Consider the following 113,462-nt stretch of genomic DNA (forward strand, 5'->3'; position numbering starts at 1 on the left):
CTTGAATTCTTCGGGGTAACGCTGGTTGCTCATGGCACCTCCTGATGGGCCTCATTATGAGGCTTGAAGGTGTCTACGAAACTAGGGTCGATTCACACCTCCAACATTCATGGTTTCGACGGCACGGGCGCGCCGCATATGAGCGTTGTAGCGAGCGAGGCGAGTAGCAAGGCTGGAGTCAGCGCGCAAGGCGGCCAGAGCGCAGGCACGGTGAAATGCTGCTTGAGCGCGAGACGGATTGAGGGCGTGTTTCATCGATGGAGCTCCAAGTTTGATTGAGGAGCTGCCACCTACCTTCTCACGGGTAAGGGTGGCAGACCGTGCCGGGGTGAGAAACCGGGAAACTTGGAACCCGGCCAGGCCGAAACCTGCCCAGCACGGCCCGCCATAAAGCGACATTGCGGGCACAAAAAATGCGCCTGCAATGGGATGGGGGCGCATGTGCGCCAAGTTTTCTCGTAGGGTTCTCACGCCCTGGGCCGCAGGATTTACTACGACTTGGAGCGAACCATAGCCCCGAGAGTGAGGAAGTGCAAGCGCGATCATGCTGCATCCCTCGCCTGGATCTTCGACTGAAGCCAGGCCTCGACCTCGGCCGCGACGTAGTAGGCCGCGGCCTGGCGGCTCAAGCCATCTTTGATCGGCTTGGGGAAAGTGGGATCTTTTTTGCGGAGTTTGGCGAGTCCGGAACGGGTCAGGTCGAGCCGTTCACAGAGCGTGGTCTGGCGAATGAGGTCTTTGCCGGTGGTGGTGTCTGTACGCATTTGGGCGCCTCCGTATTGGTGACGCCTCTTAAGCTATTGTTCAGCAGCCAAACTAGGAGGAGAAAAAATCAAATCCTTTTTTTCGCCTAGAATCTGGCATTCCCAATGAGGTCGGGAGGACACTCAGGTATTGAGTCCGAAATCTCCTGCCACTGGCGATCCCAATCGGGCTGGCGATCCCTTTCCATTGATCTGATTAGGTCTCGCTCAAGCCCAGACTTTCTGACTCTTTTTGAGTAGTAGCCTTCAAGGGTTGAGGCCTTTTTGCGCTTGAGATGCGGGTATCTGAGGCGGTAGAAGGAAGCGGCCTTTCGGGAAGCCTCAGCGCATGTAGCGCCGCGGATAACCAAGTTGGCCATAAACAGGAGCGCAGCCCACTCAGCACCCTCGTTCTGTATGTTTTCGGCAGTACCGCTGGGGACGCCATAGAATCTGGCCGTACGCGCCGCGAGATCCTCTTGGAGCATGGTCTCAGTAGGCTGACCACCAAGGCTGGAGAGCATCATGAAAGCCAGGTCGACGTAATAGGGGTTCTTTGTTTCTTTCCAGCCCCCCATGTAAGAAGCGATAGCCAAGGCGTGATGCCGCTCGATAGGGACGCTGAGCATTTCGTCGCATATTGCTTGGTACACCTTCTGGCTATCGGACACAGGCCTGCCAAGCTCTTCCGCAATTGTCCAGCAGCGCTGAGTCAAATCACTCGCGGCCATATGACGCCCCTCCCTAAGCCCGCTTCATCCCCACAACATTGCCGCCCTGCTCTTCCGGGTGAGCGAAGTCATACGGCGTGATGTGCCGCTCCCGGTTGGCATCGAGGTAATCGGCCCACCACTGCACCATGAGCCGGCGCTCTTCCAGATGCTCCGCTTTGTGGATGTAGGCGGCGCGCACGTTATTGCGTTCCTGGTGGCTCATCTGCCGCTCGACGGCCTCCCGGCTCCATAGGCCCGATTCAACCAACGCAGAGCACGCCATAGCGCGGAAGCCATGGCCGCACACCTCCGTCTTGGTGTCATAGCCCATGCGGCGCAGGGCGGCGTTTACGGTGTTCTCGCTCATCGGCTTGTGGTGGTAGTGGTCGCCCGGGAACAGCAGGTCATAGCGGCCGGATAGCTGATCGACCTGGGCCAGCAGATCCAGCGCCTGGCGACTCAGGGGGACAAGGTGCGGGGTGCGCATCTTGGCGCCGCGGCTGGAGTGCTTCACGCCATCGATAGCCTCGCGCTCGGCCGGGATCGTCCATAGGCTGTTGCGAGAGTCGACCTCTTGGCGGCGAGCAAAGCGCAGCTCACTGGAGCGGATGAACACCAGCAGGGTGAGCCCCACGGCGAGCCGGGTCAGTGGGCGCCCCTTGTAGTCGTCGATACGCTGCAGTAGCTCGGGCAAGCGCTCCAGGGACAATGCGGGCCTGTGAGCGGCCTTGCGTGTCGCGGTGACGCCCTGGAGGTCGCGCGCGGGGTTGCTATCGATGTGCCCGTGCTGGACCGCGTAGCGCATGATTCCGTCGATGTACTGACGCAGCCGGCCGGCCAGCTCGAGGTGGTCATTCTTCTCGGCGAACTTGAGGGGCTGGATCAGGTCACGCACCTTCAGATCGGCGACCGAGCGATCACCCAGCACGGGGAATAGGTGCTGCTCCAGGCGGGTCAGCACCTTCGCGGCGTGATCCCTCGACCACTTGCGAGCACCAGCTGCATGCCACTCCAAGCCGACCGCCTTGAAGGTGTTGGATGCTGCCGCCACCGCTTCGGCCCGTACCTGCCTGGCGTTCTCGATGGGGTCTATCCCATTGGCCAGCAGCTCCAACGCCTCAGCACGGCGCACCCTGGCAGCCTTCAGGCTCAGGGCTGGGTAGCTGCCGAAGGTAGCCAGACCGCCCTTCCCGTTCGGCCGGGTGAACTTGAAGCGCCAGACCTTGCTGCCGTTGGCCTTGACCAGCAGGAACAGGCCCTGGCCATCGAACAGGGTGTAATCCTTCTCGCGCGCCTTGGCGGCCTCGCACTTGGCGTCAGAGAGCGGAGTAACGGTGCGTGCCATGGGTATACGATCCTCAATCGAACCGACGTATACCCAAACGTATACCTAAAATAGGTATATGTACAGACGCATGCGGGAACATACAGGCACAAAAAAACCGGCTACAGAGGCCGGTTTTCCTGGGTTTCAGAGTCATACGGGAACATCTGAAATCATGTCAATGGTGCCCGAAGCCGGACTCGAACCGGCATGCCATTGCTGGCGAGGGATTTTAAGTCCCCTGCGTCTACCGATTTCGCCATTCGGGCGGTAGCGCTGCGCTGAAGGGCTGGACTATATACAGCGCCTACAGCAGCCGCAAGGCATGGGGATTGCCTTGGGGTAATAAAAAAGCCTCGTAAATCATGGATCTACGAGGCTTTTTTGAATTGGAGGCTGAGGTCGGAATCGAACCGGCGTTCACGGATTTGCAATCCGGTGCATAACCACTCTGCAACTCAGCCTTAAATCAAACGAGCCGCCGTGGCGACTCGTGTAAAACTGGAGCGGGAAACGAGACTCGAACTCGCGACCCCGACCTTGGCAAGGTCGTGCTCTACCAACTGAGCTATTCCCGCTTGTCTTGGTGACGGGCGCCATTCTATAGAATCGAATCGCCGCGTCAACCCTTTGATTCAAAAATACTTATTTCTTTTCCGAGGTGGTGCGCAGGTGCGGCCAGGCGGCCAGCAGGTAGTGCAACATCGACCACAGGGTCAGCACTGCGGCGATGATCAGCAGGGCGTAACCAAGCAATACCCAGAAGGTGAATTGCGGCGGATTGGCCAGCAGGATCACCAGCGCCACCATCTGCGCCGCGGTTTTCCATTTCCCCAGATTGGACACCGCTACATGCGCGCGCGCACCCAGTTCGGCCATCCATTCGCGCAGCGCGGAGACCACGATCTCGCGTCCGATGATGGTCGCCGCGGCCAGGGTCAGCCACAGGTTGGAGTGCTCGGCGGCCAGCAGCACCAGGGCCACCGCCACCATCAGCTTGTCCGCCACCGGGTCGAGGAAGGCGCCGAACGGCGTGCCCTGCTCCCAGCGCCGTGCCAGATAGCCGTCCAGCCAATCGGTCACGGCGGCGATGGCGAAGACTGCGCTGGCGGCCCAGTAGCTCCAGGAAAACGGCAAGTAGAACAGCAGGATGAAGACCGGGATCAGCAGAACCCGGAGCACGGTAAGCAAGTTGGGGATATTCATCGGCACAACTGGGCTGCGAGGTGAGCGGGCATTCTACTCGCTGTGCAAGGTGGCATAAATCAACTCGGCGAGCTTTTTGCTGATTCCCGGCGCCTTGGCGATTTCCTCGGCGCTGGCGCGGGACAGTTCCTGCAGGCCGCCGAAGTGGTTGAGCAGCTCGCGCCGGCGCTTCGGGCCGACGCCAGCCACCTCCTCCAGGCTCGAGGTGCGCCGCGCCTTGCCACGCCGGGCGCGGTGGCCGGTGATGGCGAAACGGTGCGACTCGTCGCGAATCTGCTGAATCAGATGCAGCGCCGGCGAGTTGCCCGGCAGGGTGAATTCGTGCTCGGCATCGTTCAGATAGAGCACCTCCAGCCCCGGCTTGCGCGTGGTGCCCTTGGCCACGCCGAGCAGCACCAGGTCGGGCACCGCCAGCTCCTGCAGCACCTCGCGAGCCATGGCCAGTTGGCCCTTGCCGCCATCCACCAGCAGCACGTCCGGCAGCTTGCCTTCGCCGTCCTTGAGCTTGCTGAAGCGCCGGGTCAGCGCCTGATGCATCGCCGCGTAGTCGTCGCCGGCGGTGACGCCCTCGATATTGAAGCGGCGGTAATCGGATTTGAGCGGGCCTTCCGGGCCGAACACCACGCAGGACGCCACCGTCGCCTCGCCGCTGGAATGGCTGATATCGAAGCACTCCATGCGCTGCGGCGGCTCGTCCATCTGCAGCACCGTGGCCAGCGCCTCGAAGCGCTCGGCCAGATGCTGACGATTGGCCAGACGCGCGGCCAGCGCCTGCTCGGCATTGGTCACCGCCAGTTGCTGCCAGCGCGCGCGGGTGCCGCGCACGCGATGGCTGATGCTCAGGCTGCGCCCGCGCAAGGATTCGACCGCCTCGATCAGGGTGGCGAAATCCTCGTGCTGCACGTTGACGATCAGCTCGCTCGGCAGGTCGCGCTCGACATTGCCCAGGTAGTACTGGGCGAGGAAGGCCATCAGCACGTCGCCGCCCTCCTCCTCGATCGCCACCTGAGGGAAGAAGTTCTTGCTGCCCAGCACCCGCCCACCGCGCACGCTGATCAGGTGCACGCAGGCGCCGCCGGGATTGAGCATCACCGCGATCACGTCGACGTCGCCGCTGCCGCCTTCCATGCTCTGCTGATCCTGCACCCGGCGCAGCAGGGCGATCTGGTCGCGCAGCTCGGCGGCGCGCTCGAACTCCAGGGCCATGGCGGCCTTTTCCATGCCGGCGGAAAGTTCGTCGCTCAGGGCGTTGCTGCGCCCTTCGAGGAACATCACCGAGTGGCGCACGTCCTCGGCGTATTCCTCGGGCGTGACCAGGCCGACGCAAGGCCCCTTGCAGCGCTTGATCTGATACTGCAGGCATGGCCGCGTGCGGTTCTTGTAGTAGCTGTCCTCGCACTGGCGGACGAGGAAGGTCTTCTGCAGCAGGCTGAGGCTCTCGCGGATCGCCAGCGCACTGGGATAGGGGCCGAAGTAGCGCCCCTTGGCCTTCTTGGCGCCGCGATGGATGCCCAGGCGCGGGAAGTCGCCGTCGGAGAGAAACACGTAGGGATAGGACTTATCGTCGCGCAGCAGGATGTTGTACGGCGGCCGCCATTCCTTGATCAGGGTCTGCTCGAGCAGCAGCGCCTCGGTCTCGTTGGCGGTGATGGTGGTTTCGATTTGCGCGATGCGCGCCACCAGGGCGGCGGTCTTGGGCGCCTGGCCGGTCTTGCGGAAATAGCTGGCCAGGCGTTTCTTCAGGTTCTTCGCCTTGCCGACGTAGAGCAGCTTGGCCTCGCCGTCGAACATGCGATAGACGCCGGGGCGACCGCTGCAGGTCGCCAGGAAGGCACTCGAATCGAAGGGGGCGGACATCTTCAGCTGACGGCGTCGACCATGCCGTGGCGCACCGCGAGCAGCGCCAACTCGACGTCGCTGGTGATGGAGAGCTTCTCGAAGATGCGGTAGCGGTAGGTATTGACCGTCTTCGGCGACAGGCACAGCTTGTCCGAGATGTTCTGCACCTTGTGGCAGTTGGCAATCATCAACGCGATCTGGATCTCGCGCTCGGACAGCAGGTCGAACGGCGAGCCGTTGCTCTGCGGCTGGAAGGACTTCAGTGCCAATTGCTGGGCGATCTGCGGGTCGATGTAGCGCTGGCCGGCGAACACCAGGCGGATGGCCTGGACCATCTCCTCCAGCGCCGCGCCCTTGGTCAGGTAACCGGCGGCGCCGGCCTGCAGCAGGCGCGTGGGGAAGGGATCTTCCTCGCACACGGTGACGGCGACGACCTTGATGTCGGGATGGCTGCGCATCAGCTTGCGCGTGGCTTCCAGGCCGCCGATGCCGGGCATCTTGACGTCCATCAGCACCACGTCCGGCTTGAGCTCACGCACCTTGAGCAGGGATTCTTCCCCGGTGCAGGCCTCGCCCACCACCTGCAGGCCGTCGATGTCGGCGAGCATGCGCGTAATGCCTGTGCGAACCAGATCGTGGTCGTCGACCACCAGCACCCTAATCAATCGGCCACCTCGTTGCACCTTGTCAGCCACCGCGCACGCGGTGAGGTTGAACTTGTCGGTCACCTTAGCAAAAAGCCAAGGCCTGACCTAGCTTGGCGCACGGCAGTCAAAAAGCAAGCGCCAGATAAAGATCAGAAATTGCGTCAAGGCAAAAGGAATTGGCGGAGGCGGTGAGATTCGAACTCACGGATAGTTGCCCATCGACGGTTTTCAAGACCGTTGCCTTAAACCACTCGGCCACACCTCCGCTGCAGTGCGGGCGGCAATCTTACCGGAACGCAACACACTGTCAAACTCTGCGCCTTGGCACAGCGCCGGGCTCTGCTATGATCGGGAACATTCGAATATCGGAACCCTTGTGCCACAGGAGCGTCGCCATGCAAGAGCAAGACTACGTACTCAATCACTCGCAGGCCGAGCAGCTGGAAGTCAGCCGCGTCCTGCGCAATACCTACGGCTTGCTGGCCATCACCCTGGCCTTCAGCGGCCTGGTCGCCTTCCTCAGCCAGCGCGCCAACCTGCCCTACCCGAACTTCTTCGTGGTGCTGATCGGCTTCTACGGCCTGTTCTTCCTCACCTACAAGCTGCGTGACTCGGCCTGGGGCCTGGTTTCCACCCTGGCGCTGACCGGCTTCATGGGCTATACCCTCGGGCCGATCCTCAACCGCTACCTGGGCATGGCCAACGGCGCCGAGGTGATCAGCTCGGCCTTCTCCATGACCGCGCTGGTATTCTGCGGCCTGTCCGCCTATGTGCTGACCACCCGCAAGGACATGAGCTTCCTCAGCGGCTTCATCACCGCCGGCTTCTTCGTCCTGCTCGCCGCCGTGCTGGCCAGCTTCTTCTTCCAGATCAGCGGCCTGCAACTGGCCATCAGCGCCGGCTTCGTGCTGTTCTCCTCGGTCTGCATCCTCTATCAGACCAGCGCCATCATCCATGGCGGCGAGCGCAACTACATCATGGCCACCATCAGCCTGTACGTGTCGATCTACAACCTGTTCGTCAGCCTGCTGCAGATCTTCGGCATCATGGGCGGCGACGACTGATCCTTATTCGTCCCCCTTCAAGCCCGCCTCGGCGGGCTTTTCTTTGCGCGCTTGTTGGCGCAAAGCCCCCGCCCACCAAGACACCGTCAAGGACTCTTTGTCTGCCATACGCCCCTGGCCTTATCATTGCCGTCAGTTTGCCTCGCCGGACGCTCCATGAAATTCGCCATCGCCCTGTTCGCTGCGCCCCATCTGCCCGCCTCCCGCCGCGCCCTGCGTTTCGCCCAGGCCGCCCTAGCCGGCGGCCACGAGATCGTGCGCCTGTTCTTCTACCAGGACGGCGTGCACAGCGCGGCCAGCAACGTGGTCAGCCCGCAGGACGAACTCGACCTGCCGCGGGAATGGCGCGAGTTCGTCAGCGAGCATGGGCTGGACGCCGTGGTGTGCATCGCCGCCGCCCTGCGCCGCGGCGTGCTTGATGCCGATGAGGCGCAGCGTTACGCACGGCCGGCGGCCAACCTGCAGGCGCCCTGGGAGCTGTCCGGCCTCGGCCAGTTGCATGAGGCGGCGCAGCAGGCCGACCGACTGATCTGCTTCGGAGGCCAGTAATGAGCAAGTCGCTGCTGATCATCAGTCGCCAGGCGCCCTGGAGCGGCCCCGGGGCCCGCGAGGCACTGGACATCGCCCTGGCCGGCGGCGCCTTCGACCTGCCCATCGGCCTGCTGTTTCTCGACGATGGCGTGTTCCAACTGGCCGCCGGCCAACAACCGGGCACCGTGCAACAGAAGGATCTCGGTGCAAACCTGCAGGCCCTGCCGCTGTTCGGCGTGGAGGCGCTATATGCCAGCGCCCGCAGCCTGAGCGAGCGCGGCCTCGACGATGCCGAGTTGCAGCTCGCGGTGCAGCGCCTGGACGACGGCGCACTGACCAGCCTACTCGACCGCTACGACCAGGTGATCACCCTCTGATGGCCACCCTGCATATCCTCTCTCACTCGCCCTTCGCCGACAGCCGCCTGGTCAGCTGCCTGCGCCTGCTCGGCGCGAACGATGCCCTGCTGCTCACCGGCGATGCGCTCTACGCGCTGCAGCCAAACACCGCCAACCTGCAGGCGCTGCAACTGCTGCCGACCGGCATCGCCCTCTATGCGCTGGACGAAGACCTCGCTGCCCGCGGCCTGACGGCGCCCGAACGGGTGCAGGCGGTGGATTACCCCGGTTTCGTCGAACTGTGCAGCCGTTACGCCAAGGTCAACAGCTGGTTATGAACGTCCTGAACCTCGACGGGCGGGACATCGCCCTGGACAAGGACGGCTACCTGGTCGACCTGCAGGACTGGTCCGAGCCGGTCGCCGAGGCCCTGGCCGCGGCCGAAGACCTGTCACTGAGCGCCGAGCACTGGGAGATTCTCCAGTTGCTGCGCGCCTTCTACGCCGAATTCCAGCTGTCGCCGGCCAACCGCCCGCTGATCAAGTACGTGGCCCTCAAGCTGGGTCCGGACAAGGGCAACAGCCTGCACCTCAACCGCCTGTTCAAGGGCACCCCAGCCAAACTGGCGGCCAAGCTCGCCGGCCTGCCGAAACCGACCAATTGCCTATGAACCTGATCACTCCCGCCGAACACCCCTTCGCCCAGTTCGTACGCATCCTCGGCAAGGGCAAGCGCGGCGCGCGCAGCCTGACCCGCGAGGAAGCCCGCGAGGCCATGGGCTTGCTGCTCGACGGCAAGGCCGAGGACACTCAGTTGGGCGCCTTCCTCATGCTGCTGCGGCACAAGGAGGAAAGCTCCGAGGAACTGGCCGGCTTCACCGAGGCGGTGCGTGCGCGCCTGGCAACGCCTGCCATCGATGTCGATCTGGACTGGCCGAGCTACGCCGGCAAGAAGCGGCATCTGCCCTGGTACCTGATGGCGGCCAAGGCGCTGGCCGCCAGCGGCGTGCGCATTTTCCTGCATGGCGGTGGCGCGCATACCGCCGGCCGCCTGTACTGCGAGCAGTTGCTGCAGCCACTGGGGATTCCCCTGTGCCGCGACTGGTCGGCGGTGGACGCCGCTCTGCAACAGCACCGCCTCGCCTACAGCCACCTGGGCGACTGGATGCCGGCGCTGCAGCGCATGATCGACCTGCGCAACACCCTCGGCCTGCGCTCGCCGATTCATTCCCTGGCGCGTGTGCTCAATCCGCTCGGCGCACGCTGCGGCCTGCAGAGCATCTTCCATCCCGGCTACCAGGCGGTGCACCGCGAGGCCAGCCAGCTGCTCGGCGATCACGCCATAGTGATCAAGGGCGAAGGCGGCGAGATCGAGGTCAATCCCGATGCCGCCTGCCACCTCTACGGCACGCAGGACGGCCAGGCCTGGGACGAGGAATGGCCGGCGCTGTCGGCGCAGCGCCACGTCAAACCGGAAAGCCTGCAGCCCGAACAGCTGCTCGCCTTCTGGCGCGGCGAGCGCGAAGACGCTTACGGCCGTCTGGCGGTGATCGCCACCATGGCCCTGGCCCTGCGCGGCCTGGGGCTGCCGCGCGAGCAGGCGTTCGCCGAAGCCGAGCGGCGCTGGAGCCGCCGCCTCCAATCGAACTGATCGAAGGGTTCAACCGGCTTTTTCCACCTTTCCATCGAGCCTCTGGCGCTAGACTCCAGATTCATTCGAAACGGAGGAAGTCGCGATGGGCTTGTTGATCGATGGACGCTGGCACGACCAGTGGTACGACACCGGGGACAGCGGCCGCTTCCAGCGCGAGAACGCCCAGCGCCGCCACTGGATCACCGCCGACGGCAGTGCCGGGCCGAGCGGCGACGGCGGCTTCAAGGCCGAGGCCGGACGCTACCACCTCTACGTGTCGCTGGCCTGCCCCTGGGCCCACCGCACGCTGATCCTGCGCAAGCTCAAGGGGCTGGAGCCACTGATCGAGGTTTCGGTGGTCGGCTGGCTGATGCGCGAGCATGGCTGGACCTTCGACCGCGCCTTCGGCTCCAGCGGCGACCGCCTCGATGACCTGCGCTACCTGCACCAGCGCTACACCGCCGACGACCCGCACTACAGCGGCCGGGTCACGGTGCCGGCGTTGTGGGACAGGCACACCGGCGGCATCGTCAGCAACGAATCGGCGGAGATCATCCGCATGTTCAACTCCGCCTTCGATGAGCTGACCGGCAATCGCCTGGATTTCTATCCCGAAGCGCTGCGCGAGCGCATCGACCAGCTCAACGAGCGCATCTACCCGGCGGTGAACAACGGTGTCTACCGTGCCGGCTTCGCCACCACTCAGGAGGCCTACGAGGAGGCCTTCGACGAGCTGTTCGCCGCCCTCGACGAATTGGAGGCGCTACTGGCCGAGCAACGCTACCTGGCCGGCGTGTACCTGACCGAAGCCGATATCCGCCTGTTCACCACGCTGATCCGCTTCGATGCCGTCTACCACGGGCATTTCAAGTGCAACCTGCGGCGCCTCGAGGACTATCCGAACCTGTCCAACTGGCTGCGCGAACTCTACCAGTGGCCAGGGATCGCCGAGACGGTGGACTTCACCCATATCAAGTCGCACTACTACGCCAGTCATGCCAGCATCAACCCGACCGGGGTGATTCCGAAGGGGCCGAAACTGGACTTCAATCACCCCCATAATCGCCAACGCTTGCCAGGCAAGGGCGTGTTCCAGCGCTAGGAATAGGCTGATTCGCGGCTGAAGCCACCCCCCAGGAGAAGCCACCATCCGGCAGGGTGGATCGCGCTTTATCGATCCACTCTGACAGGAGTAAGGGTGGATGCAGAAGACCTCATCCACCCTGGGTGCTGAGCACAAACGCGCCCCGCTCAGACGTAGCTCTGCGCCCCTTCGAACCAGGCCAGCTTGTCGCGCAACTGCACCACCTCGCCGACTATCACCAGGGTCGGCGCATGCACCTCATGCTCGGCCACCAACTGCGGCAGGCTCGCCAGAGTACCGGTGAACACCCGCTGGTTCTGCGTGGTGCCCTGCTGGATCAGCGCCGCCGGGGTGGTGGGCGCACGGCCATGGGCGATCAGTTGCTCGCAGATGCCGGCCAGCCCCACCAGCCCCATGTAGAACACCAGGGTCTGGTTGGGCGCCACCAGATCCTGCCAGGCCAGGTCGCTGCTGCCGTCCTTGAGGTGGCCGGTGACGAAGCGCACCGACTGCGCATGGTCGCGATGGGTCAGCGGGATGCCGGCGTAGGCCGCGCAGCCGGAGGCGGCGGTGATACCCGGCACCACCTGGAAGGGAATGCCCTCGGCGGCCAGCTGCTCGATCTCCTCGCCGCCGCGGCCGAAGATGAAGGGATCGCCGCCCTTCAGGCGCAGCACCCGCTTACCCTGGCGGGCCAGGTCGATCAGCAGCTGGTTGATCTGCTCCTGCGGCACGGCGTGGTCGGCGCGGCGCTTGCCGACGTAGATGCGCTCGGCGTCGCGGCGGCACAGCTCGATGATGGCCGGCGCCACCAGGCGGTCGTAGAGCACTACATCGGCCTGCTGCATCAGGCGCAGGGCGCGGAAGGTCAGCAGGTCGGGATCGCCCGGACCGGCGCCGACCAGGTATACCTCGCCCAGCGCCCGCGGTGCGGCGTCAGCCAGACGCGCTTCAAGCAGACGCTCGCCCTCCTCCGGCTTGCCGGCGAACACGCTTTCGGCCACCTGGCCCTGGAAGACGTCCTCCCAGAACACCCGGCGCTGCTGCACATCGGGGAACAGCTGCTTGACCCGCTCGCGAAAGCGCTTGCCCAGGTTGGCCAGCTGGCCGTAGGTGGCCGGAATCCAGGTCTCGATCTTGGCGCGGATCAGCCGCGCCAGCACCGGCGCGTCGCCGCCGCTGCTGACCGCGACGATCAACGGCGAGCGGTCGACGATGGCCGGGAAGATCACGCTGCACAGTGCCGGCGCGTCCACCACGTTGACCGGAATCCCCAGTGCCTGGGCCTGCACGGAAATCTGCGCGTTGAGCGGCTCGTCGTCGGTAGCGGCGATCACCAGGGCCACGCCCTGCAGGTCGCTGGCCTGGTAGCCACGCAGGAAGATACTGGCCGGGCCTGCCAATTCCTGCAGCTCGCTGCGGATCTCCGGCGCAACGACGCGCAGACGGGCGCCGGCGTCGCTCAGCAGGCGCGCCTTGCGCAGGGCGACTTCGCCACCGCCGATCACCAGCACTGGGCGATCCTGCAACTTGTGGAACAGCGGAAGGAATTGCATCAGATCAGCCTCGTAAGAGGTAGTAAGGCGAGCTTAGTAGCGGGCGCCACGCGCACTCTACGCGCGACGATCATCGTCCGGCATTCCGCCTAAAAAACGGGGTGGCCGCGCCACCCCCTATTCTGCACCGGCTCAGCCGATCACTTCGATGCCGCCCATATAGGGCTTGAGCACCTCGGGCACGCGGATGCTGCCGTCGGCCTGCTGGTAGTTCTCCAGCACGGCCACCAGGGTACGCCCCACCGCCAGCCCGGAGCCGTTGAGGGTGTGTACCAGCTCCGGCTTGCCGGTTTCCGGGTTGCGGTAGCGCGCCTGCATGCGGCGGGCCTGGAAGTCGCCGCAGTTGGAGCAGGAGGAAATCTCGCGGTATTTGTCCTGGCTCGGCACCCAGACTTCCAGGTCGTAGGTCTTCACCGCGGAGAACCCCATGTCGCCGGTGCACAGGGCCAGCTTGCGGTATGGCAGCTCGAGCAGTTGCAGCACGCGTTCGGCGTTGGCGGTCATGCCTTCCAGCGCCTCGAAGGACTTGCTCGGCTCGACGATCTGCACCATCTCCACCTTGTCGAACTGGTGCTGGCGGATCATGCCGCGGGTATCGCGACCGGAGGCGCCCGCCTCGCTGCGGAAGCAGGGGGTGTGGGCGACGAACTTCAGCGGCAGCTGCTTGGCGTCGAGGATCTCGCCGGCGACGATATTGGTCAGCGACACCTCGGCGGTGGGGATCAGGTAGAAGTCCGCCTCGCCTTCGCGGGCGATCTTGAACAGGTCTTCCTCGAACTTCGGCAGCTGGCCGGTGCCCTGCAGGGCCGGGGCCTGCACCAGGTACGGGGTGTAGGCCTCCTCATAGCCGTGCTCGCCGGTATGCAGGTTGATCATGAACTGCGCCAGGGCGCGATGCAGACGGGCGATGGGGCCGCGCAGCAGGGCGAAACGGGCACCGGAGAGCTTGGCGGCGGTCTCGAAATCCAGCCAGCCGTGCTGCTCGCCGAGGGCGACGTGATCCTTGACCGCGAAATCGAAGCTGCGCGGGGTCCCCCAGCGCGATACTTCGACGTTGCCGTCCTCGTCTTCGCCGACCGGCACCGACTCGTGCGGCAGGTTGGGAATGTTCAGCAGCAGGTTGTCCAGCTCGTTCTGGATGGCATCGAGTTCACGCTTGCCCGCTTCCAGATCGCTGCCCAGCTGGTCTACTTCGGCCAGCAGCGGCGCGATGTCCTCGCCGCGCGCCTTGGCCTGGCCGATGGCCTTGGAACGGCTGTTACGCTCGGCCTGCAGTTGCTCGGTGCGCACCTGCACCGACTTGCGCTGACTCTCCAGGGCCTCGAAGCGGGCGACGTCGAGGACGAAGCCTCGCGTGGCGAGGCGCTCGGCGATTTCGGTGAGTTGCGTGCGGACAAGTTTGGAATCGAGCATGTTCGGGTCTCAAGACAACGGCGAAATGGTGGTGGCCAGCAGTGTGGCGCGGGTTGTGGAGTGTAAAGCCTTAGCGGGTCAGGATGCCAATCGGGCCAGGCTCAACCCGGCCCAGGCCGCCAGCAGACCGCCGATGATGCTGAACGCCAGGTAGCCGAAGGCTTCGACGGCGCGACCGCCCTCCATCAGCTTCAACATCTCCAGACTGAAGGAGGAAAAGGTGGTGAAGCCGCCCAGCACTCCGGTAATCAGCCCGGTGCGCAGCTCCAGCGGCAGATCGCTGCGGGTGAGAAACAGGCCGGACAACAGGCCGATCAGCAGACAACCGAGGAGGTTTACCGCGAAGGTAGCCAGGTAGAAATGCCGCGGCCAGTGACCGGCGACCCAGCTCGCGACCAGAAAGCGCATAACCGAACCGGCCGCGCCACCCAGGGCCACGGCAAGCGCCACGCGAACCATCATTTTCGCCGCCGCCTCGGACTGCTGGCGTCCAGGTTGCGCAGGTGCTTGAGCTTGTCGCGAATCTTCAGCTCCAGGCCACGCGGTACCGGGTCGTAGTACTGGCGCGGTTGCAGCGCCTCGGGGAAATAATCCTCGCCGGCTGCATAGGCATCCGGCTCGTCATGGGCGTAGCGGTACTCGTCGCCATAGCCGAGCTGCTTCATCAGCTTGGTCGGCGCGTTGCGCAGGTGCAGCGGCACTTCCTGCGAGCCCTGTTCGGCGGCGTCGCGCATGGCCGCCTTGAATGCCATGTACACCGCGTTGCTCTTCGGCGCGCAGGCCAGATAGACGATGGCCTGGGCCACCGCCAACTCGCCCTCGGGACTACCCAGGCGCTCCTGCACGTCCCAGGCGTTGAGGCACAGGGTCAGGGCCCGCGGGTCGGCATTGCCGATGTCCTCGCTGGCCATGCGCACCACCCGCCGGGCGATATACAGCGGGTCGCAGCCGCCATCGAGCATGCGCGCGTACCAGTACAGCGCGCCGTCGGGACTGGAGCCGCGCACCGACTTGTGCAGCGCGGAAATCTGGTCGTAGAAGGCCTCGCCGCCCTTGTCGAAGCGCCTGCGGCTGTCGCCCAGCAGGTTCTGCAGCAGCTCCACGCCGATCTCGCCGCCATCCTCGGCCAGGTCGGCGGCGTTCTCGAGGAAGTTGAGCAGGCGCCGGCCGTCGCCGTCGGCGGCGGCCAGGAGGATCTGGAAGCTCTCCTCCGGCAGGCTCAGGTTACGCCCGGCCAGGCCCTTCGGCTCGCTCAGCGCACGGCCCACCAGCTTGCGCATCGCCGCCTCATCGAGACTCTTGAGCACGTAGACGCGGGCGCGCGACAGCAGCGCGTTGTTCAGCTCGAAGGAGGGGTTTTCCGTGGTGGCGCCGATAAAGATCAGCGTGCCGTCTTCCACAAAGGGCAGGAAGGCGTCCTGCTGGCTCTTGTTGAAGCGGTGCACTTCGTCGACGAAGAGGATGGTGCGCCGGCCATACTGGGCGGCGTGCTGCTGGGCCACCTCCACCGCCTGGCGGATCTCCTTGACCCCGGAGAGCACCGCAGAAATGGTCTCGAAGTGCGCATCGGTGACCTTGGCCAGCAACCGTGCCAGGGTGGTCTTGCCCACGCCCGGCGGGCCCCAGAAGATCATCGAGTGCAGGGCGCCCTGCTCCAGCGCCTCGCGCAGCGGCTTGCCCGGGCCGAGCACGTGTTCCTGGCCGACGTACTCGTCCAGGCTGGTCGCGCGCAGGCGCGCGGCCAGGGGTTGTGCGACGGATTGCCGACCGAACAGGTCCACGCCTTACTCCTGAATGACGTCCGCCCCTTGCGGAATGTCGAAGCTGAACAGGTGATCATCGACCGGCTCGTTCATCTTCACGTTGAGGAACAGGATATTGGTGCGCTGGCCGATGCTGTCGATCAGCTGCATGTCGTTGAGCACGCGGTTGCGGAACGACAGGCGCAGGCTGTCGAACAGGCTGTCCTTGGCCTTGGGCTTGAGGATGAAGTCGACCACGCTGCCGCCTTCCTTATAGCTGATCTCGAAGTTCTCGCGGATCTGCGACACGTCGCCGGACAGCAGCAGCGCCGGGGTATGGGTCAGGCGCTGGTCGAGAGTCTGGATGGTCACCTGCTCCAGGTCCGGGTCGTACAGCCAGACCTTCTGGCCGTTGGACACCAGCAACTGCTCCATCGGCTCGTCGGTGTGCCAGCGGAACAGCCCTGGACGCTTGAGCACCAGCTGCCCGGCGGTTTCCTGCAGCTGGGTGCCGCTGGCGTCGAGGGTGAGCTGGGAGAAACGGGCACTGATGGTCTGCGCCTGGTTGAGCAGTTCGGTCAGACGCTGGGTGGCCGCCTCTTCGTCGGCCTGGGCGGTCAGCAGGGTGAAACTCAGAGCGGCCAGCATCAGCAGGCGGATAACACGCATATAAACCCCTTGAAGGATGGCGGGACGTCCCCGCCCCGCATTGCTCGGCCGCCGCTGGGGCCGCCGTGGAATCTTGTAGACCGCGAATCCGCCGATTTGTCCGTGGCCGCCGCGCTCAGAGGTTGTGAAGAAATCGTAGCGGGCGAAGGCAGGTCGCGTTTCGCCGGAGCGCAGTAGATTTATTCACAACCTCTCAGTCGCGCGACGGCCCGGGCGCGATCACCTCGCGCGAGCCGTTGGTGTTCATCGAGCTGACCACGCCGGCCATCTCCATCGCCTCGATCATCCGCGCGGCGCGGTTGTAGCCGATCTTCAGCTTGCGCTGCACCGCGGAAATGGAGGCGCGGCGGCTTTCCAGGACGAAGTTGACCGCTTCGTCGTACAGCGGATCTTCCTCGCTGCCCTCGCCGCCTTCGCCACCACCGCCGCCCTCGAAGCCGCTGCCGGCCTCTTCGACGCCGGCGAGGATGTCTTCGATATAGTCCGGCGCGCCCCGCTGCTTCCAGGCCTCGACGACGCGGTGCACCTCGTCGTCGGAGACGAAGGCGCCGTGCACGCGGATCGGCAGGCCGGTGCCGGGCGGCAGATAGAGCATGTCGCCATGGCCGAGCAATTGTTCGGCGCCGCCCTGGTCGAGGATGGTGCGCGAGTCGATCTTGCTCGACACCTGGAAGGCCATGCGGGTGGGGATGTTGGCCTTGATCAGGCCGGTGATCACGTCCACCGAGGGGCGCTGGGTGGCGAGGATCAGGTGGATGCCGGCGGCGCGCGCCTTCTGCGCGATACGGGCGATCAGTTCTTCGACCTTCTTGCCGACGATCATCATCATGTCGGCGAATTCGTCGACCACCACGACTATGGTCGGCAGCGGCTTGAGCTGCGGCGCCTCGTCTTCCATGCTCTCGCGGCGGTACAGCGGGTCGGTCAGCGGCGTGCCGGCCTCGATGGCGTCCTTGATCTTGCGGTTGAAGCCAGCCAGGTTGCGCACGCCCATGGCCGCCATCAGCTTGTAGCGGCGTTCCATTTCGGCGACCGACCAGCGCAGGGCGTTGGCGGCTTCCTTCATGTCGGTGACCACCGGGCAGAGCAGGTGCGGAATGCCCTCGTAGATCGACAGTTCCAGCATCTTCGGGTCGATCATGATCATCCGCGCCTCTTCCGGCGTGGACTTGAACAGGATCGACAGGATCATCGCGTTGACCCCCACCGATTTACCCGAGCCGGTGGTACCGGCCACCAGCAGGTGCGGCATCTTGGCCAGGTCGGTGATCACCGGGCGACCGCCGATGTCGTGGCCCAGGGCCAGGGTCACCGGCGACTTGGCATCGTCGTACTCGGGCGACGACAGCACCTCGGAGAAGCGCACGATCTGCCGGTCTTCGTTGGGAATCTCGATGCCCACGGTGGTCTTGCCGGGGATCACCTCGACCACACGCACGCTGACCATGGCCATCGAACGCGCCAGGTCCTTGGCCAGGTTGGAGATGCGGCTGACCTTCACCCCCGCCGCCGGCTGGATCTCGAAACGGGTGATCACCGGACCGGGATGCACGGATTCGACCACCACCTCGACGCCGAACTCCTTGAGCTTGATCTCCAGCAGGCGCGACATGGCCTCCAGCGACTCAGGCGAGAACTGCTTCTGCTTCTTCTCGGCGACGTCGAGAATGGAAATCGGCGGCAGGCTGCCTTCGATGGCCGTGTCGACGAACAGCGGCGCCTGTTTTTCCTTGAGCACGCGCTTGCTCGGCTCGGCCGCCTTGGGCGGCGCGGGTGGGGTGATCACCGGCGCCGGGCGTTTCTCGCGCTCGCTCATGTGCTTGCTCAGGGATTCTTCGCGCTCGAGCAGGCGCTCCTTGACCTTGGCCTGCTCGCGGCGATCGCTGACCACCGGCGCGGCCACCTCGCTGACCCGCTCGTCCAGCTCGCGCAGCTGCACTTTCATCTGCTTGCGTTCGTTGCGCGCGTTCCACCAGCCGGTGATGGCGCCGTTGATCAACTCGATCAGGTCCAGGGTGATCTTGCCGGTCAGGTCCATCACGCGGAACCAGGACAGGTCGGTGAACACGGTCAGGCCGAACAGGAACAGCGCCAGGAACAGCAAGGTGCTGCCCTGCACGTTCAGCGCGTGCACGGCCAGGTCGCCGAGGCTGGCGCCGAGCATGCCGCCGCCGGAGCCCTGCATGCCGGCCGCGGCCGTGAAATGAATGTCGCCGAGCGCCGCGCCGGACAGAATCAGGAATACCAGGCCGATGCTGTGCCAGGAGAACAGCCAGCCGTTCCAGTGCCAGGGCTGGTTGCGCGTGCGAAACACCTGCCAGGTCTTGATGCCCAGCAGCAGCGGGAAGATGTAGGCGAAATAGCCCAGGGCGCCGAACAGCGCGCTGGACAGCCAGGCGCCGATGCTGCCGCCGGCGTTGAGAATGCGCTCGACCTGCACGCTGTTGTCCCAGGCCGGATCGGCGACGTTATAGGTCAGCAGCGTCATCAGCAGGTACAGGCACAGCGCCGCCAGGGCAATCAATGCGCCCTCCTTCAGTCGATACTGAAGTTTCTGCCGCCAGTCCGGAATCTGCGTGGTGGAATTCTTCAAAACAGCCATTTCCTGCGCCCCTGGCGCGTCCATCTGATGGTTAACCGCAGAACGCGGACATTGTACGGATTTACCCCAGGCCCGTCGCCCACCGGCCAATCGCCAAGCTCCCGCACCCGCCCCGCTTCGGTGTAGCATAGCCGGCAGCAGCTTCCATGCGGCTCAATTGGAGCACGCATTCTCTTTTGTGACAAAGGCTTATGGGGTTTTTTTATGAGCGAAGTCAAGCATTCACGCCTGATTATCCTGGGCTCCGGCCCTGCCGGTTATAGCGCAGCCGTCTACGCCGCTCGCGCCAATCTCAAGCCCGTGGTCATCACCGGCATCCAACCCGGCGGCCAACTCACCACCACCACCGAGGTGGACAACTGGCCGGGCGACGTCGAAGGCCTGACCGGCCCGGCGCTGATGGAGCGCATGCAGAAGCATGCCGAACGCTTCGACACCGAGATCATCTACGACCACATCCATACCGCCGAGTTGCAGAGCCGTCCCTTCGTGCTCAAGGGCGACAGCGGCACCTACAGCTGCGACGCACTGATCATCGCCACCGGCGCCAGCGCCCAGTACCTCGGCCTGCCCTCGGAAGAAGCCTTCTCCGGCAAGGGCGTATCGGCCTGCGCCACCTGCGACGGCTTCTTCTACCGCAACCAGGTGGTGGCGGTGATCGGCGGCGGCAACACCGCCGTGGAAGAGGCGCTGTACCTGTCCAACATCGCCAAGGAAGTGCACCTGGTTCATCGCCGCGACAAGCTGCGCTCGGAGAAGATCCTGCAGGACAAGCTGTTCGACAAGGCCGCCAACGGCAATATCAAGCTGCACTGGAACCACACCCTCGACGAGGTGCTGGGCGACCAGACCGGCGTCACCGGCGTGCGCCTGAAGAGCACCGAGAACGGCGCCACCAAGGAACTGCCGCTGGCCGGCGTGTTCATCGCCATCGGCCACAAGCCCAACACCGAGCTGTTCACCGGCCAGCTGGAGATGCGCGACGGCTACCTGCTGATCAAGGGCGGCAGCGAAGGCAACGCCACCGCCACCAGTATCGACGGCGTATTCGCCGCCGGCGACGTGGCCGACCACGTCTACCGTCAGGCCATCACCTCCGCCGGTGCCGGCTGCATGGCTGCACTGGACGTCGAGAAGTTCCTCGACAGCCATTGATCCACCCGGGCGAGCCGCGTCGCTCGCTCTCTCCCCTGCCCTGCTCCGCCGGACACCCCGCATGCTGACCTGGCTGCAACGCGACTCCCTGGTATTCCCGCCACTGGCCAAGGCCATGCGCGAGCCCAACGGTTTGCTCGCAGCTGGCGGCGACCTCAGCGCCGATCGTCTGATCGGCGCCTACCGCCACGGCTGCTTCCCCTGGTTCCAGGACGGCCAGCCGATTCTCTGGTGGTCGCCCGATCCACGCACCGTGCTGTTTCCCGACGAACTGCATCTCTCCCGCAGCCTGGCCAAGCTGCTGCGCCAGCAGCGTTATCGGGTCAGCTTCGACCGGGATTTCGCCGCGGTGATCCGCGCCTGCGCCGCACCGCGCGATTACGCCGACGGCACCTGGATCACCCCGAGCATGCAGGACGCCTACCTGGAGCTGCACCGCCGCGGCATCGCCCACTCGGTGGAGGTCTGGCAGGGCGAGGAACTGGTCGGCGGCCTCTATGGCCTGGCCATCGGCCAGCTGTTCTTCGGCGAATCCATGTTCAGCCGCGCCGACAACGCCTCCAAGGTGGGGTTCGCCACCCTGGTCGACAAGCTGCGCCAGTGGGGCTTCGTCCTGATCGACTGCCAGATGCCCACCCAGCACCTGCACAGCTTCGGCGCCCGCGCCATCCCACGCGCGGCTTTCGCCGACTACCTGCAGCGCCATCTGGACCTGCCCAACACGGCAAACTGGCTCGCCTAGAGCGCCGCGGGCACCGATCCGTGCGCGAAGCTGCAACGCCGTATGGCCCGACGGACTGTCCGCCGGCGCTGCAAGCGCTCGGCGTTCCGATCCGCCCTACACCCCCGAATCCACTCGCACCACTGGCAGCCTGAGGACCTGTAGCTTGCAGCCGAACTTGGCTTACACTCTTAGGCAAGGCTTTACCGAGACACCGCCATGACCGAGCTGGCCCGCCTGAAGTTCTACGCCACCCAGCCTCATCCGTGCAGCTATCTGCCCGAAGAACAGGCCACCACCCTGTTTCTCGACCCCAGTCAGCCCATGGACGTGCTGGTCTACGCCGAACTCTCGGAAATGGGCTTTCGCCGCAGCGGCGACCACCTCTATCGCCCGCATTGCCAGCAGTGCACCGCCTGCGTTCCGGCGCGCATCCCGGCCTCGGTGTTCACCCCTAATCGCCAGCAGCGGCGTATCCTCAAGCGCAACCAAGACATCAGCGTGCGTCCCGTGCGCCCGGCCTTCACCGAGGAGTACTACGCGCTCTACGTGCGCTACATCGAGCAGCGCCACGCCGATGGTGACATGTATCCGCCGAGTCGCGACCAGTTCTCCACCTTCCTGGTGCGCGACCTGCCGTTTTCGCGTTTCTACGAATTCCGTCTGCGCGGTCGCCTGGTAGCCATAGCTGTGACCGACCTGCTGCCCAACGGGCTGTCAGCGGTCTACACCTTCTACGACCCGAGCGAAGAGCGCCGCAGCCTCGGCCGCTTCGCCATCCTCTGGCAGATCGGCGAAACCGCGCGCCTGGGACTGCAGGCCGTCTATCTCGGCTACTGGATCAAGAACTGCCGCAAGATGAACTACAAGACCCAGTACCGCCCCATCGAGCTGTTCGTCAATCAGCGCTGGACCCTCCTGACCTAGAGCCTCGCGCGCACCATCGAGCAAGCTCTCCCCGCCAAGCCCCTTGGCGCAGCCTCCTGTTTTCGGGCACAATGCACGCCGCTTTTGCCTGGCGCCAGTTGCACCGGGCCATTTCCTGGATACCGAGGGCTTTACTGCATGTCGAAAGAAGACAGCTTCGAAATGGAAGGCACTGTCGTCGACACCCTGCCCAACACCATGTTCCGCGTGGAGTTGGAAAACGGGCACGTCGTTACCGCGCACATCTCCGGCAAGATGCGCAAGAATTACATCCGCATTCTCACTGGTGACAAGGTGCGCGTCGAGCTGACACCTTATGACTTGAGCAAGGGCCGCATCACCTACCGCGCCCGTTAAGCCAAGCACCAAACGAAAACGCCCGGCATATGCCGGGCGTTTTCGTTCGTCTTTCCAGCCGATCAGGCGACTTCTGCCGCCGTCTCGTACTCGAAGCTCGGCTCGCCATCCTTGATGTCGATGTGCACCACACCGCCATGCTCGGCCAGCTCGCCGAAGAGGATTTCCTCCGCCAACGGACGCTTGATCTTGTCCTGGATCAGGCGCGCCATCGGCCTGGCGCCCATCATGACGTCGTAACCGCGCTCGGCCAGCCAGCCGCGCGCCGCATCGCTGACCTCCAGGGTGACGCGCTTGTCCTCCAGCTGCGCCTGCAGTTCGGTGAGGAACTTGTCGACGATGCTCTTGATCGTCTCGTGGCTCAGGCGGCCGAACTGGATGATGGTGTCCAGGCGGTTGCGGAACTCCGGAGTGAAGCTCTTCTTGATCACTTCCATGGCATCGGTGGAGTGATCCTGCTGGGTGAAGCCGATCGACGCCCGCGCCGCAGTTTCCGCCCCGGCGTTGGTGGTCATGATCAGGATCACATTGCGGAAATCCGCCTTGCGCCCGTTGTTGTCGGTCAGGGTGCCGTGATCCATCACCTGCAGCAGCAGATTGAAGACTTCCGGATGGGCCTTCTCGATCTCGTCGAGCAGCAGCACGCAATGCGGCTGCTTGGTGATCGCCTCGGTCAACAGACCGCCCTGGTCGAAACCGACGTAACCGGGCGGCGCGCCGATCAGCCGCGACACGGTATGCCGTTCCATGTACTCGGACATGTCGAAGCGCACCAGCTCGATGCCCATGGCCTTGGCCAACTGCCGGGCGGCCTCGGTCTTGCCCACCCCGGTGGGGCCGGCGAAGAGGAAGGAGCCGACCGGCTTGTCCGGTGCCTTGAGCCCGGCGCGCGACAGCTTGATCGCCGTGGCCAGCGAGTCGATGGCGGCATCCTGGCCGAATACGGTGAGTTTGAGGTCGCGCTCCAGGTTGCGCAGCAGCTCCTTGTCCGAGCTGGATACGTGCTTGGGCGGAATCCGCGCGATCTTGGCGACTATGTCCTCGACCTGGGCGACCTCGATGCGCGGCACGCGCTTGTCTTCCGGCTGCAGGCGCTGATAGGCGCCGGCCTCGTCGATCACGTCGATGGCCTTGTCCGGCATATGGCGGTCGTTGATGTAGCGCGCGGCCAGCTCGGCCGCCGCACGCAGGGCCTCGTCGCTGTACTCGATATGGTGATGCTGCTCGAAACGTGCCTTGAGCCCCTTGAGGATGCCGTAGGTGTCGTCGACCGACGGCTCGACCACGTCGACCTTCTGGAAGCGCCGAGCCAGGGCGCGATCCTTCTCGAAGATGCCGCGAAATTCCTGAAAGGTGGTGGAGCCGATGCAGCGAATCTCGCCAGAGGACAGCATCGGCTTGAGCAGGTTGGAGGCATCCATCACCCCGCCGGACGCCGCACCGGCACCGATGATGGTGTGGATCTCGTCGATGAACAGGATGGCGTGCGGGCGCTTGCGCAGCTCGTTGAGCAGCGCCTTGAAGCGCTTCTCGAAATCGCCGCGGTACTTGGTACCGGCCAGCAGCGCGCCGAGATCCAGGGAATAGACCACGCTGTCGGCCAGCAGATCGGGTACCTGCTCGTCGACGATGCGCTTGGCCAGGCCCTCGGCGATGGCGGTCTTGCCGACGCCAGCCTCGCCGACCAGCAGCGGGTTGTTCTTGCGCCGCCGGGCGAGGATCTGCGCCACGCGCCCGACCTCGTGCTCGCGACCGACCAACGGGTCGATGCGCCCCTGACGCGCCAGTTCGTTGAGGTTGCTGGCGTAGGCGTCCAGCGGATTGCCGGAGGCCGAGGCCTCGCCACCCTCTTCGTCCTGCATCTCCTGGTCGTTCTCGTGATGATCGCCGTGCCCCGGCACCTTGGAGATGCCGTGGGCGATGTAGTTGACCACGTCGATACGCGCCACGCTCTGCTGCTTGAGCAGGAACACGGCCTGGCTTTCCTGTTCGCTGAAGATCGCCACCAGCACGTTGGCGCCGGTGACTTCGCGCTTGCCCGAACTCTGCACATGGAACACCGCGCGCTGCAGCACGCGCTGGAAGCCCAAAGTTGGCTGGGTTTCGCGCTCTTCGTCGTGCTGGGGAATCAACGGCGTGGTGGAGTCGATGAACTCCTGCAAATCATGGCGCAGCTTGTCGAGATTGGCTCCACAGGCGCGCAACACGCTGGCCGCCGCCTCGTTATCCAGCAAGGCCAGCAGCAGGTGCTCGACCGTCATGAACTCATGACGCTTGGCGCGCGCCTCCTTGAAAGCCAGATTGAGGGTGACTTCGAGCTCTCGATTCAACATAGCTTCACCTCATACCCAAGTGGCCGGCATTAACCGTCCTTCTCGATCTCACAGAGTAGCGGATGCTGGCTTTCCCTAGCGTACTGATTGACCTGCATGGCCTTGGTCTCCGCGATATCACGGGTGAACACGCCGCATACCGCCCGCCCCTCTGTATGGACGGTCAGCATGATCTTGGTCGCCAGCTCCCGGTTCATGCCGAAAAACACTTCGAGCACTTCGACGACAAAATCCATCGGGGTGTAGTCGTCATTGAATAAGACCACCTTGTACATCGGTGGTGCCTGTAATGCTGGCTTGGACTCCTGAACAGCAACGCCGGAGGAATCGTCCTCATGCTCTGCCGGGTGATCCTGATTGAATGTTAGTCGAATCTGGCTACTTGCATGCATGCTGAAATCAGAGGTTCAGGGCCGGACGAACAGGGATGCTAGAGGGAGTTTGACTGACTTCTCAGCCGTCCGCCGCATAGCCTTGACTATCGGCAAAAGGGTGTTACAAACAATAAATACCCATTAGTGGGTATCAGGGGTTCCGCGCCCTCGCCCAGCCTGGTTGGTTTTCGCGCGGAATCGAAGTGGATGATACTCCAGAGATGGAGTCCTTTGCAGAGGGATATCAGCATGCTCAGCGGTAAGGTCAAGTGGTTCAACAACGCCAAAGGCTATGGATTCATCCTGGCCGACGGCCGAGATGAGGACCTGTTCGCCCACTACTCGGCCATCCAGATGGAAGGTTACAAAACACTCAAGGCCGGCCAGCCGGTCCGCTTCGAGATCGTGCAGGGCCCGAAAGGACTGCACGCCGTCAATATCAGTGCCGCCGCCCAGGACGCCCCTGCGGCAGTACCCCAGGCGCAGAGTACCGCTAGCACTGTCGAAGTCTGAGTACCCTGGCAAATCGCCACGAAAAAGGCCGGTCAATTGACCGGCCTTTCTTTGTGCCACAACCCGCCGTTACATGTGCGCGATCATCGCGTCACCGAACTCCGAGCAGGACAGCAGGATCGCCCCTTCCATCAGGCGCTCGAAATCGTAGGTCACGGTCTTGGCGGCGATGGCGCCGTTGGTGCCCTTGATGATCAGGTCGGCCGCCTCGACCCAGCCCATATGCCGCAGCATCATCTCGGCGGAGAGGATCACCGAGCCCGGATTGACCTTGTCCTGGCCGGCGTACTTCGGCGCGGTGCCGTGAGTCGCCTCGAACATGGCCACCGAGTCGGACAGGTTGGCGCCCGGCGCGATGCCGATGCCGCCGACCTCCGCCGCCAGGGCGTCGGACAGGTAGTCGCCATTGAGGTTGAGCGTGGCGATCACGTCGTACTCGGCCGGACGCAGCAGGATCTGCTGCAGCATGGCGTCGGCGATCACGTCCTTGACCACTATGTTCTTGCCGGTGCGCGGGTTCTTGAACTGCATCCACGGGCCGCCATCGAGCAGCTCGGCGCCGAATTCGTCGCGGGCGATCTCATAGCCCCACTCCTTGAACGCACCCTCGGTGAATTTCATGATATTGCCCTTGTGCACCAGGGTTACCGAGCTGCGGTCGTTGTCGACGGCGTACTGCAGCGCCTTGCGCACCAGACGCTTGGTGCCCGCCTCGGAAACCGGCTTGATGCCGATGCCACACATGTCGGTGAAGCGGATCTTCTTGACGCCCATTTCCTCGGTGAGGAACTTGATGACCTTCTCGGCCTCGGGGCTGCCGGCCTTCCATTCGACGCCGGCATAGATGTCCTCGGAGTTCTCGCGGAAGATCACCATGTCCACGTCACCGGGCTTCTTCACCGGGCTGGGCACGCCTTCGAACCAGCGCACTGGACGCTGGCAGACGTACAGATCGAGTTCCTGACGCAGGGCCACGTTGAGCGAGCGGATGCCGCCACCCACCGGCGTGGTCAGCGGGCCCTTGATCGACACCACGTAGTCGCGCACCGCTTCGAGGGTTTCCTTGGGCAGCCAGGTGTCCTGATCGTAGACCTGGGTAGCTTTCTCGCCGGCGTAGACCTCCATCCAGGAGATCTTGCGCGCACCGCCATAGGCTTTCGCGACAGCGGCGTCGACCACCTTGATCATCACCGGGGAAATATCCACGCCGATACCATCACCCTCGATGAAGGGGATGATCGGGTTGTTCGGCACATTGAGCGACATGTCGGCATTGACGGTGATTTTGTCACCGCTGGCTGGCACCTGGATCTTTTGGTATCCCATGCTGGACTCCATCTTGTGGTTAGAACTGTGCGCAATCCCCCGAGAGTAGCGCAGTTGAATCGGGTGGAACCACATGTTCGTTGGTCTTATACAACTGGGCATTCTGCGACGCGGCGTCGCAGTGATATACTGCTTAGGTGACTAACGAGTCATAAGGGGCGCCCGTCCCGAACCGGACGGCAACCTCTTGAAACCGGCCAGTGGCTATCACCGCTGGCTGGCTCGAAATGCTCGACACTCTACTGGTGCATCCAACATCACCGCGGCGAGTCCTCGACTCCAGCCCGATCAATGACCGGGTTCAGGCGCCTACCCGCGCACGTCGAGTTTCTGTGCACGCTCAGCAAAGAAGAGAGTTAACTCTAAATGTCCACCCCTTCGAAGATCATCTACACCTTCACCGACGAAGCTCCAGCCCTCGCCACCTATTCGCTTCTGCCCATTGTAGAAGCTTTCGCCGCATCGGCTGACATCTCCGTCGAAACTCGCGACATCTCTCTTGCTGGACGGATCCTGGCAAGCTTTGCCGACCAACTGGGCGCCGACAAGCGCATCGAGGACGACCTCGCCAAGCTGGCCGAACTGGCCACCCAGCCCGAAGCCAATATCATCAAACTGCCCAACATCAGCGCCTCGGTGCCGCAACTCAAGGGCGCCATCGCCGAGCTGCAGGCCCAGGGCTACGCCCTGCCCGACTACCCGGAAGACCCGCAGAGCGACGCCGAGAAGGAAGTCCGTGCCCGTTACGCCAAGGTACTCGGCAGTGCGGTGAACCCGGTGCTGCGCGAAGGCAACTCCGACCGCCGCGCCCCGGCCGCGGTCAAGGCCTATGCCCGCAAGCACCCGCACAGCATGGGCAAGTGGAGCATGGCGTCGCAGTCCCACGCCGACTACATGCGCGGCGGCGACTTCTTCTCCAGCGAGCAGTCGATCACCATGGCCAAGGCCGGTGACGTGCGCATCGAGTTCGTCGGCAAGGACGGCAAGGTCGAGGTCAAGAAGCAGCTCGCCCTGCAGGAAGGCGAAGTGTTCGACAGCATGTTCATGAGCTGCCGCAAGCTGCGCGACTTCTTCGAGAAGACCCTGCAGGACTGCAAGGAAACCGGCGTGATGTGGTCCCTGCACGTCAAGGCGACCATGATGAAGGTCTCCCACCCGATCGTCTTCGGCCACGCCGTCAGCGTTTACTACAAGGACGTGTTCGATAAGTACGGCGAGCTGTTCAAGGAGCTGGGCGTCAACCCGAACAACGGCATCAGCAGCGTCTACGACAAGATCAAGGCCCTGCCCGCCTCGCAGCAGGAAGAGATCCTGCACGACATCCACGAGGTCTACGCCCATCGCCCGGAAATGGCCATGGTCGACTCGGTCAAGGGCATCACCAACCTGCACATCCCGAGCGACGTCATCGTCGACGCCTCGATGCCGGCGATGATCCGCAACTCCGGCCAGATGTGGGGCAAGGACGGCAAGCAGAAAGACACCAAGGCCGTCATGCCTGAGAGCACCTACGCGCGCATCTATCAGGAAATGATCAACTTCTGCAAAACCAACGGTGCGTTCGACCCGACCACCATGGGCAGCGTGCCGAACGTCGGCCTGATGGCGCAGAAGGCCGAGGAATACGGCTCCCACGACAAGACCTTCGAAATGACCGCCGACGGCACCATGCGCGTCGTCGCTGCCGACGGCACCGTGCTGATGCAGCACCAGGTCGAAGCCGGCGACATCTGGCGCGCCTGCCAGACCAAGGACGCGCCAATCCGCGACTGGGTCAAACTGGCCGTCACCCGCGCCCGTCAGTCCAACACCCCGGCCATCTTCTGGCTGGACCCGGAGCGCGCGCACGACCGCGAGCTGCAGAAGAAGGTCGAGCTGTACCTGAAGGACCACGACCTGACTGGCCTGGACATCCGCATGATGGGCTACAACGAAGCCATCCGCGTGTCCATGGAGCGCATGATCCGCGGCCTGGACACCATCTCGGTGACCGGCAACGTGCTGCGCGACTACCTGACCGACCTGTTCCCGATCATGGAGCTGGGCACCTCGGCCAAGATGCTGTCCATCGTGCCACTGATGGCCGGCGGCGGCATGTACGAAACCGGTGCCGGCGGTTCGGCGCCCAAGCACGTGCAACAGCTGGTCGAAGAGAACTACCTGCGCTGGGATTCCCTCGGCGAGTTCCTGGCCCTGGCCGTCTCCCTGGAAGAAACCGGGATCAAGACCGACAACCTCAAGGCCAAGATCCTCGGCAAGACCCTGGACGAAGCCACCGGCAAACTGCTGGACAACAACAAGTCCCCGGCGCGCAAGGTCGGCGAGCTGGACAACCGTGGCAGCCACTTCTATCTGGCGCTGTACTGGGCCCAGGCCCTGGCCGCGCAGAACGAAGACGCCGAGCTGAAGGCACGCTTCACCCTGCTGGCCAAGACCCTGACCGAGCAGGAAGCGACCATCGTCGCCGAACTGGCCGCCGTCCAGGGCAAACCGGTGGACATCGGTGGCTACTACCGCTCCAACCCCGAGCTGACCAGCCAGGTGATGCGCCCCAGCGCCACCTTCAACGCCGCTCTGGCCGCGCTGAACGCCTGATAAGGGCTCGGCAACACCGAGAACCCCGGCCATAGTGCCGGGGTTCTTTTTTGCATAGAGATCACTGGAGAAGCAGAAATGGAGTGGCAGCCCCATATCACCGTGGCCACGGTCATCGAGGACCAGGGCCGCTTCCTGTTCGTCGAGGAGTTCAAGGCTGGCCGCCTGGTGCTCAACCAGCCCGCCGGGCACCTGGAGGCCAATGAATCGCTGCGCCAGGCCGCGCTGCGCGAAACCCTCGAAGAAACCGGCTGGGAGGTGGCGCTGAGCGGCCTGCTCGGCATCTACCTCTATACCGCGCCGAGCAATGCCGTGACCTACCAACGGGTGTGCTTTATCGCCCACCCGCTGCGCCACGATCCGGCCCGCGCACTGGACAGCGACATCCACGGCATCGCCTGGTTGAGCCGCGACGAACTGGCCGCGCAACCCGAGCGCTGGCGCAGCGAACTGGTGCTGCGCTGCGTGGACGATTACCTGGCGGGCATCCGCGGGTCGCTGGAGCTGGTGCGCGATTGAAACAATAGCCCGCGCTTGGCGTACTGCTTCGCGAGTACGCCCTACACGTCGGGTGCAGTCTTTCTGGTAGACTCGCCAGTTTTTCAGGCTTCACTCGCAGACTCCCATGCAAGCACCTAGCACCCAACGCGTGATCGTCGGCATGTCCGGCGGCGTCGACTCGTCCGTTTCCGCCCTGCTGCTGCTGGAACAGGGTTATCAGGTCGAAGGCCTGTTCATGAAGAACTGGGACGAAGACGACGGCACCGAATACTGCACCGCCATGGACGACCTGGCCGACGCCCAGGCCGTGTGCGAGCGCATCGGCATCAAGCTGCACACCGCCAACTTCGCCGCGGAATACTGGGACAACGTGTTCGAGCACTTCCTGGCCGAATACCAGGCTGGGCGCACGCCGAACCCGGACATCCTGTGCAACCGCGAGATCAAGTTCAAAGCCTTCCTCGACTACGCCCTCTCGCTCGGCGCCGACCTGATCGCCACCGGCCACTATGTGCGCCGCCGCGACGTCGACGGCCGCACCGAGCTGCTCAAGGGCCTGGATCCGAACAAGGACCAGAGCTACTTCCTGCATGCCGTCGGCGGCGAGCAGATCGCCAAGACCCTGTTCCCGGTCGGCGAGCTGGAAAAGCCGCAGGTGCGCGCCATCGCCGAGAAATACGAGTTGGCCACGGCGAAGAAGAAGGATTCCACCGGCATCTGCTTTATCGGCGAGCGCCGCTTCAGCGATTTCCTCAAGCAGTACCTGCCGGCCCAGCCGGGTGATATCGAGACCACCGAGGGCCAGGTCATCGGCCGCCATCATGGCCTGATGTACCACACCATCGGTCAGCGCCAGGGCCTCGGTATCGGCGGCCTCAAGGACGCCGGCGACGATCCCTGGTACGTGCTGAAGAAGGACCTGACGCGCAACGTGCTGATCGTCGGCCAGGGCAACGAACACCCCTGGCTGTTCTCCCGCGCCCTGCTCGCCTCGGATATCTACTGGGTCAACCCGGTGGACCTGAGCAGCCCGCGCCGCCTGAGCGCCAAGGTGCGCTACCGCCAGGGCGACCAGGCCTGCACCCTGGAGCAGACCGCAAGCGGCTACCGCGCCGTGTTCGACGAGCCGCAGCGCGCCGTGACGCCCGGCCAGTCCGTGGTGTTCTACGACGGCGAGGTGTGCCTCGGTGGCGGCGTGATCGAGACCGCCGAGCCCTGGTACGAGGACGCCCGATGAACCCGACGCAGGAACAACTGGTCGCCCTCGGCGCCGTGTTCGAGGCCGCCGTGCTGGCCGACAAGATCGCCCGCACCGGCCAGGTCAGCGAGGCGTCGATGAGCTGCATGCTCGGCAGCCTGCTGGTGCGCGACCCGAAGAGTACGCTCGACGTCTACGGTGGCGACGACCTCAACTTGCGCGACGGTTATCGCGCGCTGGTCAGCTCTCTGGAGCGCAACCCCGCGGCGCTGCAGCGCGAGCCGCTGCGCTACGCCCTGGCCCTGCTCGGCCTGGAACGCCAGCTGGACAAGCGTGGCGACATGTTGCAGGTGATGGGCAGCCGCCTGGATCAGATCCAGCAGCAGGTCGAGCACTTCGGCCTGGTCCACGACAACGTCATCGCCGCCTGCGGCGGGCTGTACCAGGACACCATCAGCACCTTCCGCCAGCGCATCCAGGTGCACGGCGACATGCGTTTTCTGCAGCAGCCGAGCAACGCGGCGAAGATCCGCGCCCTGCTGCTCGCCGGCATCCGTTCGGCGCGGCTGTGGCGCCAGCTCGGCGGTCACCGCTGGCAGCTGGTGTTCAGCCGCGGCAAGCTGCTCAAGGAACTCTACCAACTGATGCGCAGCTGACCGCCATGGGCGCGCCGAGCCGCAGCGTCAAGCCGCTGCAGGGCGCCCTGCTGCTGGCCCTGTCCGCCCTGCTGTTCGCCCTTACCGGCGTCGGCATTCGGGAAATCTCGGCCAGCGTCAACAATGAGTCAGTGGTGTTCTTCCGCAACCTGGTCGGCGTGCTGTTCTTCCTGCCGCTGCTGCTGGTGCGCGGGGTACGCCCGCTGCGCACGACACGGCTGAAATCGCACCTGTGGCGCACCACCTACGGCCTGGCGGCGATGTACTGCTTCTTCTACGCCATCGCCCACCTGCCGCTGGCCGACGCCATGCTGTTCACCTACTCGGCGCCGGTGTTCACCCCGCTGATCGCCCACTTCTGGCTCAAGGAGCCGCTGACCCGGCGCATGCTGCTCACCAGCCTGATCGGCCTGCTCGGCGTGCTGCTGGTGGCCAAGCCCAGCGCCGCGCTGTTCGAGGGCCCGGCGCTGATCGGCCTGGCCGCCAGCCTGCTGGCCGCCTTCGCCTTCGTCTCCATCCGCGAGATGAGCGACAGCGAGCCGGCGACGCGCATCGTCTTCTACTTCTCGCTGTTCAGTGCGCTGTTCTCCGCCATTCCGCTGAGCTGGAGCTGGCAGCCGCTCGCCGCCAACCAGCTCGGCTGGCTGCTGGGCATCGGCCTGCTGGCCACCGCCAGCCAGATCATCATGTCGCGCGCCTACGGCCTGGCGCCGCCGGGGCTGATCGGCCCGATCGCCTACCTGGCCATCGTCTTCGCCGGGCTGATCGCCTGGCTGCTGTGGGGCGAGATGCCCGATCGCCTGTCGCTGCTCGGCGCCGCACTGATCTTCGCCGCCAGCCTGCTGTCGGTCGCCCGGCGCAACGCATAGGCGGTCAGCCGGACGTTTTCATGTATGATATGCGCCCTTTTCGTCAGAGGCCGTCCAGGCACCTGAGCTAGAGCCCGCTTCATCGGAGCAGGCACGATGCGCAGCAAACCGGATGGCTTTTCAGCCCGACAGCTCGAGAACGCCCATATGCAGCTTTCCTCGCTCACCGCGGTTTCCCCCGTCGACGGCCGCTACGCCGGCAAAACCAGCGCCCTGCGCCCCATCTTCAGCGAATACGGCCTGATCCGTAGCCGCGTGCTGGTCGAAGTGCGCTGGCTGCAGCGCCTGGCCGCCCACGAAGGCATCGCCGAAGTCGCGTCCTTCTCCGCCGAAGCCAACGCCCTGCTCAACCAGCTGGCGGAGAACTTCGCCGTCGAGCACGCCGAGCGCGTCAAGGAAATCGAGCGCACTACCAACCACGACGTCAAGGCGGTGGAATACCTGCTCAAGGAGCAGGCCGCCAAGCTGCCGGAACTGGACAAGGTCAGCGAGTTCATCCACTTCGCCTGCACCAGCGAGGACATCAACAACCTGTCCCACGCCCTGATGCTGCGCGAAGGCCGCGACACCGTGCTGCTGCCGCTGATGCAGCAGCTGGCCGACGCCATCCGTGAACTGGCGGTGAAGTTCGCCGAGGTGCCGATGCTGTCGCGCACCCACGGCCAGCCGGCCTCGCCGACCACCCTGGGCAAGGAACTGGCCAACGTGGTCTACCGCCTGGAGCGGCAGATCGCCCAGGTCGCTGCGGTGCCGCTGCTGGGCAAGATCAACGGCGCCGTGGGCAACTACAACGCCCACCTGTCCGCTTACCCGGCCATCGACTGGGAAGCCAACGCCCGCCAGTTCATCGAAGGCGACCTGGGCCTGACCTTCAACCCCTACACCACCCAGATCGAGCCGCACGACTACATCGCCGAGCTGTTCGACGCCATCGCCCGTTTCAACACCATCCTCATCGACTTCGACCGCGACGTCTGGGGCTACATCTCCCTCGGTTACTTCAAGCAGAAGACCGTGGCCGGCGAGATCGGCTCCTCGACCATGCCGCACAAGGTCAACCCGATCGACTTCGAAAATTCCGAAGGCAACCTCGGCATCGCCAACGCGATCTTCCAGCACCTGGCCAGCAAGCTGCCGATCTCCCGCTGGCAGCGCGACCTGACCGACTCCACCGTGCTGCGCAACCTCGGTGTCGGCTTCGCCCACAGCGTGATCGCCTACGAAGCCAGCCTCAAGGGAATCAGCAAGTTGGAGCTCAATGCTCAGCGTATTGCTGAAGATCTGGACGCCTGCTGGGAAGTGCTCGCCGAGCCGATCCAGACCGTCATGCGCCGCTACGCCATCGAGAACCCCTACGAGAAGCTCAAGGAGCTGACCCGCGGCAAGGGCATCAGCCCCGAGGCGCTGCTGGCCTTTATCGACGGCCTGGACATGCCGGCCGAGGCCAAGGCCGAGCTCAAGCAACTCACCCCGGCCCGCTACATCGGCAACGCGGTGGCCCAGGCCCAGCGCATCTGATCCGCACCAGCCTCGAGGACGCCCGGCTGAGCCGGGCGTTTTTGTTTTAAGGTTTTTTTCTATTTCAAGGGCTTACTGATGAATCCTGATACTCCGCTGCAACTGCTGGGTGGCCTCACAGCCCGTGAATTCCTGCGCGACTACTGGCAGAAGAAACCGCTGCTGGTGCGCCAGGCCGTGCCCGGCTTCGAAAGCCCGATCAGCCCGGACGAGCTGGCCGGCCTGGCCCTGGAGGAAGAAGTCGAGTCGCGCCTGGTCATCGAGCACGGCGAACGCCCCTGGGAACTGCAACGCGGCCCCTTCGCCGAGGACAGCTTCCAGAACCTGCCCGAGCGCGACTGGACCCTGCTGGTGCAGGCGGTCGACCAGTTCGTCCCGGAAGTGGCCGAACTGCTGGAGGACTTCAAGTTCCTGCCCAAGTGGCGCATCGACGACCTGATGATCAGCTTCGCCGCGCCCGGCGGCGGCGTCGGCCCGCATTTCGACAACTACGACGTTTTCCTGCTGCAGGGTTACGGTCATCGCCGCTGGCAGATCGGCCAGATGTGCGACTCCGACAGCCCGCTGCTGCCCCACGCCGATCTGAAGATCCTGGCCGAATTCGAACCAACCGATGAATGGGTGCTGGCACCCGGCGACATGCTCTACCTGCCGCCGCGCCTCGCCCACTGTGGCACCGCTGAGGATGATTGCATGACTTATTCCGTGGGTTTCCGCGCGCCGAGCGCCGCCGAAGTCCTGACCCATTTCACCGATTTTCTCGGCCAGTTCCTCCCCGACGAGGAGCGTTACAGTGACGCCGATATCCAGCCGAGCGAGGATCCCAACCAGATCCAGCGCGACGCCCTGGAGCGCCTGAAGGCCCTGCTCAACGAGCACATGAGCGACGAGCGCCTGCTGATGACCTGGTTCGGCCAGTTCATGACCGAGCCCAAGTATCCGGAGCTGGTCGCCGGCATCGAGATCGGTGAAGAAGAATTTCTCGGCAGCCTGGAAGACGGCGCCGTGATCATCCGCAACCCCAGCGCGCGCATGGCCTGGTCGGAAGTCGGCGAGGATCTGGTGCTGTTCGCCAGCGGCCAGAGCCGCCTGGTGTCGGCGCGCCTGCGCGAGCTGCTCAAGCTGATCTGCAGCGCCGATGCGTTACATATCGATAACCTTGGCGCCTGGCTGGCCGATGACGAGGGGCGTACCCTGCTCTGGGAACTGGTCAAGCAAGGTAGTCTGGGGTTCGCCGATGAGTGAGATCCGAGTTCGCGTCGCGGACTGGCATAAGGACAACGCCGAGCTGCGGCGTATCCGCGAAAGCGTGTTCGTCGCCGAACAGGCCGTGCCGCCGGAGCTGGAATGGGACGCCGAAGACGCCGAAGCGGTGCATTTTCTCGCCGAGGAAGGCGACTACGCCGTGGGCACCGCGCGCCTGCTGCCGGACGGCCATATCGGCCGCGTCTCGGTACTCAAGGACTGGCGCGGCCTCAAGGTCGGCGAGGCGTTGATGCAGGCGGTGATCGCGGAAGCGGAAAAACGCGGCCTGGATCGGCAAATGCTCAGCGCCCAGGTGCACGCCACGCCGTTCTATGAAAGGCTAGGCTTCCAGATAGTCAGCGGCGAGTACCTCGACGCCGGCATCCCGCACGTGGACATGGTGCGCACCCGCCAGTAGAGGCCGCAATGGACGACCAAGACGCCCCGCTCGAGACGAGCGATACCCCGCAGCCGGCCGAGCTCGCGGCTATCGAGTTCGAATCGCCGGGGCGTTTTGCCGTGCACAACCCCGAGCCGGCGACGGCGGACGCCCCGCAATGGGAGCCGGCGCCCTTCGTCCTCGGCGCTCACGAGCGCCTGGAGCGCTTCAGCCAGCCACAGCAGGCGCGTGCCCATGTGCTGGCGCTGATCCAGCAGGCGCAGCGCAGCCTGTGCCTGTACAGCGACGACCTGGAACCCTGGCTCTACCATCACGGCAGCGTGCAGCAGGCCTGCACCCGCTTCCTTCTGGCCAGTCCGCGCGCGCGCCTGCGCATCCTCGTGCGCGACCCGACCCGCGCGGTCAAGGAGGGGCATCGCCTGCTCGGCCTGTCGCGGCGCTTGTCCTCCAACCTGCATATCCGCAAACTCAACCCGGATTATCCCAGTGAAGAACTGGCCTACCTGATCGCCGACGACCAGGGCCTGCTGCTGCGCCCCGAGCTCGGCCAGCAGGCCGGCTACGCCCTGTACCGCGACCCGGCGCGGGTGCGACAGCGCCAGGCGCAGTTCAACCAGGCCTGGGATACCAGCATCAGCGATCCCGATCTGCGGAGTTTCCTGCTATGACCCTGCGTGCCCTGCTCGCCGCCCTGCTTCTCGGCCTGTGCCTGCCGCTGCAGGCGGCCACCGAGGTGATCCCGCTCAATTACCGCACGGCCGACGAGGTGATCGGCGTCGTGCAGTCGGTGCTGGGCAACGAGGGCCGGGTCAGCCCCTACGGCAACCAGCTGATCGTCAACGCCTCGCCGGCCAAGATCGACGAGGTGCGCCAGTTGCTGGAGCAGCTCGACACTCGCCCGCGACGCCTGCTGATCAGCGTGGAGAGCAGCGACAGCAACTACCAGAGCGACCGCGGCTACCGGGTCGACGGCAGCCTCAGCGCCGGCGACGCCGAGGTGCAGGTCGGCCGCGGCGAAGTGGGTGGCCGCGACCAGGTGCGCATCATCCGCCGCAGCACCGACAGCCGCGGCGGCGGTACCCAGCAGGTGCAAGCCACCGAGGGCTATCCGGCGCTGATCCAGGTCGGCCAGAGCGTGCCGCTGACCACCACCAGCACCGGCCCCTACGGCCAGGTCTACCAGAACACCCAGTACCGCGATGTGACCCGCGGCTTCTATGTCACCGCCACCCTCTCCGGCGAGCTGGTGCACGTCAGCATCAGCAGCCAGCGCGACCGCCTCAACGCCCACCGTCCCGGCGTGATCGACGTGCAGAGCACCGACACCCGGGTCAGCGGCCGCCTCGGCGAATGGATCACCCTCGGCGGGGTCAACGAGGACACCGCCTCCAGCAGCCGCGACATCCTCCAGCGACGCACCACCCAGGGCCGCGAAGACATGACCCTGCGCCTGAAGGTCGAAGCCCTCGACTGACCCCGACCAAAGTCGCAACCCCTCGCCGCTTTCGACCAATGGACAGCCCCCGCAATCCCGCGCAAAGCTGGAAACGCCCGCACCAGAGGGTTTCCGCCATGACCAGCCGGTCGTCTTGAGAATATGTAGTAGTCTAAAAAAACCACTACAAAACGTTTGACGAAGCTTTTGCCGAGAGGCATGATGGCCTCGCTCCCGCTAGCCAGGGGTCCTGAAAAGGATCTCCAGATCGCCAACGAAGCACTTCGTAGCGGTCCGTGTCCCAACAGCCCACAAGGCCGTACGACGAGGTTGCGACTGGAACGAAGTTGTCCTGAGGGACGGGGAAGCGTTTAGCGTCAGACAGATCGACAGCCCGGCAGGTGCCCAAGGTTTCCACGAGCCGACCGGCCCACGCCAAGCGCCCGAACTGTTCGCCACATCCCCCCTCCTCGCGGTCAATCCTCACCCCAGCCGTTTTCTCGCCGTCAAAGTGGAAGCCTCCCGCAGCCGCTGCATCCGTGCACGCATTGAGTGGGTAGTCGGTGCTCAACCAACACATTTTTTGAAGGATTGACCATGTCCGCATATCAAAACGACATCAAGGCTGTAGCCGCTCTGAAAGAGAAGTTCGGCAGCAGCTGGAGCGCTATCAACCCCGAGTCCGTCGCCCGTATGCGCGCTCAGAACCGTTTCAAGACCGGTCTGGAAATCGCTCAGTACACCGCTGACATCATGCGCAAGGACATGGAAGAGTACGACGCCGACTCCTCCGTCTACACCCAGTCGCTGGGCTGCTGGCACGGCTTCATCGGTCAGCAGAAGCTGATCTCGATCAAGAAGCACCTGAAGACCACCAACAAGCGCTACCTCTACCTGTCCGGCTGGATGGTCGCCGCCCTGCGCTCCGACTTCGGCCCGCTGCCGGACCAGTCGATGCACGAGAAGACCGCCGTCTCCGACCTGATCGAAGAGCTGTACACCTTCCTGCGTCAGGCCGACAGCCGCGAGCTGGACCTGCTGTTCACCGCCCTGGACGCCGCTCGTGACGCTGGCGACCACGCCAAGGCGGCCGAGATCCAGAAGCAGATCGACAACTACGAAACCCACATCGTGCCGATCATCGCCGACATCGACGCTGGCTTCGGTAACCCGGAAGCCACCTACCTGCTGGCCAAGCGCATGATCGAAGCCGGCGCCTGCTGCATCCAGATCGAGAACCAGGTTTCCGACGAGAAGCAGTGCGGCCACCAGGACGGTAAAGTGACCGTTCCGCACGCCGACTTCCTCGCCAAGATCGCTGCCGTTCGCTACGCCTTCCTCGAGCTGGGCATCGACAACGGCGTGATCGTTGCGCGTACCGACTCCCTGGGCGCCGGCCTGACCAAGCAGATCGCCGTGACCAAAGAGCCGGGCGACCTGGGCGACCTGTACAACAGCTTCCTCGATTGCGAAGAAGTGTCCGCTGCCGAGCTGGGCAACGGCGACGTGGTGATCAACCGCGGTGGCAAGCTGCTGCGTCCGAAGCGCCTGCCGTCCAACCTGTTCCAGTTCCGTGCCGGCACCGGCGAAGACCGCTGCGTCCTGGACTGCATCACCAGCCTGCAGAACGGCGCCGACCTGCTGTGGATCGAAACCGAGAAGCCGCACGTTGGCCAGATCAAGGCCATGGTTGACCGCATCCGTGAAGTCATCCCGAACGCCAAGCTGGTTTACAACAACAGCCCGTCCTTCAACTGGACCCTGAACTTCCGTCAGCAGGTGTTCGACGCCATGGTTGCCGAAGGCAAGGACGTTTCCGCCTACGACCGCGCCAAGCTGATGAGCGTCGAGTACGACGAAACCGAACTGGCCCAGATCGCCGACGAGAAGATCCGCACCTTCCAGCGCGACGGTTCGGCCCACGCCGGCATCTTCCACCACCTGATCACCCTGCCGACCTACCACACCGCCGCGCTGTCCACCGACAACCTGGCCAAGGGCTACTTCGCCGACCAGGGCATGCTGGCCTACGTCAAGGGCGTACAGCGTCAGGAACTGCGCCAGGGCATCGCCTGCGTCAAGCACCAGAACATGGCTGGCTCCGACATCGGCGACAACCACAAGGAGTACTTCGCTGGCGAAGCTGCTCTGAAGGCGAGCGGTAAAGACAACACCATGAACCAGTTCCACTAAGAACGGTTCCCCCGCTGCGGGCCACGCACCCGCAGCGTCTCGTTTGCCTAATCCGCCCCGGCCTTGCCGGGGCTTTTTTATGCCTGAGTCGCGGGCCGCCGCGGTCGTGCGCAGCGCTGCCGCTGGCAACGACTGGTGCGCACGGCGCCCCTACGGCCCGCCCTCCGGGCAGATTTGTGCAGCAGCGCACAGCCGTTGTCACTTTCCCGTCGTCTTGCTTGGTTAGCGTCATGGCTCCGTCGATCCGCCTCAGGAGCCCCCCATGCGCAATGAACACGAGCAAGACGTGCTATTCGGCAACGGCGACGAGCCGCTCAGCAACGCCTCCGCCAATCCCCATATCAACGAGTTGATCGAAGCCGGCCTGAGCCGCCGCCAGGTGGTCGCCGGCGGCGCCGCACTCGGCGTCATGGGCTTTCTCGGCGTGGCCCTGCCCGGCAGCGCCGAGGCCGCCGGCAACCCGCTCAAGGAGCTGCTCGAGCGCCTGGACAAGCGTGGCAGGCGCCTGCCGTTCAGCCCGGTGGCGGTGACCCGCGCCGACACCATCAGCGTGCCGCCCGGCTACAAGGCCACGCCCTTCATTCCCTGGGGTACGCCGATCCGCGGCAGCTTTCCGGCCTTTCTCGACAACGCCGGCAACAGCGCCGCCGACCAGGCCGACCAGGTCGGCATGCATCACGACGGCATGCACTTCTTCCCCATCGACGGCCAGCGCGGCGGCGGTCGCAACAGCGACCACGGTCTGCTGGTGCTCAACCACGAGTACATCGACGCGCCGCTGCTGCATCCCAACGGCCCGAGCCTGGTGAACGGCAAGCGCAGCAGCGCCGACGAGGTGCGCAAGGAAATCAACGCCCATGGCGCCTCGGTGGTGGAAGTGCGCCGTGTGCGCGGCCAATGGGAGGTGCTGCCCAGCGCGCGCAACCGCCGCATCACCGGCGCCACGCCGATGCAGATCGGCGGCCCGGCGCGCGGCCACGCCCTGCTCCGGACCCGCTACAGCCCCGACGGCACCGCCACCCGCGGCACCCTGAACAACTGCGCCAACGGCTTCACGCCCTGGGGCACCTACCTGACCTGCGAGGAGAACTGGGCCGGCTACTTCGCCAGTGGCGACGCCGAGCGCCCGCGTGAACTGACCCGCTACGGCGTCGGCAGCGCCAGCCGCTACGGCTGGGATCACCTGGCCGGCGACGAATTCCAGCGCTTCAACGCCACCCGCCTGGCCGCCGAGGCCACAGGCGACTACCGCAACGAGCCCAACCACTTCGGCTGGATCGTCGAGATCGACCCCTTCGCCCCGGAATCCACCCCGGTCAAGCGCACCGCGCTGGGTCGCTTCGCCCACGAGGGCCTGGTGTTCGCCCCGGTCAAACCGGGCCGGCCGGTGGTCTGCTATTCCGGCGACGACTCGCAGAACGAGTACATCTACAAATTCGTCAGCCGCGGCAAGTACCTGCCGGGGCGCAGCAACGGCAGCCTGCTCGACGAGGGCACCCTCTACGTGGCGCGCTTCAAGGCCGACGGCCAAGGCGAATGGCTGGCGCTGGATATCCAGGACAAGGCCTTCCAGGCCGCCTGCCAGGCCGCCGGAGTGAGCTTCGCCGACCAGGGCGAGGTGCTGATCAATACCCGCCTGGCTGCCGACATCGTCGGTGCCACCAAGATGGATCGCCCGGAATGGGGCGCGGTCAACCCGCACAACGGCGAGGTTTACTTCACCCTCACCAACAACAGCTCACGCACCGTCGCCGATGCCGCCAACCCGCGTCCGGCCAACGCCTACGGCCATATCATCCGCTGGCGCGAACTGAGCCGCGACTACGCCGGCCGCGCGTTCGCCTGGAGCCTGTTCCTGCTGGCCGGCCCGGAAGGCGACAGCCTGGATGTCAACGGCAAGCCGCTGAGCGCCGACAACCGCCTGGCCAGCCCGGACGGCCTGTGGTTCGACGACGATGGCCGACTGTGGATCCAGACTGACATGAGCGGCAGCCAGCTGGCCAGCGGCCCGTTCGGCAACAACCAGATGCTGGTAGCCGACCCGCGTACCGGCGAGATGAAGCGCTTTTTGGTCGGCCCGGTGGGTTGCGAAGTCACCGGCATCGCCGCCACCCCGGACTTCCGCACCCTGTTCGTCAATATCCAGCACCCGGGTGAAGGCTCCACCCCCACCAACTTCCGCAGCACCTGGCCGGACGGCCCCGGCCGCCGCCCGCGCTCGGCCACCGTGATCGTCACCCGCGACGACGGCAAACCGCTGCTGTAAGCCCCCGGCGCCCTCTCATGCAACTGAGAGGGCGCCCTCCTTGCTCGCGCACGGGCAAAGCGCGGCGACAGCTTCTACGCTGAAAGCGCCATTCGACTCGCGCAAGGAGTGCCCATGCCCCGCGCCACCCTGCTGCTCGGCTGCTGTCTCGTTCTCGCCAGCGCGGCGCTGACCTGGTACTGGCAGCGTCCGCCCGCGCCGGCTCGACTCGACCCGGCTGCCGTGCCGCCCGCCCCGCCCGCAGCCGCACCCTCCAGCGCCGCGAGCGCCCAGTCGGTCAGCGCCGAACAGCTGCAATGGCTGGCGGCCCCAGAGGTTCGGGCACAACAGCAGCGTCTGGCCTTTCATAACCGCTACCGCGACTTTATCGCGCAGGCCGGGCAACTGGACGCTGCCGCCCGCGCCGCCGAAGCCCGAGCACTGGGCGAGCGCATCGACGCGCTGGAGCGCCAGGGCGAGCTGGCCCTGAGCGAGGCGCTACTGCTGCAGGTGGCGCTGATCAAGGCGGACAGCCCGGACGAAGCCGAGCAGAAGGCCCGCGGCGAGGCGCTGGTGCGCCGCTACCAGGCCCTCAGCGCCGAGCGCGAGGCGCGTCTGGCGCAGCGCCGCGACCCGAACTTCGAACGCTACAAGGCCGAGGAGCGACGCATAGTCGAGGACGTGCTGGCCCTGCAGGACATCCCCGACGGCCTCAGCCGCGATCAGTACCTGCGCCAGCGCCTGCAGGAAGCGCGCGAGCGCAGCTATCAGTAGTCCACGCCAAGGAGGCGTCATGCACTGCAGCCCTTAATCCTGTCCATCACTGCTCGTCGCCTGCCCTCTCAGCAGGCGGTAGACATGCAATGGACAATCGCATCAGCCAAAAGGACTAACCACATGCCACTCAACGCAAACATCATTCTCGCTGGCGACTTGGACAGGTACGTTCTTTCCGGGGACGACACTCACGCCATTAACGAGGTTTACAGCCGTATATCCAAGCAAGGCACGGACTTCCTGGGCGCGCTTGACTCAGATGCAAGTCTCGGCAGAGAAACCGGTTTGCGGCACTGGACCAGCAAAAGCTACAAGCGAACGATTTTCTTCCGGGCAGGCAACACGGGTGGAAATTGGACGATGACCGTTTATGGCCACGGCAAGCACTACGGGACGGGCAACAAGAAGTACAACCTGTTCACTTGGGAACATGGAAACAAACAAAAGGTGTACGGCTTCTAACCACTGGGAACAGCCGGCAGATAACGCCCGAGAACATCTGAAAGAGATCGCAGGCAGGATCGGCAATAACACCGACCCTGCCGCCATAATCCGCGAATGCTCGCATATCACCTCAAGCGGCCACTACCGGGGCGCCATTCAGAGCACCTGATCCAGCAGGTAGTACAGCAGGTTGAACGGCTTGCTGCGGTCGGCCACATCGCTGCTTTCCGAGGCGTCCAGCACCTGGCCGCTGCCGTCCAACACGCTGCCGACGAAGTGATCCAGCTGCAGGTTCTGCTCCTGGATATCGGCGTTGGCGAACTCGATGATGCTGGTGCAGTGGCTTTCATTGACCCCGCGGTATTGCGGGAAGTAGCCGCCGACGTTGCCCAGGTTGGCCAGTTGGCCGCGCAGGCGCGCGGTGTCGGTGGCCCAGCGCTGCTTGATCAGCGCCTCCCTGGCGGCCTGGTTCGGCGCGTTGACGATCTCCGGGTAGAAGCGCTCGTAGGAGTAGGACGAATAGTTCAGGTCCTGCCAGAAATGGGTGTGGCCCATGCGGTCGCCCGGCAGTTGGCTCGACAGCGCCGGATACAGGCTGCCCAGATCGCCGGGATTGAAGCCCGGCAGCAGCGCCTGCAGGTAATTCAGCGGCCCGCCGCTCTGATCGAGGCCCCAGGCCTGACGGATCAGGGTCTGCAGCGGATAGGACGGATAGCTCTGGTTGTCGCCGGCCAGGGCGCTGTACACCGGGCCGGAATCGTTGATCAGGTAGCCGCGGTTCGGCGCCATGTCCTGGCGTAGGTTGGCGTAGTTGGTCAGGCTGCCGGCGCCGCCGGCGCTGCAGCCGGTGGCGAGCATCTGCGTTGGCCGCGGCAGGTTGTCCTTGAGCCAGCCGACCACCGCGCGCATGTTGCGCAGGCCGTTGTGATGCCACACCAGCGGCGGTTGCTGACCCTGCGGGTCCTGGTACACCGCCACCTTGTCGCCGGAGTAGATATCGCCGGTGCAATAGGGCACGTAGACCATGTTCCAGTTCTGCGTCTTCACCCGCGTCCAGGGGTGCAGGCGTACGACGAAGGGGCTGACCAGGCTGGCGCCGGGATTGAGCAGCGACATGTAGTCGTCGGCGATGCCGTTGGGGTTGCGCGCGCCGCGGATGCCGCTCTGCCCGCTGCAGCTGGCATGGTCCCAGCAGGCGCCGCCGCCTTCGAGGTAGATGATGGTGTTGCGGGTATTCGGCACGCGGTTGACGAAGAACTTGTAGGGCGAGCCGTTGCCACAGACCGCGCCGGTCTGCGGCGCCATCCGGATGGTCTGCCAGCCGTAGTAGTTGCCGGGCGTGAAACCGCTGTTGAAGTCGGCCGGATTGGCCAGCAGCGGATACAGGCCGGTGCGCTGCGCCGGCGTCACCGGATTGTCGGCCTTGGGCGGCGACACCAGGTTGCTCAGGGTCTGCCAGAAGTTGTAATCGCCCGGCTCGGCCTGGAGCGGTGCGGCCAGGACGAGCAACAGGGCGGTGGGTAGCAGTCGCTGCAGGGACAGGGCAACGGGCATGGCGATTCCCTCATCTTGTCGTTTTGCTTGAGGGTCGGCATGCCGAGGCAGCGGCAACTACGCAGACCCCGTCGTCATCGGGTGCTGCTCGATCACCGTGGATCGTCGCCGGCTCGGCGATTCATGCACGCTAGTCCAAGAAAATCGTCGACGACAAAGACCAGACATATCGATTCGAGATAATTACTCAAATTTTAATTATTCATCGCTATTTGAATCGCCGGCGAAGTGCAACTAAGGCCCGCCCGACAGTTGCAACTTATTCTCATCGAATTCGTTTCAAGCAATTGTCAGCGGCGCCCTGAAAGCCCCGCCAATTCGGGCCCCTGGACCAAATTAAAATTTATACCGGCGCAACTGGATAACTGCGCCTAGCATTTAAATCACTTGGGTACGCCAAGTTGGTTCGCCGCCATGGGTCTGCCGGGCCCTGCACGCACAGCCTCGGCGCAGGCGACAGCCCGCACGAAGGCAGCGCGATAACCCGGCGCACGGCAGCGATATTCAGCTACGGGGGTAAGGCATGAGCGGAGCGTTCGCCCAGCACTGGGCGCTGGCGGTGTTCCTCCTCGCGGTGGGCGGCCTGTGCGCCTTCATGCTCGGCGTATCCAGCCTGCTCGGCGGCAAGGCCTGGGGGCGCAGCAAGGAGGAACCCTTCGAGTCCGGCATCGTGCCCACCGGCAGCGCGCGACTGCGCTTCTCCGCCAAGTTCTACCTGGTGGCCATGCTCTTCGTGATCTTCGACGTCGAGGCGCTGTTCCTCTTCGCCTGGGCCATCGCCGTGCGCGAAAGCGGTTGGGCCGGGCTGATCGAGGCCGCCGTGTTCATCCTCATCCTACTCGCCGGGCTGCTCTACCTGTGGCGCGTCGGCGCCCTGGACTGGGCCCCCGAGGCACGCCGCCGGCGCCTCGGCGCACGCAAACCCTGAGGTCATCGCGATGCAATACAAGCTCACCCGCATCGATCCCGACGCCCCCGGCAGCCGCTACCCCATGGGCGAGCGCGAGCTGGTCGACGACCCGCTGGCCGGCCAGGTGCACCGCAACGTCTTCATGGGCCGCCTCGAGCAGGTGCTGCACCAGACGGTCAACTGGGGCCGCAAGAACTCGCTGTGGCCCTACAACTTCGGCCTGTCGTGCTGCTACGTGGAGATGACCACGGCCTTCACCGCGCCGCACGACATCGCCCGCTTCGGTGCCGAGGTGATCCGCGCCTCGCCGCGCCAGGCCGATTTCATGGTGGTGGCCGGCACCTGCTTCATCAAGATGGCGCCGATCATCCAGCGTCTGTATGAACAGATGCTCGAACCCAAGTGGGTGATCTCCATGGGCTCGTGCGCCAATTCCGGCGGCATGTACGACATCTACTCGGTGGTCCAGGGCGTCGACAAGTTCCTCCCGGTGGACGTCTACGTGCCGGGTTGCCCGCCGCGCCCGGAGGCCTTCCTGCAGGGCCTGATGCTGCTGCAGCAGTCCATCGGCGAGGAACGCCGGCCGCTGTCCTGGGTGGTCGGCGATCAGGGCGTGTACCGCGCCGAGATGCCCTCGCAGCGCGAGAAAAATCGCGCCGAGCGTATCCAGGTCACCCAGTTGCGCAGCCCGGACGAGATCTGATGAGCACCAGCAGCGCCCGCCTCGCCCCCTCTCCCGCCGGCCACGACGACGTGGTCACCGAGCTGCAGGCGCTGTTCGGCGCCGACGCCTTCGTGGTGCAGGCGACCCGCACCGGCATGCCGGTGCTCTGGCTCGGCCGCGAGCGCCTGCCGGCGGTGCTGCGCGCCCTGCGCCAGCTGCCGCGCCCCTACCTGATGCTGTACGACCTGCACGCCATGGACGAGCGCCTGCGCACCAAGCGCGAAGGCCTGCCGGCGGCAGACTTCAGCGTGTTCTACCACCTGCTGTCGATCGAGCGAAACAGCGATGTACTGCTCAAGGTCGCCCTCGCCGAAGACGACCTCAGCCTGCCCAGCGCCACCGCCATCTGGCCCAACGCCAACTGGTACGAGCGCGAGGTGTGGGACATGTTCGGCATCCGCTTCGACGGCCACCCGCACCTGACCCGCCTGCTGATGCCACCGACCTGGCAGGGCCACCCGCTACGCAAGGACTACCCGGCGCGCGCCACCGAGTTCGACCCCTTCAGCCTGGATGCGGCCAAGCAGGACCTGGAACAGGAGGCGCTGCGCTTCAACCCCGAGGACTGGGGCATGCAGCGTCACGGCGCCCACGAGGACTTCATGTTCCTCAACCTCGGCCCCAACCACCCCTCGGCCCACGGCGCCTTCCGCATCATCCTGCAACTGGACGGCGAGGAGATCGTCGACTGCGTGCCGGAGATCGGCTACCACCACCGCGGCGCCGAGAAGATGGCCGAGCGGCAGAGCTGGCACAGCTTCATCCCCTATACGGATCGGATCGATTACCTCGGCGGGGTGATGAACAACCTGCCCTACGTGCTGGCGGTGGAGAAGCTGGCCGGCATCCGCGTGCCGGAGCGGGTCGAGGTGATCCGCGTAATGCTCGCCGAGTTCTTCCGCATCAACAGTCACCTGCTGTTTCTCGGCACCTACATCCAGGACGTCGGCGCCATGACCCCGGTGTTCTTCACCTTCAGCGACCGCCAACGCGCCTACCAGGTGATCGAGGCCATCACCGGTTTCCGCATGCACCCGGCCTGGTACCGCATCGGCGGGGTCGCCCACGACCTGCCGCGCGGCTGGGACAAGCTGGTGCGCGAGTTCGTCGACTGGCTGCCCAAACGCCTGGACGAGTACCAGAAGGCCGCGCTGGACAACAGCATCCTGCGCGGACGCACCGTCGGCGTGGCCGCCTACAACACTCGCCAGGCCCTGGACTGGGGCGTCACCGGCTCGGGCCTGCGCGCCACCGGACTGGACTTCGACCTGCGCAAGGCGCGCCCCTACTCCGGCTACGAGCGCTTCGACTTCGAGGTGCCGCTGACCGCCAACGGCGACGCCTTTGATCGCTGCATCATCCGCGTCGAGGAGATGCGCCAGAGCCTGCGCATCATCGAGCAGTGCCTGCACAACATGCCCGCCGGCCCCTACAAGGCCGACCACCCGCTGACCACGCCGCCGCCCAAGGAGCGCACGCTGCAGCATATCGAGACGCTGATAACCCACTTCCTCCAGGTGTCCTGGGGCCCGGTGATGCCCGCCGGCGAGAGCCTGCAGATGATCGAGGCAACCAAGGGCATCAACAGCTATTACTTAACCAGCGACGGCAGCACCATGAGCTACCGCACGCGCATCCGCACCCCGAGCTTCGCCCATCTGCAGCAGATACCGGCGGTGATCAGGGGCAGTATGGTGGCGGACCTGATCGCCTACCTGGGCAGTATCGATTTCGTTATGGCCGACGTGGATCGCTAATCACATGAGCCAGACTGACCTGATCCAGACCGACCGCTTCGTCCTCAGCGCCGCCGAGCAGGCGGCCATCGAGCACGAACGCGAGCACTACGAAGACCCGCGCGCGGCCTCGATCGAGGCGCTGAAGATCGTCCAGCAGCAGCGCGGCTGGGTACCGGACGGCGCCATCGCCGCCATCGGCGAGTTGCTCGGCATTCCCGCCAGCGACGTCGAGGGCGTCGCCACCTTCTACAGCCAGATCTTCCGCCAGCCGGTCGGCCGCCACCTGATCCGCGTGTGCGACAGCATGACCTGCTACGTCGCCGGCCACGAAGCGCTGCTCGCCCACCTGGCCCGGCGCCACGGCCTGACGCCGGGCCAGACCAGCGGCGACGGCCGCTTCACCCTGCTGCCGGTGTGCTGCCTGGGCAACTGCGACAAGGCACCGGCGCTGATGATCGACGAGCAGACCTTCGGCGAGGTCGCGGTGGAGCGCCTCGATGCCCTGCTGGAGGCCTTTGAATGAGCCGCCTGCCCTCCTTCGCCCCGGCCAACCAAGTCGTGCGCCCGGCCGAGACCCATCCGCTGACCTGGCGCCTGCGCGACGACGGCGAGCCGGTTTGGCTGGAGGAATACCGCGCCAAGGGCGGCTATGGGGCGGCCCGCCGTGCGCTGCTGGAGCTGGCCCCCGCGGACATCGTCCAGCAGGTCAAGGATTCCGGACTCAAGGGTCGCGGCGGCGCCGGTTTTCCCACCGGGGTGAAATGGGGGCTGATGCCGGCCGACGAGGCGCTGAAGGTGCGCTACCTGCTGTGCAACGCCGACGAGATGGAGCCCAACACCTGGAAGGACCGCCTGCTGATGGAGCAGCTGCCGCACCTGCTGGTCGAGGGCATGCTGATCGCCGCCCGCGCGCTCAAGGCCGGGCGCGGCTACATCTTCCTGCGCGGCGAATACGTCGAGTGCGCCCAGCACCTGCGCCGCGCCATCGCCGAGGCGCAAGCCGCCGGCCTGCTCGGGCGCAATATCCTGGGCAGCGGCTTCGACCTAGAACTCTTCGTGCATACCGGCGCCGGGCGCTACATCTGCGGCGAGGAAACCGCACTGATCAACTCGCTGGAGGGCCGCCGTGCCAACCCGCGGGCCAAGCCGCCGTTCCCCGCCACCGTGGGCGTGTGGGGCAAGCCGACTTGCGTCAACAACGTCGAGACCCTGTGCAACGTGCCGGCGATCATCGAGCACGGCGTCGACTGGTACCGCGCCCTGGCCCGCCCCGGCAGCGAGGACATGGGCAGCAAGCTGTTCGGCTTCTCCGGCAAGGTCAAGCGTCCCGGCCTCTGGGAGCTGCCGTTCGGCATCGAGGCGCGCGAACTGTTCGAGGAGCACGCCGGCGGCATGCGCCCGGGCCATCGCCTCAAGTGCTGGCAGCCGGGCGGCGCCGGCACCGGTTTCCTCCTGCCCGAGCACCTGGATGCGCCGCTGCATAGCGCCGGCATCGCCAGGTACGGCACGCGCCTGGGCACCGGCCTGGCGCTGGCGGTGGACGACTCGGTGAGCATGGTCGGCCTGCTGCGCAACATGGAGGAATTCTTCGCCCGCGAGTCCTGCGGCTTCTGCACCCCCTGCCGCGACGGCCTGCCGTGGAGCGTCAAGCTGTTGCGCGCACTGGAGCGCGGCGAAGGTCAGCCGGGCGATATCGAGACGCTGGAGCAGCTGTGCCGCTTCCTCGGCCCGGGCAAGACCTTCTGCGCCCATGCCCCGGGGGCGGTGGAGCCGCTGGCCAGCGCCCTGCAGTATTTTCGCGACGAGTTCGAGGCGGGAATCGCGCAGCGCACACGAATGCAGGCGGAAGGCGTGGGCTAGACGAATCGACTCGCGGCGCGAACCGCTTCTACGGCAAGGCAGACGACGAGGCAGCAGCAGATGGCCACCATCCATATAGACGGCAAGGCATACGAGGTCGACGGGGCGGACAACCTGCTCCAGGCCTGCCTGTCGCTCGGCCTGGACATCCCCTACTTCTGCTGGCACCCGGCGCTCGGCAGCGTCGGCGCTTGCCGCCAGTGCGCGGTCAAGCAGTTCAACGACGAGAACGACCAGCGCGGCCGCCTGGTGATGGCCTGCATGACCCCGGCCGGCAGCGCGCCATGGATATCTATCGAAGACGAAGAAGCGCGCCAGTTCCGCGAGAGCGTGGTCGAGTGGCTGATGACCAACCACCCGCACGACTGCCCGGTGTGCGAGGAAGGCGGTCACTGCCACCTGCAGGACATGACCGTGATGACCGGCCACAGCCAGCGGCGCTACCGCTTCAGCAAACGCACCCACCTCAACCAGGACCTGGGCCCCTGCATCGGCCACGAGATGAACCGCTGCATCGCCTGCTATCGCTGCGTGCGTTACTACAAGGACTATGCCGGCGGCAGCGACCTGGGCGTGTACGGCGCCCACGCCAACCTCTACTTCGGCCGCGTCGAGGACGGCACCCTGGAGAGCGAGTTCTCCGGCAACCTCACCGAGGTCTGCCCGACCGGGGTATTCACCGACAAGACCCACTCGGCGCGCTACAACCGCAAATGGGACATGCAGTTCGCCCCGAGCATCTGCCACGGCTGCTCGCTGGGCTGCAACATCAGCCCCGGCGAGCGTTACGGCGAGATCCGCCGCATCGAGAACCGCTACCACGGCGCGATCAACCACTACTTCCTCTGCGACCGCGGCCGCTTCGGCTACGGCCACGTCAACCGCGCCGACCGCCCACGGCGGCCGCAGCTGGCCGACGGCACGCAGCTCGACCTGGACGCCGGACTGGACCGCGCCGCGGCGCTGCTGGCCGGCAAACGGGTGATCGGCATCGGCTCGCCGCGCGCCAGCCTGGAGAGCAACTTCGCTCTGCGCCAGCTGGTCGGTGCGGATCACTTCTACAGCGGCATCGCCGCCGGCGAGCTGCACTGCCTGCACCTGGCCGTGCAGCTGCTGCAGCACGGCCCGCTGCCCAGCGCCAGCCTGCGCGAGATGGAAGGCTGCGACGCCGCCCTGGTGCTCGGCGAAGACCTGACCCAGAGCGCCGCGCGCATGGCCCTGGCGCTGCGCCAGATGGTCAAGGGCAAGGCCGTGCAGCTGGCCGCGTCGCTGCAGGTGCAGCCCTGGCTCGACGCCGCGGTCAAGACCATCGGCCAGCAGGAGCGCTATCCGCTGCACAGCGCCACGCCGGACGCCACCCGCCTCGACGACGTGGCCCTGCCCTGGCACGGCGCGCCGGCCGACATCGCCCGCCTCGGCTTCGCCGTGGCCCACGCCCTGGATGCCGAGGCGCCGGCGGTGCCCGAACTGGACGAAGCCACTCGCCGCCATGCCGAGCGCATCGCCGCCGACCTGCTGGCCGCCGAACGGCCGCTGCTGATCGCCGGCACCTCGCTGGGCCAGCCGGCGCTGCTGCAGGCCGCCGCCAGCATCGCCAAGGCCCTGCACGAACACGGCAAGCACGCGCGCATCGGCCTGGTGCTGGGCGAGGCCAACAGCCTGGGCCTGGCCCTGCTCGGCGGCGACTCGGCCGACGCCGCCCTGCACGCGCTGATCGACGGCAAGGCCGAGGCCGCCGTGGTGCTGGAGAACGACCTGTACCGCCGCGCCAACCATGCAGTGGTCGAGGCCGCGCTGCAGGCGGCCGGCAGCCTGCTGGTGCTCGATCACCAGCACGGCGCCACCGCCGCCTGCGCCGACCTGCTGCTGCCGGCCGCCAGCTTCGCCGAGGGCGACGGCACCCTGGTCAACCAGGAGGGCCGCGCCCAGCGCTTCTTCCAGGTGTTCGAGCCGAGCTACTACGACCCCGACTGCCTGATCCGCGAGGGCTGGCGCTGGCTGCACGCCCTGCACTGCACCCGCGACGGCCGCGCGGTGGACTGGACCCAGCTGGATCAGGTCACCGCCGCCTGCGCCGAGGCGATTCCGGCGCTGGCCGGCATAGTCGAGGCGGCGCCGTCGGCGGCATTTCGCATCAAGGGCCTCAAGCTGGCGCGCGAGCCGCACCGCTACAGCGGCCGCACCGCCATGCGCGCCAACCAGAGCGTGCACGAGCCGCGCGCGCCGCAGGACATCGACAGCGCCTTCGCCTTCTCCATGGAGGGCTACGCCGGCAGCGCCGAGCCGCGCCAGCAGGTGGCCTTCGCCTGGGCGCCGGGCTGGAACTCGCCGCAGGCCTGGAACAAGTTCCAGGACGAAGTGGGCGGCCACCTGCGTGCCGGCGACCCCGGCGTGCGCCTGCTGGAACCTTCCGGCGCGCGCCTGGACTGGTGCCACGACATTCCGCCGGCCTTCGTCGCCGAACCCGGCTGCTGGCAGCTGGTGGCGCGCCAGCAGCTGTTCGGCAGCGAGGAAACCAGCGCCCTGGCCGCGCCGATCCAGGCGCGCATGGCGCCGCCCTGCGCCACCCTGGCGCGAGCCGACGGCCAGCGCCTGGGCCTGAGCGAGGGCGCGCGGGTGCACCTGCAGATCGCCGGCGAGTCGTTCGAGCTGCCGCTGCAGCTGAGCGATCGGCTGGCCCCCGGCCTGCTCGCCCTGCCCCATGGCATCGCCGGGCTGCCGGCAGTGTTCGACGGCCTGCTGGCCGAGCGCATCGAAGAGGTGCGGCCATGAGCTGGCTCAGCCCCGAGCTGCTGGCGATCCTCAGCGCCGTGCTCAAGGCACTGGTCATCCTGGTCGCCGTGGTGCTCTGCGGCGCCCTGCTCAGCTGGGTGGAGCGGCGCCTGCTGGGGCTCTGGCAGGATCGCTACGGGCCCAACCGGGTCGGCCCGTTCGGCGCCTTCCAGCTCGGCGCGGACATGATCAAGATGTTCTTCAAGGAGGACTGGACGCCGCCGTTCGCCGACCGCCTGATCTTCACCCTGGCGCCCATAGTCGCCCTCAGCGCGCTGCTGATCGCCTTCGCCGTGGTGCCCATCACCCCTACCTGGGGCATCGCCGACCTGAATATCGGCCTGCTGTTCTTCTTCGCCATGGCCGGCCTTGCGGTCTATGCCGTGCTGTTCGCCGGCTGGTCCAGCGCCAACAAGTTCGCCCTGCTCGGCAGCCTGCGCGCCTCGGCGCAGACGGTGTCCTACGAGGTATTCATGGGCCTGGCGCTGATGGGCGTGGTGGCCCAGGCCGGCACCTTCAACCTGCGCGAGATAGTCGACTACCAGCACCAGCACCTGTGGTTCATCGTTCCGCAGTTCCTCGGCTTCTGCACCTTCTTCATCGCCGGCGTGGCGGTCACCCACCGTCATCCGTTCGACCAACCGGAGGCCGAACAGGAACTGGCCGACGGCTACCACATCGAGTACGCCGGGATGAAATGGGGGATGTTCTTCGTCGGCGAGTACATCGGCATCGTGCTGGTCTCGGCGCTGCTGGTAACGCTGTTCTTCGGCGGCTGGCACGGCCCGCTGCTGCCGCCCTTCGTCTGGTTCGCGCTGAAGACGGCGTTCTTCATCATGCTGTTCATCCTGCTGCGCGCGTCCATACCGCGGCCGCGCTACGACCAGGTGATGAACTTCAGCTGGCTGGTATGCCTGCCGCTGACCCTGCTCAACCTGCTGGTGACCGGCGCCCTGGTGCTGGTCGCGGCGGCTTAGGGAGGTTGCTATGTTCCGCGCCATCGGCCACATCCTGCACGGCACCTACACCCAGCTACGCAGCCTGGCGATGATCTTCGCCCACGCCTTTCGCAAGCGCGACACCCTGCAGTACCCGGAGGAGCCGGTGTACCTGCCGCCGCGCTACCGCGGGCGCATCGTGCTGACCCGCGACCCCGACGGCGAGGAGCGCTGCGTGGCCTGCAACCTCTGCGCGGTGGCCTGCCCGGTGGCCTGCATCTCGCTGCAGAAGGCCGAGAGCGCCGACGGCCGCTGGTACCCGGAGTTCTTTCGCATCAACTTCTCGCGCTGCATCTTCTGCGGCCTGTGCGAGGAGGCCTGCCCGACCACCGCGATCCAGCTCACCCCGGACTTCGAGATGTGCGAGTTCGACCGCCAGCAGCTGGTGTACGAGAAGGACGACCTGCTGATCGCCGGCCCCGGCAAGTACCCGGACTACAACTTCTACCGGGTGGCCGGCCTGGCCATCGCCGGCAAACCCAAGGGCGCGGCGCTGAACGAGGCCGAGCCGATCAATGTGAAGGGGTTGTTGCCATGACGAGAACATTCGCGTCGATGGGCTCCATGCGGCTCCCCGGAGGGGTTACCACGCAGGATCCTGCCGACATTCAATTCATCAGGCGCGCGAAGTCCCCCGTCAGGAGGCCGAACGGAGGTATTGCGCAGGGGGACGAGCCGCAGGGACGCGGCGAGAGGCGTAATGGGCCAGGGATGGCCCATGTACGCCGGCCCCCGGAGCGATACCGGAGAAAGGGGAGTCGAGCGCAGCGAGACCCGGATGCAGGGGCGTGTTTCTTTTGCTTACTTTTCTTTGCACGAGCAAAGAAAAGTAAGGCGCCCGAGGGGGCGCAACCAGAGCTACCGGCACACGCAAAAGCGGCGGCTGCCTTTGCACCTGAAGTGCTCCAAAAACATAGACCTGAGGGAGGCCACTGACCATGGCCATCGCCTTCTACCTCTCCGGCGCCATCGCCCTGCTCGCCACGCTGCGGGTGATCGGCCACCACAACCCGATCCACGCCCTGCTCTACCTGATCATTTCGCTGCTGGCCGTGGCCATGTGCTTCTTCGCCCTCGGCGCGCCCTTCGCCGGGGCGCTGGAGATCATCGTCTACGCCGGGGCGATCATGGTGCTGTTCGTCTTCGTGGTGATGATGCTCAACCTCGGCCCGGCGGTGATCGCCCAGGAGCGCAAGTGGCTGACCCCGGGCATCTGGATCGGCCCCGGCATCCTCGCCGCGCTGCTGCTGGCCTTGCTGCTGCATGCCCTGTGGCGGCTCGACGGCGGCCAGCCGCTGGGGCACACCACGGTGCCGCCCAAGGCGGTGGGCATCAGCCTGTTCGGCCCCTACCTGCTGGCGGTGGAACTGGCCTCGATGCTGCTGCTGGCGGCGCTGGTCGCCGCCTTCCACCTCGGCCGCGCGGAGGCCAACCAGCCATGATCGACACGGTACCGCTGGAACACGGCCTGGCCCTGGCCGTACTGCTGTTCTGCCTGGGCCTGCTGGGCCTGCTGGTGCGGCGCAACATCCTGTTCATGCTGATGAGCCTGGAGGTGATGATGAACGCCGCCGCCCTCGCCTTCGTCGTCGCCGGCAGCCGCTGGGCGCAGGCCGACGGCCAGGTGATGTTCATCCTGGTGATCACCCTGGCCGCCGCCGAGGCGGCCATCGGCCTGGCCATCCTGCTGCAGCTGTACCGCCGCCACGACAGCCTCGACATCGACTCGGCCAGCGAGATGCGCGGATGAACCTGTTGCCCCTGACCCTGCTCCTGCCGCTGCTCGGCTTCCTCGCCCTGGCGTTCTCCCGCGGGCGCCTGAGCGAGAACCAGGCGGCGACCATCGGCGTCGGCTCGGTCGGCCTCGCCGCGCTGACCGCGCTCTGGGTCGGCTGGCAGTTCCTCAGCGCGCCGCCGGCCGGCGGCGTCCACGTCCAGCCGCTGTGGCAATGGCTGGAGGTGGACGGTTTCGCCCCGGCCATCGCCCTGCACCTGGACGGCCTGTCGCTGACCCTGCTCGGCGTGGTCAGCGGCGTCGGCTTTCTCATCCACCTGTTCGCCAGCTGGTACATGCGCGGCGAGGAAGGCTACGCGCGCTTCTTCGCCTACATGAACCTGTTCGTCGCCAGCATGTTGCTGCTGGTGCTCGGCGACAACCTGCTGGCACTGTACTTCGGCTGGGAAGGCGTGGGCCTGTGCAGCTACCTGCTGATCGGTTTCTACTACCGCAACCCGGCCAACGGCGCGGCGGCGCTGAAGGCCTTCATCGTCACCCGCATCGGCGACGTGTTCCTCGCCCTCGGCCTGTTCCTGCTCTACCACGCCCTCGGCACGCTGAACATCCGCGAGCTGCTGGAGCTGGCGCCGCAACGCTTCGCCAGCGGCGATGCGCTGCTGACCCTGGCCACCCTGCTGCTGCTCGGCGGCGCGGTGGGCAAGTCGGCGCAGCTGCCGCTGCAGACCTGGCTGGCCGACGCCATGGCCGGCCCGACCCCGGTGTCGGCGCTGATCCATGCCGCCACCATGGTCACCGCCGGGGTCTACCTGATCGCCCGCTGCCACGGCCTGTTCAGCCTGGCGCCGCTGAGCCTCGGCCTGGTCGGCGCGGTGGGCGCCATCACCCTGCTGCTGGCCGGCTGCGCGGCGCTGGTGCAGCGCGACATCAAGCGCATCCTGGCCTACTCGACCATGAGCCAGATCGGCTACATGTTCCTCGCCCTGGGCGTCGGCGCCTGGCAGGCGGCGATCTTCCACCTGATGACCCACGCCTTCTTCAAGGCCCTGCTGTTCCTCAGCGCCGGCGCGGTGATCAACGCCTGCCACCACGAGCAGGACATCTTCAGGATGGGCGGCCTGCGCCGGCGTCTGCCGCTGGTCTACGCCTGCTTCCTGGTCGGCGGCGGCGCCCTGGCCGCGCTGCCGCTGGTGACCGCCGGCTTCTATTCCAAGGACGAGATCCTCTGGCAGGCCCTGGCCGGCGGCGAGCGCCTGCTGCTGACGGCCGGCCTGGTCGGCGCCCTGCTCACCTCGCTGTACACCTTCCGCCTGATCTTCATCGCCTTCCACGGCCAGGCGCAGATCGACGCCCACCCCGGCCAGGGCCTCGCCCACTGGCTGCCGCTGGGCCTGCTGCTGGTGCTGTCGACCTTCGTCGGCGGCCTGATCGTCCCGCCGCTGGCCGATGTGCTGCCGGCCGGCCCCGGGGCGGCCCACGGCGACGGCAGGCTGGGCCTGGAGCTGCTGTCCTCGGCGGTGGCGATCATCGGCGTGGCGCTGGCCGCCGGGCTGTTCCTCGGCCAGCGCCGGCACGTCGCGGCACTGGCCGCCAGCGCCCCGGGACGCCTGCTGGTGGCCTGGTGGGGCGCGGCCTGGGGCTTCGACTGGCTCTACCAGCGGCTGTTCGTGCTGCCCTACCTGTGGCTGTGCCGGCTGCTGGCCCGCGACCCCTGCGACCGCGGCCTCGGCCTGCTGCCGCGCCTGGCGCGGCTGGCGCACCTGCTGCTGAGCCTGAGCCAGACCGGCCGGCTGCGCTGGTACGCCGCCTCGCTGGCGGGCGGCGCGGTGCTGCTGCTAGGAGCCCTGGCATGGACTTAAGGGTCGGTTGCCGTTTCGTTCGTGAGCCGCGTTGCTGCGCCAAATGGCGCCAGGTTAGGCGCAGGACGCCGGTAATGGCCATTCCCTTGCCAAGTCCTGCAACAACAGCTGGCGCCATTTGCCGCGCAACCCTACGGGCCGGGCCGGTTTTCCCGCGGTGCGTTGTTACTCGACGGCTCATTTGGACGACCAAACTTCGCGTCTCGTGCCTAGCCCCGCGGAAAAACCGGCTCCGGCGCGGCTACGAACGAAACGGCAACCGACCCTAGCATGGAGGCGGCATGATCCTGCCCTGGCTGATCCTTATCCCCTTTATCGGCGGCCTGCTGTGCTGGCTGGGCGAGCAGCGCAGCCAGACCCTGCCGCGCTGGCTGGCGCTGCTGACCATGCTCCTGGTGCTGGCGCTGGGCCTGCTGCTCTGGGCCCAGGGCGACTTCCAGCTGGCGCCGATGCCGGGCCGCGATCCGGTCTGGGAGCTGGAGTTCAAGCAGCCGTGGATTCCCCGCCTGGGCATCAACATCCACCTGGCGCTGGACGGCCTGTCGCTGCTGATGATCCTGCTCACCGGCCTGCTCGGGGTGCTCTCGGTACTCTGCTCCTGGCGCGAGATCCAGGCGCGGGTGGGTTTCTTCCACCTAAACCTGATGTGGATTCTCGGCGGGGTGATCGGCGTGTTCCTCGCCCTCGACCTGTTCCTGTTCTTCTTCTTCTGGGAAATGATGCTGGTGCCGATGTACTTCCTCATCGCCCTGTGGGGGCACAGCGCGGCGGACGGCAGCAGCTCGCGGATCAATGCGGCGACCAAGTTCTTCATCTACACCCAGGCCAGCGGCCTGATCATGCTGGTGGCCATCCTCGGCCTGGTGCTCAGCCACTTCAATGCCAGCGGCGTGCTCACCTTCGACTACGCCCTGCTGCTGCGCGCCGAGCTCGCGCCCGGCCTGGAATACCTGCTGATGCTGGGTTTCTTCGTCGCCTTCGCGGTCAAGCTGCCGGTGGTGCCGCTGCACTCCTGGCTGCCCGACGCCCATGCCCAGGCGCCGACCGCCGGTTCCGTGGACCTGGCCGGCATCCTGCTGAAGACCGCCGCCTACGGCCTGCTGCGCTTCGCCGTGCCGCTGTTTCCCAACGCCTCGGCCGAATTCGCCCCCATCGCCATGGGCCTCGGCCTGCTCGGCATCGTCTACGGCGCGCTGCTGGCCTTCGCCCAGAGCGACATCAAGCGGCTGATCGCCTACACCAGCGTCTCGCACATGGGCTTTATCCTGATCGGCATCTACAGCGGCCACCCCCTGGCGCTGCAGGGCGTGGTGGTGCAGATGCTCGCCCACGGTCTGTCGGCGGCGGCGCTGTTCATCCTCTGCGGCCAGCTCTACGAGCGCCTGCACACCCGCGAGCTGGGGCAGATGGGCGGGCTGTGGAGTCGCATGCACTACCTGCCGGGGATCACCCTGTTCTTCGCCGCCGCCAGCCTGGGCATGCCCGGCACCGGCAACTTCGTCGGCGAATTCCTGATCCTGCTCGGCGCGTTCAAGGACTGGCCCTGGTTCACCGTCGTCGCCGCCAGCGGCCTGGTGCTGGCCTCGGTCTATGCCCTGATCCTGATGCAGCGCGCCTTCTACGGGCCAGCTAAGAGCGAGGCGGCGCTGCAGGCGCTGGACGGCCGCGAGCTGGCCATGCTGCTCGGCCTGGTGGCGCTGCTGCTGTGGCTCGGGCTGTTCCCCCAGGCGGTGCTGGACACCTCGGCGGCCAGCATGCAGGGCGTGCAGCAGTGGCTGAGCGCGGCCTTCGCCCAACTGACGGTCGCGAGGTAGCCGGCCATGGATCTACGCCTCGAACACTTCATCGCCCTGCTGCCGCTGCTGGTCTGCGCCGCCACCGCCATCGCGGTGATGCTCGGCATCGCCTGGCGCCGCAGCCATCGGCAGAGTTTTCTGCTCAGCGTGATCGGCCTCAACCTGGCGCTGCTGGCCCTCCTGCCGGCGCTGCGGGTGATGCCGCTGGAGGTCACCCCGCTGCTGCGCATCGACAGCTTCGCCGCCTTCTACATGGCGCTGATCCTGGTGGCCACCCTGGCCTGCGTGACCCTGGCCCACGCCTACCTCGGCGAGGGCCGCGGCAAGGGCTACCCGGGCAACCGCGAGGAGCTCTACCTGCTGATGCTGCTCAGCGCCTGCGGCGGCCTGGTACTGGTCAGCGCGCAGCACCTGGCCGGGCTGTTTATCGGCCTGGAGCTGCTCTCGGTGCCGACCTACGCCCTGGTCGCCTACGCCTTCTTCAACCGCCGCTCGCTGGAGGCCGGGATCAAGTACATGATCCTCTCCGCCGCCGGCAGCGCCTTCCTGCTGCTGGGCATGGCCCTGCTCTACGCCGAATCCGGCAGCCTGGCCTTCGCCGCCATCGGAGCCAGCCTCGGCACCCCCGGCCTGCTGGCGCAGTCGGCACTGGGCCTGATGCTGGTGGGCCTGGCCTTCAAGCTGTCGCTGGTGCCCTTCCACCTGTGGACGCCGGACGTCTACGAAGGCGCGCCGGCGCCGGTCGCCGCATTCCTCGCCACCGCCAGCAAGGTGGCGGTGTTCGCCGCCCTGCTGCGCCTGTTCCAGCTGGCGCCGGTGGCCGCCGCGCCGGCCCTGCACGAGCTGCTCGCGGCCCTGGCGGTGGCCTCGATCCTGGTGGGCAACCTGCTGGCGCTGCTGCAGAACAACCTCAAGCGCCTGCTCGGCTATTCCTCCATCGCCCACTTCGGCTACCTGCTGGTGGCCCTGGTGGCCAGCCGCGGCCTGGCCCTGGAAGCCGCCGCGGTGTACCTGGTGACCTACGTGCTGACCACCCTCGGCGCCTTCGGCGTGATCAGCCTGATGTCCACCCCCTACAGCGGTCGCGACGCCGACGCCCTGTACGAGTACCGCGGGCTGTTCTGGCGCCGCCCGTACCTGACCGCGGTGCTCACCGTGATGATGCTGTCGCTGGCCGGGATTCCGCTCACCGCCGGCTTCATCGGCAAGTTCTACCTGATCGCCGTGGGCGTCGAGGCGCGCCTGTGGTGGCTGCTCGGCGCCCTGGTGCTGGGCAGCGCCATCGGCCTGTTCTACTACCTGCGGGTGATGGTCACCCTCTACCTGCGCGAGCCCAATCTGCATCGCCACGACGCGCCCTTCGACTGGGGTCAGCGCGCCGGCGGCATGATGCTGTTGCTGGTGGCGCTGCTGGCGTTCGCCATCGGCGTCTATCCGCAGCCCCTGCTGGCCATGCTGCAGGGCGTCGCGCTCGGCTGACACCGGCAAGATTCCGCTAGGCCCGAGCGGGCCAATGGCGGGTTTCCGCCACCCGCTGTGCGCTGCGTCACGGGGCTTTTCCCGTGGTCACGGCGCTGGCGGAAAATCGCCACCCTGGCACAGCCCTTGCCATGCAAGCTACCAGCCTTGACCGCGAACCGGCGCTGCCGAGCTCCGCCGCCCGCGGCCAACGCCACCAACACCGGGCGCCCCGCGCCTCACACAGATAAGAAGAAAAAGGTAGCAAGATGCTCAACACGATCCGCGCCCTGGCCGTCTGCGCCCTGGCGCTCAGCTCGCTTGCGGCGCTCAGCGCCCAGGCCGACGAAGCCATCCTGATCAAGTTCTCCCACGTGGTCGCCGACGGCACCCCCAAGGGCCAGGGCGCGTTGCTGTTCAAGCAACTGGTGGAGGAGCGCCTGGCCGGCAAGGTCAGGGTCGAGGTCTACCCCAACTCCAGCCTGTACGGTGACGCCAACGAGCTGGAGGCCCTGCGCAACAACGAGGTGCAGCTGCTGGCGCCCTCGCTGGCCAAGTTCGAGCAGTACACCAAGCAGCTGCAGGTGTTCGACCTGCCCTTCCTGTTCGACGACCTCGACGCGGTCAACCGCTTCCAGAAACGCGCCAAGGGCCGCCAGCTGCTGCGCTCGATGGAGGATCACAACATCGTCGGCCTGGCCTATTGGCACAACGGCATGAAGCAGCTGTCCGCCACCCGCGCGCTGCAGATGCCCGGCGACGCCAATGGCCTGAGCTTCCGCATCCAGCCCTCGGCGGTGCTCGAGGCGCAGTTCCGCCAGCTCGGTGCAGGCGCGCAGAAGCTGCCGTTCGCCGAAGTGTTCAAGGCGCTGCAGAGCGGCCAGGTGCAGGGCGCGGAGAACCCCTGGTCGAACATCCATAGCCAGAAGCTGCACGAGGTGCAGCCCTTCATCAGCGAGACCAACCACGGCGTGCTGGACTACATGCTGGTGAGCAACTCGCGCTTCTGGTACGGCATTCCGCACCAGATCCGCATGGAACTGGAAGGCATCATCGACGAAGTCACCTACGCGGTGAACCGCCAGGCCGAGGCCGCCAATCAGGCCGATCGCCAGCGCATCCTCGACTCCGGACGCAGCCAGGTGCTCGAACTCAGCGCCGAGCAGCGCCAGGCCTGGCGCGACGCCATGCGCCCGGTGTGGCAGCAGTTCGAAACGGCGATCGGCAGCGATGTGATCAAGGCCGCGCAGACGGTCAACCGCAAGCACCGCGACTAGCCTGGCGGAATCCCGCCAAGGCGCTTCAGGCCGCCGGCAACTGCTCCGGAGGCAGCGGATGACCGAGCAGGTAGCCCTGCAGCGAGTCGCAGCCCAGCTCGGTGAGGAAGGCCTGCTGCTGGCGGGTCTCCACGCCCTCGGCGACGATGCGCAGGTTCAGCGCCTGGCCCAGGGCGACGATGGCCGAGACGATCGCGGCATCGTCGCCGTCGTGCTGCAGATCGCGGACGAAGCCGCGGTCGATCTTCAGCTCGTTGGCCGGCAGGCGCTTGAGGTAGAGCAGGCTGGAATAGCCGGTGCCGAAGTCGTCGATGGCGATGTCCACGCCCATGGCCGATAGCTGCTGGAGAATCGCCAGACTGGCGTTCACATCGTGCATCGCCGTGCTCTCGGTGATCTCCAGGGTCAGGCAGTTGGCCGGCAGCTCATGCCGCGCCAGGGCCTGGCGCACGCTGTCGACCAGCTCGCCGTGGCAGAACTGCAGCGCCGACAGGTTCACCGCCACCCGCCAGTCGCTGCGCCCCTGCTGGTACCACAGGCGCATCTGCCGACAGGCCTCGTCCAGCACCCAGTCACCGATGGCGATGATCAGCCCGGTCTTCTCCGCCAGGCCGATGAAGCGATCCGGCGCCAGCAGCCCCTGTTGCGGATGCTGCCAGCGCAACAGCGCCTCGGCGCCGATCATGCGCTCGCTGCCGGTGGCGAACTTGGGCTGGTAGTAGAGACGGAACTCGCCGCGCTCCAGCGCCGCGCGCAGGTCGTGCAGCAGCTGCAGCTGCTGGCGCGCGTTGGTGTTCATCGAGCGCTCGAAGAAGCTGTAGCCGTTCTTGCCCAGGCCCTTGGCGTGGTACATCGCCGCGTCGGCGTTGATCAGCAGGTCCTGCTGGTCGCTGCCGTCGCCCGGGTAGAGGGCAATGCCGACGCTGGTGGAGACGCGCAACTCGTGCCCCTCGACCAGGAACGGCTGGCTCAGCAGGCTGACCACCTGCCCCGCGAGGTTGGCCGCGTCCTGCGCCTGACGCAGCTCGGCGAGCAGGACGAACTCGTCGCCGCCGATCCGCGCCAGGCTGTCCTGGGCGCGCAGATGGGCGCGCAGCCGCTGAGCCACGGCCACCAGCAGCTGGTCGCCGACATGATGGCCGAAGGCGTCGTTGACCGGCTTGAAGCCGTCCAGGTCCATGAACAGCAGGGCGAAATGGCCGCCGTTGCGCCCGACCTTGAGGATGCCCTGGCCGATGCGGTCTTCCAGCAGCAGGCGGTTGGGCAGCTTGGTCAGGCCATCGTGCAGGGCCAGCTGGGTCAGCTCGGCGTTGGCCTTGGCCAGCGAGCTGCTGAGCAGCGCGGTACGCGCCTCCAGGCGGGCGTCGAGGATCGAGGTGAGCAGTGCGATGGCCAGCACCGCCAGGGTCACCACCACCACCAGGCTGGCCAGCCAGCCGCTGTCCAGGCCGCTGCCGGCGGCGGCGCAGTAGCTGCCGGCGGGGAAGTTCGCCGCGGCCATGCCGGTGAAGTGCATGCCGACGATGGCGATGCCCATGATCACCGCCGCGCCGCCGCGGGCCAGGCGCACGTAGGGCGTGTCGCGGCGCAGGCGGAAGGCGATCGACAAGGCCGCGCCCGAGGCGAGCACGGCGATCAGCAGCGACAGGGCGAAGAGCAGCGGGTCGTAGTCGATCCCCGGCTGCATGCGCAGCGCCGCCATGCCGATGTAGTGCATGGCGCCGATCCCCGCGCCCATGGCCAGCGCACCCAGGCCCAGGTGCCAGGCCGGCAGCTCGGGCTGGCTGACCAGCCACAGGGCGAAGCCCGAGGCGAGCATGGCGATGGCCAGCGACAGCAGGGTGATGGCGAGGTCGTAACCCAAGGGGATCGGCAGGCTGAAGGCGAGCATGCCGACGAAGTGCATGGACCAGATGCCGATGCCCATGGCCACCGCGCCGCCGGCGATCCACAGCGACTGGGCGATGCCCTTGGCGCTGGCGATGCGTCCGGCCAGATCGAGCGCCGTGTAGGACGCCAGGATGGCCACGCACAGCGACAGCACAACCAGGGATAAATCGTAACTACCGATCAGCATCGAAACTCTCTACAGGCGTTGCGCCGACCGCGGAGCGGCGCGCGCTCCGAATCCCTGATGGCCAGTTGCAAGCATTGACGACAAGAGCGCGAATCTTAGCGGAAAGCCCGTTTCCGGGTCAGGGCAAAAAACACCTGACTAACGAGTCGAGCTGCTGTTCGTCGCCCGCTCGTCGCTTTCATGCAATTGCTCGAGCTGCCAGCCGCCGCCGAGGGCGGCGATCAGCTGCACGCTGGCGGTCAGCCGGCTGCCGAGCAGGGTCAGGCTGGAACGCTCGTTGCTCAGCGCGGTGGCCTGCACGTTGACCACGCTGTTGAAGTCCAGGGTGCCGGCGCGGTACTGGTTTTCGATCAGGCGCAGCGATTCGCGCGCGGCGTCCAGCGCCTGCTGCTGCACCTCGCTCTCCTGCTCCAGCACGCGCAGCTGCACCAGCTGATCCTCGACCTCGCGGAAGCTGTCGAGCACGGCCTGGCGGTACTGCGCCACGGTCTGGTCGTAGACCGCCTCGGTACGCTCCAGCTCGGCGCGGCGGGCGCCGCCGTCGAACAGGCTCAACGCCAGTTGCGGGCCGAGCGACCAGAAACGGTTGGGCACCTCGATCCAGTCGGCGAAGCTGCTGCCGCGGTAGCCACCGGTCGCCGAAATGCTCAGGTCCGGGAACCAGGCCGCTTCCGCCACGCCGATCTGCGCGTTGGCTGCCATCACCCGGCGCTCGGCCGCAGCGACGTCAGGGCGACGTTCGAGAAGTTGCGAGGGCAGCGCCACGGGGATCTGCGGCAGCCCCGGCACGCCGTCGCGCGCGGCGATGGCCAGTTCGGCCGGGCTGGCGCCGACCAGCACGGCGATGGCGTGCTCCAGCTGGGCGCGCTGCCACTGCAGATCGATGGCCTGGGCCTGGGTGCTCTTGAGCTGGGTGATGGCCTGGGTCACGTCGGACTTGGGCACGATGCCGGCCCGGTACTGGTTCTCGGTCAGGCGCAGCGAACGGGCGTAGGCGGCCACGGTGGCATCGAGCAGGCGCTTCTGCTCATCCAGCACGCGCAACTGCAGGTAGTTCTGCACCAGCTCGCTCTGCAGGCTCAGGCGCGCGGCGGCCAGGTCGGCGGCGCTGGCGTCATATTCGGCGCGGCTGGACTCCAGGCCGCGGCGCAGCTTGCCCCAGATATCCAGCTCCCAGGCCGCATTGAGGCCCAGTTCGTAGGTCTTGGAGATGCGCGCGGCGTTGGAGCCGCTGACGCTCACCCCGTCGCCGGTGCTGATGGTGCTGTCGCCGCCGCCCTGCCCCGCGCGGGTCACCCCGGCGCTGGCGGACAGGCTCGGGTAGAAGCTGGCGCGCGCGCCGCGCACCAGGGCGCGGGCCTGGCGGTACTGGGCCTCGGCGGCGGCCAGGTTCTGGTTGGACAGCTGCAGGCGCTCGACCAGCGCGTTGAGTTCGGCGTCACCGTACAGCTCCCACCAGGCGCCGCGTTCCAGGGCGTCGCCGGGGCTGGCCGCCTTCCAGCCTTCGATCTGCTTGAACTGCATGGGCGCCGCCAGCTCGGGGCGCTGGTAGTCGGGGCCGAGCATGCAGCCACTCAGCACGCCGGCCAGCAACAGGGACAGGAGGGTTTTGCCGACAGGAGCCTGGGTCATAGCGGATTTTCCAACGAAGCATCGGTGCGCACGCCGCGCCAGCGGTTGACGCGGTGGCGCAGGCGGTCGAAGTAGAGGTAGATCACCGGCGTGGTGTAGAGGGTCAGCAGCTGGCTGAGCACCAGGCCGCCGACTATGGTGATGCCCAGCGGCTGACGCATCTCCGCCCCCTCGGCACTGCCCAGCACCAGCGGCAGCGCGCCGAGAATCGCGGCCAGGGTGGTCATCAGGATCGGCCGAAAGCGCAGCAGGCAGGCGCGGCGAATGGATTCCTGCGGGCTGAGGCGCTCGCCGCGTTCCAGTTGCAGGGCCAGGTCAACCATCAGGATGGCGTTCTTCTTGACGATGCCGATCAGCAGGAACAGCCCCAGCAGCGAGATCAGGCTGAACTCCATGCCCACCAGCTGCAGCGCGAGCAAGGCACCGACGCCGGCCGAGGGCAAGGTGGAGAGGATGGTCAGCGGATGGATGTAGCTCTCGTAGAGCACGCCGAGGACGATGTACACCACCACCAGCGCCAGCAGGATCATCAGCGGCTGGTTGTCCTGGGTCTGCTGGAAGGCCGCACCGGTGCCGCCGAGCATGCCCTGTACCTCGCCGGGCAGGCCGAGCCGCGCCACCGCCGCCTCGATGGCGCGGCTGGCCTGGTCCAGGCTGACCCCTTCGGCCAGGGAGAAGCCGATGTTCTCGGCGGCGAACTGGCCCTGGTGGTTGACCCGGTCCTCCTCCAGGCTGCGCTCCCAGCGGGCAAAGGTGGACAGCGGCACACGCGCACCATCGGCGGTGATCAGCTGGATCTGGTCGAGCGCCTCGGGATGCTGGGCGTACAGCGGGTTGATCTCCATCACCACGCTGTACTGGTTGAGCGCCTCGTAGATGGTCGACACCTGGCGCTGGCTGAAGGCGTTGTTGAGCACCGCGGTGATCATGCTCATCTCCACGCCCAGGCGCTGCGCCGCTTCGCGGTCCACCACCAGGCGAATCTGCTGGGCGCCCTCGTTTTCCTTGGCGTCGATATCGGTCAGCTCGGGCAGCGCGCGCAGCGCCTCGCGCACCTTCGGCAGCCACTGGCGCAGGGCGTCGAGGTCGCCCGACAGCAGCATGTACTCGTTCTCCGAACTGCGCCCCTCGCGCCCGCCGATCTGCAGGTCCTGGTCCGGCATGAGGAACATGCGCCCGCCCGGCACCTTGGGCACGCTGGCGCGCAGGCGGTTGATCACCTGCTGCGCAGAGGCCTCGCGTTCACCCACGGGCTTCAAGCGCACGATCATAAAGGCGTTGTTGATCCCGCCGCTGCCGCCGATGAAGCCGGCCACGCTGTGCACCGCCGGGTCGGCCAGCACCGCCTTGCGGAAGATCTCCATCTTCGGCTGCATGACCTGGAACGACAGGCCGTCGTCGCCGCGGATAAAGCCGATCAGCTGGCCGGTGTCCTGCTGCGGCATGAAGGTCTTGGGAATGCTGACGAACAGGTAGACGTTCAGCGCAATGGTCGCCAACAGGCTCAGCAGCATCAGCAGCGAGTGACGCAACGCCCAGTCCAGGCTGCGCCCGTAGAAGGCCAGCACGCGGTTCTGCAGGCGCTCGCCCCACTGCTGCAGGCGACCCTGCGGCTGCTCGGCCTCGGCCTTGAGCCAGCGTGCGCAGAGCATCGGCGTCAACGTCAGCGACACCACCAGGGAGATCACCACGGCCACCGCCAGGGTGATGGAGAACTCGCGGAACAGCCGCTCGACTATGCCGCCCATGAACAGGATGGAGACGAACACCGCGACCAGCGACAGGTTCATCGACAGCAGGGTGAAGCCGACTTCGCGGGCGCCCTTGAACGCCGCGTCCATCGGTTTCTCGCCGTTATGAATGTGCCGCGAGATGTTCTCCAGCACCACGATGGCGTCGTCCACCACCAGGCCGGTGGCGATGATCAGCGCCATCAGCGACAGGTTGTTGAGCGAGAATCCCAGCAGGTACATGGCGGCGAAGCTGCCGATCAGCGACACCGGCACCGCCAGCGCCGGAATCAGCGCCGCGCGCCAGCGCCCGAGGAAGGCCAGCACCACCAGGATCACCAGGCCCACGGCGATCAGCAGGGTGCGCTCGGCTTCGTGCAGGGTGGCGCGGATCACCGGCGAACGGTCCATGGCCACTTCCAGGTCGACGCTGGCTGGGATCACCTCGCGCAGCGCCGGCAGCTCGGCACGTATGTCGGCGATGGTCTGCAGGATGTTCGCCCCGCTCTGCCGGTTGATCACCAGCAGCACGGCCTCGCGGTCGTTGAAGAAGCCGCTGTTGTAGCGGTCCTCGACGCCGTCGCTGACCGTGGCCACATCGCCCAGGCGCACCGCGGCGCCGTCCTGGTAGCGGATGATCATCGGCAGGTAGTCGGCGGCCTTGGCCAGCTGGTCGCTGGCCTGCACCTGCCAGCGGCGCTGCGCATCCTCCACCGCGCCCTTAGGGCGCAGCGCATTGCTCGCGGCGATGGTCTGGCGCACCTCGTCGAGGGCGATGCCGTACTGATCGAGCAGGCGCGGCTCCAGCGCCACCCGTACCGCCGGCAGCGAACTACCGCCGACCTGCACCTCGCCGACGCCGCCGACCTGGGCCAGTTTCTGCGCCAGGATGGTCGAGGCGACGTCGTACAGCTGGCCCTTGTTCAGCGTCGCGCTGGTCAGCGAGATGACCATGATCGGCGCCTGCGACGGATTGATCTTGCGGTAGCTGGGCATGGTCCGCATGCCGCTGGGCAGCAGCTCGCGCGCGGCATTGATCGCCGCCTGCACCTCGCGCGCGGCGGTGTTGATGTCCTTGTCCAGGTCGAACTGGATCATGATCCGCGTGTTGCCCTGGCTGCTGCGGCTGTTCATCTGGCTGACCCCGGCGATGGTGCCGAGCGAGCGCTCCAACGGCGTGGCCACGGTCGAGGCCATGATCTGCGGGCTGGCGCCGGGCAGGCTGGCCTGCACGGTGATGGTGGGGAAATCCATCTGCGGCAGCGGCGCCACCGGCAGCAGGCCGAAGCTGACGCCGCCGAGCAGCATGATCGCCAGGCTCAGCAGCAGGGTCGCCACCGGGCGACGGATAAAGGGGGCGGAGAGGTTCATCTAGACCGCCAGCCCCGCCGCGCTGCGCCCGCTGACGCGGCGCGACAGACGATCGAAGTACAGGTAGATCACCGGCGTGGTGAACAGGGTCAGCACCTGGCTGAGCAGCAGCCCGCCGACCATCACCAGACCCAGCGGCTGGCGCAGCTCGGCGCCGGAGCCGGAGGCCAGCATCAGCGGGATGGCGCCGAACAGCGCGGCCAGGGTGGTCATCAGGATCGGGCGGAAGCGCAAGAGCGCCGCCTGGTAGATCGCATCCCGCGGCGCCATGCCCTGGTTACGCTCGGCCTCCAGGGCGAAGTCGATCATCATGATCGCGTTCTTCTTGACGATGCCGATCAACAGGATGATGCCGATGATGGCGATCAGGCCCAGGTCGTTGCCGGTCAACAGCAGCGCCAGCAAGGCGCCGACCCCGGCAGAGGGCAGCGTGGAGAGAATGGTGATCGGGTGGATATAGCTCTCGTAGAGCACGCCGAGCACGATGTACATGGTGACGATGGCCGCCAGGATCAGCAGCAGGGTCGAGCTCAGCGAGGCGCGGAAGGCCTCGGCGGCGCCCTGGAACTGGGTGTCGATGGCGCCGGGCAGGCCGATCTCCTGCTCCACCCGCTCGATCACCGCCACCGCCTCGCCCAGCGACACCCCCGGGGCCAGGTTGAACGACAGGGTCACCGCCGGGAACTGGCCGATATGGTTGACCAGCAGGCTGGCCGGACGCTCCTCGATGCGCGCCAGCGAGGCCAGCGGCACCTGCTGGCCGTCGCCGGTGGCGACGTGGATCTGCTCCAGCGCCGCCAGGCCGATGCGCCCGCCGTCGCGGCTCTCCAGCACCACACGGTACTGGCTGGCCTGGGTGTAGATGGTGCTGATCTGGCGTTGGCCAAAGGCGTCGTACAGCGCGTCGTCGATGTCGCCGACGCTGATGCCCAGACGCGCGGCGGCGTCGCGGTCGATCTGCAGGTACACCTGCAGGCCGCGGTTCTGCAGGTCGCTGGCCACGTCGGTGAGCGCCGGCTGCTGGCGCAACGCCTCGACCAGGCGCGGCGTCCAGTGCTCCAGTAGCGCGCCGTCCGGCGACTCCAGGGTGAACTGGAACTGGGTGCGGCTGATGCGATCCTCGATGGTCAAATCCTGCACCGGCTGCATGTACAGCTCGATGCCGGGAATCCGCGCCAGCTCGGGGCGCAGGCGCTCGATCACGGCGCTGGCGGTGACGTCGCGCGCGGCATGCGGCTTGAGGTTGATCAGCAGGCGGCCGCTGTTGAGCGTCGGGTTGTCGCCGTCGACGCCGATGGACGAGGACAGGCTGGCCACCGCCGGGTCGCGCAGGATGACATCGGCCAGGCGCTGCTGGCGCTCGCTCATGGCGGCGAAGGAAATCGACTGCGGCGCCTCGGAAATGCCCTGGATCACCCCGGTGTCCTGCACCGGGAAGAAGCCCTTGGGCACCGCCAGGTAGAGCAGCAGGGTCAGGCCCAAGGTGGCCACCGCCACCAGCAGGGTCAGCGGCTGGTGCCTCAGCACCCAGGTCAGCCAGACGCCGTAGCGCGCGATCATGGCGTCGATGACGGCGCCGGCGGCGCGGTAGAAGCGCCCTTCGTCCTCGGGCTTCTCGGCCTTGAGCAGGCGCGCGCACATCATCGGCGTGAGGGTCAGCGACACCACCAGGGAAATCAGGATGGCCACCGCCAGGGTGATGGCGAATTCGCGGAACAGCCGCCCGACCACGTCGGCCATGAATAGCAGCGGGATCAGCACGGCGATCAGCGACAGGGTCAGCGAGACCAGGGTGAAGCCGATCTGCCGGGCGCCCTTGAGCGCGGCGTTGAGTGGCGTCTCGCCCTGCTCCAGGTGACGGGCGATGTTCTCCAGCATGACGATGGCATCGTCGACCACGAAACCGGTGGCGATGGTCAACGCCATCAGCGTCAGGTTGTTGATGGTGAAGCCGGCCAGGTACATCACGCCGAAGGTGCCGATCAGCGACAGCGGCACGACGATGGACGGGATGATGGTCGCCGACAGCTTGCGCAGGAACAGGAAGGTCACCATCACCACCAGGGCGATGGCCAGCAGCAATTCGTGCTGCACATCGCGCACCGCAGCGCGGATGGTCTGGGTGCGGTCGGTGAGCACCTTGACCTCGACGCTGGCCGGCAGGCCCTCGGTCAGGTGCGGCAGCAGCGCCTGGATGCGGTCGACCACCTCGATCACGTTGGCCCCGGGCTGACGCTGCACGTTGACCAGTACCGCGGCGTTGCGATTGGCCCAGGCCGCTAGACGCTCGTTCTCGGCGCCATCGATGATCTCGGCGACGTCCTTCAGACGCAGCGCCGCGCCGTTCTGGTAGGTCAGGATCAGCTCGCGGTATTCGTCGACGGATTTGAGCTGGTCGTTGGCGTCGAGCTGGGAAACCCGCGTCGGCCCGTCGAAGTTGCCCTTGGGCTGGTTGACGTTGCTGGCGGTGATCAGATTGCGCACGTCGGCCAGGCTCAGGCCGTAGGACGCCAGCGCCTCGGGATTGACCCGGATGCGCACCGCCGGACGCTGGCCGCCGGCCAGGGTGACCAGGCCGACGCCGCTGGTCTGCGCCAGTTTCTGCGCCAGGCGGGTGTCCACCAGGTCGAAAACCCGCGGCAGCGGCAGGCTCGCCGAGCTGACCGCCAGGGTCAGCACCGGGGTGTCGGCCGGGTTGACCTTGTTGTACACCGGCGGCGCCGGCAGGTCGCCGGGCAACAGGTTGCTCGCCGCGTTGATCGCCGCCTGCACCTCCTGCTCGGCCACCGCCAGGGATACCTCCAGGTTGAAGCGCAGGGTGATCACCGAGGCGCCGCCGGAGCTGGTCGAGGACATCTGCTTGAGGCCGGCCATCTGGCCGAACTGGCGCTCCAGCGGCGCGGTCACCGCGCTGGTCATCACCTCCGGGCTGGCACCCGGATAGAGGGTCAGCACGCGGATGGTCGGGTAGTCCACCTCCGGCAGCGCCGACACCGGCAGCAGGCGGTAGGCGATCAGGCCGCTCAAGAAGATCGCCACCATCAGCAGCGTGGTGGCGACCGGCCGCAGGATGAAGGGGCGGGAGATGTTCATGCGTCGTTCCGCGGCTGGGCAGAACGCTCGCCCCGGCCCGGCTTGCCGCCCTCGCTCAGCGGTTGACGCGCCGCACCGTCCGGGCTGTGCACCACGGCCGGGTCGATCACCTCGACCTGGCTGCCGTCGCGCAGGCGGTCGGTGCCCTCCAGCACCAGCCGTTCGCCGGGCTGCACGCCGCCGGCCACCAGGCTGCGCTCGGCGTCGCTGGCGGCGATGGTCACCGGCCGCAGGCTGACCTTGCTGCCCTCGTCGACCACGTAGACGAAGGTGCCCTGGGCGCCGAACTGCACGGCGGCCGAAGGGATGATGGTGGCCGCTTCGCGGGTTTCCACGCGCAGGCGCACGTTGACGAACTGGTTGGGGAACAGCATCTGCTCGGCATTGGCGAAGCGCGCCTTGAGCTTGACCGTGCCGGTGGCGGTATCGATCTGGTTGTCCAGGCTCTCCAGCACGCCGTCGGCCAGTTTCAGCCGCTCGCCGCGGTCCCAGGCTTCTACCGCCAGGGTCGCGCCGCCGCGGGTGCGCTGCAGCACCGCCGGCAGGTCGCCCTCGGGGATGGTGAAGGTCACCGCGATCGGCAGGGTCTGGGTGATCACCACCAGCGGCGTGGTGTCGCCGGCGCTGACCAGGTTGCCGACGTCCAGCTGGCGCAGCCCGAGACGGCCGGAGATCGGCGCGCGGATCTGGGTGAAGTCGAGGTTGAGCCTGGCCGTGGCGACATCCGCCTGGTAACTCTGCAGGCTGCCGCGGTACTGGCCCACCAGCGCCTGCTGGGTGTCGAGGGTCTGCTTGGCGATGCTGTCTTCGGCGTACAGGCCCTGGTAGCGGGCCAGGTCCAGCTCGGCGTTCTTCAGCTGCGCCTGCTGCTCCTGCAGCGCGCCCTGGGCCTGCTGCAGCGCCGCCTGATAAGGACGCGGGTCGATCACCGCGAGCAGATCGCCGGCCTCGACCTGCTGGCCCTCCTCGAACAGCACCTTGACCAGCTCGCCGTCCACCCGCGAACGCACGTTGACCGTGTTGTAGGCGGTGACCGTGCCGAGGGCCTTGAGCTCGACGGCGAAGTCGTCGCGGCGCACCTCGGCCACCCGAACCGGCACCGGCCCCAGGTCGCCGAAGCGGCCAGCACCCATCGGCGCCTGCGCCTCGCTCGGCCAGAACCACCAGAGCAACAGCAGCACGGCGAGCAGACTCAGGCCGATCAGCCACTGGCGGGAGGTTTTCGAGGCGGTCGAGGCGGTAACGGACATGGCGGGGACGGGTCACTTCTTGAGGGAGTCGGAACGATAAGCACTGACACCCGGCAAGCAAAGCCCATTTACCCGCTTTTTACGCTCCTCTTACGTTACCAACTGTTTGCAAAACGGCCCGTGGTGCGTAGCCCGGATGCCATCCGCGAGCGGGCTGGCAGGGCGCCGCTCTTTCCCGGTTTGCATCCGGGCCATGGGCGATGGCCGGCACAAATAAAAACGGCCTGCAGGGCAGGCCGTCGTTCCAGCACGGGCGATTACTTGAGCACCGCCAGGGCCGCCGCGTAGTTCGGCTCGTCGGCGATCTCGCCGACCAGCTCGCTGTGCAGCACCTTGTCGTTCTCGTCCAGCACCACCACCGCACGGGCGGCGACGCCGGCCAGCGGGCCGCCGGCGATGGCCACGCCGTAGTTCTTGAGGAAATCGGCGCCGCGCATGGTCGACAGGTTGATCACGTTGTCCAGGCCTTCGGCGCCGCAGAAGCGCGCCTGGGCGAACGGCAGGTCGGCGGAGATGCACAGCACCACGGTGTTGGCCAGTTGCGCGGCCTCGGCGTTGAACTTGCGCACCGAGGTGGCGCAGGTCGGGGTGTCGATGCTGGGGAAGATGTTCAGCACCTTGCGCTTGCCGGCCAGGCTGGCCAGGCTGACGTCGCCGAGGTCCTTGCCGACCAGGCTGAAGGCCGGTGCTTGCTGACCGACCTGCGGCAGTTGACCGTCGACCGGAACCGGGTTGCCTTTGAGGGTGACTTGCGCCATGGGGAGAATCCTTTTCTGCGAAGTGAGGGTAGAAGAGTAAGGGCGCGATCCGGGCTTTTGGCAAGCCTAGAACGCGCCCTCGTCAGGCTGCGGATCAAGCTGACCCGGAGGTCAGACTACTTTGCCGACACTGGCGACACATTCGCTTGCTTGGCGAAGTACTCGCGGGTCAGCGCCACCACCACCGGGCTCAGCAACAGCAGCGAGAGCAGGTTGGGGATGGCCATCAGGCCGTTGAGGGTATCGGCCAGCAGCCAGGCGAAGTCCAGCTGGGCGATGGCGCCGAACGGCACCGCGACGACCCAGACCAGGCGGAACGGCAGGATCGCCTTGGTGCCGACCAGGTATTCCCAGCATTTCTCGCCGAAGTAGCTCCAGCCGAGGATGGTGGTGAAGGCGAACACCACCAGGGCGACGGTCAGGATCGCCCCGCCGATGCCCGGCATGGCCGACTCGAAGGCCGCCGCCGACAGTGCCGCGCCGCTGGCGCCGCTGGTCCACACGCCGGAGCAGATGATCGCCAGACCGGTCATCGAGCAGATGATGATGGTGTCGATGAAGGTCCCGAGCATGCCGATCATCCCCGAGCGCACCGGGCTGCTGGTGGTGCCGGCCGCCTGGGCGATACCGGCGGTGCCCAGGCCCGCCTCGTTGGAGAAGATGCCGCGGGCCACGCCGAAGCGGATCGCCGCCATCACCGCCGCACCGGCGAAGCCACCGGTGGCGGCGACCGGGGTGAAGGCATAGGTGAAGATCATCTCGAAGGCCGCCGGAATCTGGCTGGCGTTGACCACCAGCACGACGATGGCGGCGACGATGTAGGCCACGCACATGGCCGGCACCAGCGAGGCGGCGACCTTGCCGATGCGCTTGATGCCGCCGAGGATGACCAGGCCGACGAACACCATGGTCACCAGGCCGGTGACCCACAGCGGCACGCTGAAGGTGGTTTCCAGGGCGTGGGCCATGGAGTTGACCTGCACCATGTTGCCGATGCCGAAGCCGGCCAGGCCGCCGAAGATGGCGAAGGCGCCGCCGAGCCAGGCCCACTTGGAGCCCAGGCCGTTCTTGATCGCGTACATCGGGCCGCCGACGTGCTCGCCACGGTCGTCCTTCTCGCGGTAGTGCACGGCCAGTACCACTTCGCAGTACTTGGTGGCCATGCCCACCAGCGCGGTGCACCACATCCAGAACAGCGCGCCGGGGCCGCCGAGGAAGATGGCGGTGGCCACGCCGGCGATGTTGCCGGTGCCGACGGTGGCGGCCAGGCAGGTCATCAGCGCCTGGAACGGGCTGATCTCGCCGCTTTCCTCGTCGTCTTTCTTGCGCCCCTGCCACATCAGTTTGAAGCCGGGGCCGATCTTGGCCAGCGGCATGAACTTCAGGCGCAGCATGAGGAACAGACCGGTACCGAGAATCAGCACCAGCATGGGTGGGCCCCAGACCAGGCCGTTGAGTTGGTTCACCAAGTTGGTTATGGCTTCCATTGAAGGGTCCTTATTCTTGTAGTTGCGCGGTTGGGTACCCGTCGCATGATCGACTGCCGGATAGACAGTGCCGTTTTTTCGTCACCGCCCCGCGCTGCACCAGGGTTGCCGGATCGAGGGGGCGGCTAAGTATACGAAGACGAAATAAGTTCTTTTCACTATTTAGAAAAAAATTAACGCGACCATTCTCCAAACGGTTGGGGAAAAGCCGCACGAAAACCTGGATAAGTCGGCTCGACCCCGGAAAAGCCGGAGCGGTTCCACGCCGGCTAGAAATCGCGCCGATAGAACAGGTCCAGGGAACTGGCCAAGCCACTGGCGGCCTCGAGATAGAGCCTGCGGCCGAGCTGGTAGCGCAGCGCGATGGTATTGGCCGGTTCGAACACGCCGACGCCGTAGCGCAGGCTGAGGCGCTCGGTGAGGTTGCCGCTGGCCACCACGCTGGTGGTGATGCCACTGCCCTCGGTGTCGAGCTGGAAATCCTGGATGCCCAGGCTGCTGGCCAGGCTGCTGGTCAGCGAACTGCTGCCGGCCAGGCCTAGGGCCAGCGCGGCCTGGCCGAGCATGTTGTTGTCGCCGCTGCCCTGCCCCAGCGGCCGGCCCAGCACCAGGTAGGACAGCGCCTGCTCCTGGCTCATCGCCGGCTCGGCGAACACCGTGGTGCTGGGTTGCTCGGCGCTGCCGGACAGACGGATGCCGGCGACCACCTGGTCCACCCGGCGAATCGCCTCGACATCGAGGAACGGCTGATCGATGGGCCCGGTGAACAGCAGGCGCGCCCGACGGATGGTCAGGCGCTGGCCGTAGGCGCGATAGCGGCCGTTCACCAGGTCCAGCTCGCCGCGGGTGTCGAGGTCGTCGCCGATATGCACGCGCCCGCGCAGGTCGGCGCTCAGGCCGAAGCCGCGGAAGGCCAGTTTGTCCTGGCCGACCTCGACATCGACGTCCATGGCGATGCCCAGCGCCTCCTCCTCCAGCGGCGTCTCGCGCCCGGCCACCCGCGCATCGCCGGACAGCTTGACGGTGGAGGCCGGCAGCTCGCGCACGCTGATCTGCCCGCGCGGGATGCCGACCTTGCCGCGCACCGCCAGTTGCTGGGCGCGCAGCTGCAACTGCAGGTCCGGCTCCACTTCCAGCTCGGCATAGGGCTCGACCTTCAGCGGCAGGCGCTGGCCCTGCACGGACAGATCGCCGCTCAGCCCCTCGGCCCAGCTCAGCTCGCCGCGCAGGTTGCCGCGCCCCTGCTCGCCGCTGCGCCAGTCGCCGGCCAGCTGCAGCCGCTCGCCGGCGATCAGCGCCTGCAGCTGCAGCGCCTGCAGGCTGAGCGGCAGTTCGCTGCCGGCCAGTTCGCCGTCGTCCAGGCGCAGCTGGCCATCGACCTGCGGCGCCAGCAGCGGCCCGGACAGCGTGCCGCTGCCCTGCAGGCGCCCCTCCAGGCGCTCGGCCATGGGCACGAAGGGCCGCAACACGGCCAGGTCGAAACCGGTCAGGCGGAACTGGCCGCTGAGCGGCTTGTGCGCCGGACGCGGATCGAGCTGCGCCTGCAGGCTCAGTTCGCCGAGGCGTTCGCTGAGCTGGCGCAGCTCGCTCTCCACCCGCTGCGGGCGCAGCGTGCTGTCCAGGCGCAGGCTGGTGTAGGGGAAATCCAGCCACTGGTCCTGCTCCGGCTGGCGAATGCGCAGGCTACCGCCGCCGGCATCCAGCAGGATGCGCCCGTTGGGGCCGCTGGCCGGCAGCTCCAGCTCGAGCCGGCCGTCGAGTCGCCCCTGCCAGGCGAAATCCGCCGGCAGCCAGGGTTGCAGGCTGGCCAGGGGGAAGTTCTCCAGGCGCAGATCCAGGCTCGGCTGCGGCGCCAGGCGCTGCTGAGCGCCGCACAGGCTGGCATCGCCGGCCCGCCAGCAATGCGCGCCCAGGCTCAGCTGGCCGCTGGCCAGGCGCTGCAGCGCCGCCGGCTGTTGCAGCTGCCAGTCCTGGCCGCCGCTCTGGATGCGCCCGCTGGCGATGCGCCCGCGCCAGTCGCCCTGCCCGCTCAGGTTGCCGTCCAGCGCCAGGGCCAGTTGCAGCAGCGGGCCTTGCAGGTCCAGCTGCAGCGCCTGGCGCCGCGCATCGCCCTGGCCGTCGGCCTGCAGGCGGCCGAGGTAGGTGTCGCCGAGGCGAATGCCGCGCGCCTGCAGCGCCAGCCTGCCCTGCTCACGGGCATCCAGGCTGGCGTCCAGTTGCAGGCGGCGCAGGCTGGGCTCGCCAAAAGCCAGGCGCTCGCCGCCGAGCTGCAACCGGCCCTGCGGCGCCTGCAGCGTACCGGCCAGTTCCAGGCTGCCCTGCACCTGGCCCTGCAGGCCCGGCCAGAGCTGACCGAGGCGCGGCAACGCCAGTTGCAGCTGGCCGCGCAGGCGCTGATCCAGCGCGCCCTGTCCGCTCAGGCGGTTGTCGCCCAGACGCACCAGCAGGCGCTGCACCTGCCATTGCTCGCCGGCGCCGGCGCCTTGTACCTGCAGCTGCGCGGGCTGGCCGCGCAGGCGCCCGGCCAGGTCGATATCGGCCTGCGCCTGCAGGCGGCCCTCGCTGAACCTGCCGCGGCTGTTCAGCGGCCCGCCGAGCCGGCCGGGCATCTCGGCCAGCCAGTAACCGGGATCCAGTTCGCTGAGCTGGAGCACAGCCTGCCAGTCGATGCCCGCGGCGAAGCCCAGCTTGAGCACGCCGTCGAGCTTGCCCTGGCCGGCCCGCAGTTGCAGCTGCGGCAGGCTGACCTGCTCGAGATCGCCGCTGACCGGGCTGCTCAGGCTGAAGGCGCCGGCCGGGCCCTGCAGTTGCCCGGCGAAGTTGCCCAGGTAGTTGCCGCCGCTGTAGCTGAATTCGGCCTGCAGCTGCTGCAGGCTCACCGGCGGCGCCTGCTCCAGCGGGTACAGGCGCTGCCAGGGGAAGGCCTGCCAGTCCAGCTTGGCGTCGACGGCGAAGGCCTCGCGCCAGTCGAGCCGGCCCTGCAGCTGCAAGTGCTGCTCGGCGTCGCCCTGCAGGCGCAGCAGCTCGATATCCGCGCCCTGGGCCTCGACGCGGCCCTGCAGGCGCACGCCGATCGGCGCCTGCGCGGCCGGCAGGCTGGCGTCGCCGTCGATGCGGTAGCCGCTGGCCAGATCGCCGGTGGCGCGCAGCTCCAGCTGCTGCAGGCGCAGGGTCGGCGGCAAGGCACTGCTGGGCGCGAAGTCGCCGCTGCTCAGGCGCAGCTCGGCCGGCAGGTGCTCGGCCAGCGCCTGCACCTCGCCGACCAGGCGCGCCTCCAGATAGCCCGTGCTGTCGGCCTGCAGGGTCAGGCTGCGCTGCAGTTCGCCGCCGACCTGCAGCGCCAGCTGCCAGGGTTTGCCGTCCACCTCCGGCAACTGCAGGCGCCCGCTGACGGCCAGCGGCCAGTCGCCCTGCGGGGTCAGCTCGCCGCTGAGTTCCAGGCTGAGCGCGTCGCGGCGCAGGCTCAGGCGCTGCAACGTCACGCCCTGCTCGTTCCAGGCGGCGATCAGGCTCAGTTCGCTGAACTGAGCTTGGCCGTCGAGGCGCAACTCGCCCAGCTGGATATCGCCCAGTTGCAGGCGCAGCGGCAGCTTCAACTGCGGCAGGCGCAGCGGCTCGCCGCTCGCCTCCCCGCTCGCGGGCAGGTTCAGCACGACCTGTCGCAGGTGCAGACGATCCAGGCACAGGCTCAGGCGCAGCAGGCAGGCCGGCGACCAGGCGAAAGCCACCTGGTGCAGCTCCACGCGCAGCTCGTCCTGCTGCCAGCGCAGCGCATCGGCCTGCCAGGTCGCGCCGAGCCGGCCGCTGAAGTTCTCCACCGTCAGCCCCGGCACCTGCCCCAGCAGCCAGCGGCTGCCGCCCTGGGTCCCCAGCACGCCCAGCAGTGCCGCGCCGAGCAGCAGCGCCAGGCTCAGCAGCCCCGCCGCCAGCCACTTGAGTGCGCGCCTCATAGTTCCGGGCCCATGGAGAAGTGCAGGCGCACGCCGCCCTCGTCGTCCAGCGCATGGGCCAGGTCCAGGCGCAGCGGGCCGACCGGCGAGACCCAGCGCAGGCCGAAGCCGACGCCGGTCTTGAGGGTGGGAAAGTCCAGCGAGTTGAACGCGTTGCCCTGGTCGACGAATGTCGCCAGACGCCACTTGTCCGTCAGGCTGTACTGGTACTCGGCGCTGGCGGCGAACAGGTAGCGGCCGCCGATCTTGTCGCCGCGGTCGTTCTCCGGCGACAGGCTCTGGTAGTCGTAGCCGCGCACGCTCTGGTCGCCGCCGGCGAAGAAGCGCAGCGACGGCGGCACGCCGGAGAAGCCGTTGGTTTCGGTGCCGCCCAGCTGCACGCGGCCGAGCAGGCGATGGTTGTCCAGCAGCGTGGTCAGGCCCTTGAGCATGACGTTGCCGTGCACCACGTTGGCGTCGGAGAGCACCCCGTCCACCGCGCCGGAAACATCGAACTGCAGGCGATAGCCGCGCCGCGGATCGAGGCGGTTGTCGCTGCGCAGCAGCGAATAGCTGACGCCCGGCATCAGCAGGGTGCTCAGGCCGGAGTCGTCGCCCAGGCGGTACTCCTCGCGCTGCCACTTGAGCGACAGCACCCGCTGCCAGCCGCCGGCGCGCTGGCTGTGCCACTCCGGGCCGAGGGTGAGCAGCCGGCTGAGGCTGTCCTTGCTGGCCAGTTCCTCGTACTGGTAGCCGCCGGCCAGGCGCAGCTTGTCGGTCAACGGCGGGTCGCCGGGCATGTCGTACCACAGGCCGAGGTTCTGCCGCGGCGCCGACAGCTCGGTCTCCACCCCGTAGCTATGGCCCTGCGGGTTGCGCCAATGGCGCGTCCAGGAGCCGCGCAGGCGCGGCCCGACGTCGGTGGAGAACCCCACACCCAGGCCCAGGGTGCGCGGCTCGCGGGTCACCAGCGCGACCGTCACGGGAATGCGCAGCTGCTCGGCCTGGGTGGGAATGGCGTCGATGCGCACCGACTCGAAATAGCCGCTGGACTGCAGCGCCTGGTACAGCTCGGCGATCAGCTCGGAATCGTAGGGGGTGTCCGCCTGGAACGGCACCATGCGCCGCAGCAGCGCCTCGTCGAAGGGAAAGTCGCCGCTGAAGGCGAGGTCGCCGAGGCGGTAGCGCGGCCCGCTGAGGTACACCAGTTCGATATCGGCGACCCCGGCGGCGGGGTCGATCTCCAGGCGCTGGCGGGAGAAACGGCCGTCGAAGAAGCCGTAGCGCGAGGCCTGGTTCTGGATCAGCCGCTTGGCGTCCTCGTAGCGCCCGTGGTGCAGCACCGCGCCGGGCTGCAGGCGGCTGGCGCTGGGCAGGCGAAAGGCGGCCAGCTCGCTGGCCGGGCCTTCGATGCGGATGTCGACGTTGCGCAGGCGCACCCGTTCGCCGGGCTCCACCTCCAATACCAGGCGCGGCGTCTCGCCCTCCTCGATGCGGCTGCGGATGCGCGCCTGGTAGTAGCCCAGCGCCTGCGCGGCCTTGTCCGCCTCGGCCTCGGCGACCCGGCGCAAGCGCCGCAGCGCTTGGCCGTCGCGGCCCTCGAGGCTGCCGACGTAGCCTTCGATATTGGCCTTGAGGGCCGCATTGGCCGGGCTGATGCGCACATCCAGCTCACCGGCGGCGAGGGCCCCGGTGCTGATCAGCAGCAGCGCCAGGCTGCGCCGGATATGTCCATATACGCTCATGGCCGGGGATGCTATCACGGAGCGGACGGCGAGCTAGAGCGGTGGAGAACGGCGGTGACAGCCAGGGTTCAGGCGCGGGCCCGCGCCACCGGCTGCGGATTGGGGTGGAAGAACACGTGCTCCACCACCGGGCCGATGGCCAGTTCGCCGATTTCCTCGTAACCCTGGCGCTTGTAGAAATCCAGGTAGCGCGCATTGCCGGTGTCCAGCACCACGCCCTGCGAGCCGGCATCCTCGGCGCACCAGTCGTGCAGCGCTTCGAGCAGTTGCTCGCCGCGGTGCTGGCCCTGGAACTCGGGATGGATGCCGAGCAGCGGTAGCACGTGATAGGGCCCCGGCGGCAGGCAGGCGAGCACCGCGTCGTGGTATTCGAGGTAGCGCTTGGTGCAGCGGAAACCGGTGCTCAGCAGCATGCGCAGACGCCAGCCCCAGCTCTCGGTGATATCCAGGCGCCGTTGCGGCGGGGCGATCAGCGCGGTGCCAATCAGCCGGTCGTCGAGCAGCAGGCCGATGGCCGGCAGCTCCTCGGCGAAGTGCTGCTGCACCAGTTCGCGCACCGTGGCCCGCACCCGCTGGTCGAAGCCCGGCCGCTCGGCCTCGAACAGGTAGGCGAAGGTCGGCTCGTGGCGGTAGGCGTGATAGAGCAGCGAACGCACTTCGCGGGCGTAGCCGCCGTCGAGCATGCGGACTTCGGCAGGAGCGTTATGGGGCATGGCGGACCTCTGTTGTTATGCGTTGTGCGGTCGGACGCGTCACAGCCAACTTAGCACCGCCGCCAGGGCCCTGCCAGGCGCTGGCCGCGAGCGCGGCGGATCGGCTAGCATCGCCTTTTGCCCAGGACTCGCCGCCCATGAAAATCGTCTCCTTCAATATCAATGGCCTGCGCGCCCGCCCCCATCAGCTGCAGGCCCTGATCGACAAGCACCAGCCGGACGTGATCGGCCTGCAGGAAACCAAGGTGGCCGACGAGCAATTCCCCGAGGCCGAGATCCGCCAGCTCGGCTACCACGTGCACTATCACGGGCAGAAGGGTCATTACGGCGTCGCCCTGCTCTCGCGCCAGGAACCGCTGAACCTGCACAAGGGCTTTCCCGGCGACGCCGAGGACGCCCAGCGGCGCTTTATCTACGCCACCTTCACCGACGCCCAGGGCCAGCCGGTGACCGTGATGAACGGCTACTTCCCGCAAGGCGAAAGCCGCGAGCATCCGGTCAAGTTCCCCGCCAAGCAGCGCTTCTACGCCGACCTGCAGCAGTTGCTGGTCGAGCGCTTCGATCCGCAGCAGGCGCTGGTGGTGATGGGCGACATCAACATCAGCCCCGAGGACTGCGACATCGGCATCGGCGAACCCAACCGCCTGCGCTGGCTGAAGACCGGCAAGTGCAGCTTCCTGCCGGAGGAGCGCGAGTGGCTGGCGACCCTGAAGAACTGGGGCCTGGTCGACAGCTTCCGCCAGCTCAACCCCGGGGTGAATGACCGCTTCAGCTGGTTCGACTACCGCAGCCGCGGCTTCGAGGACGAGCCCAAGCGCGGCCTGCGCATCGACGTGATCCTCGCCAGCCAGGCGCTGCAGGGCCGGCTCAAGGACGCCGGCATCGACTACGAGCTGCGCGGCATGGACAAGCCCTCGGATCATGCGCCGATCTGGCTGGAACTGGGCTGAGAGCCTATACGGCGCGCCCCAGCGCCGTCATATCACTGAAACCTGACTGACTTAATCTGCGCGGCACTCTCCATCACCCACTAGAAGGTGTCTGCCGCATGCCGCGCGCCCCGTCCGCCGTCGACCGCGACCTCTGGAGTCGCACCCTGTCTCTGCTGGTCCTCGGCTTCATCTGCTACGCCCTGCCGCTGTCGGTGTTCGCCGCCCTGCCCGCCTCGCAGGGCGGGCAGCCGGTGCTGCGCCTGCAGGGCTCCAACACCATCGGCGCCAAGCTCGGCCCGGAACTGGTCAAGGGCCTGTTCGAGGCCCAGGGTCTGCGCGATATCCGCAGCGAGGCCGGCGCGGCGGAGAACGAACAGCGCCTGCTGGCGCGCCACGCCGACGGCCGCACGGTGATAGTCGAGGTCGCCGCCCATGGCTCCGGCACCGGCTTCGCCGCGCTCAAGGACGGCACGGCGGACCTGGCCGCCTCGTCGCGGCCGATCAAGGACGGCGAAGCCACCGCCCTGGCTGCCCTCGGCGATCTGCGCAGCGCGCAGGCCGAACAGGTGATCGCCATCGACGGCCTGGCCATCATCCTGCACCCGAGCAACCCCATCGCGGCGCTCGGCGTCGAACAGGTGGCGCAGCTGTTCGCCGGCGAGATCGGCGACTGGCGCGAACTGGGCGGCAACCCCGGGGCGGTGCGTTTGTACGCCCGCGACGACAACTCCGGCACCTACGACACCTTCAAGGAGCTGGTGCTGGCACCGGGCGGGCGCAGCCTCGCCGCCGGCGCCCAGCGCTTCGAGTCGAGCACCCAGTTATCCGATGCGGTCAGCGGCGATCCGCAGGGCATCGGCTTTATCGGCCTACCCTATATCCGCCAGGCCAAGGCGGTGGCCATCGCCGCCGGCGACTCGCAGCCGATGCCGCCGAGCACCACGCTGATCGCCACCGAGGACTACCCGCTGTCGCGCCGGCTGTTCCTCTACAACCAGCCGCAACCGGACAACCCCTGGGCCCAGGCGCTGATCGACTTCGCCCACAGCCCACGCGGCCAGGCCATAGTCGACGCCAGCGGCTTCATCGCCCAGACGGTGCAGGCGATCCGCGTCGAACCCAGCGCACAGATGCCGGCCGGCTATCGCCAGCTGGCCGAACGGGCGCAGCGCCTGTCGGTGAACTTCCGCTTCCAGGAAGGCAGCGCCAGCCTGGACACCAAGGCCCAACGCGACCTGGCACGGGTGCTGGACTACCTCAAGCGCCACGACAAGTTGCATAACCAGGTGGTGCTGGTGGGCTTCGGCGACGCCAAGAGCGACCCGGCCCGCGCCGAGCTGCTGTCCAAGCTACGGGCCATGGCCGTGCGCCGCGAGCTGGCCAGGCAGGGCGTGCTCTTTCGCGAGATCACCGGTCTCGGCGACGAGCTGCCGGTGGCGGCCAACAACGAAGACCACGGGCGCATCCGCAATCGCCGGGTCGAGGTCTGGGTCTACTAGAGTTGCAAGCGGCAAGTGAAGCAAAACCGCGGGCTGACTTGAGGCTTGCCGGGTTAAGCGCTAGCCTGTCTGAGCGTGACGCCGGGCCCCTCTGGCGGTGAGCTCTCACCGTGATGTCGGAGTCACTGAGTCGATATTCAACTCAGGCAGACATTTAGGGAGGGCTCATGGACGCTCTACTCGCCTTTTTCACCACCCCGCTGTTCGGTACCCCCGGCTGGTTCTGGCTGGCCTTTCTAGTGCTGATCGTCACCCTGCTGGTGCTCGACCTCGGCGTGCTGCACCGCGACCAGCACGAAATCGAGATGCGCGAAAGCCTGCTGCTGTATTCGGGCTACTTCAGCGTCGGCGTCGCCTTCGGCGGCTGGATCTGGTGGCAGCTCGGCGCGACCAAGGCGCTGGAGTACTACACCGGTTTTCTCGTCGAGCAGTCGCTGTCGATGGACAACGTCTTCGTCATGGCGATGATCCTCGGCTACTTCAACATCCCCCGCCGCTACCAGCACCGCGTGCTGTTCTGGGGCATCCTCGGGGTGATAGTGCTGCGCGCCATCATGATCGGCCTTGGCACGGCGCTGGTGCAGCAGTTCGACTGGATCCTCTACCTGTTCGGCGCCTTCCTGCTGTTCAGCGGCTTCAAGATGCTGCGCAGCGAGCACGAGCAGGAACATCACCCGGATCTGGCGCAGAACCCGCTGCTGCGCTTCCTGCGCCGGCATATCCGGGTCACCGACGAGCTGCACGAGGGCCACTTCCTGGTGCGTCTGAAGGACCAGGTCAGCGGCAAGCCACTGCTGCATGCCACGCCGCTGCTGCTGGCGCTGGTGCTGATCGAGCTGGCCGACCTGGTGTTCGCCGTCGACAGCGTGCCGGCGGTGCTGGCCATTTCCCAGGACCCCTTCATCGTCTACACCTCGAACATCTTCGCCATCCTCGGCCTGCGTTCGCTGTATTTCGCCCTGGCCGCGCTGATGCACCGCTTCATCTACCTGAAGTACGCCCTGGCGCTGGTGCTGATGTACATCGGCGGCAAGATCTTCCTCCACGATCTGGTCAAGGTTCCCGCCCTGCTCTCGCTTGGCGTAACCTTGGGCATGCTGGCCGGCGGCGTGATCCTCTCCCTGCTGAGAACCCGCGACCGGGCCGGTCTCGATCGACAACAGAGTTGAAGCATGGCGGATGTACGTATAGATGAGCTGGAACGTGGCGGCCAGCGCCTGTGGCAGGTGCGCGTCGGCCGCCGCGCGCTGATCTTTCACGAGGAGCTGGCCGCGCGCGCCTTTGCCGCACAGCTGCACATGCGCCTCGGCTGGTTGGATCAGGCACGGCGCAGTTGAACAGCTCGGGGCCGATCAGCGAACGCCCACAGCCAAGGCCCTGCCCGGCCGACCAGCTGTGCTCCGTCAGGTCACTGCGCTGCCAGCTGCCCCAGTGCCTGCTGCTCGGCGGCCAGCAGAGGCCGCGCCACTGTGGCCTGGGCTGGCGCGGACTCCAGTTCCTTGCCGACCGCCTCGGCGCGCAGTTGCTGGATCGTCTGATACGGAGCATCGGGCTTCAGGGCCGCGCGCCGTTTGCGCTGGCAATGCGGATCGGGGGCACATCGCGCTCGACCTGCGATTCGAACTCGGCAAATACCGTGTCCAGCTGCTTGAGATGCCGTCGGCACCGACCAGGTCTTCAGGCTTCTGGTAGTTGGCCAGGAGCTGATCCAGCAACTCGTCGGTGATCGGGGGTTTCGTCTTGCTGATGGTGTCTCCGGCTCGGAGCGACAGTGTCGCTCATAAGCCGGTTACACAAAAATTCGGACACCCTCCCAAGGGAATACACCTTGAGGATCTGGCCGCCTATCTCGATATCCAGCGCGCAGAAGCGATCAAAGAACACGATCAACTCAGCGGCGTCCTCCGCGCCGGGAGAAGCCGTTGAGAGTACGATCTCCATACTCGACGCCCGACGCCAATAGCCGCGGCAGCCACTCCCATCCCGCATAAGGGTTGCCGCGCCCATTCAGGTGGGTATAGCGCCGCAATGAGTTCCAATCCCTATGACCGGAAACGCTTGCCACACGGGGGATATCCCACCCCATTTCGAATAACCGACTGACACCGTCGTGGCGAAGGTCATGGAAGTGCAAATCCGTGATACCTGCACGCTCGCAGGCTCGTCTCCATGCAGTGGACACCGACTCACTGTTGTAGGGAAAAATTTCGTCGCATGTGCGCGGCATGCTCTTCACAATCGCCCATGCTTCATCCGGCAAATAACACCACACGTTATTGCCGATCTTATCACCCGGATTTTTCATATCTCGCACCATCACCATCTGCCGTGACTCGTCCAGGTCATCCCAGCGGATACGGCAAATCTCATCCTGCCGGCGTGTTGAAAAGATCGCAAAGCCTGCAACCTTCAACATATTGATGGAGGTAGGCCGACTTGCCAGAACCTTCTGGAACTCCCTGAAAACCTGGTCGAGCTCCTTTAAGGAGGGTCGGCGGTCTCGCTCACGACTCTTAAGCTTGTAACCTAGCTTGGCCAACACTTTTCGCGCATCCGCCATGGCGTGCGGGTCGACATCACACCCCCAAGCAGGGCGAGCCACAGAGAGCACTGCGCCGAGGTGAGCAAGATCATTACCGGCCGTTTGAGGCTGAACCCCGCCTCCTTCAGCACTCATACGCCATAGAGCGTAATCGACCAGCACCTGCGCATTGACCTTACGATCTTCGTACTCGCCCAGATAGCTATTGGCAATAGCCTCCAGCGTGGCCTTCTTGGTCTTACCCATCGGTCGCGCTTTGCCGTACTCATCCAGATAAGCCTCAATCATGGAAGCAACCGTCGTCCCGCACCGATTAGCCCGCTCGATTGCTCCAGGCTCGCTCAACTCGGTCTCTCGTCGCTTAGCCCAAGCCCGTGCAGCCTGTTTGCGGGAGAATGTCTGGCTCTCTTGGTAGACTTGCGCCCCATTCTTCTTGATCCGGATTTGCACGGTGTAGCGGAGCGAGCCGTCCGCACTCTTTCGGGCTCGGATGGTTGCCACGGTAATCTGCCCTCCTGGCTGGTGGTACAAGAAGTTTTTCAGGTGGTACATTTTACCACCCGCTTTAGAAAAATACCCGCCCCCTGAAAACCCGTTGAGAATGCGACACGCGAAATGCCCCTAGAATCAACCTCAAAGCCAGAAAAAACGCGCCCTGTGCTGTCCCGTCGCTTCAGCGTCGCGCCGATGATGGACTGGACCGATCGCCACTGCCGTTTCTTTCTGCGCCAGCTGTCGCGTCACGCCCTGCTGTATACCGAGATGGTCACCAGCGGTGCGCTGATCCATGGCGATCGCGAGCGCTTCCTGCGTTACAGCGAGTGCGAGCATCCGCTGGCGTTGCAGCTGGGCGGCAGCAACCCGCAGGACCTCGCCGCCTGCGCCAAGATGGCCGAGCAGCATGGTTACGACGAGGTCAACCTGAACGTCGGCTGCCCCAGCGACCGGGTGCAGAACAATATGATCGGCGCCTGCCTGATGGGCCACCCGGCGCTGGTGGCCGACTGCGTCAAGGCCATGCAGGACGCTGTGAGCATCCCCGTGACGGTCAAGCACCGCATCGGCATCAACGGCCGCGACAGCTATGCCGAGCTGTGCGATTTCGTCGGCCAGGTGCGTGATGCCGGCTGTCGCACTTTCACCGTGCACGCGCGCATCGCCATTCTCGAAGGCCTGTCGCCGAAGGAGAACCGCGAGGTGCCGCCGCTGCGCTACGAAGTCGCCGCCCAGCTCAAGCAGGATTTCCCCGACCTGGAGATCATCCTCAACGGTGGCATCAAGACCCTGGAAGAATGCGAGGCGCACCTGCAGACCTTCGACGGCGTAATGCTCGGCCGCGAGGCCTACCACAATCCCTTCCTGCTGGCGCAGGTGGACAGCCGCCTATTCGGCGCCGCGGACAGCGGCATCTCCCGCATGGACGCCCTGCTCGCGCTGCGCCCCTATGTCGAGCAGCACCTGCGCGAAGGCGGCACCCTGCATCACATCACCCGCCATGTGCTCGGCCTGGCCCAGGGTTTCCCCGGCGCACGGCGCTTCCGCCAGTTGCTGTCGGTGGACATCCACAAGGTCAAGGACCCGCTGGCGCTGCTCGATCAGGCCGCCGAGCTGCTGCGCGGGCACTGAGCCAGCGGCAGCGGTTCGCCGGCTTTGCTCAGCTGGCGGTGCAGCTCGCGGCTGGGGATACCCCGCTCGTCATCGGCGCCGGACAGCGCCTCGACCACCTTCAGCTGCGACATGCAGCAGCGCAGCCCGCACGCGCAAACATTGTCAGCGCGACAGCCCTCGCTGCCCGTTGAGCCGCCCAGGCACCTCGGGTAAGGTCGTGACATCCGCAACGACAAGGCTCCGTCATGACCTCCAAGCTGGAACAACTCAAGCAGTTCACCACCGTGGTTGCCGACACCGGCGACCTCGACGCCATCGCCCGCCTGCAACCGGTGGATGCCACCACCAACCCCTCGCTGCTGCTCAAGGCCGCCGCGCTGCCGCGTTACGCCGAGCTGCTGGGGCGCGCCGTGACAGCCGGCCAGGGCGACCTCGGCCTGGCCTGCGACCACTTCGCCGTGGCCGTCGGCCAGGAGATCCTCAAGGTGATTCCCGGGCGTATCTCCACCGAGGTGGACGCCCGCCTATCCTTCGACACCAACGCCACCCTGCGCCGCGCCGAACGCCTGATCGGCCTCTACGAGCAGGCCGGCATCGGCCGCGAGCGGGTGCTGATCAAGATCGCCTCGACCTGGGAGGGCATCCGCGCCGCCGAACAGCTGGAAAAAGCCGGCGTGCAGACCAACCTGACCCTGTTGTTCGCCTTCGCCCAGGCCCAGGCCTGCGCCGATGCCGGGGTGTTCCTCATCTCGCCCTTCGTCGGGCGCATCTACGACTGGTACAAGAAGGCCGAGGGCCGCGACTTCGTCGGCGCCGAGGACCCCGGCGTGCAGTCGGTGGCGCGCATCTACGACTACTACAAGGCCAACGGCTACCAGACCGTGGTGATGGGGGCGAGCTTCCGCAACCTGGGCCAGATCGAACAACTGGCCGGCTGCGACCGCCTGACCATCAGCCCGGAGCTGCTGCAGCAGCTGGCTGACGACCAGGGTCCGCTGAGCCGCCGACTGGCCCCTGGCGCCGCCGGCGAAGCCCGCCGCAACCTGGATGAAAGCGCCTTCCGCTGGGCGCTCAACGAAGACGCCATGGCCACCGAGAAACTCGCCGAAGGTATCCGCCTGTTCGCCCGCGATCAGGAAAAGCTCGAAGCGCTGCTCGCCGCCAGGGCCTGAAACGCAAAAAGGGGCGCCCGCATGCGGGCGCCCCTTTGCACTGTTCGCCTGTCAGTGCCGTTCGAGGGCGCTGACCAGATCGTGGAAGGCCTCGCGGTTGGAGTCGTTGAGCCCCATGAGGATGCGGTGGGCCTCCAGCACCTTGGCCTTGACCACCTCTTCGGACTGATCCTGCGACGGCAGATCGTCCAGCGCCTCCGGGCACGGCACCGGCCGGTCGACGATATTGAACACCTGATCGAAGCCCATCGACTGCAGCAGGCGGGTGATGTCGTCGTGGGTGGTGACCACGGTGGGCAACAGACCGACCTTCTGCCGCGACAGAATCGACAGCTTGGCCAGCAGGCCGAGGGTGGTGCTGTCGATGCTGCGGGTTTCGGTCAGGTCGATGATGATGGCCGAGAAATTCAGCGCGGTGAAGATCTTTTCAATCGTGGCATCCAGCGCCGAACAGAGCGTCAGGCGCACTTCGCCGACGAATTTGAGGACGAAGGTCCCGTCCTGCTCGGCGAATTGGATACGACCGGGGCTTATCCCAGGATTCATGCAAGGTTCCTGCTTAACACCAGCAAGGCGATATCATCCGGCATCTCGCCCAGATTGGCCAGACCGAGAACTTGACGCAAACCGTCTAGACTGCCGCCAGCCTGGCTAACCAGTTGTGGCAGCGCCAATTCCTTGTCCTTCAGCGTCTCGCCCGGCAACAGGTCGAGAATGCCGTCAGACAACAGCGTCAGGCTGAACGACTCGGGCAGCGGCATGACGTGATCGGCGTATTCGGCCTCCTCGAACAGCCCCACCGGCAGCCCGCGGCCTTCCAGGTAACGGGCCTCGCCTTTCTCGAACAGCACCGGCAACGGCAGGTGGCCGCCGATGCTGTAGGTCAGTTGTCCGCTCTGCTCGTCGATCACCCCGCCGAGCATGGTCACGTGCTTGCCCAGCTTGCAGTTGATCAGCCCGCGGTTGATGTGGCCGAGCACTTCCGAGGGCTTGAACTCCGGCAGCAGGCCGCCGCGGCGCGACTCGTAGAGCAGCCGGGTGGTCATGAACTTGAGCAGCACGGTGACGAAGGCCGAGGACGCGCCGTGGCCGGACACGTCGGCCAGGTAGAAGGCAATGCGTCGCTCGTCGACGCGGAAGTAGTCGACGAAGTCGCCGGACAGGTACAGCGAAGGGATGATCTGGTGGGCGAAGGTCAGGCTGTCGACCTGCCAGGGCGTCACCGGCAGCATGTTCATCTGCACCTGGCGCCCGGCGTTCTGGTCTTCCTGCAACAGGTGCAGGCTGGCCTGCAGCTCGCGGTTGGCGGTTTCCAGCTTCTCGCGGTAGCGCTGGTTCTCCAGACGCAGGCGCGAGCGATCGAGGGCGCGGCGCACCGAGTGCTCGAGCACCGCCAGGTCTTCCAGGGGCTTGATCAGGTAGTCGGCGGCGCCCAGGCGCAAGGCCTCCACCGCATCGTTCATGACGCCGGCGCCGGACACCACAATCACCGGCACCTCGACGCCGAGGGCGTTGATCCGGCGGATCAGTTCGAGGCCATCGACCTGCGGCATGCGCAGGTCGCAGATCATCAGGTCGGGCTTGGCCTGCTGGAACACTTCCAGCCCCTGCAGGCCGTTGCTGGCCTGCAGCACATTGAAGCCGCTGTCCTCGAGGTAGGCCGCGAGGCTGGCACGCACGACTTCGTCGTCATCGATGATCAGCAGAGTGGCACTGGTTTTGTGCATGGGGTATCCAGGCAAACTGCGCCGGGGCAATTGGGTGACGGCCCGTGGCGCGGCGCCGCGTAGGTGGCGTCAGGGCGAATTCAAGGGGCAGACGGTACTCCCATCCGTCGACCGATTCAAGCCGGCGCCAGTCGTCGTTCGGCGACTTTACAGGGCAAATCGGCGAGGGTTATAAGAGCCGCAGGAGAACCTTATAACAAGAGGACAGCGTCCATGAGTCAGAGTGATCGAGCGTACAGCGAGAAACGTGACTACATCCGCATGCGACTGGAAGCGCCAGTAACCCTGCACCATGGCGGGCGGGAAATTTCCGCGCTGTGTCTGGATCTGTCCAGTACCGGCATGCAACTCGAGGCCGAAGTCGCGCTGAGCATGGGCGACCGGGTCAAGGTCCACATCCCCTCCGAGCACAGTGAGCTGGCCGGCCTCGACGCCCAGGCCGAGGTGGTGCGCATCGCCGATCTGGGCGACGGTCGCCAGTCGCTGGGCCTGGCCATCCTGTCGATGAGCTGACATCTGCACTTACGAAAAAGGCGGCCAAGGGCCGCCTTTTTCATGCCCGCCAAACTCAGAAGTCGTCTTCGACCTGGCCGTCCTGCACCTTGAACTCGCGGTTCTGCAGGTAGGCGTTGCGGATGAAGATGTACTTGTCGCCGCTGATCAGCTTCTCCGCCGACAGCAGGCTGGCGCGGGTGTCGACCACATCCACGGCGCGGGTGACGTTGCGCGTCGGCACATGGCCCATGTAGGGATAGGGCTCGAGGAAGCTGTCCGGCAGCTTGCCGGTGGCGTCGCGCACGCTGCTCGGGCCGAGGAACGGAATCACCAGGTAGGGGCCGCTGCCCAGGCCCCAGGCGCCGAGGGTCTGGCCGAAGTCCTCGTCGTTCTTCTGCAGGCCCATCGGCGTGGCCACGTCGAAGAAGCCGAGCAGGCCGAAGGTGGTGTTGAAGATCAGGCGCCCGGTATCCACTCCGGCGTCGTGCATCTTGCCCTGCAGCAGGTTGTTGGCCAGGTTGCCGACATCGCCCAGGTTGCCGAAGACGTTGTGCACGCCGTCTTCCAGAAACTGCGGGGTGACCGCCTGATAACCCTGCGCCACGGGCTTCAGCGCGTAGGTGTCGAGGGTGTCGTTGAAGCGGAACATGGCGCGGTTGAAGCCTTCCCAGGGGTCGTCCTCCGAGGCGGCCTGCGCCATCGCAGGCAGCAGACTCAGGCCGACGAGCGCCATCAGGCCGCCGAGGCGCACGATCCAGCGAGCACCGTTCACATGCATTGCAGTCTCTCCTTGAGAAAAGTAGTGTGGCGACCCGCCAGCGGCCACCGAGGCCGCGCAGTATATAGCCTGAGCCCCCCTGATGGCAGCATAGCGGACAACCCCGATGATCGAGAAAATGCTTCTGCACACCGCCCATATCCCCGTGCGCTGGGGCGACATGGACAGCTACGGGCACGTCAACAACATCCTCTATATGCAGTACCTGGAAGAAGCGCGGGTCGCCTGGTTCGAACGCGTCGGCGTGGCGATGAACGACGCCCCGCAGGGCCCGGTGGTGCTGCAGACCCAGCACACCTACCTGAAACCCGTGGTTCACCCCGCCACCGTGGTGGTGCAGCTGTATGCCGGCGCCCTGGGCCGCAGCAGCCTGGTGCTCGAACACCGCCTGTCGACCCTGGAAGATCCGCAGCGCTGCTATGGCGAGGGCTACTGCAAGCTGGTCTGGATCGAGCATGCCAGCGAACGCTCGGTGCCCCTGCCCGAGCACCTGCGCGCCCTGCTCGGCGGAGGCTGAGCGGCGTCATCGCCCGGTCATCCTGTGGTCATCTGCGCGCCCTAGAGTGGCCTAGACCATTGCAGGGATGACCCTATGCCTCACACCGCCCCCACCGCCCTTCTATTCGAGCTTTCCGGCTGCCTGGTCGACTTCGGCGCCCGCACCCTGCCGGTCGCCCTGCAGCGTCTGCATCCCGATACCGAACTACCCGCTGGCGCTCACTGCCCCGAGCAGGCCCTGGCCGAACTGCTCGGTCGTCCGCCGCAGGCCCAGGAACGGCAGGCGCTGCAGCAGATGCTGGCGACCGTCGCCGACGAGCACGCCGAACTCACCCCCGGTGCCGCGCCGTTGCTGCAACAGCTGCAGGCTCAGGGCACGCCCTGGGCCTGGCTGGACAGCCTGCCCGCGGACGCCAGTGCGCGCCTGGCCGAGGCCCTGCCTGCGCCGCTGGCGGCCGGCGCCGGGCGCAACGCCCGGCCCTGGCCGGCGCCGGACGCCTGCTGGCAGGCACTCAGCCAGTTGCAGGTCGAGCGCCTGGACGGCTGCATCCTGGTCAGCGGCAACCCGCTGCTGCTGCGCGCCGGACTCAATGCCGGCTGCTGGACCATCGGCCTGGCCGCCTGCGGCCCGCTGTGCGGCCTGGCGCCGGCCGACTGGCAAGCCCTGAGCGGCAGCGAGCGCGAATGCCTGCGGGCGCAGGCCACGCTGCAGCTGTATCGCCTGGGCAGCCACTCGGTGATCGACCACCTCGGCGAAATCGGCCCGAGCCTGGCCGATATCGGCATGCGGCGCAGCAAGGGGGAAAAGCCCTGAGGCGGTTTGATCGAGATCAGGCAAAGCCGGCAGGCTTGGAGTACCCTTGAACACAGGTAGAAACCTTGGACCGCAGTTCGAGGTCAATGCCTATGTCTTCAGACAAGGGAGAACCCCATGCCAGCACGCGACCTGCAGCAGCAACTGGAAACCCTGCGCGATCAACTGGCCCAGGATCCGCCGCTCAGCGAGGAAGAACGGGCATCGCTCTACGTCCTGACCCAGGAGATCGAACTGCAACTGGCGCGCCAGGCGGCGGCCGCCCCCGACGCCACCCTGGTGGACGGCGTCAACCTCGCGGTGGAGCGCTTCGAAGCCAGCCACCCGACCCTCGCCGGCACCCTGCGCAACATCATGCAGAGCCTGGCCAATATGGGCATCTGAACCGGCCAGCGGGCTCGCTGCACGCCAGGAGCATCGCACAGACCGCAACCCGGATTGCATCCGGGCTACGACGCCGAATGCCGCTCGCCCGCTGCCGGGGCAGCGGCATTTTTCATCACTGGGTTTTACCGGACACCCAGGCCGCAGCATGCGCTGCAGCCGTTCCTGCCATCGACTACTGGCGCACCAGGCGGGCATTGTCCGCGGCGAGCGCCTCGGTACTGCGGTAGGGATTGATATCCAGCCCGCCGCGGCGCACGTAGCGCGCGTAGACCGTCAGCGCCTGCGGCTGCAGCAGGCGCTGCAGGTCGAGGAAGATGCGCTCGACGCACTGCTCATGGAAATCGGCATGCTGGCGAAAGCTCACCAGATAGGCCAGCAGGCTGGCGTGATCCAGCGCCGCGCCGCGGTACTGCACCACCAGGCTGCCCCAGTCCGGTTGGCCGGTGACCGGGCAGTTGGACTTCAGCAGGTGGCTGTGCAGGCTCTCCTCCACCACGCGCTCCGGGTCGCAACGCAGCAGTTCGGGTTGCGGCTGGTCGTAGCGGCTGACGCTGATGTCCAGCTCGTCGATACAGACGCCGGGCAAGACCGCCACGCCCTCGCCGGCCACCTCGGCCAGGCTGCGCAGGCGCACCGCCACCGGCTTGCCGGCCACCGCCGAGAGGTCGCGCACCAGGGTCGCCTGCACCTCGTCCCAGGTCGCGTAGGACGTCTGGTTCAGCGAGTTGAGGTAGAGCTTGAAGGATTTCGACTCGATGATGTGCGGCGAGTCGGCCGGGATGGCGAACTCGCCGATGGCCACCACCGGCTTGCCCGAGGGCAGCAACCAGGACAGCTCGTAGCAGTTCCAGTAGTCCACGCCCCGGTACGGCAAGTGCGCGCCATCCAGGCCCAGCTCGGCCCATTTCGCCGCGCGCGGGATGGGGAACAGCAGTGCAGGGCTGTACTCGGCGATGTACTGGCTGGACTTGCCCAGCGGGGAGTGTTCGGCGGGGTGCTGCATGGCGGGGGATCCGGGTCGGCAAAAACCCGGGGAGTTTAATCGCTTTGCCGCCAGCTTGTCGTTGCCGGGCGATGGCCGCCAGGGCTGCCGGCCCCGCACGAGCGCGCTGGAGACCACCCCGAGCCGGCCCAAGGGCCGCGCGCCCCCTGACATTCCCGGACGTTGCCGCTCGCCAGCCGGCCGTTCGGCGCAATTGCCCGACAGAGTGAACGCCCGTACACTGCGCGGCCTTTTTCCCTGACGGTCGTACCAATAATGCTCTTCGTTCTGCGCATGCTGCTGATGGGCGTGCATTTCATCCTCGCCGGGCTGGTCGGCCTGCTGATCGGCCTGTGCCGACCGTTCAACCCGGACAACAGCCGCCTCTGTGCCCGCCTCTATTCCCTGCCGGCCCTGTGCCTGCTGCGCCTTAAGCTTAAAACCGAGGTGCGCCCGCTGCTGGAGCATCGGCGCGCCTGCGTGATCATCGCCAACCACCAGTCCAACTACGACCTCTACGTGCTCGGCCGCGTGGTGCCGCGGCGCACCGTGAGCATCGGCAAACAGAGCCTGAAGTGGCTGCCCTTCTTCGGCCAACTGTACTGGCTGGCCGGCAACGTGCTGATCGACCGCAGCAACCCGGCCGCCGCCAAGCGCGCCATGCTGACCACCACCGAAACCCTGCGCCAGCGCGACACCTCGATCTGGGTATTCCCCGAAGGCACGCGCAACCTGGGGCGCGGCCTGCTGCCGTTCAAGAAAGGCGCATTCCAGATGGCCATCGCCGCCGGCGTGCCGATCATCCCGGTGTGCGTCAGCAACTATGCCAAGGCCATGCGCCTGAACCGCTGGGACAGCGGCCGCATCCTGATCCGTTCGCTGCCGGCGATCCCCACCGCCGGCCTCAGCCTGGACGACATGCCCGCCCTGATCGAACGCTGCCAGCAGGCGATGAGCGACTGCATCGCCGCCATGGATCGCGAGCTGGCGCAGGCCTGACGCGACAAAGCATCAGCCTGATCGATAGTTACTCTTAAGATCATCCATTATTCGTTCGAAATGACTTGAGCGACTCTGTGCCCACGCGATCCCATCGACGTGGAGCACAGAAATGTCCAACCTCGCTCAAGCCGCCCGCAACGGCGCCCTCGCCGCCATCGGCCTGTACCTGATCATCACCTCCATTGTGCTGGCGCTGAGCTACGCCAGCCTGCAGCAGAACGCCCCCAGCATCGACCAACCGGGGCCGCTGCACAGCCTGGCCAGCCGCTTGCCGCCGCTGCTCGGCGCCCTGTCGCGCAGCTGAAGCCGGAGCCCGTCACCATGAGAAGGCAACGCGGCCGCCTGCTACTGCTCGCCAGCCTGGCCCTGCTGACCACCCTGTTCGCCCTGCTCGGCATCGGCAAAGGTTCGGCCGGCGCCATCGCACGTAACATCGAATGCAGCCACAAGCTGGCGCACCAACTCGACCTGGCCGAGAGCCTCAAGCTGCAGCCCGGGACCCCGCCGCCAGCGAGGAGCAGAAGGCTGTCGCCGCACTTCGTCCTGCAACATCCGCTACAAGCATGAAAAAGCCCGGCATGCCGGGCTTTTTCAGGTTGCTGGGGCGAGGACTCAGGCCTTGGCCTGCTTGCCCTGGGCGACGAAGCGCATCATCCACTCGGCCACCGTACTGCCCTGCTGGTGATGCTTCAGGCTCTCCACTCCCTGCTGGTAGACCTGCTCGCCGAGATGCTGCTGACGCAGGTCGAGCAGCGCCTTGGAGTAGTCGTGGACGAACTCGGGGTGGCCCTGGAAACACAGCACCTGATCCTCGATGTGGTAGGCGCCGATCGGGCAGAAGTCGCTGGTGGCCAGCAGCGTGGCCTTCTCCGGTAGGCGGGTGACCTGGTCCTGGTGGCTGATCAGCAGTTGCAGCTCGTCCAGCGCCGGGCTCATCCAGGCCGGCTGGTTCTCCAGACGGTAGCTGTGCACGCCGACGCCCCAGCCCTGCTCCGCACGCTCGGCCTTACCGCCGAGCAGCAGCGCCAGCAACTGATGACCGAAGCAGATGCCGAGCAGCTTGTCGCCGCGCTGATAGCGCTCCAGCAGGTAGGTCTTGAGGGTCTGAATCCAGGGCTCGGCGCCGAAGGAGTCGGCCTTGCTGCCGGTCACCAGGTAGGCGTCGAACTGCTCGCTGTCCGGCGGGTAATGCCCCTCCACCACGTTATAGACACTGAACTCCGCCGCAACCGGCTGCTGGGCGAACAACTGCTCGAACATGCGGCCATAGCCCTGATACTGGTCGACCAGTTCGGGGCGGAGGATGTCAGTTTCCAGGATGCAAATACGCAGTGACATGAGGTTTCCTGAGGTGAACGCCGAGGGAGGGTGATTCGTGCGTTTTTCTTAACATATGAACCTGCCCAAGGAAATAGCGTTGCCGCTCAAGGGATGGGTTATCGCCGCCGCCCGCGACGACCGGAATCGCCGCGCCCATCGTCAAGAAAATTTGACGAACCGTTCAAGGCCCAGCCGGGAACGATACCGCCCGTCGCGCCGACTCAACGGCGCCGGGAAAGCGGCGGACGCAACCAGAATGGGCTTTCTGGTCAAAAAATGCTCAGCCGATCACAGAGCCGGGGGCCAAAGTCGACGAACGGCTGCTCAAAAATTGAACTATGGCCCTTACCATTGCTCCTACAGTCGTGGGCCCCTCCCCCGGCTTGGGCATGCGGCCCACCCCCGAGCTCCACACTCCCCCCTGAATCTGGAAGATTCCTTGACCGCAAGAGATTGCGTCGGTGGTTGGTTATTGCCCAGACAAAGGAGAACTTCTGCAACTCATAATTAGCAGAACCGTGACAAGCAACATTTATTAATCGAATAAATTCGAGTCGGCGCCAACTTAGCAAGTTCAGGTGCACGTACATCTTTTACTTATTAATTGCAGAACACGAGGTACCCCATGGATCTTTACACCTTTCTGATTTCGGCACTACAGCAAAAGGAAACCATGGAGCTGATGCGTCTAGGGATAGTCTACGTTCACCTGATCGCCTGCTGCGTGGCAGTCGGCCTGGTGCTCACCAGCGACATCGCCATGGTCAAGCAACTGCTCAAGGGTGAAGGCGCCAAGCAGTGCAGCGAACACCTGGAACATCTGAAGAACGTGGTGGGCCTCTCGCTCCTCGTGCTCTGGATCAGCGGCCTCGCCATCATCGCCCTGGATGCCTCCAGCGCCGGCATGCAGTACTTCCTCAACCCCAAGCTGCAGGCCAAGATCAGCATTGTCGTGCTGCTGACCATTAACGGCGTGGTGCTGCACAGCCTGGTGCTGCCGGCCCTGCAGAAGACCGGCTCGCTGCTCAAGCTGCCGGTGAGCATGCGCAACCTGGCGATCTTCTCCGGCGCGCTGTCCGGTGTGTCCTGGTTCTACGCAGCCCTGCTCGGCGTTGGCCGCCCGCTGGCCTGGAAATACTCGCTGGTCGAGCTGATGGCCGCCTACCCGCTGATGATCGTCGGCGGCGCCCTGGCCATGCTGGCCCTGACCAAGTGGTCGATGAGCCGCAGCGATGAGCATCATCAGAACTGGATGCAGAGCAACTACGCCCTGGCCACCCGCTGACCGAAAAGGGCGAACAGGGATGTTCGCCTTCACTTATAAAGTTGCCACTCGCGGCAACTTTACTTTTATATATAGCCCCCGCCTTCGTATAACTTTCCCGCGCAACTTATAACCCCCACCTTCTCCGTCTGCGGCTCTTATCAGCGCGCTCGATAGTCACCATAAATGCCTTCGACTTCTGTCGTCCGCGCGCCTGTCGGATGATCGCGACATCGGGCCCCTGCCCACTCGCCCAGAAGGACAATGCCATGAGCCGTTACGCCGCCCTCGCCAGTCTGTTCGCCGCCACCGCCTACCACGGCAGCAGCGCCCCACGCCCCGCTCCGGCGGACAAATCCAGCGTCAAGTGAGGCCGTCATCATGCACAGCCAGCTCAGCCTGGACGCCTACGGCGTCACCTATGCCCAATTCGACGGGCATCGCCTGCAGTTCGAAAGCGAAGCCGCCCTGCAACTGGAAGACGGCAGCATGCTGACCCTGCGCATGCCGACCCGCCACAGCGAAGTACTGGCGATCCACGAAGCGGTCCGGAGTTGGCGCCAGGCCGCCTGATGCTGGCGGCCTGCTGCTGGCCGGCAACGCCCTGGCGGATCGTCCCGGCAGCGACTGGATCAGCATCGAAGATGCCCTGAGCAAGGCCCGCGCGGCCGGCTACACCGAGCTGCACAAGATCGAGGCCGACGACGAGGGCTACTGGGAAGGCGAAGGCCTGAAGCAGGATGGCCGGTTCTACGAGATCCGCATCGACGGCAAGAGCGGCCAGGTCACCCGCGACCAGCTGGAGAACTGATCCAGCCAATGAAAACGGCCCTTGCGGGCCGTTTTTTATCGGGCCTGCTCAGCCTCAGAAGCTCTCGCCCCTGGCGACCTTCTCCAGCAACAGCGCCGGCGGCAGGAAGCGCTCGCCATACTGCTCGGCCAGGTACTGGGCGCGGGCGACGAAGTCCTTCACCCCGTACTGGTTGATGAACTGCAGCGCGCCGCCGGTCCAGGCGGCGAAGCCGATGCCAAAGATCGAGCCGATATTGGCGTCGGCCACCGACTTGAGCACGCCCTCTTCCACGCAGCGCACCGTCTCGATGGCCTGGATAAACAGGATGCGGTCGCGCACGTCCTCCTGGGAGATCTGCGCATCGGCCTTCTCGAAGCGTGCCTTAAGCTGCGGCCACAGGTGCTTCTTGCCGCCTTCGGGGTAGTCGTAGAAGCCACCACCGGCGGCCTTGCCCGGGCGCTTATACTCCTTGAGCATCAGGTCGATCACGGCGAACGCCGGGTGCTCGGGAATGCTCTTGCCCTCGGCGGCCAGATCCGCCACGGTCTGCTTGCGGATATGGTCCATCAGGCTCATCGACACTTCGTCGCTGATCGCCAGCGGGCCCACCGGCATGCCGGCCTTGCGTGCCTCGGCCTCGATCATCGCCGCGCTCACACCCTCGCCGAGCATGGCGATGCCCTCGTTGGTGAAGGTGCCGAACACCCGCGAGGTGAAGAAGCCACGGCTGTCCTCGACCACGATCGGGGTCTTCTTGATCTGCAGCACGTAGTCGAAGCCGCGGGCCAGGGTCTCGTCGCTGGTCTTGGCGCCCTTGATGATCTCCACCAGCGGCATCTTGTCGACCGGGCTGAAGAAGTGCAGGCCGATGAACTTGTCCTGCTTCTGCACCGCGCCGGCCAGGCCGGTGATCGGCAGGGTCGAGGTGTTGGAGGCGATCACCGCATCGGCCAGCGCGGCGGCCTCGGCGGCGGCAGTCACCTTGGCCTTGAGCTCACGATCCTCGAACACCGCCTCGATGATCAGGTCGCAGCCGGCGAAGTCGGCGTCACTGACGGTCGGCTTGATGCGGGCGAGGAAGGCGTCGCGCTTCTCCGCCGTCATGTGGCCACGGCTGACCTTCTTGTCGAGCAGCTTGGCCGAGTAGGCCTTGCCCTTCTCGGCCGCCTCGATAGACAGGTCTTTGAGCACCACCTCGATGCCGGCGGCCGCCGACACATAGGCGATGCCGGCGCCCATCATGCCGGCGCCGAGCACGCCGACCTTCTTGGTCACGTACTGCGCGATGCCCTGCGGGCGCGAGCTGCCGGCGTTGATCTCGTTGAGCTGGAACCAGAAGGTGCCGATCATGTTCTTCGCCACCTGGCCGGTGGTCAGCTCGGTGAAGTAGCGCGCCTCGATGATCTGCGCGGTGTCGAAGTCGACCTGGGCGCCCTCGACGGCGGCGCACATGATCTTCTCCGGCGCCGGGAAGCAGCCCTTAGTCTTGTCGCGCAGCACGCTCGGCGCGATGGCCAGCATCTGCGCGACGTTCGGCGAGCTCGGCGTGCCGCCGGGAATCTTGTAGCCCTGCACGTCCCACGGCTGCTTGGCGGCCGGGTTAGCGGCGATCCAGGCGCGCGCCTTGGCTAGCATCTCCTCCGGGGTGGCGGCGATGTCGTGGATCAGGCCGGCCTTGAGCGCGGCGTCCGGGCGCACCTTCTTGCCTTCGGCCAGGTACGGCAGGGCCTTCTCCAGGCCCAGCAGGCGCACCATGCGCACCACGCCGCCACCGCCCGGCAGCAGGCCGAGGGTCACTTCCGGCAGGCCCAGCTGCACGCTGGCGTTGTCGAGGGCGATGCGGTGGTGGCAGGCCAGGCAGATTTCCCAGCCGCCGCCCAGGGCGGCGCCGTTGATCGCGGCCACCACCGGCTTGCCCAGGGTCTCCAGGCGGCGAAGCTGGCCCTTGATGCCCAGGACCATGTCGTAGAACGGCTTGGCGTCGGCCTTGGTGACCTTGATCAGCTCGTTGAGGTCGCCGCCGGCGAAGAAGGTCTTCTTCGCCGAGGTGATGATCACGCCGGCGATGGCATCCTTCTCGGCCTCCAGGCGCGCGACGGTCTGGCCCATGGCCTCGCGGTACACCGCGTTCATGGTGTTGGCGCTCTGGCCGGGCATGTCGATGGTCAGGACGACGATATTGTCCTGGCCCTTTTCGTAACGGATGGCGTCAGTCATTTTTCATTCCTCAGCTTCGAGGAGCGATTCAGCCGCGTCGCGAGCGAAGGTCTGGCTAGGCGGAATTTGGCGAAGAAGCGCAGTTTGCTGTAGCAAATGAGCATTCTGAGCCAGATTCCAACAACGCCAGGCCGAGCGCAGCAGCGGCTGGACGCTCATCAGATTCGTTCGATGATGGTCGCAATACCCATGCCGCCGCCCACGCAGAGGGTGGCCAGACCGTAGCGCAGCTGGCGCTTCTCCAGCTCGTCGAGCAGGGTGCCGAGGATGGCGCAGCCGGTGGCGCCCAGCGGGTGGCCCATGGCGATGGAGCCGCCGTTGACGTTGACCTTGCTCTCCGGCACGCCCATGTCCTTCATGAACTTCATGACGACGGAAGCGAAGGCCTCGTTGACCTCGAACAGGTCGATGTCGTCGATGGCCAGCCCGGCCTTGGCCAGGGCCTTGCGGGTGGCCGGCGCCGGGCCGGTGAGCATGATGGTCGGGTCGGTGCTGGTCACCGCGGTGGCAACGATGCGCGCACGGGGCTTGAGGCCCAGCTCCTTGCCCTTGGCCGCGGAGCCGATCAGCATCAGCGCCGCGCCATCGACGATGCCGGAGCTGTTGCCCGGGGTGTGCACGTGCTCGATGCGCTCGACATGGCTGTAGACGCGCAACGCGGTGGCGTCGAAGCCCATCTGGCCCATCATCTCGAAGCTCGGCTTGAGCTTGCCCAGGCCTTCGAGGGTGGAATCGCCGCGGATGAATTCGTCGTGGTCGAGCAGCACGATGCCGTTCTGATCCTTCACCGGAATCAGCGACTTGTTGAACGAGCCGTCTTTGCTGGCGCGCGCGGCCTTGTGCTGCGAGCGCAGGGCGAAGGCGTCGACATCGGCGCGACTGAAGCCTTCGAGGGTGGCGATCAGGTCGGCGCCGATGCCCTGCGGCACGAAATTGGTGTGGATATTGGTTTCCGGGTCCATCACCCAGGCACCGCCGTCCGAGCCCATGGGAATCCGCGACATGGACTCCACGCCGCCGACCACCACCAGGTCCTCGAAGCCCGAGCGCACCTTCATCGCGCCCAGGTTCACCGCCTCCAGGCCCGAGGCGCAGAAGCGGTTGAGCTGCACGCCGGCGACGCTGACGTCCCAGTCGGCGACCATCGCCGCGGTCTTGGCGATATCGGCACCCTGGTCGCCCACCGGGGTCACGCAGCCAAGGACGATGTCGTCGACCTGGCTGGTGTCCAGCTCGTTGCGCGCTTGCAGGGCGCCCAGCAGGCCGGCGATCAGGTTGACGGGCTTGACGCTGTACAGCGCGCCGTCCTTCTTGCCCTTGCCGCGGGGCGTGCGCACCGCGTCGAAAATATATGCTTCGGTCATGGCGTCCTCGAGGGTCGTGCGGCGCTCGGCAGCGCCTGTTCTTATTGAGCCTCCCTACCATAGCGCCAGGCGCCAAGCGCTCAATGACCGAAGCGCTCAGGCCCATTGACCGCTGAGCTCAGACGAACGGTCGTTTAGTCCGCGCACGCCGGCGAAGCCCAAGCGAGGCGTCTGCCTCCGGGCTCGCTGGTGGATGGCCAGAGGCCATGCATAGCTCGAAATTCCTAGCAGCTCGCTGCTAGCAACCAAGTCATCTAAAGGATCTGTGACGCCAGCCCTAGAGTTACTCCTGCACCCGTCGCGAAACGGGCGCAGGGAACCGCCGCCGGGTCATGCCGGGGCGGTGAGTCAGACCACGCTAAGGCGTGACGCTGCAGCCCGCAGTGCGCTATCGCGGGCATCCGACGCCACACCAATAACAACAAAAGGCATGCGGCCATGTTCAAACAGCCGAAATACCGCCAAGCCGGCGTAATTCTTTTCGCCACGGCGGTCGTCCTGATCCTTCCCAACCTGACCCGTCTGGTCAGCTGAACTCGTCAACCACCCCGCACGCGCGCTGTCGCCGTGGCGCGCTCAGCGCAGTGCGGGCATCCACCACGCCAACAGCAGCGGAATCAGCGCGAACGCCAGCAGGGTCGAGCACAGCACCAGGCTGGCCACCTGCTCGGGCGAGCGTCCGGCGCGCACGGCGAACAGGTAGTTGAACACCGCCACCGGCATCGACGACTGCAGCACCAGCACCGCATGTACCAGTGGCGGCAGCGCCAGCAGCCAGCCGATGGCCCAGGCCAGCGCGGCGCCGCAGAGGATGCGCAGCAGTCCCAGCAGCAGGCCGCTGCCGATGTGCTGCACGCGGATGCTGGCCAGCGACACGCCGAGGGTGATCAACATCAGCGGGATGGTCATGCCGCCGAGCAGGTCGACGGTATTGGCCAGCCAGCGCGGTAATTGCAGATCGAGCAGCAACACCGGCAGCACCAGCGCCAGGCTGATCATGATCGGGTTGACCAGCAGGCCCTTGAGCGAGCGCTCGGCGCCGGACAGCAGCATGCCCAGGCTGAAATGCCCCACCGAGAGCACCAGGAAGAACGCCACCGCCAGCGCCAGGCCCGGCTCGCCGAAGGCGAACAGCGCCATCGGCAGGCCCATGTTGCCGGAGTTGGGGAACAGGTAGGCCGGCACCAGCACCTTCCAGTCGATGGCGAACAGGCGGCTCAGCAGCAGGCCGATCAGGCCCATGCCCAGGGTCACCAGCACGCAGGCCTGGGCCATCTCGGCGAAGGCGGCGCTGTCCAGCTCGGCGCGGCTGAGGGTCGACAGCACCAGACAGGGCGTGCCGATATTGAGCACCATGCGCGCGACGAAATCGGTCGGGTAGGCATGCCCCTTGCGCACCCAGCCATAACCGATGCCAGCGGCGATCAGCACCGGGGCCAGAACAGCGAACAACTCGGCCAGCATGGGGCTCTCCCGCCAATCAAAAGGACGCATGCTAGACCGCCGAGGCGGCGCGGGCAATTGTGCTAGGGTGGCATCGACACGACGCCTCAACCCATGACGGAGCCCCAGGTTTGAACGCACTCGCGCCCCTGCTCGCCCTCTTTCTGCTCGGCACCGCCCAGGCTGCCGAACTGCATATCCAGCTCGGCAGCGGCGAGCGCACCTGGCAAACCGCCGAACTGCTCGCCCACCCGCAGGCGCAGAGCGTGGAGATCGCCGAGGACGTCAGCTACAAACGCGCCATGCGCTACCGCGCCGTGCCGCTGAGCGCACTGCTCGATGGCATCGCGCCGGGCGACCACCTGCAGGCCGTGGCCCTGGACGGTTTCGCCGCCGAGCTGCCGGCCGCCAGCCTGCTCGCCAGCCAGGGCGCCAAGGCCTGGCTGGCAGTGGAAGACCCGGCCCAGCCCTGGCCTCCGCTGGGCCAAGGCAAACCCAGCGCCGGCCCCTTCTACCTGGTCTGGACCGACCCGGCCGCCAGCCAGATCGGCCCGGAGCAATGGCCGTTCCAGGTATCGCGCATCCGCCAACTGGCGCCGGTGGCGCAACGCTTCCCCGCCCTGCTACCGGCCGCCGAGGCCAGCGCCGAGGTGCAGGCCGGCTTCGCCCAGTTCCAGAAACACTGCCTGGCCTGCCACCGCCTCAACGGCGCCGGCGACTCCGCCTTCGGCCCTGACCTGAATATCCCGCACAACCCCACCGAATACCTCGGCGAGGCGTTCCTGCGCCTGTACATCCGCGACCCGCAGAGCCTGCGCAAATGGCCGCAGGGAAGGATGCCGGGGTTCAGCGCAGCGGTGCTGAGCGAGCGGGAGCTGAGCGAGTTGCTTGGCTATCTGCAGCACATGGCCAAGCACAGGCGCTGAACCCTCGCCAGCGGGCCGAATCAGGCCGCGCCCCTCGAACTCCCGCCAACCCGGCCGCTGCAGGAGCGACTTCAACCGCAAGCATCGCGGGCAACTCCGCGCCTACCCTGCGACTCCGCGTGGGCGCAGCCCTGGCCACCAGGCTGCGCCGCTTATCGCTAGGCACCGCTGGCGCTGGGCTCGGGCTGCGCGACGGGCTGCGCCGCGCCCTTGCCCGAGAGCAAAAAGTGCGACAGCGCCGGGATCAGAATCAACGCGCCCAGCATGTTCCACAGGAACATGAAGGCCAGCAGGATGCCCATGTCGGCCTGGAACTTGATCGGCGACCAGGCCCAGGTAATCACCCCGGCAGCCAGGGTGATGCCGACCAGCCCCACCACCCGGCCGGTGAAGGCCACGGCGTTCTGGTAGGCATCGGCCAGCGACATGCCCTGGCGCTGGTAGTGCAGCTGCACGCTGAGCAGGTACAGCGCGTAGTCCACGCCGATGCCCACGCCGAGGGCGATCACCGGCAGGGTCGCCACTTTCACGCCGATGCCCATGGCCACCATCAGCGCCTCGCAGAGGATCGAGGTGAGCATCAGCGGCAGCAGCGCCACCAGGGTCGCGCGCCAGCTGCGGAAGGTGAACAGGCAGAACAGCGCCACCGCCAGGTAGACGTACAGCAGCATGGTGCGATTGGCCTCGCGCACCACGATGTTGGTCGCCGCCTCGATGCCGGCGCTGCCCGCGGCGAGCAGGAACTGGCGCTCGGGCGTGCTGTTGTCGCGGGCGAACTGGTCGGCGATGGCCACCACCTCGTCCAGGGTCTCGGCCTTGTGGTCCTTGAGGAAGGCGATCACCGGCATCAGCGAGCAGTCGGTGTTGAACAGCTCCGGGGCGTTGACCGAGGCCTGCTGCGCCGCGTAGTTGAGCATGTCCTGGTTGCGCTGGATGCTGGCCAGCTTGGGGTTGCCCTCGAAGCTGCCGGCGGTGATCTGGCGCACCGCATTGACCAGCGACACCGTGGTCTGCACCGACGGGTGCTGCTGCAGCTCCCAGGCCAGGCGGTCGGCCAGGACCAGGGTCTGGTAGTTCAGGCAGCCTTCCGGCGCGGTCTTGATCATCACCGCGAACAGGTCGCTGGACAGCGCGTAGTGGCTGGTGATGTAGGCGTTGTCGCGGTTGTAGCGCGAGTCCTGGTGCAGCTCCGGGGCACCGCTGTCGAGATCGCCGATCTTCAGCTGCAGGCTGACCATAAAGCCGCCGATGCCCAGCAGGGCCGCCACCAGCACCGCGCCGGTGGCCCACTTGCGGGTGGTGAAACGGTCGAGCAGGTCCCACAGGCGACCGAAGCCGCGGTGCTGGGAGGCGCGGGTATCGATGCGTAGGGCCCGCGCGGCGGCCTTCTCGCCGACGCCGACGTAGGACAGCGCCACCGGCATCAGCAGCAGCGCGCTGAAGATCAACACGGCCACGCCGATGCTGGCGGTGATCGCCAGGTCCTGGATCACCGGGATGTCGATCAGCATCAGCACGGCGAAGCCCACCGCATCGGAGAGCAGCGCGGCGACCCCGGCGACGAACAGGCGGCGGAAGGTGTAGCGCGCCGCCACCAGCTTGTGGGTGCCGCGGGCGATGTCCTGCATGATGCCATTCATCTTCTGCGAGGCATGCGACACGCCGATGGCGAACACCAGGAAGGGCACCAGCACGGTGTAGGGGTCGATGGCATAGCCCAGCCAGGCGATGATGCCCAGCAGCCAGACCACCGCCACCAGCGAGGACAGGATCACCAGCAGGGTGCTGCGGATGCAGCGGGTGTAGAGCAGGATGATGAGCAGCGAGCTGACCACCGCCAGGGCGAAGAACAGCATCACCTGGATCAGGCCGTCGATCAGATCGCCCACCAGCTTGGCGAAGCCGATCACGCGGACCTTGTACTTGCCGCTGCCCTCCTCGCCGGCCTGGCGCGCGGCGCTGTCGCCGGCGAACTCGATCTGGTCGCGCAGTTGCTCCTCGAGCACCTTGGAGAACTGGTGGTAGTCGATGCCCTGGCCGGTGGCGGTGTCGCGGTCGAGCAGCGGCACCACGATCATGCTCGACTTGAAGTCGTTGGCCACCAGGCTGCCGACTATGCCGGCACGCACGATGTTCTGCCGCAGTTGCTCGATGTCCTCGGGCTTGCCGGCGTAGTTGTCGGGCATCACCGGACCGCCCTGGAAGCCTTCCTCGGTGACCTCGGTCCAGCGCACCGCCGGGCTCCACAGCGATTTCATCCAGGCGCGGTCGACGCCCGGGGTGAGGAACAGCTTGTCGCCGACCTGCTTGAGCGTCTCCAGGTATTCGGGGTCGAAGATGTCGCCTTCGCTGTTCTCCACCACCACCCGCACCGAGTTGCCCAGGCCGCGCAGCGAGGCGCGGTTCTCCAGGAAGTTCTGGATGTAGGGCTGGCTCTGCGGAATCATCTTCTCGAAGCTGGGCCGCAGCTCCAGGCGGGTCACCGCCATGTAGCCCAGCACCAGGGTGACCAGCGCCATGAGCAGGATGAACGGCACGCGATGGTTGAACACCATGCGCTCCAGCAGGTTGCCAGTGTTCGTGTCGAAATCGCGAACATCGCGGATCACCGGCATGGTGTCTTGCTTGATATTGCCCATGACAGGGTACTCGCTCGGATATGGGGGGTTATTCGCCGGACAGGCTGCGCACGCCGCGACTGCCCACCAGGACCAGATCGTCGGCGGCGGACAGCGTGGCGCCGGCCACCGGCGACTGGCTCTGCTGCGGAATCAGGCGCAGCGCGCTGCCCTCCTCGGCCTGCAGGCGGTGCCCGGCCTGGGTGAACAGCTGGTAGCGCCCGGCGCGGTCGCGGGCGGCGGCGGTGATGCTGACCTGCAGGCCGCTGTCGAGCTCGCGCCAGTTCTGGCCGCCGTCGCGGCTGCGGAACACGTGGCCACGCAGGCCGTAGACCAGCACCTCGCCGGGCTTGCCGATGACGCCGAAGTAGGTGCCCGCGTAGGGGCTGTCCACGGCGACGAAACGCTGGCCGGCGGCGTCCCAGCGGCGCAGCAGGCCCTGCTCGCCGACCAGGTACAGCGCATCGCCGGTGTAACCCAGGGCGGTCAGGTGCAGGCCCATGGGGTTGTCGCTACGATCCTGCAGCGGCAGCCAGGTCTGGCCGCCGTCGCGGGTGGCGAGAATCAGGTTGAACACGCCCACGGCGAAACCGTTGCGAGCGTCGGCGAACCAGAGGTCGAGAAAGGGCTTGTCGGCCCCCTGCTCGATCAGACGCTCGCCTTCGGCCGCCAGTGCAGCCCACTCTTCGTTCTCGGGCTCGGCGGCGGCCAGGGTGCTGTAGTGGTCGTGCACCAGGGCGCCGATCTGCCGGCCATCGAGCTGCTTGCGCCAGGTCAGGCCGCCGTCGGCGCTGTGCAGGATCACGCCGTCGTTGCCCGCCGCCCAGCCCAGGCTCGGGTTGGCGAAATGCACGGCATTGAGATCGACGCTGACCGGCACCTGGGCCTGCTGCCAGTGCTGGCCGTCGTCGTCGGAATAGAGAATGTGGCCACGCTGGCCGACCGTCACCAGTCGGTCGCCGGCGCGGGCGACGTCCAGTAGCGGGCTGCGCACGGCCAGCGCACTGGGCTTGGCCGGCAGGTCCAGCACGTCGACGTAGTCGCTGGCCCAGGCACTGCTCTGCAGCGCCAGCCAGGCGCCCAGCGCCAGCTGCAGGTAGCGTCGGATTGCACGCATAGCGCGTTCCTCGTGAGAAAGAAGGCCCCGCCTGGCTGCAGCGCAGCGGCTAGCAGGGCCGGAAAAACCAGCCCGCAGTCGTCGCCGACCGCGGGCGCTCAGCGCCGGCCGGGCCCTGCCCGGCCGGCGACCCTCAGCGGATACCGGCGCCGGCCAGCGCCTCGGGCGACCACTGGGCCTTGGACAGGGGCTCGATGTACTTGATGCCGCCGTACGGGCCGACCACGCCGTTGACGTTGTAGCTGCCGCCGATCAGGTCGTAGATGACATGGGGCGCGGTGTTCGGCGTAGCGACGTCGTAGCTCTGGGTCAGGAAGCTGAAGGAGCCGCGGTACAGCTGGCCACCGGCGTCGTACTGATCGGAGGCCAGGGCGTTCCAGCTGTCCTCGTCGAGGTAGAAGCGGCGCTTGGCATAGATGTGGCGGGCGCCGGCCTTCAGCGTGCCCTCGACCACCCACACGCGGTGCTTCTCCCAGCGCACGAACTCCGGCGCCAGGTGATTGGGCGTGGTCAGCTGCTTGGGGTCCTTGATATAGGTGAGCTTGTAGGTGTTGTAGGGCACGAACATTTCCTGCTTGCCGACCAGCTTCCAGTCGTAGCGATCCAGCGCGCCGTTGAACACATAGATGTCGTCGTAGGTGCCGGAGCCAGCGGTACCCGGGTTCGGCGTGTCGTAGGCCAGGTTCGGCGCCAGCTTGACCCGACGCACGCCGGGCAGGTACTGCCAGGCGCGGCGCGGTTGCTCCAGCGGATTGGCGGCGTCCTTGAGCATCAGCGATTCGCCGGCGCGGCGGGCCGGGCCGCTGTAGTACAGCTTGGTCTGGAAGTAGGTGTCCCTGGCGTCGATCACCTTGTTCGTGTCTTCGTAGATGGGGAAGGCGTTGAACGCGGTGCCGGTGGTGGCCAGGGTGGCGACGCCGGCGGCATCGACGTTCCAGGAGTCGTACTTGGTGGTGTAACCGGCGCCCTGGAAGCGCAGCAGGTGGTTCCACATGGCCTCGGCGCCGGACTGCGGAATCGGGAAGGGAATGCCCGGCAGCACGTTCTCGATGGCGTTGCCGCCTTCCAGCGACTTGGCCCCGGTGGCGTTCTTCAGCGTGTTGTCCAGCAGCGCCTGGGGCATGGTCGCGGTACGGTGGCTGGGGTAGACCTCGGCGCGGAAGCTCGGGTAGCGCTTGGCCAGTTCGTAGGTCACGGCGGTCAGCTGGTCCTTGTACTGATCGGCGTTCTTGCCGTCGATCACCAGCAGCGGCTGCTCGCCGGCGAAGGGATCGGGGCGCACGGTGTCGCCGTTCTTGAAGCCTGCCGGGGCGGTGCTCAGGCCGCCCTCGAAAGCCGGGATGGAGCCGTCGGCATTGCCGGCCTTTTCGGCACCGACCAGGGTCAGGGTCTGGCCGAGCTTGGCGGCCTCGTCAGCGGATACCGCGGCCTGGGCCTGCGCAACGACCAGTGCCAGAGAGGCAGCCAGTAGGGTTTTCACGAATGTCATTGGGTGTACTCCTGCTCGTAAGCTGGGCAATTCATAGATCAGAAGGTGGTCTTGAAAGTCAGATAGAGCGCACCCCGGTCTTCGCCGGTGGCCCCACCGCCGGAGAAGGAGGCATAGCCGCCGGCGTAGCAGGTGTAACGCTCGGTACCGTCCAGGGCGTTGGGGGTCGCGCCATCGGTCGCGCCGTTCTCGCACTTGGCCGAATCGCCGAAGGAGTCGACGTACTTGAGGTCGACGTAGTACTGGTTGTAGATGGCCGCGCTCACGCCCACCGCGTAGTTGCCGGTGTCCTCGGCGCCGCCGGCGACCACCGGCGAGACGCCGTCGAGACCGACGTTGATCGACATCGGCGCGGACAGATCCACGCCCGGGAACACCTGGTACCAGGTCGGCGTGAAGTTGACCGCCAGGCCCCAGTTGTCGCGGGTCGGCTTGTCGATGCCGCGGTAGGTGTCCTTGCCCTTGTACAGCGCCTCGTTCTTGCTATCGAGGCTCAGCAGGTTGCTGTAGTACAGCTCGCCCAGCAGCGTCGCGGCGTCGAACAGCGGCGTCTCGGCGATGGCCAGCAGACCGTTGAGGGTCCAGTGCAGGGTGTCGCCGGTGGCGGCCATGCTGTCGCCCTCGCCCGGCAGGTCGGTGACCACGCCGGAACCGGCGCTGCGCGGCGGCAGCGCCCCCAGGCCGGCGGCCAGCCCGCCCGGGCCGGTGGCGCTGACGATGGCCGGGATGCTGGACAGCGGCATGTTCTTGCGGATGTTCAGGTCGCTGCCGACGCTGACCCCGGCGAACTCCTTGGACAGGCTCAGGCCGTAGATGTCGATGTCGTCGCCGTAGGACAGGTTGTAGCTGGTGCCGGCCAGGGAATCGACCAGGCGGCAGACGCCGGTGGCCGGTACGCTGACCACGCCGCCCGGCGCCACCACGCAGCTGCCCTGGGTCAGCGACAGCGAGCGCGCATCCAGCACCGCCTGCGGCAGGATGTCGGAGGTCCGGCGGTAGTAGAAACCCAGGGTGCCGTCCAGCCACTCCGGCGCCCACTTGGCCATCAGCCCCCAGTCGCCGCTGTCGTTCGGCGTGTTGTCGTCGCCGCGGCGCACGTTGGTCAGCGCGTCCTGACCGAGGAAGCCCGGTGGCGTCGCGGTGTGGCCGAGCAGGAAGGACTGCGCACCCTCGCCGAGCAGGTCGGAGGTGCCGTAGTAAGTGCCGGCCTCGGGCAGGCGGGCGGCGTCCCAGTCGAAGAAATACTGGGCGCCGAAGGTCCACTCGGAGTTCAGGGTGAAGCTGGTGGAGAGCTGGTTGCGCGGCATGAACAGCTCCTTGGCCTCGGTGCCCGGCGAGGCGGCGAGCTTGGCCAGGTCCAGGCCGGACTGGCCGTAGCTCAGCGAGTGCACCGGGTTGAGAATGGTCTCGCCCCAGAACACGTTGTGCTGGCCGGCCTTGACGCTCAGCAGCGACTCCTCGCCGACCTCGGTGCTGTAGAACACGAAGGCGTCGAGGATCTCGCCGGACGGGCCGCTGTAGTAGCGCTTGGCGTAGCGGCTCAGGTGCGGATTGCCGTTGCCCAGGCCGTCGGCGCTGGCAAAGGGGCCGACCAGCGGGTGCTGGGTGGTCATGCCGCTGGCCGCGTCGTTGCCGTTGACGAAGGGGTTGGAGTTGGAGCCGGTGTTGTCGTAGGCCTTGTCGTACCAGCTGGCGGCACTGACGCGAAAACCCATGCGGTTCTGGTAGACCACGTCGAGCTCGGTGAGCAGGTCGACGCGGTTGGTGATGTTGGTGCCGGCCTTGCGGAAGTTGTAGTCGCCGTCGTTGTTGTTCGGCGTGGCCAGCATGCGCTTATCGGCGCTCTCGGTGCGTACGCCGTAGTTGTACTTGACCGTGTTGTCGAAGCGTACGGCCCAGTCTTCGCTGCCCAGGTCGACTTCGACGGCATGGGCGGCCGGCATGGAAGCGGCGAGGATCGCCGTGGCCAGCAAGCTACGCCGCAAGGGCCGAGTAGTGTGGTTCTTATTGTTGTACATGCGTTGTCTCCGCTTGTTGTGTTTGTGGCTCTAACAACGGCTCACATCCGGTCTAGCAAGGCTGCGAGTTCTCATGCTGCGGCTCAGCTAGCGGCTGGCCGCAGCGTTGGGCGACGCGGCTCCGGGGAGCCGCGCGCCTCAACAATCCAGTTCGCGAATGAAGGCCTCGGCCCGCTCCCACTCGCCGTAACCCGAAGCCGGGTTGAGGTGGCCGACCGCGCCGAGATTGACCAGTTGGCTGCCCCAGGCCTCGGCCAGGTGGCAGGCGGCTTCCAGGCTGGCCAGGTAGTCGTTGCTGCTCGCGGCGACGATGCTGGGAAAGGGCAGGCGGCCGTCCGGCAGCGGATCCCAGCCATGCGCGCGCAGGCTGTCCGGCGTCGGATAGCCCTGCGGCCAGCTGGCCTGCAGGTCCGGCGGCGTGGCCAGCAGGGCGCCCTGGATCGGGCGGCTGTAGCGGGCCGCCCAGTGCGCCACCATCAGCACGCCGGCGCTGTGGGCGACCAGGATCACCGGACCCTCGATCTGCTCCAGCTCGCGCTGGATGGCCTCGACCCGGGCGGCACAGCTGAGCTTGTCAGCCTGCAGCGGGGCAACCGAACGCACCTTGCTCAGCTTGGCTTCCAGCAGGGTCTGCCAGTGTTGCGGCACGTGTTCGCGCAGACCGGGAACGATCAGCACCGTGGCATGGGTTTGCAGCTTGTCCACATCGACACCTTTGCAGTTGGCTCCGGCTTTACGGGTAGCCGGATGGTCGTTGCAGACAACAGTAAAGAGCCCCCACCTACCCCGCTTCACATTTGGCGTCAGCCATTTCTCATTTGATGACAGGGGCGAAATGCCCCTTCGAACGCCACCGCACAGCCCCCCGAAAAGCCCCTCCCCGGCGGCCGTTCCGGGCCGGCAACGGCGCCGCGCAGCTGGGCCGGACGCGCGCCAGCCTCACGAAGGGGTTTCAGATTGCCGGGCGGGGTCATGCCGGCGGCGGCCGCTCAGGTATCGAAACGCGCGACCAGGGCATGCAGGGCGTGCGCGGTGGCCTCCAGCTCGCCGCCCAGGTGCGCGGAGCGCGCGGTGACCTCGGCATTCTGCTCGGCGGCCGTGGAGA

General features: G+C 66.5%; 99 protein-coding genes, 4 tRNA genes and 1 pseudogene (1 of these 104 running past the window's edge). 58 read left to right on the forward strand and 46 right to left on the reverse strand.

What is annotated here, in order from left to right; genetic code table 11:
* Nucleotides 1-542: 542 nt before the first annotated feature.
* The 10 genes from ACIGFL_RS10290 to ACIGFL_RS10335 all read right to left on the reverse strand — a co-directional run bounded on the left by ACIGFL_RS10290 (nt 543) and on the right by ACIGFL_RS10335 (nt 6,737).
* Nucleotides 543-764, reverse strand: coding sequence for a transcriptional regulator (locus ACIGFL_RS10290; protein ID WP_397497112.1), 222 nt, complete (start codon nt 762-764; stop codon nt 543-545).
* Nucleotides 765-850: 86 nt separating this feature from the next.
* Nucleotides 851-1,474: a hypothetical protein gene (locus tag ACIGFL_RS10295; protein WP_397497113.1), complete on the reverse strand. Its 624-nt coding sequence runs from the start codon at nt 1,472-1,474 to the stop codon at nt 851-853.
* 13 nt (nt 1,475-1,487) lie between these two features.
* Complete coding sequence (locus ACIGFL_RS10300) at nt 1,488-2,801, reverse strand: tyrosine-type recombinase/integrase (protein WP_397497114.1); 1,314 nt, start codon at nt 2,799-2,801, stop codon at nt 1,488-1,490.
* A 161-nt stretch (nt 2,802-2,962) separates the two neighbouring features.
* A tRNA-Leu gene (locus ACIGFL_RS10305) sits at nt 2,963-3,049 on the reverse strand.
* Nucleotides 3,050-3,170: 121 nt separating this feature from the next.
* Nucleotides 3,171-3,244: transfer RNA gene (locus tag ACIGFL_RS10310), tRNA-Cys, on the reverse strand.
* Nucleotides 3,245-3,282: 38 nt separating this feature from the next.
* A tRNA-Gly gene (locus tag ACIGFL_RS10315) sits at nt 3,283-3,358 on the reverse strand.
* A gap of 67 nt (nt 3,359-3,425) precedes the next feature.
* Nucleotides 3,426-3,986, reverse strand: a complete 561-nt coding sequence (pgsA, locus tag ACIGFL_RS10320) for a CDP-diacylglycerol--glycerol-3-phosphate 3-phosphatidyltransferase (protein ID WP_021442548.1) — start codon at nt 3,984-3,986, stop codon at nt 3,426-3,428.
* A 33-nt stretch (nt 3,987-4,019) separates the two neighbouring features.
* Complete coding sequence (gene uvrC, locus ACIGFL_RS10325; RefSeq protein ID WP_122107827.1) at nt 4,020-5,843, reverse strand: excinuclease ABC subunit UvrC; 1,824 nt, start codon at nt 5,841-5,843, stop codon at nt 4,020-4,022.
* Nucleotides 5,844-5,845: 2 nt separating this feature from the next.
* Nucleotides 5,846-6,490, reverse strand: coding sequence for a UvrY/SirA/GacA family response regulator transcription factor (uvrY, locus tag ACIGFL_RS10330; RefSeq protein ID WP_031302763.1), 645 nt, complete (start codon nt 6,488-6,490; stop codon nt 5,846-5,848).
* 159 nt (nt 6,491-6,649) lie between these two features.
* Nucleotides 6,650-6,737, reverse strand: a tRNA-Ser gene (locus tag ACIGFL_RS10335).
* 130 nt (nt 6,738-6,867) lie between these two features.
* On the opposite strand from ACIGFL_RS10335, the gene ACIGFL_RS10340 reads away from it, so the two are divergent.
* The 7 genes from ACIGFL_RS10340 to ACIGFL_RS10370 all read left to right on the forward strand — a co-directional run bounded on the left by ACIGFL_RS10340 (nt 6,868) and on the right by ACIGFL_RS10370 (nt 11,139).
* Nucleotides 6,868-7,536 (forward strand): Bax inhibitor-1/YccA family protein, encoded by a 669-nt coding sequence (locus ACIGFL_RS10340; protein ID WP_122107826.1) that lies wholly within the window; start codon nt 6,868-6,870, stop codon nt 7,534-7,536.
* A gap of 156 nt (nt 7,537-7,692) precedes the next feature.
* Entirely contained in the window at nt 7,693-8,085 is a 393-nt protein-coding gene (gene tusD / locus ACIGFL_RS10345) for a sulfurtransferase complex subunit TusD (RefSeq protein ID WP_021442552.1), read from the forward strand.
* Nucleotides 8,085-8,444, forward strand: a complete 360-nt coding sequence (tusC, locus tag ACIGFL_RS10350) for a sulfurtransferase complex subunit TusC (protein WP_021442553.1) — start codon at nt 8,085-8,087, stop codon at nt 8,442-8,444. The genes tusD and tusC overlap by 1 nt, the downstream gene beginning before the upstream one ends.
* The gene (gene tusB, locus ACIGFL_RS10355) at nt 8,444-8,743 is read left to right on the forward strand and encodes a sulfurtransferase complex subunit TusB (protein WP_021442554.1); all 300 of its coding nucleotides are present in this window, start codon (nt 8,444-8,446) and stop codon (nt 8,741-8,743) included. Before tusC ends, tusB begins: the two co-directional genes overlap by 1 nt.
* Nucleotides 8,740-9,075 (forward strand): TusE/DsrC/DsvC family sulfur relay protein, encoded by a 336-nt coding sequence (locus ACIGFL_RS10360; RefSeq protein ID WP_397497115.1) that lies wholly within the window; start codon nt 8,740-8,742, stop codon nt 9,073-9,075. The genes tusB and ACIGFL_RS10360 overlap by 4 nt, the downstream gene beginning before the upstream one ends.
* The gene (locus tag ACIGFL_RS10365; protein WP_397497116.1) at nt 9,072-10,055 is read left to right on the forward strand and encodes a glycosyl transferase family protein; all 984 of its coding nucleotides are present in this window, start codon (nt 9,072-9,074) and stop codon (nt 10,053-10,055) included. The genes ACIGFL_RS10360 and ACIGFL_RS10365 overlap by 4 nt, the downstream gene beginning before the upstream one ends.
* An 85-nt stretch (nt 10,056-10,140) precedes the next feature.
* The gene (locus ACIGFL_RS10370; RefSeq protein ID WP_397497117.1) at nt 10,141-11,139 is read left to right on the forward strand and encodes a glutathione S-transferase family protein; all 999 of its coding nucleotides are present in this window, start codon (nt 10,141-10,143) and stop codon (nt 11,137-11,139) included.
* 149 nt (nt 11,140-11,288) lie between these two features.
* Here the strand turns inward: ACIGFL_RS10370 and cysG are convergent, their stop codons facing one another.
* The 6 genes from cysG to ftsK form a co-directional block, all read right to left on the reverse strand.
* Nucleotides 11,289-12,677, reverse strand: coding sequence for a siroheme synthase CysG (gene cysG / locus ACIGFL_RS10375; protein WP_397497118.1), 1,389 nt, complete (start codon nt 12,675-12,677; stop codon nt 11,289-11,291).
* A 132-nt stretch (nt 12,678-12,809) separates the two neighbouring features.
* Nucleotides 12,810-14,090: a serine--tRNA ligase gene (gene serS, locus ACIGFL_RS10380; protein WP_397497119.1), complete on the reverse strand. Its 1,281-nt coding sequence runs from the start codon at nt 14,088-14,090 to the stop codon at nt 12,810-12,812.
* Between the two features lie 78 nt (nt 14,091-14,168).
* Complete coding sequence (gene crcB / locus ACIGFL_RS10385; protein WP_031302765.1) at nt 14,169-14,549, reverse strand: fluoride efflux transporter CrcB; 381 nt, start codon at nt 14,547-14,549, stop codon at nt 14,169-14,171.
* Nucleotides 14,549-15,871 (reverse strand): replication-associated recombination protein A, encoded by a 1,323-nt coding sequence (locus tag ACIGFL_RS10390; protein WP_397497120.1) that lies wholly within the window; start codon nt 15,869-15,871, stop codon nt 14,549-14,551. The genes crcB and ACIGFL_RS10390 overlap by 1 nt, the downstream gene beginning before the upstream one ends.
* Before the next feature lie 3 nt (nt 15,872-15,874).
* The gene (gene lolA / locus ACIGFL_RS10395; RefSeq protein ID WP_397497121.1) at nt 15,875-16,501 is read right to left on the reverse strand and encodes an outer membrane lipoprotein chaperone LolA; all 627 of its coding nucleotides are present in this window, start codon (nt 16,499-16,501) and stop codon (nt 15,875-15,877) included.
* 193 nt (nt 16,502-16,694) lie between these two features.
* Nucleotides 16,695-19,103, reverse strand: a complete 2,409-nt coding sequence (ftsK, locus tag ACIGFL_RS10400) for a DNA translocase FtsK (RefSeq protein WP_397497122.1) — start codon at nt 19,101-19,103, stop codon at nt 16,695-16,697.
* 204 nt (nt 19,104-19,307) lie between these two features.
* On the opposite strand from ftsK, the gene trxB reads away from it, so the two are divergent.
* The 4 genes from trxB (at nt 19,308) to infA (ending at nt 22,263) form a co-directional block, all read left to right on the forward strand.
* A complete protein-coding gene (gene trxB / locus ACIGFL_RS10405; RefSeq protein WP_122107819.1) occupies nt 19,308-20,258 on the forward strand; it encodes a thioredoxin-disulfide reductase in 951 nt (316 codons plus the stop codon).
* A gap of 61 nt (nt 20,259-20,319) precedes the next feature.
* Nucleotides 20,320-21,000: a leucyl/phenylalanyl-tRNA--protein transferase gene (aat, locus tag ACIGFL_RS10410; protein WP_397497123.1), complete on the forward strand. Its 681-nt coding sequence runs from the start codon at nt 20,320-20,322 to the stop codon at nt 20,998-21,000.
* A gap of 198 nt (nt 21,001-21,198) precedes the next feature.
* Nucleotides 21,199-21,906, forward strand: coding sequence for an arginyltransferase (locus tag ACIGFL_RS10415; protein WP_122107817.1), 708 nt, complete (start codon nt 21,199-21,201; stop codon nt 21,904-21,906).
* A gap of 138 nt (nt 21,907-22,044) precedes the next feature.
* A complete protein-coding gene (infA, locus tag ACIGFL_RS10420; RefSeq protein ID WP_002553999.1) occupies nt 22,045-22,263 on the forward strand; it encodes a translation initiation factor IF-1 in 219 nt (72 codons plus the stop codon).
* Nucleotides 22,264-22,325: 62 nt separating this feature from the next.
* Here infA and clpA read toward each other — a convergent pair whose 3' ends face one another.
* Together clpA and clpS are read right to left on the reverse strand one after the other, a co-directional pair.
* On the reverse strand, nt 22,326-24,596 hold the full coding sequence (gene clpA / locus ACIGFL_RS10425) for an ATP-dependent Clp protease ATP-binding subunit ClpA (protein ID WP_397497124.1): 2,271 nt from the start codon (nt 24,594-24,596) through the stop codon (nt 22,326-22,328).
* A 29-nt stretch (nt 24,597-24,625) separates the two neighbouring features.
* A complete protein-coding gene (gene clpS / locus ACIGFL_RS10430) occupies nt 24,626-24,988 on the reverse strand; it encodes an ATP-dependent Clp protease adapter ClpS (RefSeq protein ID WP_031303861.1) in 363 nt (120 codons plus the stop codon).
* Between the two features lie 231 nt (nt 24,989-25,219).
* On the opposite strand from clpS, the gene cspD reads away from it, so the two are divergent.
* Nucleotides 25,220-25,483: a cold shock domain-containing protein CspD gene (cspD, locus tag ACIGFL_RS10435; protein ID WP_031303859.1), complete on the forward strand. Its 264-nt coding sequence runs from the start codon at nt 25,220-25,222 to the stop codon at nt 25,481-25,483.
* A gap of 69 nt (nt 25,484-25,552) precedes the next feature.
* Here the strand turns inward: cspD and icd are convergent, their stop codons facing one another.
* A complete protein-coding gene (icd, locus tag ACIGFL_RS10440) occupies nt 25,553-26,809 on the reverse strand; it encodes an NADP-dependent isocitrate dehydrogenase (protein WP_397497125.1) in 1,257 nt (418 codons plus the stop codon).
* A gap of 366 nt (nt 26,810-27,175) precedes the next feature.
* Between icd and ACIGFL_RS10445 the strand changes: the two genes are divergently transcribed.
* From ACIGFL_RS10445 to ACIGFL_RS10510, 14 genes are all read left to right on the forward strand, one after another.
* Nucleotides 27,176-29,404, forward strand: coding sequence for an NADP-dependent isocitrate dehydrogenase (locus ACIGFL_RS10445; protein WP_397497126.1), 2,229 nt, complete (start codon nt 27,176-27,178; stop codon nt 29,402-29,404).
* Between the two features lie 78 nt (nt 29,405-29,482).
* A complete protein-coding gene (locus ACIGFL_RS10450) occupies nt 29,483-29,923 on the forward strand; it encodes an NUDIX hydrolase (protein WP_122107813.1) in 441 nt (146 codons plus the stop codon).
* 106 nt (nt 29,924-30,029) lie between these two features.
* Complete coding sequence (gene mnmA, locus ACIGFL_RS10455; RefSeq protein ID WP_397497127.1) at nt 30,030-31,142, forward strand: tRNA 2-thiouridine(34) synthase MnmA; 1,113 nt, start codon at nt 30,030-30,032, stop codon at nt 31,140-31,142.
* Nucleotides 31,139-31,759, forward strand: a complete 621-nt coding sequence (hflD, locus tag ACIGFL_RS10460) for a high frequency lysogenization protein HflD (protein WP_021445852.1) — start codon at nt 31,139-31,141, stop codon at nt 31,757-31,759. Before mnmA ends, hflD begins: the two co-directional genes overlap by 4 nt.
* 5 nt (nt 31,760-31,764) lie before the next feature.
* Nucleotides 31,765-32,628, forward strand: a complete 864-nt coding sequence (locus tag ACIGFL_RS10465; RefSeq protein WP_397497128.1) for a DMT family transporter — start codon at nt 31,765-31,767, stop codon at nt 32,626-32,628.
* A 147-nt stretch (nt 32,629-32,775) separates the two neighbouring features.
* The gene (gene purB / locus ACIGFL_RS10470; RefSeq protein WP_397497505.1) at nt 32,776-34,146 is read left to right on the forward strand and encodes an adenylosuccinate lyase; all 1,371 of its coding nucleotides are present in this window, start codon (nt 32,776-32,778) and stop codon (nt 34,144-34,146) included.
* Between the two features lie 78 nt (nt 34,147-34,224).
* Nucleotides 34,225-35,391 carry a JmjC domain-containing protein gene (locus tag ACIGFL_RS10475; protein WP_397497129.1) on the forward strand — a complete coding sequence of 389 codons (1,167 nt, stop codon included), beginning with the start codon at nt 34,225-34,227 and terminating at the stop codon, nt 35,389-35,391.
* Nucleotides 35,384-35,809 carry a GNAT family N-acetyltransferase gene (locus ACIGFL_RS10480; RefSeq protein WP_397497130.1) on the forward strand — a complete coding sequence of 142 codons (426 nt, stop codon included), beginning with the start codon at nt 35,384-35,386 and terminating at the stop codon, nt 35,807-35,809. Before ACIGFL_RS10475 ends, ACIGFL_RS10480 begins: the two co-directional genes overlap by 8 nt.
* Nucleotides 35,810-35,817: 8 nt before the next feature.
* A complete protein-coding gene (locus ACIGFL_RS10485; protein WP_397497131.1) occupies nt 35,818-36,459 on the forward strand; it encodes a histone acetyltransferase HPA2 in 642 nt (213 codons plus the stop codon).
* On the forward strand, nt 36,456-37,265 hold the full coding sequence (locus ACIGFL_RS10490; protein WP_397497132.1) for a secretin N-terminal domain-containing protein: 810 nt from the start codon (nt 36,456-36,458) through the stop codon (nt 37,263-37,265). The genes ACIGFL_RS10485 and ACIGFL_RS10490 overlap by 4 nt, the downstream gene beginning before the upstream one ends.
* Nucleotides 37,266-37,823: 558 nt before the next feature.
* Nucleotides 37,824-39,419: an isocitrate lyase gene (locus ACIGFL_RS10495; RefSeq protein WP_021445845.1), complete on the forward strand. Its 1,596-nt coding sequence runs from the start codon at nt 37,824-37,826 to the stop codon at nt 39,417-39,419.
* Between the two features lie 262 nt (nt 39,420-39,681).
* Entirely contained in the window at nt 39,682-41,685 is a 2,004-nt protein-coding gene (locus tag ACIGFL_RS10500; RefSeq protein WP_397497133.1) for a PhoX family protein, read from the forward strand.
* Between the two features lie 114 nt (nt 41,686-41,799).
* On the forward strand, nt 41,800-42,438 hold the full coding sequence (locus tag ACIGFL_RS10505) for a hypothetical protein (protein WP_397497134.1): 639 nt from the start codon (nt 41,800-41,802) through the stop codon (nt 42,436-42,438).
* A 123-nt stretch (nt 42,439-42,561) separates the two neighbouring features.
* Nucleotides 42,562-42,903, forward strand: a complete 342-nt coding sequence (locus ACIGFL_RS10510; protein WP_397497135.1) for a hypothetical protein — start codon at nt 42,562-42,564, stop codon at nt 42,901-42,903.
* Between the two features lie 138 nt (nt 42,904-43,041).
* On the opposite strand, the gene ACIGFL_RS10515 is transcribed toward ACIGFL_RS10510, so the two are convergent.
* Nucleotides 43,042-44,439 (reverse strand): pectin acetylesterase-family hydrolase, encoded by a 1,398-nt coding sequence (locus ACIGFL_RS10515; RefSeq protein WP_397497136.1) that lies wholly within the window; start codon nt 44,437-44,439, stop codon nt 43,042-43,044.
* 523 nt (nt 44,440-44,962) lie between these two features.
* Between ACIGFL_RS10515 and ndhC the strand changes: the two genes are divergently transcribed.
* The 14 genes from ndhC (at nt 44,963) to ACIGFL_RS10585 (ending at nt 61,567) form a co-directional block, all read left to right on the forward strand.
* Nucleotides 44,963-45,367 (forward strand): NADH-quinone oxidoreductase subunit A, encoded by a 405-nt coding sequence (gene ndhC / locus ACIGFL_RS10520; protein WP_397497137.1) that lies wholly within the window; start codon nt 44,963-44,965, stop codon nt 45,365-45,367.
* A gap of 10 nt (nt 45,368-45,377) precedes the next feature.
* A complete protein-coding gene (locus ACIGFL_RS10525) occupies nt 45,378-46,052 on the forward strand; it encodes an NADH-quinone oxidoreductase subunit B family protein (RefSeq protein WP_021442956.1) in 675 nt (224 codons plus the stop codon).
* Nucleotides 46,052-47,830: an NADH-quinone oxidoreductase subunit C/D gene (gene nuoC, locus ACIGFL_RS10530; protein ID WP_397497138.1), complete on the forward strand. Its 1,779-nt coding sequence runs from the start codon at nt 46,052-46,054 to the stop codon at nt 47,828-47,830. The genes ACIGFL_RS10525 and nuoC overlap by 1 nt, the downstream gene beginning before the upstream one ends.
* 4 nt (nt 47,831-47,834) lie before the next feature.
* Complete coding sequence (nuoE, locus tag ACIGFL_RS10535; protein ID WP_021442954.1) at nt 47,835-48,335, forward strand: NADH-quinone oxidoreductase subunit NuoE; 501 nt, start codon at nt 47,835-47,837, stop codon at nt 48,333-48,335.
* Nucleotides 48,332-49,672, forward strand: coding sequence for an NADH-quinone oxidoreductase subunit NuoF (gene nuoF / locus ACIGFL_RS10540; protein WP_397497139.1), 1,341 nt, complete (start codon nt 48,332-48,334; stop codon nt 49,670-49,672). The genes nuoE and nuoF overlap by 4 nt, the downstream gene beginning before the upstream one ends.
* Before the next feature lie 60 nt (nt 49,673-49,732).
* Complete coding sequence (nuoG, locus tag ACIGFL_RS10545; RefSeq protein WP_397497140.1) at nt 49,733-52,444, forward strand: NADH-quinone oxidoreductase subunit NuoG; 2,712 nt, start codon at nt 49,733-49,735, stop codon at nt 52,442-52,444.
* The gene (gene nuoH / locus ACIGFL_RS10550; RefSeq protein WP_397497141.1) at nt 52,441-53,421 is read left to right on the forward strand and encodes an NADH-quinone oxidoreductase subunit NuoH; all 981 of its coding nucleotides are present in this window, start codon (nt 52,441-52,443) and stop codon (nt 53,419-53,421) included. Before nuoG ends, nuoH begins: the two co-directional genes overlap by 4 nt.
* Nucleotides 53,422-53,431: 10 nt before the next feature.
* Complete coding sequence (nuoI, locus tag ACIGFL_RS10555; RefSeq protein ID WP_397497142.1) at nt 53,432-53,980, forward strand: NADH-quinone oxidoreductase subunit NuoI; 549 nt, start codon at nt 53,432-53,434, stop codon at nt 53,978-53,980.
* A gap of 400 nt (nt 53,981-54,380) precedes the next feature.
* Nucleotides 54,381-54,884, forward strand: coding sequence for an NADH-quinone oxidoreductase subunit J (gene nuoJ / locus ACIGFL_RS10560; protein WP_122107800.1), 504 nt, complete (start codon nt 54,381-54,383; stop codon nt 54,882-54,884).
* Nucleotides 54,884-55,192 carry an NADH-quinone oxidoreductase subunit NuoK gene (gene nuoK / locus ACIGFL_RS10565; RefSeq protein ID WP_122108003.1) on the forward strand — a complete coding sequence of 103 codons (309 nt, stop codon included), beginning with the start codon at nt 54,884-54,886 and terminating at the stop codon, nt 55,190-55,192. The genes nuoJ and nuoK overlap by 1 nt, the downstream gene beginning before the upstream one ends.
* Nucleotides 55,189-57,036: an NADH-quinone oxidoreductase subunit L gene (nuoL, locus tag ACIGFL_RS10570; protein ID WP_397497143.1), complete on the forward strand. Its 1,848-nt coding sequence runs from the start codon at nt 55,189-55,191 to the stop codon at nt 57,034-57,036. The genes nuoK and nuoL overlap by 4 nt, the downstream gene beginning before the upstream one ends.
* A 281-nt stretch (nt 57,037-57,317) precedes the next feature.
* On the forward strand, nt 57,318-58,850 hold the full coding sequence (gene nuoM, locus ACIGFL_RS10575) for an NADH-quinone oxidoreductase subunit M (RefSeq protein ID WP_397497144.1): 1,533 nt from the start codon (nt 57,318-57,320) through the stop codon (nt 58,848-58,850).
* 6 nt (nt 58,851-58,856) lie between these two features.
* Entirely contained in the window at nt 58,857-60,311 is a 1,455-nt protein-coding gene (gene nuoN, locus ACIGFL_RS10580; RefSeq protein ID WP_122107797.1) for an NADH-quinone oxidoreductase subunit NuoN, read from the forward strand.
* 248 nt (nt 60,312-60,559) lie between these two features.
* On the forward strand, nt 60,560-61,567 hold the full coding sequence (locus tag ACIGFL_RS10585) for a TRAP transporter substrate-binding protein (protein WP_397497145.1): 1,008 nt from the start codon (nt 60,560-60,562) through the stop codon (nt 61,565-61,567).
* A 25-nt stretch (nt 61,568-61,592) separates the two neighbouring features.
* Here ACIGFL_RS10585 and ACIGFL_RS10590 read toward each other — a convergent pair whose 3' ends face one another.
* The 10 genes from ACIGFL_RS10590 to ACIGFL_RS10635 all read right to left on the reverse strand — a co-directional run bounded on the left by ACIGFL_RS10590 (nt 61,593) and on the right by ACIGFL_RS10635 (nt 81,352).
* On the reverse strand, nt 61,593-63,644 hold the full coding sequence (locus tag ACIGFL_RS10590; protein WP_397497146.1) for a putative bifunctional diguanylate cyclase/phosphodiesterase: 2,052 nt from the start codon (nt 63,642-63,644) through the stop codon (nt 61,593-61,595).
* Nucleotides 63,645-63,782: 138 nt separating this feature from the next.
* Nucleotides 63,783-65,276, reverse strand: coding sequence for an efflux transporter outer membrane subunit (locus ACIGFL_RS10595; RefSeq protein WP_397497147.1), 1,494 nt, complete (start codon nt 65,274-65,276; stop codon nt 63,783-63,785).
* A complete protein-coding gene (locus ACIGFL_RS10600; protein ID WP_397497148.1) occupies nt 65,273-68,377 on the reverse strand; it encodes a multidrug efflux RND transporter permease subunit in 3,105 nt (1,034 codons plus the stop codon). Before ACIGFL_RS10600 ends, ACIGFL_RS10595 begins: the two co-directional genes overlap by 4 nt.
* On the reverse strand, nt 68,378-71,470 hold the full coding sequence (locus ACIGFL_RS10605) for an MdtB/MuxB family multidrug efflux RND transporter permease subunit (RefSeq protein ID WP_397497149.1): 3,093 nt from the start codon (nt 71,468-71,470) through the stop codon (nt 68,378-68,380).
* A complete protein-coding gene (locus tag ACIGFL_RS10610) occupies nt 71,467-72,720 on the reverse strand; it encodes an MdtA/MuxA family multidrug efflux RND transporter periplasmic adaptor subunit (RefSeq protein WP_397497150.1) in 1,254 nt (417 codons plus the stop codon). The genes ACIGFL_RS10605 and ACIGFL_RS10610 overlap by 4 nt, the downstream gene beginning before the upstream one ends.
* 257 nt (nt 72,721-72,977) lie before the next feature.
* Nucleotides 72,978-73,478 carry a thiol peroxidase gene (tpx, locus tag ACIGFL_RS10615; RefSeq protein ID WP_021441837.1) on the reverse strand — a complete coding sequence of 167 codons (501 nt, stop codon included), beginning with the start codon at nt 73,476-73,478 and terminating at the stop codon, nt 72,978-72,980.
* Between the two features lie 116 nt (nt 73,479-73,594).
* On the reverse strand, nt 73,595-74,965 hold the full coding sequence (locus ACIGFL_RS10620) for an alanine/glycine:cation symporter family protein (protein WP_397497151.1): 1,371 nt from the start codon (nt 74,963-74,965) through the stop codon (nt 73,595-73,597).
* A 269-nt stretch (nt 74,966-75,234) separates the two neighbouring features.
* Nucleotides 75,235-78,915 carry a translocation/assembly module TamB domain-containing protein gene (locus ACIGFL_RS10625; protein WP_397497152.1) on the reverse strand — a complete coding sequence of 1,227 codons (3,681 nt, stop codon included), beginning with the start codon at nt 78,913-78,915 and terminating at the stop codon, nt 75,235-75,237.
* The gene (locus ACIGFL_RS10630) at nt 78,912-80,639 is read right to left on the reverse strand and encodes an autotransporter assembly complex family protein (protein WP_397497153.1); all 1,728 of its coding nucleotides are present in this window, start codon (nt 80,637-80,639) and stop codon (nt 78,912-78,914) included. The genes ACIGFL_RS10625 and ACIGFL_RS10630 overlap by 4 nt, the downstream gene beginning before the upstream one ends.
* A 68-nt stretch (nt 80,640-80,707) precedes the next feature.
* On the reverse strand, nt 80,708-81,352 hold the full coding sequence (locus tag ACIGFL_RS10635; protein WP_031303986.1) for an N-acetyltransferase: 645 nt from the start codon (nt 81,350-81,352) through the stop codon (nt 80,708-80,710).
* Between the two features lie 137 nt (nt 81,353-81,489).
* Between ACIGFL_RS10635 and xthA the strand changes: the two genes are divergently transcribed.
* The 5 genes and pseudogenes from xthA to ACIGFL_RS10660 form a co-directional block, all read left to right on the forward strand.
* Nucleotides 81,490-82,302: an exodeoxyribonuclease III gene (gene xthA / locus ACIGFL_RS10640; RefSeq protein ID WP_397497154.1), complete on the forward strand. Its 813-nt coding sequence runs from the start codon at nt 81,490-81,492 to the stop codon at nt 82,300-82,302.
* A 98-nt stretch (nt 82,303-82,400) separates the two neighbouring features.
* Complete coding sequence (locus ACIGFL_RS10645; protein ID WP_397497155.1) at nt 82,401-83,783, forward strand: substrate-binding domain-containing protein; 1,383 nt, start codon at nt 82,401-82,403, stop codon at nt 83,781-83,783.
* 167 nt (nt 83,784-83,950) lie between these two features.
* Nucleotides 83,951-84,952: a TerC family protein gene (locus ACIGFL_RS10650; RefSeq protein ID WP_397497156.1), complete on the forward strand. Its 1,002-nt coding sequence runs from the start codon at nt 83,951-83,953 to the stop codon at nt 84,950-84,952.
* 3 nt (nt 84,953-84,955) lie between these two features.
* Complete coding sequence (locus tag ACIGFL_RS10655) at nt 84,956-85,120, forward strand: hypothetical protein (RefSeq protein WP_397497157.1); 165 nt, start codon at nt 84,956-84,958, stop codon at nt 85,118-85,120.
* A 478-nt stretch (nt 85,121-85,598) separates the two neighbouring features.
* Nucleotides 85,599-85,709 (forward strand): annotated as a pseudogene (locus tag ACIGFL_RS10660) (Pyocin activator protein PrtN); the annotation flags it as partial.
* Here the strand turns inward: ACIGFL_RS10660 and ACIGFL_RS10665 are convergent.
* Nucleotides 85,675-86,826, reverse strand: a complete 1,152-nt coding sequence (locus ACIGFL_RS10665; protein ID WP_397497506.1) for a tyrosine-type recombinase/integrase — start codon at nt 86,824-86,826, stop codon at nt 85,675-85,677. The pseudogene ACIGFL_RS10660 and the gene ACIGFL_RS10665 overlap by 35 nt on opposite strands.
* A 114-nt stretch (nt 86,827-86,940) precedes the next feature.
* On the opposite strand from ACIGFL_RS10665, the gene dusA reads away from it, so the two are divergent.
* On the forward strand, nt 86,941-87,951 hold the full coding sequence (gene dusA / locus ACIGFL_RS10670) for a tRNA dihydrouridine(20/20a) synthase DusA (protein WP_397497158.1): 1,011 nt from the start codon (nt 86,941-86,943) through the stop codon (nt 87,949-87,951).
* On the opposite strand, the gene ACIGFL_RS10675 is transcribed toward dusA, so the two are convergent.
* Nucleotides 87,921-88,064, reverse strand: a complete 144-nt coding sequence (locus ACIGFL_RS10675; protein WP_397497159.1) for a hypothetical protein — start codon at nt 88,062-88,064, stop codon at nt 87,921-87,923. The genes dusA and ACIGFL_RS10675 overlap by 31 nt on opposite strands.
* Before the next feature lie 114 nt (nt 88,065-88,178).
* On the opposite strand from ACIGFL_RS10675, the gene tal reads away from it, so the two are divergent.
* Entirely contained in the window at nt 88,179-89,105 is a 927-nt protein-coding gene (gene tal / locus ACIGFL_RS10680; protein ID WP_397497160.1) for a transaldolase, read from the forward strand.
* A 51-nt stretch (nt 89,106-89,156) separates the two neighbouring features.
* Here tal and rssC read toward each other — a convergent pair whose 3' ends face one another.
* Nucleotides 89,157-89,639: an anti-sigma factor antagonist RssC gene (rssC, locus tag ACIGFL_RS10685; protein WP_397497507.1), complete on the reverse strand. Its 483-nt coding sequence runs from the start codon at nt 89,637-89,639 to the stop codon at nt 89,157-89,159.
* Nucleotides 89,640-89,647: 8 nt separating this feature from the next.
* Nucleotides 89,648-90,832 carry a two-component system response regulator RssB gene (gene rssB, locus ACIGFL_RS10690; protein ID WP_397497161.1) on the reverse strand — a complete coding sequence of 395 codons (1,185 nt, stop codon included), beginning with the start codon at nt 90,830-90,832 and terminating at the stop codon, nt 89,648-89,650.
* Between the two features lie 213 nt (nt 90,833-91,045).
* Here rssB and ACIGFL_RS10695 point away from each other — a divergent pair, with 213 nt between their 5' ends.
* On the forward strand, nt 91,046-91,345 hold the full coding sequence (locus tag ACIGFL_RS10695) for a PilZ domain-containing protein (protein ID WP_031302907.1): 300 nt from the start codon (nt 91,046-91,048) through the stop codon (nt 91,343-91,345).
* Nucleotides 91,346-91,400: 55 nt separating this feature from the next.
* On the opposite strand, the gene ACIGFL_RS10700 is transcribed toward ACIGFL_RS10695, so the two are convergent.
* Nucleotides 91,401-92,105: a VacJ family lipoprotein gene (locus ACIGFL_RS10700; RefSeq protein ID WP_021443177.1), complete on the reverse strand. Its 705-nt coding sequence runs from the start codon at nt 92,103-92,105 to the stop codon at nt 91,401-91,403.
* A gap of 106 nt (nt 92,106-92,211) precedes the next feature.
* On the opposite strand from ACIGFL_RS10700, the gene ACIGFL_RS10705 reads away from it, so the two are divergent.
* The 3 genes from ACIGFL_RS10705 (at nt 92,212) to ACIGFL_RS10715 (ending at nt 93,801) form a co-directional block, all read left to right on the forward strand.
* Nucleotides 92,212-92,622, forward strand: a complete 411-nt coding sequence (locus ACIGFL_RS10705; protein ID WP_397497162.1) for an acyl-CoA thioesterase — start codon at nt 92,212-92,214, stop codon at nt 92,620-92,622.
* Nucleotides 92,623-92,697: 75 nt separating this feature from the next.
* Nucleotides 92,698-93,417 carry an HAD family phosphatase gene (locus ACIGFL_RS10710; RefSeq protein ID WP_397497163.1) on the forward strand — a complete coding sequence of 240 codons (720 nt, stop codon included), beginning with the start codon at nt 92,698-92,700 and terminating at the stop codon, nt 93,415-93,417.
* A gap of 117 nt (nt 93,418-93,534) precedes the next feature.
* On the forward strand, nt 93,535-93,801 hold the full coding sequence (locus tag ACIGFL_RS10715) for a DUF4404 family protein (protein WP_021441956.1): 267 nt from the start codon (nt 93,535-93,537) through the stop codon (nt 93,799-93,801).
* Nucleotides 93,802-93,976: 175 nt separating this feature from the next.
* On the opposite strand, the gene queF is transcribed toward ACIGFL_RS10715, so the two are convergent.
* Entirely contained in the window at nt 93,977-94,807 is an 831-nt protein-coding gene (gene queF, locus ACIGFL_RS10720) for an NADPH-dependent 7-cyano-7-deazaguanine reductase QueF (RefSeq protein WP_397497164.1), read from the reverse strand.
* Nucleotides 94,808-95,062: 255 nt separating this feature from the next.
* Here queF and ACIGFL_RS10725 point away from each other — a divergent pair, with 255 nt between their 5' ends.
* From ACIGFL_RS10725 to ACIGFL_RS10735, 3 genes are all read left to right on the forward strand, one after another.
* Nucleotides 95,063-95,785 carry a 1-acylglycerol-3-phosphate O-acyltransferase gene (locus ACIGFL_RS10725; RefSeq protein WP_031302570.1) on the forward strand — a complete coding sequence of 241 codons (723 nt, stop codon included), beginning with the start codon at nt 95,063-95,065 and terminating at the stop codon, nt 95,783-95,785.
* Nucleotides 95,786-95,897: 112 nt separating this feature from the next.
* Nucleotides 95,898-96,092: a hypothetical protein gene (locus ACIGFL_RS10730; RefSeq protein WP_021441959.1), complete on the forward strand. Its 195-nt coding sequence runs from the start codon at nt 95,898-95,900 to the stop codon at nt 96,090-96,092.
* Nucleotides 96,093-96,109: 17 nt separating this feature from the next.
* Nucleotides 96,110-96,355, forward strand: coding sequence for a hypothetical protein (locus tag ACIGFL_RS10735; protein ID WP_021441960.1), 246 nt, complete (start codon nt 96,110-96,112; stop codon nt 96,353-96,355).
* A 45-nt stretch (nt 96,356-96,400) separates the two neighbouring features.
* On the opposite strand, the gene ACIGFL_RS10740 is transcribed toward ACIGFL_RS10735, so the two are convergent.
* Nucleotides 96,401-97,126, reverse strand: a complete 726-nt coding sequence (locus ACIGFL_RS10740) for an amidotransferase (protein WP_021441961.1) — start codon at nt 97,124-97,126, stop codon at nt 96,401-96,403.
* A 607-nt stretch (nt 97,127-97,733) separates the two neighbouring features.
* On the opposite strand from ACIGFL_RS10740, the gene ACIGFL_RS10745 reads away from it, so the two are divergent.
* The 3 genes from ACIGFL_RS10745 (at nt 97,734) to ACIGFL_RS10755 (ending at nt 99,183) form a co-directional block, all read left to right on the forward strand.
* On the forward strand, nt 97,734-98,393 hold the full coding sequence (locus tag ACIGFL_RS10745; RefSeq protein WP_397497165.1) for a hypothetical protein: 660 nt from the start codon (nt 97,734-97,736) through the stop codon (nt 98,391-98,393).
* Between the two features lie 360 nt (nt 98,394-98,753).
* Nucleotides 98,754-98,945 carry a type III secretion system co-regulatory protein PtrC gene (ptrC, locus tag ACIGFL_RS10750; protein ID WP_122109898.1) on the forward strand — a complete coding sequence of 64 codons (192 nt, stop codon included), beginning with the start codon at nt 98,754-98,756 and terminating at the stop codon, nt 98,943-98,945.
* Nucleotides 98,946-98,955: 10 nt separating this feature from the next.
* Nucleotides 98,956-99,183, forward strand: coding sequence for a PepSY domain-containing protein (locus tag ACIGFL_RS10755; RefSeq protein ID WP_397497508.1), 228 nt, complete (start codon nt 98,956-98,958; stop codon nt 99,181-99,183).
* A 54-nt stretch (nt 99,184-99,237) separates the two neighbouring features.
* Here the strand turns inward: ACIGFL_RS10755 and ACIGFL_RS10760 are convergent, their stop codons facing one another.
* From ACIGFL_RS10760 to ACIGFL_RS10770, 3 genes are all read right to left on the reverse strand, one after another.
* Nucleotides 99,238-101,382, reverse strand: a complete 2,145-nt coding sequence (locus tag ACIGFL_RS10760) for a 3-hydroxyacyl-CoA dehydrogenase NAD-binding domain-containing protein (protein ID WP_397497166.1) — start codon at nt 101,380-101,382, stop codon at nt 99,238-99,240.
* 158 nt (nt 101,383-101,540) lie between these two features.
* Entirely contained in the window at nt 101,541-102,746 is a 1,206-nt protein-coding gene (locus ACIGFL_RS10765; protein WP_397497167.1) for an acetyl-CoA C-acetyltransferase, read from the reverse strand.
* 576 nt (nt 102,747-103,322) lie between these two features.
* A complete protein-coding gene (locus ACIGFL_RS10770; protein ID WP_397497168.1) occupies nt 103,323-104,210 on the reverse strand; it encodes an AEC family transporter in 888 nt (295 codons plus the stop codon).
* Between the two features lie 110 nt (nt 104,211-104,320).
* Between ACIGFL_RS10770 and ACIGFL_RS10775 the strand changes: the two genes are divergently transcribed.
* Nucleotides 104,321-105,115, forward strand: a complete 795-nt coding sequence (locus tag ACIGFL_RS10775; RefSeq protein WP_397497169.1) for a c-type cytochrome — start codon at nt 104,321-104,323, stop codon at nt 105,113-105,115.
* A gap of 158 nt (nt 105,116-105,273) precedes the next feature.
* On the opposite strand, the gene ACIGFL_RS10780 is transcribed toward ACIGFL_RS10775, so the two are convergent.
* From ACIGFL_RS10780 to ACIGFL_RS10805, 6 genes are all read right to left on the reverse strand, one after another.
* Nucleotides 105,274-107,754 (reverse strand): RND family transporter, encoded by a 2,481-nt coding sequence (locus ACIGFL_RS10780; RefSeq protein WP_397497170.1) that lies wholly within the window; start codon nt 107,752-107,754, stop codon nt 105,274-105,276.
* A 28-nt stretch (nt 107,755-107,782) separates the two neighbouring features.
* Nucleotides 107,783-108,850 (reverse strand): WD40/YVTN/BNR-like repeat-containing protein, encoded by a 1,068-nt coding sequence (locus tag ACIGFL_RS10785; RefSeq protein WP_397497171.1) that lies wholly within the window; start codon nt 108,848-108,850, stop codon nt 107,783-107,785.
* Between the two features lie 133 nt (nt 108,851-108,983).
* The gene (locus ACIGFL_RS10790; RefSeq protein ID WP_397497172.1) at nt 108,984-110,339 is read right to left on the reverse strand and encodes a DUF1329 domain-containing protein; all 1,356 of its coding nucleotides are present in this window, start codon (nt 110,337-110,339) and stop codon (nt 108,984-108,986) included.
* A 38-nt stretch (nt 110,340-110,377) separates the two neighbouring features.
* Nucleotides 110,378-112,357 carry a DUF1302 domain-containing protein gene (locus ACIGFL_RS10795; protein ID WP_397497173.1) on the reverse strand — a complete coding sequence of 660 codons (1,980 nt, stop codon included), beginning with the start codon at nt 112,355-112,357 and terminating at the stop codon, nt 110,378-110,380.
* A gap of 138 nt (nt 112,358-112,495) precedes the next feature.
* Entirely contained in the window at nt 112,496-113,062 is a 567-nt protein-coding gene (locus ACIGFL_RS10800; protein ID WP_397497174.1) for an RBBP9/YdeN family alpha/beta hydrolase, read from the reverse strand.
* A gap of 284 nt (nt 113,063-113,346) precedes the next feature.
* Nucleotides 113,347-113,462, reverse strand: the final stretch of a protein-coding gene (locus tag ACIGFL_RS10805; protein WP_397497175.1) for a PAS domain-containing methyl-accepting chemotaxis protein. Its footprint extends 1,450 nt past the window's final position; 116 of the gene's 1,566 nt are visible here — the last part of the coding sequence; the start codon falls outside the window, past its right edge; it ends in the stop codon at nt 113,347-113,349.

It is taken from the genome of Pseudomonas sp. NPDC077649 (assembly GCF_044542855.1).
GTDB lineage: Bacteria > Pseudomonadota > Gammaproteobacteria > Pseudomonadales > Pseudomonadaceae > Aquipseudomonas.

Coding starts and splice junctions, on each gene's coding strand:
- ACIGFL_RS10290 (WP_397497112.1), bottom strand. CDS start 764: ATGCGTACAGACACCACCACCGGCAAAGACCTCATTCGCCAGACCACG.
- ACIGFL_RS10295 (WP_397497113.1), bottom strand. CDS start 1,474: ATGGCCGCGAGTGATTTGACTCAGCGCTGCTGGACAATTGCGGAAGAG.
- ACIGFL_RS10300 (WP_397497114.1), bottom strand. CDS start 2,801: ATGGCACGCACCGTTACTCCGCTCTCTGACGCCAAGTGCGAGGCCGCC.
- pgsA (WP_021442548.1), bottom strand. CDS start 3,986: ATGAATATCCCCAACTTGCTTACCGTGCTCCGGGTTCTGCTGATCCCG.
- uvrC (WP_122107827.1), bottom strand. CDS start 5,843: ATGTCCGCCCCCTTCGATTCGAGTGCCTTCCTGGCGACCTGCAGCGGT.
- ACIGFL_RS10340 (WP_122107826.1), top strand. CDS start 6,868: ATGCAAGAGCAAGACTACGTACTCAATCACTCGCAGGCCGAGCAGCTG.
- tusD (WP_021442552.1), top strand. CDS start 7,693: ATGAAATTCGCCATCGCCCTGTTCGCTGCGCCCCATCTGCCCGCCTCC.
- tusC (WP_021442553.1), top strand. CDS start 8,085: ATGAGCAAGTCGCTGCTGATCATCAGTCGCCAGGCGCCCTGGAGCGGC.
- tusB (WP_021442554.1), top strand. CDS start 8,444: ATGGCCACCCTGCATATCCTCTCTCACTCGCCCTTCGCCGACAGCCGC.
- ACIGFL_RS10360 (WP_397497115.1), top strand. CDS start 8,740: ATGAACGTCCTGAACCTCGACGGGCGGGACATCGCCCTGGACAAGGAC.
- ACIGFL_RS10365 (WP_397497116.1), top strand. CDS start 9,072: ATGAACCTGATCACTCCCGCCGAACACCCCTTCGCCCAGTTCGTACGC.
- ACIGFL_RS10370 (WP_397497117.1), top strand. CDS start 10,141: ATGGGCTTGTTGATCGATGGACGCTGGCACGACCAGTGGTACGACACC.
- cysG (WP_397497118.1), bottom strand. CDS start 12,677: ATGCAATTCCTTCCGCTGTTCCACAAGTTGCAGGATCGCCCAGTGCTG.
- serS (WP_397497119.1), bottom strand. CDS start 14,090: ATGCTCGATTCCAAACTTGTCCGCACGCAACTCACCGAAATCGCCGAG.
- crcB (WP_031302765.1), bottom strand. CDS start 14,549: ATGGTTCGCGTGGCGCTTGCCGTGGCCCTGGGTGGCGCGGCCGGTTCG.
- lolA (WP_397497121.1), bottom strand. CDS start 16,501: ATGCGTGTTATCCGCCTGCTGATGCTGGCCGCTCTGAGTTTCACCCTG.
- ftsK (WP_397497122.1), bottom strand. CDS start 19,103: ATGGCTGTTTTGAAGAATTCCACCACGCAGATTCCGGACTGGCGGCAG.
- trxB (WP_122107819.1), top strand. CDS start 19,308: ATGAGCGAAGTCAAGCATTCACGCCTGATTATCCTGGGCTCCGGCCCT.
- aat (WP_397497123.1), top strand. CDS start 20,320: ATGCTGACCTGGCTGCAACGCGACTCCCTGGTATTCCCGCCACTGGCC.
- ACIGFL_RS10415 (WP_122107817.1), top strand. CDS start 21,199: ATGACCGAGCTGGCCCGCCTGAAGTTCTACGCCACCCAGCCTCATCCG.
- infA (WP_002553999.1), top strand. CDS start 22,045: ATGTCGAAAGAAGACAGCTTCGAAATGGAAGGCACTGTCGTCGACACC.
- clpA (WP_397497124.1), bottom strand. CDS start 24,596: ATGTTGAATCGAGAGCTCGAAGTCACCCTCAATCTGGCTTTCAAGGAG.
- clpS (WP_031303861.1), bottom strand. CDS start 24,988: ATGCATGCAAGTAGCCAGATTCGACTAACATTCAATCAGGATCACCCG.
- cspD (WP_031303859.1), top strand. CDS start 25,220: ATGCTCAGCGGTAAGGTCAAGTGGTTCAACAACGCCAAAGGCTATGGA.
- icd (WP_397497125.1), bottom strand. CDS start 26,809: ATGGGATACCAAAAGATCCAGGTGCCAGCCAGCGGTGACAAAATCACC.
- ACIGFL_RS10445 (WP_397497126.1), top strand. CDS start 27,176: ATGTCCACCCCTTCGAAGATCATCTACACCTTCACCGACGAAGCTCCA.
- ACIGFL_RS10450 (WP_122107813.1), top strand. CDS start 29,483: ATGGAGTGGCAGCCCCATATCACCGTGGCCACGGTCATCGAGGACCAG.
- mnmA (WP_397497127.1), top strand. CDS start 30,030: ATGCAAGCACCTAGCACCCAACGCGTGATCGTCGGCATGTCCGGCGGC.
- hflD (WP_021445852.1), top strand. CDS start 31,139: ATGAACCCGACGCAGGAACAACTGGTCGCCCTCGGCGCCGTGTTCGAG.
- ACIGFL_RS10465 (WP_397497128.1), top strand. CDS start 31,765: ATGGGCGCGCCGAGCCGCAGCGTCAAGCCGCTGCAGGGCGCCCTGCTG.
- purB (WP_397497505.1), top strand. CDS start 32,776: ATGCAGCTTTCCTCGCTCACCGCGGTTTCCCCCGTCGACGGCCGCTAC.
- ACIGFL_RS10475 (WP_397497129.1), top strand. CDS start 34,225: ATGAATCCTGATACTCCGCTGCAACTGCTGGGTGGCCTCACAGCCCGT.
- ACIGFL_RS10480 (WP_397497130.1), top strand. CDS start 35,384: ATGAGTGAGATCCGAGTTCGCGTCGCGGACTGGCATAAGGACAACGCC.
- ACIGFL_RS10485 (WP_397497131.1), top strand. CDS start 35,818: ATGGACGACCAAGACGCCCCGCTCGAGACGAGCGATACCCCGCAGCCG.
- ACIGFL_RS10490 (WP_397497132.1), top strand. CDS start 36,456: ATGACCCTGCGTGCCCTGCTCGCCGCCCTGCTTCTCGGCCTGTGCCTG.
- ACIGFL_RS10495 (WP_021445845.1), top strand. CDS start 37,824: ATGTCCGCATATCAAAACGACATCAAGGCTGTAGCCGCTCTGAAAGAG.
- ACIGFL_RS10500 (WP_397497133.1), top strand. CDS start 39,682: ATGCGCAATGAACACGAGCAAGACGTGCTATTCGGCAACGGCGACGAG.
- ACIGFL_RS10505 (WP_397497134.1), top strand. CDS start 41,800: ATGCCCCGCGCCACCCTGCTGCTCGGCTGCTGTCTCGTTCTCGCCAGC.
- ACIGFL_RS10510 (WP_397497135.1), top strand. CDS start 42,562: ATGCCACTCAACGCAAACATCATTCTCGCTGGCGACTTGGACAGGTAC.
- ACIGFL_RS10515 (WP_397497136.1), bottom strand. CDS start 44,439: ATGCCCGTTGCCCTGTCCCTGCAGCGACTGCTACCCACCGCCCTGTTG.
- ndhC (WP_397497137.1), top strand. CDS start 44,963: ATGAGCGGAGCGTTCGCCCAGCACTGGGCGCTGGCGGTGTTCCTCCTC.
- ACIGFL_RS10525 (WP_021442956.1), top strand. CDS start 45,378: ATGCAATACAAGCTCACCCGCATCGATCCCGACGCCCCCGGCAGCCGC.
- nuoC (WP_397497138.1), top strand. CDS start 46,052: ATGAGCACCAGCAGCGCCCGCCTCGCCCCCTCTCCCGCCGGCCACGAC.
- nuoE (WP_021442954.1), top strand. CDS start 47,835: ATGAGCCAGACTGACCTGATCCAGACCGACCGCTTCGTCCTCAGCGCC.
- nuoF (WP_397497139.1), top strand. CDS start 48,332: ATGAGCCGCCTGCCCTCCTTCGCCCCGGCCAACCAAGTCGTGCGCCCG.
- nuoG (WP_397497140.1), top strand. CDS start 49,733: ATGGCCACCATCCATATAGACGGCAAGGCATACGAGGTCGACGGGGCG.
- nuoH (WP_397497141.1), top strand. CDS start 52,441: ATGAGCTGGCTCAGCCCCGAGCTGCTGGCGATCCTCAGCGCCGTGCTC.
- nuoI (WP_397497142.1), top strand. CDS start 53,432: ATGTTCCGCGCCATCGGCCACATCCTGCACGGCACCTACACCCAGCTA.
- nuoJ (WP_122107800.1), top strand. CDS start 54,381: ATGGCCATCGCCTTCTACCTCTCCGGCGCCATCGCCCTGCTCGCCACG.
- nuoL (WP_397497143.1), top strand. CDS start 55,189: ATGAACCTGTTGCCCCTGACCCTGCTCCTGCCGCTGCTCGGCTTCCTC.
- nuoM (WP_397497144.1), top strand. CDS start 57,318: ATGATCCTGCCCTGGCTGATCCTTATCCCCTTTATCGGCGGCCTGCTG.
- nuoN (WP_122107797.1), top strand. CDS start 58,857: ATGGATCTACGCCTCGAACACTTCATCGCCCTGCTGCCGCTGCTGGTC.
- ACIGFL_RS10585 (WP_397497145.1), top strand. CDS start 60,560: ATGCTCAACACGATCCGCGCCCTGGCCGTCTGCGCCCTGGCGCTCAGC.
- ACIGFL_RS10590 (WP_397497146.1), bottom strand. CDS start 63,644: ATGCTGATCGGTAGTTACGATTTATCCCTGGTTGTGCTGTCGCTGTGC.
- ACIGFL_RS10595 (WP_397497147.1), bottom strand. CDS start 65,276: ATGACCCAGGCTCCTGTCGGCAAAACCCTCCTGTCCCTGTTGCTGGCC.
- ACIGFL_RS10600 (WP_397497148.1), bottom strand. CDS start 68,377: ATGAACCTCTCCGCCCCCTTTATCCGTCGCCCGGTGGCGACCCTGCTG.
- ACIGFL_RS10605 (WP_397497149.1), bottom strand. CDS start 71,470: ATGAACATCTCCCGCCCCTTCATCCTGCGGCCGGTCGCCACCACGCTG.
- ACIGFL_RS10610 (WP_397497150.1), bottom strand. CDS start 72,720: ATGTCCGTTACCGCCTCGACCGCCTCGAAAACCTCCCGCCAGTGGCTG.
- tpx (WP_021441837.1), bottom strand. CDS start 73,478: ATGGCGCAAGTCACCCTCAAAGGCAACCCGGTTCCGGTCGACGGTCAA.
- ACIGFL_RS10620 (WP_397497151.1), bottom strand. CDS start 74,965: ATGGAAGCCATAACCAACTTGGTGAACCAACTCAACGGCCTGGTCTGG.
- ACIGFL_RS10625 (WP_397497152.1), bottom strand. CDS start 78,915: ATGAGGCGCGCACTCAAGTGGCTGGCGGCGGGGCTGCTGAGCCTGGCG.
- ACIGFL_RS10630 (WP_397497153.1), bottom strand. CDS start 80,639: ATGAGCGTATATGGACATATCCGGCGCAGCCTGGCGCTGCTGCTGATC.
- ACIGFL_RS10635 (WP_031303986.1), bottom strand. CDS start 81,352: ATGCCCCATAACGCTCCTGCCGAAGTCCGCATGCTCGACGGCGGCTAC.
- xthA (WP_397497154.1), top strand. CDS start 81,490: ATGAAAATCGTCTCCTTCAATATCAATGGCCTGCGCGCCCGCCCCCAT.
- ACIGFL_RS10645 (WP_397497155.1), top strand. CDS start 82,401: ATGCCGCGCGCCCCGTCCGCCGTCGACCGCGACCTCTGGAGTCGCACC.
- ACIGFL_RS10650 (WP_397497156.1), top strand. CDS start 83,951: ATGGACGCTCTACTCGCCTTTTTCACCACCCCGCTGTTCGGTACCCCC.
- ACIGFL_RS10655 (WP_397497157.1), top strand. CDS start 84,956: ATGGCGGATGTACGTATAGATGAGCTGGAACGTGGCGGCCAGCGCCTG.
- dusA (WP_397497158.1), top strand. CDS start 86,941: ATGCCCCTAGAATCAACCTCAAAGCCAGAAAAAACGCGCCCTGTGCTG.
- ACIGFL_RS10675 (WP_397497159.1), bottom strand. CDS start 88,064: ATGTCGCAGCTGAAGGTGGTCGAGGCGCTGTCCGGCGCCGATGACGAG.
- tal (WP_397497160.1), top strand. CDS start 88,179: ATGACCTCCAAGCTGGAACAACTCAAGCAGTTCACCACCGTGGTTGCC.
- rssB (WP_397497161.1), bottom strand. CDS start 90,832: ATGCACAAAACCAGTGCCACTCTGCTGATCATCGATGACGACGAAGTC.
- ACIGFL_RS10695 (WP_031302907.1), top strand. CDS start 91,046: ATGAGTCAGAGTGATCGAGCGTACAGCGAGAAACGTGACTACATCCGC.
- ACIGFL_RS10700 (WP_021443177.1), bottom strand. CDS start 92,105: ATGCATGTGAACGGTGCTCGCTGGATCGTGCGCCTCGGCGGCCTGATG.
- ACIGFL_RS10705 (WP_397497162.1), top strand. CDS start 92,212: ATGATCGAGAAAATGCTTCTGCACACCGCCCATATCCCCGTGCGCTGG.
- ACIGFL_RS10710 (WP_397497163.1), top strand. CDS start 92,698: ATGCCTCACACCGCCCCCACCGCCCTTCTATTCGAGCTTTCCGGCTGC.
- ACIGFL_RS10715 (WP_021441956.1), top strand. CDS start 93,535: ATGCCAGCACGCGACCTGCAGCAGCAACTGGAAACCCTGCGCGATCAA.
- queF (WP_397497164.1), bottom strand. CDS start 94,807: ATGCAGCACCCCGCCGAACACTCCCCGCTGGGCAAGTCCAGCCAGTAC.
- ACIGFL_RS10725 (WP_031302570.1), top strand. CDS start 95,063: ATGCTCTTCGTTCTGCGCATGCTGCTGATGGGCGTGCATTTCATCCTC.
- ACIGFL_RS10730 (WP_021441959.1), top strand. CDS start 95,898: ATGTCCAACCTCGCTCAAGCCGCCCGCAACGGCGCCCTCGCCGCCATC.
- ACIGFL_RS10735 (WP_021441960.1), top strand. CDS start 96,110: ATGAGAAGGCAACGCGGCCGCCTGCTACTGCTCGCCAGCCTGGCCCTG.
- ACIGFL_RS10740 (WP_021441961.1), bottom strand. CDS start 97,126: ATGTCACTGCGTATTTGCATCCTGGAAACTGACATCCTCCGCCCCGAA.
- ACIGFL_RS10745 (WP_397497165.1), top strand. CDS start 97,734: ATGGATCTTTACACCTTTCTGATTTCGGCACTACAGCAAAAGGAAACC.
- ptrC (WP_122109898.1), top strand. CDS start 98,754: ATGCACAGCCAGCTCAGCCTGGACGCCTACGGCGTCACCTATGCCCAA.
- ACIGFL_RS10760 (WP_397497166.1), bottom strand. CDS start 101,382: ATGACTGACGCCATCCGTTACGAAAAGGGCCAGGACAATATCGTCGTC.
- ACIGFL_RS10765 (WP_397497167.1), bottom strand. CDS start 102,746: ATGACCGAAGCATATATTTTCGACGCGGTGCGCACGCCCCGCGGCAAG.
- ACIGFL_RS10770 (WP_397497168.1), bottom strand. CDS start 104,210: ATGCTGGCCGAGTTGTTCGCTGTTCTGGCCCCGGTGCTGATCGCCGCT.
- ACIGFL_RS10780 (WP_397497170.1), bottom strand. CDS start 107,754: ATGGGCAATATCAAGCAAGACACCATGCCGGTGATCCGCGATGTTCGC.
- ACIGFL_RS10785 (WP_397497171.1), bottom strand. CDS start 108,850: ATGCGTGCAATCCGACGCTACCTGCAGCTGGCGCTGGGCGCCTGGCTG.
- ACIGFL_RS10790 (WP_397497172.1), bottom strand. CDS start 110,339: ATGACATTCGTGAAAACCCTACTGGCTGCCTCTCTGGCACTGGTCGTT.
- ACIGFL_RS10795 (WP_397497173.1), bottom strand. CDS start 112,357: ATGTACAACAATAAGAACCACACTACTCGGCCCTTGCGGCGTAGCTTG.